The following is a 114,716-nucleotide window of genomic DNA, read 5'->3' as shown; positions in this document are numbered from 1 at the left end:
TTCGGTGTGGGACTGGATCGCGTCGCAAGCAGCGGGGGTTTGAAGCAACGCAGGAATACGAGCTTGCATTTCGTCACGCTTCTGAAGGAGACTTCCACGCCATAACAAGTGAGGAGAGTTCATGCAGAGGTTGGCTCGCGTCCCCCTTGCCCTTGCGGCAGGCGCACTTCTTGTAATAGCTTTGGCCTCATGCGGAGGCGGCGGTGGGGGTGGCGGCGGCGGTGCCGGCGTCTTGCCGGTCACCGGTGTGGCGCCTCCTCCAACCACCGGTACGCCCGCCCCTGAACTCCCCGCACGCGAAGCGCTCATTGCCCGCGCGCGAACCTACGAGCTCAACACGCCGTACGTGCCGCCGCCCGGCGATCCGCTGGAGCACAACACCTCCGGCTACGCCAAGGCGATGTGCTCCGCGGCCTTCATCACCGGGCTCGACCCCGACGTGGCCGCCGAGAGCGTCGGCTACTTCACCGGCCCCTACGCGCAGCGCGCCAAGGTCGGCAAGCCGGTGGTCGACCGCGACAAGAAGGAAGTTCGCATCACCATCCCGAACGGGCCCACGCTGGTGGCGCGCTATTTCGGCTCGCAGGGCTGCATCACGCTGCCGCCGGGCAAGGACGGCGTGTTCTTCACGCCCGTGACCGTCACCAGCACCCTGCCCGACCCCGCGAGCCAGCCCTGGCCCATGGGCAACGTCACGCCCACCGATGCCGCGCCCGGCATCGACACCGCCAAGGTGAGCCAGGCGGTCGATGCGGCCTTCGAGGTGTCGGGCGCCTACACCGCGGCCTTCGTGGTCACGCACAAGGGGCGCATCGTTGGCGAACGCTACATGAACGGCATCGGCGCGACCACGCCGCTGGAGTCGTGGTCGATGGGCAAGAGCGTGACGGCCACGCTACTGGGCACGCTCATCAAGCAGGGCGTGTACCAGCTCGACCAGCCCGCGCCCATTCCCGAATGGCAGTCCGACGGCGACAAGCGCAAGGAGATCCGCATCTCGGACATCCTGCACATGTCGAGCGGCCTGCGCATCAAGGCGCCGGACGACCCGGACTTCGACCCCAACGGCACCTACCCCGACCACGTGTATTTCTACACAGGGCGCATCAACGCCTTCAACTACGCGGCCACGCGGCCACAGCAATGGCCGCCGAACACCGTGGGCCGCTACCGCAACACCGACCCCGTGCTGGCGAACTACCTGGTTCGCCTGGCGGTGGAAAAGCGCGGCGAGGAGTACCTGTCGTACCCGCAGCGCGCGCTGTTCGACAAGATCGGCATTCGCACCATGACGCTGGAAACCGACCCCTACGGCAACTTCCTCGCGCAGGGTTACGACTTCATGTCCGCGCGCGACTGGGCACGGCTGGCCAACCTGTACCTGCAGGACGGCGTTTGGAACGGCGAGCGCCTGTTGCCCGAAGGCTTCGTCAAGTTCGTGAGCACGCTCGCGCCGGCCTGGGCGGCGGACAAGCGCCCCATCTACGGCGGCTTCTTCTGGCTGAACGGCACCAGCACCTTCCCCGTGCCGACCACCGCCTACTACATGCTGGGCGCGGGCGGACAGGTGGTGCTCATCGTGCCGTCGCACGACCTGGTCGTGGTGCGCATGGGCTACGACAAGGGCGAGCAGGCCTCGGTCGCGAGCCTGCGCAAGGCGCTGGCGCTGCTGATGCAGGGCATTCCGAGCTCGCAGTGAAACGAGCAAGGCGGGCGGTCGGCACTCAAGCCTCAGGCCAGCCCGTTCAGGTGCTCGTACAGGATCAGGAAGCCGATGCCGATCAGCACCACGCCGCCCACGATTTCCGCGCGCTTGCCTATCACCGCGCCCAGCACGCGCCCGACCATCACGCCGATGGTCACCATCGTCATCGTGGCCAGGCCGATGGCCAGCGCGGTCCAGGCGATGTTCACGTTGATGAAGGCCAGGCCCACGCCCACCGCCATCGCGTCGATGCTGGTGGCGAAGCCGGTGAGGGCAAGGGTCCAGAAGGAGTTGCGGTCGGGCTTGTCGTCGACCGCGTCGGGCGCGCCGAAGCCCGCCCAGATCATGCGCAGGCCCAGCACGCTGAGCAACGTGACGGCGATCCAGTGGTCCCATTTCGCGACGTAGCTCGCGGCGGCCAGCCCCGCGGCCCAGCCGATGACGGGTGTCAGCGCCTCGATGACGCCGAAGATCAGCCCGGTGCGCAAGGCCTCGCGCCAGGAGGGTTTGCGCAAGGCTGCGCCTTTGCCGACAGCCGCGGCGAAAGCATCCGTCGACATGGCGAATGCAAGAAGGATCGTGGAGGTGATGTTCATGTGGGAGTCGCAAGCAAGGCCGGTTCAAGACGCCGCGGCGCACGAACCCGCCGGCCAAAGCCGCGCTCGTGCACCACTGGTCTCGCCAACCTGTCGGTTGCTCACGCCACGGTCGCAAGGTGCGACCGAGTATGTTGACGTGAGCGCTTCCGAAGTCCGGAAGCCGGCTACTCCCCAAGGGAGCGGCGATTCTAGACTGCCTTTTTCGATGCCTGTGTGACAGCGCCTGCACAGGCGGCAGGGCTTTGCGGGCGGCCACGAAAAAGCCTCCCGCAGGAGGCTTGGCGAAAAAGCGCGAACCGCCCCTTCAGGTCTTCTTGGTCGTCAGCAAGGTGTTGACGACGTAGCCGTCGCGGTACACGCCTTCGATGGTGCCCTCCACCTTGTCCGTGGAATGGGCCGCCACGTACTTCTCATCGCCAGTGCGATAGACCACGATGGTGCAGGACGAGCGCTTGCTGAGGGTGCGGGCCACGCCAGTGGCCTGGCGCAGGGTCGGGTATGTCTCCATGAATTTCCTTGTCTTCTTCTAGTGCCCGAGATGGTAATCGCCAGGTAATTAAATCGTTTACAAAATTGTTTCAAGTCGCCAACGGGCCGAAGACAGAATGCGGCAATTTTGTGACTTTGTTATCGGCAATAACCAAATCGACTTGAAAGGCGACGCCGACATGCTTGACAGCCCAGGTCACCCCGGCGGGCTTTCGCCGTCGTTCGCCTGCCATCCGCGCAGCCTCAGCGCTTCGCGAAGACGGTCTGCCTGCGCCCAGTCCTTGCGAGCACGGGCCGCCTTGCGCTGCGCGAACAGCGCGGCGATTTCGGCCGGAACCTCGGGCACGAGCGGCACCCATTCGGCCAGCCGCAAACCGAGCACCGCATCGAACCGATCGACCGTTGCGCGTCGAACCTCGGGCGGCAACTCGCTGCGCACCAGCTCCCACAGCACGGCCAATGCGCGCGGCATGTTCAGGTCGAGGTCGACCTCCGCCTTGAAGCGCGCCACGAACCTGTCGTCGGCGATACCGCCGCGCGGCCAGCTCGCATACGTCTTGCGCAGCCGGTCGAGCGCGGACTGCGCCGAGCGAATGGCTTCGTCGGTGAAGCGCAGCGTGCTTCGGTAGTGCGCGCCCAGGCACAGGTAGCGGTACGCCAGCGGGTCGATGCCCTGGTCCACCAGCGTCTGCAGCCGCACGAAGTCGCCGGTGGTCTTGGCCATCTTGCGGTCGTCCAGCGTGAGGAAGTGGCCGTGCATCCAGAAGTTGGCGAGCCGGGTTCCGTGGCATGCCTGCGTCTGCGCGATCTCGTTGCTGTGGTGCACGGCCACATGGTCTTCGCCGCCGCAATGGATGTCGAACCACGGCCCCAGGAATTTCGCCGCCATCGCCGAGCACTCGATGTGCCAGCCCGGAAAGCCGCGGCCCCAGGGGCTGTCCCATTCCATCTGGCGCCTGGCATCCGCCGGGCTGAACTTCCAGAGCGCGAAGTCGCAGGCGCTGCGCTTGTCGCCCATGGCAACGCGGGTGCCCGCACGCAAGCCCTTGCGCGACAGGCGCGCCAGGTGGCCGTAGTCGTCCTGCAGGGTCGTGTCGAAATAGATGCCGTTGGCGGTGCGGTAGGTGAAGCCCTTGCGCTCCAGTTCGGCAATGAACGCCAGTTGCTCGGGAATGTGGTCGGTGGCGCACGGCCATGCCGTGGGCTCCAGCAGGTTCAGGGCGCGCCAGTCGGCCTGGAAGGCGGCGGTGTAGCGCTGCGCGATGGCCCACGCGGACTCGCCGGTGCGCCGGCTGCCCTTTTCCATCTTGTCTTCGCCCTCGTCGGCATCGGACACGAGGTGGCCGACGTCGGTGATGTTGACGACGTGCCGCACCCGGAAGCCGTTCAGCTCGAGCACGCGGCGCAGCACGTCTTCGAAGACGTAGGTGCGCAGGTTGCCGATGTGCGCGTGGTCGTACACCGTGGGGCCGCAGCAGTACAGACCGACGTGCTCGGGCTGCAATGGCGCGAAAGGCCGCAGGGCGCGCGACCAGGTGTCGTACAGGACGAGAGGCATTGGGCTTTCCTGGAGAGTGAGAACTTGCCGAACAAAAAGAAAAAGGCCACCGGTCTTGCGACGGGTGGCCCTGAGGAACGCGGACGTGAGCTGTGATTCGCTAGCCGCAAGCACCCCTTGGCCGACCGAGACAGCATGCGCATGCGCGCACGAAGCGGGCATTCAGCAGGTGGAAGGTCGGGGTTGCGGGAGCGAACATGAAAGTCATCGTAGCGTCGGGCACCGGTCGGGTCAACGCCTTCAGCCCAGGGGACGCAGCTCGCGCACCCAGTCGAACACCGCCGCCACGGCAGGCTCTTCACGCCGCGCCTGCGGGCACACCAGGTAGAACGGCAGCCCCTGCAGCTGCGGCCCGAAGGGCTGCACCAGGTTGCCCGCGCGCAGTTCGTCGGCGATCAGCGCCAGGCTCATCAGCGCCACGCCCTGCCCTTGCAGCGCGGCCGACACGGTGTGCGTCTCGTCGGAAAACACCGGCCCCGCCGACACGTCCAGGCCCGGCACCTGCGCCTGCTGCTGCCACTCGCTCCACGTGCCGGGCTGGCTCCTGCTGCGGGGCAACGAGAAGTGCAGCAGCGTGTGGCGCTTCAGGTCGGCGCGACGGCGCAGCTTGAGCGCGGGGCTGCACGCCGGCGCGAAGACGTTGTCGAACAGCTTCTGCGCGACCATGCCCGGCCATTGGCCTTTGCCGTAGCGGATGGCGATGTCGGCGGTGACGCCGTCGAGCGCGACCGCGTCGTGCGACGCATGAATGCGCAGGTCGAGCCGCGGATGCTTCTCGCGCAGGCTGTTCACGCGCGGCAGCAACCAGCGCGCGGCCACGGCCGGCGTGGCCGACAGCGTGATGGCCTGGCGCCTGGGCGGCGCGCGCAGCCGCGCCACCGCGTTCGCCATGGCCTCGAACGATTCGCTGAGCACCGCCTGCAGCTCGCGCCCCTGGGGCGTGAGCACCAGTTGCCGCGGCTCGCGGATGAACAGCGCCACGCCCAGCGCATCTTCCAGCTGCCGCACCTGGTGGCTGATGGCAGTGGGCGTCACCGAGAGTTCGTTCGCCGCGAGCTTGGCGCTGCAATGCCGCGCCGCAGCCTCGAAAGCGCGCAGCGATGCGAGCGCGGGGAGCTGGTGCAGGGTGGCCATGGATGAATTAATTTTTTAGCAGCGCAAAGAAATCGTCGTTTGTCGCCCTCTGGATGCTTGGATAGATTGAGAACCGTGTCAAGCACACAGCTGAACCAGATTCATCCAACCCATCGCCACAGAAGACCCCGCCATGACCACCCTGCTCCACATCGATGCCAGCGCCCGCCCCGGCCGTTCGGGCACCCACGTGCACGGCTCGCACTCGCGCCGGCTGAGCCACCACTTCGTGACGACATGGCGCGCCGCTCGCCCGCACGACGAAGTGATCTACCGCGACATCGGCGCCACCCCGCCGAGCCACGTCACCGGCGAATGGATTGCGGCGGGCTACACCCCGCCGGCTGAACGCGAGCCATGGATGCATGCGGCGCTCGCGGAAAGCGATGCGCTGGTCTCAGAGCTGCGCCGCGCCGACGTGCTGGTGATCGGCGTGCCCATGTACAACTTCGGCATGCCGGCGCCGTTGAAGTCATGGATCGACAACATCGTGCGCATCGGCGAGACCTTTGCCTTCGACCGCAGCCGCGAGAACCCCTATGTGCCGCTGCTGGCCGAGCGCCAGCGCCGCACGGTGCTGCTCAGCGCCTGCGGCAGCAGCGGCTACGGGCCGGGTGGGTTCCAGGCGCACATGGACCTGCTGACGCCCGGCGTCGCGAGCCCGCTGGCGCTGCTGGGGCTGACGGACGTGCGCAGCGTGTGCGTCGAGCATGCCGAAGACCCGGGCGACCTGCTCGCGCAGTCGGTCGCCGCTGCGCTCGCCCGCGTCGAGACGCTGGTGGGCGAGCTGCAGGGCCGCTGAAAAAACGGAAAACGAAAAAAGAAGAACGCCGCTCAGGCCGAGCGAAGCTGCTCACGCAGCTTGAGCCCGATTTCGGGCCGCTCCAGGAACGGGTCGGCCGGGTTCGTGCCCGAGACGATGTTCTCCATGCGGCTGCGCACGTTGCCCAGCGCCTTCGGGTGGCTGTACACGTAGAACTGGTTGGCGGTGATGGCGTCGAACACCTTGGCTGCCACTTCGGCCGCGGTGATCTTGCCGCTGCTCACCGCCTTGTTGCTCATGGCTTGGCCGATGAGCTGGCTCTTGGTGAGCTCGCTGTCCTTCGGCGCGTTCGGGCGGTTGCGCTCGCTGCTGGTGATGCCGGTGGGCACGAAGTACGGGCACAGCAGGCTCGCGCCGATCTGGTCGGTGACCAGGTTCAGGTCCTGGTACATCGTCTCGGTGAGGCTCACCACGGCGGCCTTGGCCGCGTTGTAGATGCCCATGTTCGGCGGCGTGAGCAGGCCGGCCATGCTGGCGGTGTTGGTGATGTGGCCGCGGTAGCCGGGGTCTTTGGCGGCGGCCTCGAGCATCATCGGCGTGAACAGGCGCACGCCGTGGATCACGCCCCACAGGTCCACGCCCAGCACCCATTCCCAGTCGGCCACGGAGTTTTCCCACACCAGGCCGCCGGCGCCCACGCCCGCGTTGTTGAACACGAAGTGCGGCGCGCCGAAGCGTTCCTTCACGGCGGCTGCCAACGCTTCCATCTGCGCGACGTCGGACACATCGACCTTGCGCGCCAGCACCTGCGCGCCGGCGGCTTCCATCTCGGCCTGGGCCTTGTCGAGTGCGTCCTGCTGCACGTCGACCAGCACCAGGTTCATGCCGCGCGCGGCGCCGATGCGCGCGCATTCGAGGCCGAAGCCCGAGCCCGCGCCGGTGAGAACGGCGGTCTTGCCCTTGAAGTCCTGAATCATTTGCCGGTGTCCTTCTTCTGTGTTGAATGTCTCTGACGTTGGAACCGCAATTGAAATACGTATTGCGCGCGAGCGCAGTCACGAAGGTGCCCCGGCCGGGCCGCCGTGATTCAGGCGTCGGCCTTTTTCAGCACGTACCCGATGCGCGGGAAGTGCACGTGCACGGTGCCCGTGCGCTCGTGGCTGCGCTCCAGCGTGTAGTGGGTGCGCGTGGCCGCGACCAGCGTGCCCGGCGTTTCCTCCAGGCCGAAGCTCTCGGCGCGGATGGTCACGGCGCTGCCCAGCGCAATGCCGTGGTCGTCCTGGAAGGTGCTGTCGGTCAGCAGCGAATGCGGCGTGGAGGCCTTGGCCACCGCGATGGCTTCGTCGCTCGAGAATTTTTCCGACGTGCCATGGCCGATGGCGGCCACGCGGTCCATCCAGTCGACCACCGCCGGCGTCAGCTCGAGGATGCCGCGCACGGCCTCGATGCGGCGCGTGTACCACAGCGGGTGGTAGGCCGAGAAGTCGGCAATGCTGGGCACCTCGCCCAGCAGGAAGGGCTTGTCGTCGAGCATGTCCGACAGGCGGCGCAGGTACGACTTGTAGGCACTGGTGGCGTCGGCCGGGCGCAGGCGGGTCATGTTGCCGGCGCTCATCTTGCCGCGGTCTTCACCGAAGGCCTTCAGCGCCTCGGGCGGCGCCTTGGCGAACACCTCGGCCGCGCCCTTGGGCTGCAGGTTCCAGGCCATGGAGGCCCAGAACAACGTGGTGTCGGCCCACTGCGCGAGGATGCGCGACATGCCCTTCTCGGGCTCCGGGTAGAGCGTGGGCTCGGGCTGCAGGTGCTCCAGCACGTCAGCGATGAGCGCGCTGTCGCAGTACATGTCGGCGCCGATCTGCAGGAACGGCGTCTTGCGGTAGCCGCCGGTGAGCACCTCCACGTCGGGCTTGGGCATGATCGGCGGAATGAAGACCGACTTCCACGGCAGCTTCTTCACGCCCAGGAGCAGGCGCACCTTCTCCGAGAACGGCGATGTCAGGTAGTGGTGAAGGATGAGGTCTGCCATGGTCGTTCCCTTGAGGTGATGCGCGGTGGTTTTTAAATGAAGAGGCTCAGATCAGCTTGACCAGCTGCTTGCCGAAGTTCTTGCCCTTCAGCAGCCCCAGGAAGGCCTCGGGCGCCGCCTCGATGCCCTGCGCGACCGACTCGCGCGGCTTGAGCTTGCCGCTGCCCACCAGCGCGCCGAGTTCGGCCAACGCCTCGGGCCACACTTCCATGTGCTCGCTGACGATGAAGCCTTCGATCTTCATGCGGTTGATGAGGATCAGCGCGGGGTTGTTCAGCGGCAGCGGCGCGCCGTCGTAGCCGGCGATCATTCCGCACAGCGCCACGCGGGCGAAGGCGTTGGCGCGCAGCAGCACGGCGTCGAAGATGTAGCCGCCCACGTTCTCGAAGTAGCCGTCGATGCCGTTCGGGCAGGCTTCCTTCAGCGCGGCGCTCATCGACTTCACGTCGGGGTGCTGGCGGTAGTCGATGCAGGCGTCGAAGCCCAGCTCGTCGGTCACGTACTTGCACTTGTCGGGGCCGCCGGCAATGCCGACCACGCGGCAGCCGCGCGCCTTGGCCAGCGCGCCGAAGGCGCTGCCCACGGCGCCGCTGGCGGCGGTGATGACCAGCGTTTCGCCGGCCTTGGGCGCGATGATCTTCACCAGCCCGTACCAGGCCGTCACGCCGGGCATGCCGACGGCGCCCAGGTAGTGCGACAGCGGCACGTGCGTGGTGTCGACCTTCTTCAGCGCGCCGGGCTGCGAGGCGTCGACCACGCTGTATTGCTGCCAGCCGCCGAAGCCCACCACCTTGTCGCCCACGGCGTACTTGGGGTGCTTGCTTTCGACCACTTCGCCGACGGTGCCGCCCTGGAAGACCTGGCCCACGGGCTGGTTGGCGGTGTAGCTCTTCGAGTCGTTCATGCGACCGCGCATGTACGGGTCGAGGCTCATGTAGTGGTGGCGCACCAGCACCTGGTTGTCGTTGAGCGCGGGCGTCTCGACGATGACGAGCTTGAAGTTGGAGGCGGTGGCCTCGCCTTCGGGGCGGTTGTCGAGGTGGATCTGCTTGTTGGTGGGCATGTGTGGCTCCTGGGGGGAATGCAATCGGACGGGTAGAACGGTCGGTGGGACCGTCAGTCGGTTCAGTCGGCTCAGTCGGTGGACGGCGGGCGCATCTCGTTGACGCTCGTGGGGCCCGTGGGCAGCCGGCGCTTCACATACTTGAAGGTGCCGGTGGCATGGGCGCACACGCGCTCCTGCTCGTCGTAGATCTTGGCTTCGGTGAAGGCCAGCGTGGCGGTGCGGTGAATGAGCGTGCCGCGTGCGTGCAGCGGGCCGACCGAGGGCTGCATGAAGCTGGTCTTCATCTCGATGGTGACCACGCCGGTCTCGGGCGACACGCTGCGTGCGGCCGCCGCCATGGTGATGTCGAGCAGCGTCATGCAGGCGCCGCCGTGGGTCACGTCGAAAGTGTTCAGGTGTTCGGGCTTGGCGGTGTAGACGATTTCGGACTCGCCGCCTTCGAACTTCGTCAGCTCGAAGCCAAGGTGGCGCGCGAACGGAATCTGGCTCGTGTACGAGCGGATATTGATGTCGCTGGAATCGGGGGAAGACATGGGGTGTTTTCTTTCAGGCTCCGAGCACCACGCTGACCCCGCCATCCACCGCCATCCATTGGCCGGTGATGTGCTTGCCGGCATCGCTCGCGTACAGCAGCGTGATGCCCTTCAGGTCTTCCTCGTCGCCCAGGCGGCCGAGCGGCGCGTTGGCGGCCATCTTCTCTTCGCCGAGCGACTTGATGAGGCCCGCGGCCATCTTCGTCATGAAGAAGCCCGGGCAGATCGCGTTCACGTTGATGCCGTAGCGCCCCCATTCGGCGGCCAGCGTCTTGGTGAAGCCGATGACGGCGGTCTTCGAGGTGTTGTAGGCCAGCGTCTGCATGCCCGGGCCGTTGCCGTTGAGGCCCGCGATGGAGGCGATGTTGATGATGCGCCCCGTCTTCTTCGGGATCATGTAGCCGTTGGCGATGTGCTGCGAGAGGATGAAGTACCCGCGCACGTTCAGGTTCATCACCTTGTCCCAGGCCTCGACCGGGTGGTTCTCGGCCGGGGCGCCCCAGCTGGCGCCGGCGTTGTTGATGAGGATGTCGACCGCGCCCATGCGCTCCAGCGTCTCGTCGGCCAGGCGGCGCGTGTCTTCTTCCTTCGAGCAGTCGGCGGCGATCCAGCGCGCGTCGATGCCCGCGGACTGCAGCTCGGCGGCGGCCTGCTCCAGGTCTTCGGCCTTGCGCGAGCTCAGCATGATCTTCGCGCCGGCTTCGCCGAGCGCATGGGCCATCTGCAGGCCCAGGCCGCGCGAGCCGCCGGTGATGAGGGCGCTCTTGCCGGTGAGGTCGAACAGCTGCTTGATGTTGCGGGGCGTCATGGTGCGTTGTCTCCGTTGTCTGGGAATGTCGGGGTTGGCAGGTTCGGCGGGTTCAGGTCTCGTAGTCCATGCACTGGCGCGCTTCACGGACCGCGCCGATGAAGGGCTTGAGCGCCACGTGCTGCGGGTGGTCCGCATAGGCCGCGAGCGCGGCGGCGTCGGTGAACTCCGAATACAGCACCAGGTCGTAGGTGGCCTCGAGCCCGGGCTGGGCAATGGCCACCTCGAAGCGGTGCGTGCCGGGCGACAGCTTGGCGCAGGCGTCGAGCAGGGCCTTCGCCTTGCGCAGGTTGGTCGCCTTGTCGGCGCCTTCGGCGTGTTCCTTGAACTTCCACATCACGATGTGCTTGAGCATGGCGGGGCCTTCTTGTCTTTCGTCTCTTGTCTCTGCTTACTTGTTGGGCAGCCGCGAGCGCACGTAGATGAGCGCGAAGCCCACCAGCGCGACGATGGCGCCGGGCACGGCAATCGACCAGCCCAGCGTGGCGTCGGTGCGGCCGGTGGCAATGCCCAGGATCAGCACGAACAGGCCGCCGTAGATCAGGATCCAGATCCACTTCTCGAGCCGGGCATGTGGCTTTGGCGGCTTGGCCTGCATTGCCGGCGTGGCGGCGGGCGGCGTGTTCTTCTGGTCGGGAGTGGGGTTCGGCGGATTGTTGATGGCCATCAAAAGGCGTCCTCGGGCAAAGCGGTACAGGTCGGGTCGCGGGTTTCGACCACCTGGAGCCAGGCACCGATTTTGGGCAGCTCGTAGTGGAAGAAATAGTCCGTGGCGCCAATCTTGCCAGCTGTTACCGCCCTCGCCTTTTCACCATCGATCTCCAGGGCCCTTTGCGCCACGTCGAGCCAGATCCAGGCCAGCACTGTGTGGCCGAAGGCCTGCATGTAGGGCACCGCGTTGGCCAGCGCGTCGGCCGGGTCGCCGGTGGACCAGGCCGCCTCGGTGGCGCTGCCGATGCGCTGCAGCGCGGCGCCCAACGCCTTGGCATGGGCCGCCAGCGCCGGCACCTTGGCGGCACGGGCGATGGTGTCGGTCATGCGGCCGGCCAGCAGCTGCAGGCCGCGGCCTTTTTCCATCAGCACCTTGCGGCCCAGCAGGTCGGCCGCCTGGATGCCGTGCGTGCCCTCGTGGATCATGTTCAGGCGGTTGTCGCGCCAGTACTGCTCCACCGGAAAGTCGCGCGTGTAGCCGTAGCCGCCGTGCACCTGGATGGCCAGCGAGTTGGCCTCCAGGCACCACTCGCTGGGCCAGCTCTTGGCGATGGGCGTGAGCACTTCCAGCAACAGGCGCGCGTCGTCGGCGGCCTGGACGTCGCCGGTCTTCTGCTCGTCGACCAGGCGCGCGCAGTACAGCTCCAGCGCCAGCGCGCCTTCGCAATACGCCTTCTGCGCCAACAACATGCGGCGCACGTCGGCGTGCTCGATGATGCGCACCTGCGGCGCGGCCGAATCCTTGGCCACGGCACCACCGGCGACACCGGCAGCCTCCGGCTTCTTCACCAAGCGGCCCTGCGGGCGGCTCCTGGCGTACTCGAGCGACGCGTGGTAGCCGGCCATGCCCAGCATGGTGGCGGCCGTGCCGACGCCGATGCGTGCCTCGTTCATCATGTGGAACATGCAGTGCAGGCCCTTGCCGGGCGCGCCGACCAGGTAGCCGATGGCGCCGGCCTTGCCGTCGACCGGGTAGCGGCCCTCGCCGAAATTCAGCAGCGTGTTGGTGGTGCCGCGCCAGCCCAGCTTGTGGTTCAGGCCCGCGAGCGCCACGTCGTTGCGCTGGCCGGTGAGCTCGCCCTGGGTGTCGACCATGCGCTTGGGCACGATGAACAGCGAAATGCCGCGCGTGCCCGGCACCAGCTTGCCGTTCTCGTCCGGGATCTTGGCCAGCACGATGTGCACGATGTTCTCGGTCAGCTCGTGGTCGCCCGACGAGATCCACATCTTGTTGCCCGTGAGCCGGTAGCGCGGGCCCAGCGGGTCGTCCTGGAAGCCGTCGCCATCGGGCACGGCGCGCGTGGCCACGTCGCTCAGCGACGAGCCGGCCTGCGGCTCCGACAGGCACATGGTGCCGGCCCAGCGGCCAGAGAACTCGTTCTTGGCGAACACCTCTTTCTGCATCTCGGTGCCGTGCACCATCAGCAGGTTGGCGTTGCCGCTGGTGAGCATGTTGGAGCCGATGCTCACCGAGGCCATCGCGAAGAAGCTGTTGGCCGCGGCCGACAGCGTGTACGGCAGCTGCATGCCGCCGATGTCGTAGTCCTGCGCGGCGCTCATCATTCCCGACTCGACGAAGGCCTTGTGCGCGTCGTGCGTGGCCTTGGGCAGGATGACTTTCTCGCCGTCGAAGTGCGGCTCCTGCGTGTCCACCGTGCGGTTGAAGGGGGCGTATTTCTCGCGCGCGATGCGCTCGCAGGTGTCGAGCACCGCGTCGAAGGTTTCGCGCGAGTGGTCGGCAAAGCGTTCGCGCTGGTTGAGCGACTCGGCGTCGAGCCAGTCGTAGAGCAAAAAGTCGAGGGTGGAACGCAGGCTCATGGTGTGTCTCTTCTTGCGGGTTGCGCCGCGCCTTGTGGGCGGCTGCTTGGCTACGTGGCTACTTTTTCGGGGAATCGGGCAGCCTGGCGATGGTGCCCTGCGCCAGCGCGCAGAGCTTCTCGGCGCCGTCGTTCACCACGAACACCTCGCAGGTGCACACGGCCTGCGAGCTGCCGGTGTGCACGGCCCGGGCACGCGCGACGAGCCGCTCGCCGAGCGCCGGCCGCACGTAGTTGATCTTGAATTCGGCCGTGACCACCGGCACGCGCAACGCGGTGCCACCGGCGAAGGTGAGCGCGTTGTCGGCCATGTAGCTCACGATGCCGCCGTGGGCAAAGCCGTTCTGCTGCTTGAGCTGCGCGCTCAGCGGAAGCTGGATCTCGGCATGGCCGGGCGCCAGCGCATGCAGCTCGGCGCCGATCAGCACGCTGAACGGCTGCGACGCCAGCACGCGGCGGCCGTAGGCCAGCACAGCCTCGGCCGCGGCGCCAGCTGCGGCCCTGGTTCCGGTCCCGGCTTCGGGCGAGACCTCGTGGTCGTGGCCCAAGCCGGACATGCTTACAGGACCTCGAACACGCCCGCGGCACCCATGCCGCCGCCGATGCACATGGTGACCACGACCTTCTTCGCGCCGCGGCGCTTGCCTTCGATGAGCGCGTGGCCCGTCAGGCGCTGGCCGCTCACGCCGTAGGGGTGGCCCACGGCGATGGCGCCGCCGTTCACGTTCAGGCGGTCGCCCGGAATGCCCAGCTTGTCGCGGCAGTAGATGACCTGCACGGCGAAGGCTTCGTTCAGCTCCCACAGGTCGATGTCGTTGACCGTGAGGCCCAGGCGCTTGAGCACCTTCGGAATGGCGAAGACCGGGCCGATGCCCATCTCGTCGGGCTCGCAACCGGCCACGGCGAAGCCGAGGAAACGGCCCAGGGGCTTCAGGCCCTTCTGCTCGGCGTACTTCTCGTCGACCACCACGCAGGCGCCGCCGCCGTCGGAGAACTGGCTGGCATTGCCGGCCGAGATCACGCCGCCGGGAATGGCCGGGCGGATGCCGCTGATGCCTTCCTTGGTGGTGCCGGGGCGAATGCCTTCGTCGTTCTCGACGGTGACTTCCTTGGTGCGCAGGCCCAGCACGGGGTCGGCCACGCCGGCCAGCACGGTGATGGGGGCGATCTCGGCCTTGAAGAGGCCGGCTTCCAGCGCAGCGGTGGCGCGCTGCTGGCTTTGCGCGCCGTACTCGTCCATGGCTTCGCGGCCGATGTTGTAGCGCTTGGCGACCTGCTCGGCCGTCTGCAGCATGTTCCAGTAGATCTCGGGCTTGTGCTTCACGAGCCACGGGTCGGCCAGCATGTGCGTGTTGGCTTCGTTCTGCACGCACGAGATGCTCTCGACGCCGCCGGCCACATACACCTCGCCCTCGCCCGCGATGATGCGTTGCGCGGCGGTGGCAATGGTCTGCAGGCCCGAGGAGCAGAAGCGGTTGATGGTCATGCCCGAGGTGGTGACGGGCAGGCCGGCGCGCAGCGCGATCTGGCGCGCGATGTTGGAGCCGGTCGCGCCTTCGGGCGTGGCGCAACCCATGATCACGTCGTCCACCGAGGCGGGGTCGATGCCGGCGCGCTGCACCGCGTGCTGCACGGCATGGCCGCCCAGCGTGGCGCCGTGCGTCATGTTGAAGGCACCCTTCCAGCTCTTCGCGAGCGGCGTGCGGGCGGTGGAAACGATGACGGCGCTGGTCATGGTGAGGTCCTTTGAAGATGGAAGGGAAAAGAGGTTGTCGTCATTGCGCCGGAGCAGCGTTGGTGTTGCTCAGGAGCTGGTGATAGAAGCCGATCATCTCGCCGTAGTTCGAGATGGCCAGGCGTTCGTTGTTGCCGTGGAAACGCGCCAGGTCCTCGGCCTTCACGCGAAACGGCGAGAAGCGGAAGACGGCGTCGCTCACCAGGCTGAAGTGGCGCGAGTCGGTCGCGGCGGTCATGAGCCCGGGGGCCACCACCGCATCGGGAAAGCTCTGGCGCACGGCCTGCTGGATGGCGCGGTAGCCGGTGCTGTCGGTGGACGACACCGGCGAAGGCTCGGCGTTGCCGGGGTATTGCTTGATCTTGATGTCGTCGTTGCCCAGCGCGCGGCGCAGGTGCGCCTCGGTGCTGGCCAGCGTGTCGCCCGGCAGGATGCGGAAGTTGACAGCCGCCTCGGCGCGCCCGGGCAGCACGTTGTCCTTGTTGCCCGCGCGCACGATGGTCAGCGCGGTGGTGGTGCGCAGCATGGCGTTGCTGCTCGGGCTCTTCTCGAGCTGGCCGCGCACCAGCGGCTCGGTGAGCCACAGGTTGGACAGCATCACGCGGTTGATGCCGCTCATCTCGGGTGCCAGCGCGCCGAACATCTGGCCCGCCACGCCCTGGATGCCACCGGGCATGGGGTTGGCTTCGAGCCGTGCCAGCGCCGCGCTCATGCTGCCGATGGCGCTGTGCTGCGGCGGCATCGACGAATGGCCGGGGGCGGTGTCCAGCGACAGGAAGAAGGTGCCGTAGCCCTTCTCCGCCAGGCCGATCAGCGCCGCGGGCTTGCTCAGGCCCGGCAGCACGCCGTCGAGCACCAGCAGGCCTTCGTCGAGCACCCAGTCCAGGCGCACGTTGCGCGACTTGAGCAGCTCGGCGATGGGCAGCGCGCCGCGCAGGCCGCTCACTTCCTCGTCGTCGCCCGTCACGAGGTAGACGGTCTGCTTCGGCTTGAAGCCGGCGCCGATGAGCAGCTCGATGGCTTCCATCTGCGCGAAAAGATTGCTCTTGTTGTCGAGCGTGCCGCGGCCCCAGATGAAGCCGTCCTTGATCTCGCCGGCGAAGGGGTCGACCGTCCAGGCCTTCTCGGTGCCAGGGGCGATGGGCACCATGTCCTGGTGCGCCATCAAGGCGATGGGCTTGGCCTGCGGGTCGGTGCCGGCCCATGTGTAGAGCAGCGCCTTGTTGCCCACCACTTCCTTCTTCAGGGTGGCGTGCACCTTGGGGAACTGCTGCGCCAGGAAGGCGTGCAGCTTGTCGAACTCGGCCGCGTTGGCGGCCGGGTCGTCCAAGCCCGACACCGTGCGGAACGTGATCGCGGTGGACAGCCGCTTGGCGGCCGCCTGCAGGTCGACGTCCAGCTTGGGTGCGGGCGCCACCGCCAGTTGCTGCGATGGCGTGGTCCAGGTCTTGACCGCCACGGCGGCCACCAGCAACACGATTGCCAGCAGCAGCCCGAGGAAGATGCGTTTCAACATGGGCGGTCTCGACCCTTTTCTTTTCCGTCTCAGCTGAAGGACTTGCCTTCGGCCACCAGCTTCTGGATCAGCGGCGCGGGCTGCCAGAACTCGGCGTCGTCGCGCGGGTTCTTCGCAAAGCGCTTCATCGACTCGGCCACGTTGTACAGGCCGACTTGCGATGCGTAGTGCATCGGGCCGCCGCGCCAGATCGGGAAGCCGTAGCCGGTGAGGTACACCATGTCGATGTCGCCGGACTTCGAGGCGATGCCGTCTTCCAGGATGTGCGCGCCTTCGTTGACCAGCGCGTACACCAGGCGCTGCACGATTTCTTCATCGGAAATCTTGCGCGGCGTGATGCCCAGTTCTTTCCGGTGGTCCTCGATCATCTTGTTCACGAGTTCCGACGGAATGGCGTCGCGCTTGCCGGCCTGGTAGTCGTACCACCCTGCCCCGGTCTTCTGGCCGAAGCGACCCAGTTCGCAGAGCTTGTCGGCCGTGCGGCTGTACTTCATGTCGGCCTGCTCGGTGGCGCGGCGCTTGCGGATCGCCCAGCCGATGTCGTTGCCGGCCAGGTCGCCCATGCGGAACGGGCCCATGGCAAAGCCGAACTTCTCGATGGCCTTGTCCACCTGCTGCGGCAGCGCGCCTTCGTCCAGCAGGAAGCCTGCCTGGCGCGAGTACTGCTCGATCATGCGGTTGCCGATGAAGCCGTCGCACACGCCCGAGACCACCGCGGTCTTCTTGATCTTCTTGGCCGTGGCCATGACCGTGGCCAGCACGTCCTTGCCGGTGGCCTTGCCGCGCACCACTTCGAGCAGCTTCATCACGTTGGCGGGGCTGAAGAAGTGCATGCCGACCACGTCCTGCGGACGGTCGGTGAAGGCGGCGATCTTGTCGACGTCGAGCGTCGAGGTGTTCGAGGCCAGGATGGCGCCCTTCTTGGCGACGCGGTCGAGCTCCTTGAACACCTTTTCTTTCACGCCGAGTTCCTCGAACACGGCCTCGATGATCAGGTCGGCGTCCTTCAGGTCGTCGTAGCTCAGCGTGGTGCTCAGCAGCGCCATGCGCTGCTCGTACTTGTCCTGCTTGAGCTTGCCCTTCTTGACCTGGGCTTCGTAGTTCTTCTTGATGGTGGCGACGCCGCGGTCGAGCGCCTCCTGCTTCATCTCGAGGATCTTCACGGGGATGCCCGCGTTCAGGAAGTTCATCGAGATGCCGCCGCCCATGGTGCCGGCGCCGATGACGCCCACGGCCTTGATGTCGCGCTTGGGCGTGTCTTCGGCCACGTCGGGAATCTTGCTCGCGGCGCGCTCGGCCATGAACAGGTGGCGCAGCGCCAGCGATTCGGGCGTGAACATCAGCGAGGTGAAGATGCGGCGCTCTTCGGCCATGCCGGCGTCGAACTTCAGCTTGGTGGCGGCCTGCACGGCGGCCACGCACTGCAGCGGCGCGGGGTAGTTCTTCGACATCCCGCCGACCATGTTCTTGGCGAACTGGAAATAGGCGTCGCCTTGCGGGTGCTTGCACGGCAGGTTGCGCACCAGCGGCAGCGCGTCACCGGTCTTGCCGGCCACGCTCTTCGCGAAGGCCACGGCTTCGTCGAACACCGACTCGGGCGATGCCGCGAGCACGTCGAACAGCTTCTGGCCGGGCAGGCTGGCGAGCAGCTCGCTCTTCACGGGCTCGCCGCTCACGATCATGTTCAGCGCGGTTTCCACACCGATCACGCGCGGCAGGCGCTGCGTGCCGCCGGCGCCGGGAATGAGGCCCAGCTTGACTTCGGGCAGCGCCACACTGGTGCCCGGTGCAGCCACGCGGTAGTGGCAACCCAGGGCCAGCTCGAGGCCGCCGCCCATGCACACCGAGTGGATGGCCGCGACGATGGGCTTGGCCGAGGCCTCCAGCGCGAGGATCACGCTCAGCAGGTTGGGCTCCTGCAGCGCCTTGGGCGTGCCGAACTCCTTGATGTCCGCGCCGCCCGAGAACGCCTTGCCGGCGCCGGTGATGACGATGGCCTTGACGGCGTCGTCGGCATTGGCCTTGGCGAGGCCATCGGTGATGCCGATGCGCGTCGAGAAGCCGAGACCGTTGACCGGAGGGTTGGTCATGGTGATCACGGCGACATCGCCGAGCACTTTGTATTCAGCCGTCATGCTGCGTTCCTTGGTGTGTGAAGAAAAAGAAGAAAAAGCACGAGTGTTCTTTTTCGGGGGATTCTAGGCGTTTGTCGCGACGCAACAATGGCATGCAGTCGCTGCCGGGACAAGGGGGCGAGGCAGGAATCCGGGGCGCGGCCCGGACCCCGCGCAGGCGATCAGACCTCGAGCCATTCCTTGCGCGTGGTCGCGTCGGCGCGCAGGCTGTCGGGCGTGCCGTCGAACACGATGCTGCCGTGGCCCATGACGAGCGCGCGGTCGGAGATCTGCATGGCGATGGTGAGCTTCTGCTCGATCAGCAGCACCGAGATGCCCTTGTCCTTCAGCGTGCGCAGGTACTGCCCCACCAGCTCGACGATCTTCGGCGCCAGCCCTTCGGTGGGCTCGTCGATGATGATCAGGTCGGGGTCGCCCATGAGCGTGCGGCACAGCGTGAGCATCTGCTGCTCGCCGCCCGAGAGCACGCCGGCCTCGGTGTGCTGGCGCTCCTTCAGGCGCGGGAACATGCCGTACATGTCGTCGAACTGCCAGCGGCTGCCCTTGCCCGTGCCCTTCTGCCCCAGCAGCAGGTTCTGGTGCACCGTGAGCTTGGGGAAGATGTCGCGGTTCTCGGGCACGTAGCCGATGCCGAAGTGCGCGATCTCGTAGGCCTTGCGGCGCAGGATGTCCTGCCCCTTCCAGTGCAGGCCGCCCTCGGCATGCACCAGGCCCATGATGGCCTTGGCCGTGGTCGAGCGGCCCGAGCCGTTGCGCCCCAGCAGCGCGACGATCTCGCCCGGGTTCACGTCGAAGGAAACGCCATGCAGCACATGGCTCTTGCCGTAGTAGGCGTGGATGTCTTGAAGCTTCAGCATGTCAGTGTCCCGCTCCCTGTGCATCAGCCACCGATGAGCCGAGGTAGGCCTCTTGCACGCGCGCGTTGGCGCGCACGGCGGCCGGCGTGTCGAAAGCGATGACTTCGCCGTACACCACCACCGCGATCTTGTCGGCCAGGCCGAACACCACGCCCATGTCGTGCTCCACCGTGAGCAGCGTCTTGCCGACCGTCACGTGCTTGATGAGCGAGATGAAGTGCGAGGTCTCGGTCTTGCTCATGCCCGCCGTGGGCTCGTCCAGCAGGATGACGCTGGCGCCCCCGGCAATGGTCACGCCGATTTCCAGCGCGCGCTGCTCGGCGTAGGTGAGGTTCACCGCGTGCACGTCGCGCTTTTTCTCCAGCCCGATCTGCTTGATGAGCTCTTCGGTGCGCTCGTTGGCGTCGTCCAGGTTCGACAGGAAGCGCAGGAAGGTGTACTTGTAGCCTAGGCTCCACAGCACGCCGCAGCGCAGGTTCTCGAACACGCTCAGCTTCGGGAAGATGTTGGTGATCTGGAAGCTGCGCGACAACCCCATGCGATTGATTTCGTACGGCTTCTTGCCGTCGATGCGCTCGCCGTTCAGCAGCACCTCGCCGCTGGAGGGCACGAGCCGCCCGCTGATCAGGTTGAACAGCGTGCTCTTGCCCGCGCCGTTCGGCCCGATGATGGCGATGCGCTCGCCCGCGTTCACCGCCAGGTCGACCCCGCGGATGATGTCGGTCTTGCCGAAGCTCTTGCGCAGGCCCTTGAGTTCGAGTGAATAGGTCATGCCGTCTCCCTTCGCTTGATCTCGGCTTCGATTTCTTCCTGTGCCTGGCCCCAGGTCTTCGCGAAGCGCCTGCGCACCACCTCGAACACGGCCAGGCCCACCGCCAGCAAGGCCACCGCCACCACCCAGCTGGTGGTCGACGAGGTGTCCAGCTGCAGGCCGGCGAGCGGCACCACCGGCCCCAGCGCCGCGTTGAGTTGCATGTGATAGATCATTTCGACGATGGCCGCCGCGCCCGCCAGCATGATGGCCGCGCCGATGAACAGGCCCACGTACAGCAGGTAGAAGCGCTTGATCTTGCCGAACAGCGCCACGCGCACGTTCATCATGATCAGGCTGGCCACGCCGCCGGGCGCGAACATCACCATCAGCAGGAACACCAGGCCCACGTACAGCAGCCAGGCCTTGCTGAGCTCCGACAGCAGCACCAGCGCGAACACCAGCAGCGCCGCGCCGATGATCGGCCCGAAGAAGAAGGTGGCGCCACCCAGAAAGGTGAACAGCAGGTAGCTGCCCGAACGCAGCCCGTTCAGGCTGTCGGCCGCGTTCACGATCTCGAAGTTGATGGCCGCCAGCCCGCCGCCGATGCCCGCGAAGAAGCCCGCGATGATGAAGGCGTAGTAGCGCACGCGCTGCGTGTTGTAGCCGATGAACTCCACGCGCTCCGGGTTGTCGCGCACCGCGTTCAGCATGCGGCCCAGCGGCGTGCCGGTGAAGGCGAACATCAGCGCGGTGCAGATGAAGCAGTACACGGCGATCAGGTAGTACACCTGGTTCTGCGGGCCGAAGCTGATGCCGAAGAACGAGGTGCCGTACACGCGGTTGGTGGTGATGCCGCCTTCGCCGCCGAAGAAGCTCGGGAACATCAGCGCCATGGCGGCCACCAGCTCGCCCAGGCCCAGCGTGATCATCGCGAAGGTGGTGCCCGACTTCTTTGTCGACACGTAGCCGAACACCACGGCGAAGAACATGCCGCCCAGCCCGCCCACGAGCGGAATGAGCACCAGCGGAATCGGCAGCTTGCCGGCGCTGGCCAGGTTCATCGCGTGAATGGCGATGAACGAGCCCAGCCCCACATACACCGCATGCCCGAAGCTCAGCATGCCGCCCTGCCCCAGCAGGATGTTGTAGCTCAGGCAGATGATGATCAGGTAGCCGATCTGCGAGAGCATGGTCAGCGCCAGGCTGCTCTTGAAGAGCATGGGCGCCACGATGAGCAGCAGCGCGAACAGCGACCAGATCAGGATGCGGCCGATGTTCAGCGGCTTGAAGCGGTAGTACTTCTTCGGCGAGGAAGCGTTGCCGGCGTTGCCAGACGTGGCCGGCGTGCGTGTGGTTGCAGTGGTCATCGCGTCAGTCCTCCCGCGTTCCAAGAAGACCCTTGGGCCGGAAGATCAGGATCAGCACCAGGAACAGGTACGGAAGGATGGGCGCCACCTGCGAGATGGTGAGCTTGAGCAACTCGTAGCCGAAGGTCTGGTCCGTCACCGCCATGCCCAGCGACTGCAGCGCGCCCGCGAGCGACTGGTCCATGGCCACGGCAAAGGTCTGCACCACGCCGATGATGAGCGAGGCCAGGAAGGCCCCGGCCAGCGACCCCATGCCGCCGACCACCACCACCACGAAGATGATGGAACCCACCGAGCCCGCCATGGCCGGCTCGGTGACGTAGGTGTTGCCACCCACCACGCCCGCCAGCCCCGCCAGCGCGGCGCCGCCGCCGAACACCATCATGAACACGCGCGGCACGTTGTGGCCCAGCGCCTCGACCATGTCGGGGTGCTTCAGCGCCGCCTGGATGACCAGGCCGATGCGCGTGCGCGTGAGCAGCAGCCACACCGACACCAGCATCAGCACCGCCACCAGCATGATGAACGAGCGCGACTTGGGGAACTGCGTGCCGTACAGCGTGAACAGCGGGCCCTGCAGCGCCTGCGGCAGCCCGTAGGGCACCGTGGAGCGGCCCCACACCAGCTGCACGATTTCGAGAATGAGGTACGAAAGGCCGAAGGTGACCAGCAGCTCTGGCACGTGGCCGAACTTGTGCACGCGGCGCAGGCAGTAGCGCTCGAAGGCCGCGCCCAGCGCGAACACCAGCAGCGGCGCGATGAACAGCGCCGGCCAGAAGCCCAGGATGCCCGAGATCGTGTAGGCGAAGTAGGCGCCCAGCATGTAGAAGCTGGCGTGCGCGAAATTGAGCACGCCCATCATGCTGAAGATCAGCGTGAGGCCAGAACTCAGCATGAACAACAGCAAGCCGTAGCTCACGCCGTTGAGCAGCGAGATGACGAAGAATTCGACGTTCATCGGTCTTTCGTGTCAGGTAAAAAAAGAAAAAGGCCCGAGTGTTGAAGTCGGGCCTCGACCGCGTTGGCGTGCTGCCCGGCTTAAGAGGGACGCTTCATCTGGCAGCTCGTGGGCGTGCTGGCCACATAGGCGTCGTAGTACTTCACGGGCGCCAGCGTGTAGCCGGTGTTCTCCGGGCTGTACGGGTACTTGGCGCTGGCCTTTTCCCACTTGGCGATGTACAGGCCCTGCTGCAGCTGGTGGTCGGTCTTGCGCAGCTCGACGTCACCGTTGAAGCTCTTGAACTTCATGCCTTCCATGGCGGCGGCCACCTTCACGGGGTCGGTCGACTTGGTCTTCACGAAGGCTTCGGTGAGCGCCTGGAACACGGTGTACACGTCGGTGGTGTAGAGGTCGTCGTTGAACTTCTTCTTGAAGTCGTCGGCGTACTTCTGCATGTCGCCGCCCATGTTGTAGTGGGCGTAGCCGACCTGGTACACCTTGCCGTCGGACGCCGCGCCCATGGCGGTCGGCGTGCCGGTGGTCACGGCGTAGTAGGTGTAGAACTTGACGTTCAGACCCGAGTCGTTCGCCGCCTTGATGAGCAGCGCCAGGTCGGAGCCCCAGTTGCCCGTGATGACCGTGTCGGCGCCCGAGGCCTTGATCTTGGCGATGTAGGGCGCGAAGTCGCGCACCTGGGCCAGCGGATGCAGGTCGTCGCCGACGATCTGCACGTCGGGGCGCTTGACCTTCAGGTCTTCCTTGGCGTACTTGGAGACCTGCTGGCCGTGCGCGTAGTTCTGGCCGATGATGTAGACCTTCTTGATCTCCGGCTGGTCCTTCATGTAGGTGGTCAGCGCTTCCATCTTCATGGACGTGTCGGCGTCGAAGCGGAACTGCCAGTAGCTGCACTTGGCGTTGGTCAGCTCGGGGTCGACCGCGGCGTAGTTCAGGTACAGCGCTTCCTTGCCGGGGTTGCGCGCGTTGTTCTTCTCCAGCGCATCGATGATCGCCAGCGCCGGGCCCGAGCCGTTGCCCTGCACGATGTAGCGCGCGCCTTGGTCGAGGGCCGAGCGCAGCGCGCTGGTGGTCTCCTGCGGGCTGAGCTTGTTGTCGATGCCGATGATCTCGAACTTCACGCCGGCGGCGTTCTTCTTGTTGAACTCCTCGGCGAAGAACTGGAAGGTCTTGAGCTGGTTGGTCCCGACCGCGGCCATCAGGCCCGACAGCGGGTCGAGCCATGCGATCTTGACGGTTTCACCCTTCTGGGCGAGGGCACCGGTGGCGGTGGCCGCAATGACGGCAGCGGCAGCGATTTTCAGAGCGAACTTCAATCTATATCTCCTGGTCAAACCGAATCAGAACCGAATCAAAACGCTGTACGAGCGTACAAGCGATTGCAACCCCTCCCCTCAGGGAATGCCCGTAAGAGGGGGGCCGCAAAGGGCCGTTTCTATCGCGCAGGCGACACGCTTGCAGACAATTTGCTACCGGCGGGTAGCTCATTGCTACCAACGGGTAGGAATTGCGCGGAAAGCGTGCGGCTTTGCGCTCAGGGGCGCTTCATCTGGCAGGTGGTGGGCGTGCTGGCCACGTACGACTCGTAGTACTTCACGGGCACGTTGGTGTAGCCGGTGTTCTCCGCGTCGTAGGGGTACTTGGCGCTGGCCTTTTCCCAGCGCGAGATGTACAGGCCCTGCTGCAGCTGGTGGTCGGTCTTGCGCATCTCGACCTCGCCGTTGAAGCTCTTGATCTTCATGCCTTCCAGCGCAGCAGCCACCTTCACGGGGTCGGTCGACTTGGTCTTGGCGAAGGCGGCGTCCAGCAGCGCGAACACGTGGTAGATCGAGGCCTGCGTCAGGTCGTCGTTCATGCGCTTCTTGTAGCCGTTGAGCAGCTGCTGGATCTCGCCGCCCATGTTGTAGTGGGCGTAGGCCACGGTGTAGACCTTGCCGTCCGACGTGGCGCCCATGGCCGTGGGGGTGCCGGCGCCCGGTGCGTAGTAGGTCAGGAACTTGACGTTCAGGCCCGAGTCGTTCGCCGCCTTGATGAGCAGCGACAGGTCGGAGCCCCAGTTGCCGGTAATGACCGTGTCGGCTCCCGAGGCCTTGATCTTGGCGATGTACGGCGAGAAGTCGCGCACCTGCGCGAGCGGGTGCAGGTCTTCGCCCACGATCTGGATGTCGGGGCGCTTGACCTTCAGGTCTTCCTTGGCGTACTTGGCCACCTGCACGCCGTGGGCGTAGTTCTGCCCGAGCAGGTAGACCTTCTTGATGTCCGGCTGGTCCTTCATCCAGGCGGTGAGCGCCTCCATCTTCATGGAGGTGTCGGCGTCCACCCGGAAGTGCCAGTAGCTGCACTTGCTGTTGGTCAGGTCGGGGTCGACCGCCGCGTAGTTCATGAACAGCAACTCCTTGCCGGGGTTGCGCGAGTTGTTCTTCTCGATGGCGTCGATGATCGCCAGCGCCGGGCCCGAGCCGTTGCCCTGCATGATGTAGCGCGCGCCCTGGTCCTGCGCCGAGCGCAGCGCCGCGGTGGTTTCCTGCGGGCTGAGCTTGTTGTCGATGCCGATCACCTCGAACTTCACGCCCGACTGGTTCTTCTTGTTGAACTCCTCAGCAAGGAATTGCGTGGTCTTGAGCTGGTTGGTGCCCACCGCGGCCATCAGGCCCGACAGCGGGTCGAGCCAGGCGATCTTGACGGTCTCGCCCTTTTGCGCGAATGCGGCGGTAAAGCTCACCAACATGGCGCAGGCAGCTACTGACTTGATAGCAAATTGCATGAAGAGTCTCCAGTTTTGTTAGGCGGGTTGCCAGCGTACAAGCGCCCTTTTTTTCACCGCACAGGGATTGCCCGGAAGGAAGGCCGCCGGGGCGGCTTTCCTATCGCGTGCGCGACAGCGCGGCAGGGCTTGGCCTGCGGATTCAGAGTGTCGGAAGCTTGTAGTCCTTGAGCAGCTCGCGCAGCTTGGTCTTCAAAATCTTCCCGGTGGCGCCCAGCGGAATGGCCTCGACGAACACCACGTCGTCGGGCACCTGCCACTTGGCGGTCTTGCCTTCGTAGAACTTCAGCAGTTCTTCTCGCGTGACCTCGGCGCCGGGCTTCTTCGCCACGGCGATGATGGGGCGCTCGTCCCACTTGGGATGGAACACGCCGATGCACGCGGCCATGGCCACGCCCGGATGCGCCACGGCGATGTTCTCGATCTCGATGGAGCTGATCCACTCGCCGCCGGACTTGATCACGTCCTTGCTGCGGTCGGTGATCTGCAGGTAGCCCTCGGCGTCGATGGTGGCCACGTCGCCGGTGGGGAACCAGCCGCGGTTGCGTTCGTCTGGAATGAGCGGATCGCCACCCTCGCCCTTGAAGTATTCCTTCACGATCCAGGGGCCTTTCACCAGCAGGTCGCCATAGGCCTTGCCGTCCCACGGCAGCTCGTTGCCTTCGCCGTCGACGATCTTCATGTCGACGCCGAAGATCGCACGGCCCTGCTTCATGCGGATCTGCAGCTGCGCGTCGGGCGGCAGCGACAGGTGCTTGTTCTTCAGCGTGCACAGTGTGCCCAGCGGGCTCATCTCGGTCATGCCCCAGGCGTGCAGCACCTCCACGTTGAAGAGCTCCTGGAACGCCGTGATCATGGCCGGCGGGCAGGCCGAGCCGCCGATGACGGTGCGGTTGAGCTTGCTGAACTTCAGGCCGTTGGCCTGCATGTGGCCCAGCAGCATCTGCCACACGGTGGGCACGCCGGCGGCGAAGGTGACGCCCTCGGCCTCGATCAGCTCGTACACCGACTTGCCGTCCAGCGCCGGCCCGGGAAACACCACCTTGCAGCCCGTGAGCGCGGCCGAATACGGAATGCCCCATGCGTTGACGTGGAACATCGGCACCACCGGCAGCACCGAGTCCTTGGCCGACAGCGCCATCACGTCGGGCAGCGCCGCGGCGTACGCGTGCAGCAGCGTGGAGCGGTGGCTGTACAGCGCGGCCTTCGGGTTGCCCGTGGTGCCGCTCGTGTAGCACATGCTCGAGGCCGAGTTCTCGTCGAAGGTGGGCCATTCGTAGTCGGTGGGCTGCGCGCCCATCCAGCTCTCGTAGCTCACCAGGTTGGGCACGCCGCTGTCGGCGGGCAGCTTGTCGGCGTCGCACAGCGCCACCCACTTGCGGATGGCCGGGCACTTGGCGTGCACCGCCTGCACCAGCGGCAGGAAGCTCAGGTCGAAGCACAGGATCTGGTCTTCGGCGTGGTTGGCGATCCACGCGATCTGGTCGGGGTGCAGGCGCGGGTTGATGGTGTGCAGCACGCGGCCGCTGCCGCTCACGCCGTAGTACAGCTCCAGGTGGCGATAGCCGTTCCAGGCCAGGGTCGCGATGCGGTCGCTGAACAGCAGCTGCTCGCCGTCCAGCGCATTGGCCACCTGCCTGGCGCGCGATGCGATGTCGCGCCAGGTGCAGCGGTGAATGTCGCCCTCGACACGGCGCGAGACGATCTCGCCGTCGCCGTTGTGGCGCTCGACGAACTCGATCAGCGACGAGATCAAAAGCGGTTGGTCTTGCATCAAACCCAGCATCTACGGACTCCTAAAAGAAATGACTTCATGAAAACTTGGCGATCAACGGATTCACGCAAGCTTCGGCCACTTCCACAATGACACAAACCCGCACTGCACGATTGAACGAAGCGGCTCAGGTGGGCACCTTGGCGACACGCGGGCCGACCGCCCGGCAGGCACCCGCACCAGGTTGGCGCAGCGCCGCTCGCGAAGCGCCACTTGCAGAGAGCCCACCCGGCGCGCTCCTCAGGGCGCCGTGGTGATCTTCTTGTCGGTGAGCGTGGCGTCGAAGCGCAGCTGCGCGGGCCACGGCGCCCAGGTGACGCCTAGCTCGGCGGTGTTCGGGTCGCCCTTGCGCATGAACGCGCCGATGCTGGCCATGACGGCGCTCGAAAGCGCCAGGCGCCCCTTCTCGTTGGCCTTGCCGCCGATGACGTTCGACACCACCGAGGGGCCGAAATTGCCGAACACGAACGGCAGGTCGAAGGCGTGCGCGGCGCCGTACACCTCGTTCCACGGGTAGGCCTCCTGCGCCCAGTCGAGCCGGTAGCTCCACAGGTTGGCCTGCCGCGTCTTCATGGTGTCGAGCAGGTTGTCGCGGTTGGCCTCGAACAGCAGGCTGGTCACGAGCTGGGTCTTGGCGTTGTAGCCGATGAGGGGCGTACCTACCGGCAGGTAGGACGCATCGATGATGTCGCCCGAGGTGAGCGTCTGCGTGCTGGCGTCGGGGTCGAAGTTCATCATCAGCGACAGGCGCTGGGCGTCGTCGACACCGGCCTTCCAGCCCGACTTGCCGCCGAACGAGGCCAGCAGCGCCGCGAAGAGCTTGCCCTCCTCGCGCGTGTTGCCCGCCAGGGTCGGCACCTTCACGTACTGGTCGGCGGCAATGGCGTCGATCGGGTTCAGGGGAATCACGGTGCCGTCGGGAATGGGCGCCACGCTGCTCAGGCCGGCGCCGAGCACGGTCGTCAGCAGCGCCCCGCCCTCCTTCGAGCGCAGGTAGTCGGCAATCTGCGCCGGGGTGCGCGAGGCGATGTAGGTGGCCGCGGCCGTGGCGTCGGCGACGGTGTGGTCGGCGATCAACAGGCTCTTCAGGATGGCGTCGCCCTGCGCCAGCGACACCGACGCCGGCACCAGCGCCGGCTGCGCGCCGGGCTTGGTCGCCAGGTTGCTCGCCATGGAAATGCCGCCGCTCATCTCGAAAGCCTTGTGGAACAGGCCCTTGGCCATCGGCGAGGTCATGAGCGCCAGCAGGTTGGTGGCGCCGGCCGACTCGCCCGACAGCGTGACGTTGCCCGGGTCGCCGCCGAAGCTGGCCACGTTGTCGCGGATGTAGCGCAGCGCGGCCATGTTGTCGAGCAGCGCGAAGTTGCCCGAGTCGTCGCCGGCGGTGCCGCCCGGGCGAATCTGCGGCACGTTCAGGAAGCCCAGCACACCCAGCCGGTAGCTGGCGGTGATGACCACCGCGTTGGCGGCCTTGGCCAGCTTGGCGCCGTCGTACAGGGGGTCGGCGGTGTAGCCCGAAATGTTGCTTCCGCCGTGCACGAACAGCAGCACCGGCAGGTTGGTGTCGGTGGTGGCCGGGCGCCACACGTTGACGAACAGGCAGTCTTCGCTGCCCAGCGGCTGGCCCATCGTGGAGACGATGGTGGCGTCGTAGGTGTTGTTGCTGCCCGGGCCGAACATGCGGCCGATCTGCAGGCACGCGGCACCGAAGGTCTTGGCGGGCCGGATGCCGGTCCAGGCCTCGGGCTCGGCAGGGGCGCGCCAGCGCAGCGCGCCGACCGGCGGCTTGGCGAAGGGCACGCCCTTCCAGTAGTAGGTGCCGGAGGCGGCGCTGTCGTCCACGCCTTCGATCTTGCCGGCGGTGGTCTGGCGGACCATGGGGCCGTCGACGGCAGGCGCGGGGGCCGGGGGTGGCGGGGGTGGTGGGGCCGGAGGTGCGCTCGGCAGGAAAGCGACGCCGGAAGAACCCGAAGACCCGCCGCCGCAGGCAGCGAGCGCCGCCATGGCGGCGAGCGCGGCCGTGGCCGCCACGATGGAAATGGCCTTGGCCACCGCCGTTCTGCCTGTCGTTGCCTGGGTCTGCGTTGTCGCCGTTGTATTCATGTTTTGTCTCCACACCGGGTTAATCGGAATTCCTGGCCTGGTGCATGGCCGCCATACTTCGAGCCGTTTCGTTCGTCCGGCCGCCGCGCACCAAAAAATTCTAGAAACGGGCGCTCTTTTCACCGCTATCGCAAGCGAGCCAATTCAATGACTTCAGGAGCCTTACTCCCGCACCCTTCGCGCAGGCCATCGCGCCGCCCGGGCTGCGCGCAGCCGGAGCTGCGCACCAGCTCGGCGGCGTGGCTCGAAGGTGTGTTGTCGATGTTCGAAGCCGAGGGGCTGGACGTGCCCCGGCTGCTGGGCGACGCGGGCTTCGACCCCGACTCGCTGCACCGCCAGAACGCGCGCATTCCGGTCGACGAGATCACCGTGCTGTGGCAGCTGGCCGTGGCGCGCGCCGGCAAGGCCACGCTGGGCCTGCACCGCGACTTCGCCTCCACCCACAGCAAGCTGGGCACGGTGGGCCATGCCATGGCGTGCAGCCCCGACCTGGGCGCGGCGCTCGCGCGGCTGGCGCGCTACATGGCCGTGATCTCGGACGCGACGGCGTTCTCGCTGTCGTCCGACGCGCGCGGCTGCTGGCTGGCCATGGAGCACACGGGCGGCAGCCTGCCGATTCCACGGCAGCGTGTGGAGTTCGCGCTGCTCACCACGCTGGTGCAGTGCCAATGGCTCACGCGGCGCGACCTGCAGCCGCTGGCCATGGAGTTCGTCTACCCCGCGCCCGCCAGCGACCGGCTGCACCGCGAGGCCTTCGGCTGCGACGTTCAGTTCAACGCCACGGCCAACCGCATGCTGATCTCGGCCGCCGACATGGCCATGCCGCTGCCCACCTCGCACCCGGTGCTCGGCGAGATGCAGGAGCACCTGCTGGACGACCAGCTCACCCTGCTGGGCCAGACCACCACCGCCAGCCTGGTGTGCGCGGAAATTGCGCGCCGGCTGCAGCACGGCGAGCCGCGCCGCCAGGACGTGGCCTCCGGCCTGGGCCTGGCCGAGCGCACGCTGCAGCGCCGGCTGCAGGAAGAGTCGGTGTCTTTCCAGTCGCTGCTCGACCGCACCCGCCGCGAGCTGGCGCAGCAGTACCTGGCCGAAGACCGCCACACGCTGACCGACGTGGCCGACATGCTGGGCTTCGTGGACACGAGCAACTTCTTTCGCGCGTGCAAGCGCTGGTTCGGCGTGCCGCCGGCGCAGTACCGCGCGCGCATCTGGGACGGCCCGGCGGCGCTGGCCGCCTGAGCTCGGTCGCGCGGCCCCGATGGCCCGCCCAGCCAGGGGTTTCGCGCTCTGCCGGACAATCCGGCCATGAGCTTGCTTGCTGAAGACACCGAGGCCGCCGACCTGGGACTGCGCTGGAAATCCGGCTTTTCAAAACTGGGCCCCGCGTTTTTCACCGAACTGCGGCCCACCCCCCTGCCCGAACCGTACTGGGTGTGCCGCAGCGACGCCGTGGCGCGCGAACTCGGCCTGCCCGCCGACTGGCACACGTCGGCCCGCACGCTCGCGGCCCTCACGGGCAGCCTGCCCGTTGCAGGCACCAGCCCCTTGTCGAGCGTGTACAGCGGCCACCAGTTCGGCGTGTGGGCCGGCCAGCTCGGTGACGGGCGCGCCATTCTCATCGGCGAGACCGAAGGCGGCCTCGAGCTGCAACTGAAGGGCGCGGGCCGCACCCCCTATTCGCGGGGCGGAGACGGCCGCGCGGTGCTGCGCTCGAGCATCCGCGAGTTCCTGTGCAGCGAGGCGATGCACGGCCTGGGCATTCCGACGACCCGCGCCCTCAGCGTGACCGGCTCCGATGCCCGCGTGCGGCGCGAAGAGCTGGAAACCGCCGCGGTGGTCGCCCGCGTGGCGCCCAGCTTCATCCGCTTCGGCCATTTCGAGCACTTCGCGGCCAACCAGCGCGAAGACGAGTTGCGCGCGCTGGCCGACTACGTCATCGACCGCTACTACCCGGCCTGCCGCAGCACCGAGCGCTTCGGCGGCAACGCCTACGCCGCGTTTCTTGAAGCGGTTAGCGAGCGCACCGCTGCTCTGCTGGCCCAATGGCAGGCCGTGGGTTTCTGCCACGGGGTGATGAACACCGACAACATGAGCATCCTCGGGCTCACCATCGACTACGGGCCGTTCCAGTTCCTGGACGGCTTCGACCCACGCCACATCTGCAACCACAGCGACACCAGCGGCCGCTACGCCTTCAACCAGCAGCCCAACGTGGCGTACTGGAACCTGTTCTGCCTGGCGCAGGCGCTGCTGCCGCTCATTGGCGACCAGGAAGTGGCCGTGGCCGCGCTGGAGTCGTACAAGACCGTGTTCCCCACCGAGTTCGAGGCCCGCATGCGCGCCAAGCTCGGCTTGAAGGACGCGGCCGAAGGCGACCGCGCGCTGATCGAAGGCGTGCTCAAGCTGCTGGCCGCGGGCAAGGTCGACTACACGATCTTCTGGCGGCGGCTGTCTCATTACGTGGCCGACCCCGTGGCGGACGCCTCGCTCGAGCCGGTGCGCGACCTGTTCCTGGACCGCGAGGGTTTCGACGCCTGGCTGCTATTGTTTTCGGAGCGGCTCGCCGGCACCGACCGTGCGGCCGCGAGCCGCACGATGCTGCAGTCGAACCCCAAGTTCGTGCTGCGGAACCACCTGGGCCAGCAAGCCATCGAAGCAAGTCAGCAAAAAGACCACTCGGTTGTGGCAACCTTGCTGGCCCTGCTGGAAACCCCGTTTGAAGAACACCCCGGAGCCGACGCCTACGCCGGCTTCCCGCCCGACTGGGCCTCGACCATCGAAATCAGCTGCTCCTCATGACCGCTCCCCTGCAAAAAACCGACGCCGAATGGAAAGCCCTGCTCGCCGAGAAGGGGGCCGAGCCGGCCGCCTTCGAAGTGACGCGCCACGCCGCCACCGAACGCCCCTTCACCGGCAAGTACGAGGCGCACTGGGACGACGGCACCTACCACTGCGTGTGCTGCGGCGCCAAGCTGTTCGAGTCGGCCACCAAGTTCGACGCCGGCTGCGGCTGGCCCAGCTTCTCTGAAGAAGCCGTGCCAGGCGCCATCCGCAACATCGTCGACCGCTCGCACGGCATGGTGCGCACCGAAAACGTTTGCGCCAATTGCGGCGCCCACCTGGGCCACGTGTTTCCCGACGGCCCGACCGACACCGGCCTTCGCTATTGCATGAATTCGGCTTCGCTCGACTTCCAGAAAAAATGAAACTGCTCCTCGACTTCTTTCCGATCCTGCTGTTCTTCGTTGCGTACAAGCTCGGCGACATCTACACCGCCACCGGCGTGCTGATGGCCGCCACCGTGGTGCAGATGGGCATCATCTACGCCATGGAGCGCAAGCTGCAGGCCATGCAGAAGGCCACGCTGGTGCTCATCCTGTTGTTCGGCACGCTCACGCTGGTGCTGCACGACGACCGCTTCATCAAGTGGAAGCCGACCGTGCTGTACGGCGCGATGGCCGTCGCCCTGGCCGTGGCGCTGTGGGCGCTGAAGAAGAACTTCCTGAAGATGCTGCTGGGCCAGCAGCTCGAGCTGCCCGATCGCATCTGGGCCCGGCTGAACGTGGCGTGGATCTGCTATTGCCTGTTCATGGCGCTGATCAACGGCTACGTGGCGGCGTACTTCACCACCGAGGCCTGGGTCAACTTCAAGCTCTGGGGCTATGTGTTCCCCATCGTGTTCCTGGTGGCGCAGGGCCTGTACATCGCGCCGCACCTGAAAGAAGACAAGCCCGCGGCTTGACGGCGACCATGACCATGACGAGCACCGCCATTCCCCTTCCCACCGTGGCCGCGCTCGAGGCGGCGCTGCGCGACGCGCTGGCGCCCACGCAGCTCGAGGTGATCGACGAAAGCGCCGCGCACGCGGGCCACACGGGGGCCAACGCCGAGGGCTACGGCACCCATTTCAGGGTGCGCATCGCCTCCCCCAGATTCGACGGAAAGCCCCGCGTGGCGCGGCATCGGCTTGTGTATGATGCCCTCCAGGTTTTTATTGCACAGGGTCTGCACGCCATCGCCATCGAGGTGCTCTGAGTCGTTCGACGCAACTGCACGCCGCGTTTCATGTGGGCGTCGCCACCTTCCCCCTTCGTCTCGCCCCTTCCCGATTCCTGCTTTCTTTCCCGCGCCCTTTCCTACAAGCGCATTTCCTTTCCAGCTCGATATTCATTCCATGAAAAAACAAATCTTGCAGGCCGTCGCGGCCGCAGTGCTGCTCGGTGCCACGTCCATGGCGGCTCTGGCGCAGAACGCAGCCATCGTGAACGGCAAGCCGGTGCCCAAGGCCCGCATGGACGTTCTGGCCCAGCAACTGGCAGCCGCAGGCCGCCCGGTGACGCCTGAAATGCAGACCCAGCTGCGCGAGGAAATCATTGCGCGCGAAGTGTTCATGCAAGAAGCGCAAAAGCAGGGCCTGGACGCTGGCGAGGACTACAAGAACCAGCTCGAACTCGCCCGCCAGGCCATCCTGATTCGCGCACTGTTCGAAAACTACCGCAAGACCAACCCGGTGTCGGACGCCGACGTGAAGGCCGAGTACGACAAGTTCGTGGCGGCCAACGGCGGCAAGGAATACAAGGCTCGCCACATCCTGGTCGAAACCGAAGACCAGGCCAAGAAGATCATGGCCGACCTGAAGAAGGGCGCCAAGTTCGAAGACATCGCCAAGAAGCAGAGCAAGGACCCGGGTTCGGGCGCCAACGGCGGCGACCTCGACTGGGCCAACCCCGCCAGCTTCGTGCCCGAGTTCTCGGAAGCGATGATCAAGCTCAAGAAGGGCGAGACCACCCCCGAGCCCATCAAGACGCAGTTCGGTTATCACATCATCCGCGTCGACGATATCCGCCAGGCCCAACTGCCGAAGCTGGAAGAAGTGAAGCCGCAGATCACGCAGCAGCTGCAGCAGCAGCGCCTGCAGAAGTACCAGGAAGACCTGCGCGCGAAGGCGAAGGTCGAGTAAGCCGACCTGGGCTCAACAAGAAAAAAGCGACCCGCGGGTCGCTTTTTTCATGGCCGTCTTGTTTTCAGCTGACCTCCGATGGCCTCAGATGGCCCACGTGCCGAAGTTGTCGCCCGGCCCGTCGAGCGCCATGAACGCCTGCCACGCCTTGCCGGCATCGGCGCCCTGCACGGCCTGCCCCAGCGCATCGAGCGTGCGATAGATGTTCTTCGACGCGCCGAAGTGCGCGGCGTTCAGCCCTTCAAGCTGAGGCAGCAGCACCTGCAGGATCTGCGTGCGCGCCGACGAAGCCGCTGCTTCGTCTTCGCGCCACGCGAGCAGCTGCTTGCGCACGAGCTCCTCGACCCGCGCCGCTTCCAGCACATGCCGGCTTCGCGGGTGGTCGAGGCCCAGCATTAGCTTGGCCCGGCTCAGCCCACCCAGCGGCGCGCGTTGCGCCAGATCTGCATCCACGGGCTGAGCTCGCTCTTGTCCCCCGAGGTCCAGCTGGTCTGGATGTTGCGGAACACGCGCTCCGGGTGCGGCATCACCGCGGTGAAGCGGCCGTCCGGCGTGGTCACCGAGGTGAGGCCGCCGGCGCTGCCGTTCGGGTTGAACGGGTACTGCTCGGTGGGCTGGCCGTGGTTGTCCACGAAGCGCATGGCGCCGATGGCCTTGGCCGCGTCGCCGCGGTGCTTGAAGTTGGCGTAGCCCTCGCCGTGCGCCACGGCGATGGGCAGGCGGCTGCCGGCCATGCCCGCGAAGAAGATGCTGGGCGACTCGAGCACCTCGACCATCGACAGGCGCGCCTCGAAGCGCTCGCTCTGGTTGGTGGTGAAGCGCGGCCAGGCCTCGGCGCCCGGAATGATGTCGGCCAGCTCGGCGAACATCTGGCAGCCGTTGCACACGCCCAGGCCGAAGGTGTCCGCGCGGCCGAAGAAGGTCTTGAACTGCGCGGCCAGCTTCGGGTTGAAGGTGATGCTGCGCGCCCAGCCGATGCCGGCGCCCAGCGTGTCGCCGTAGCTGAAGCCGCCGCAGGCGACCACGCCCTTGAAGTCGGCAAGGTCCGCCCTGCCCGTCTGCAGGTCGGTCATGTGGACGTCGAAGGCCTCGAAGCCGGCCTCGGTGAAGGCGTAGGCCATCTCGACGTGCGAGTTGACGCCCTGCTCGCGCAGGATCGCGACCTTGGGGCGCGATTGAAGAATGGCGGGGGCGACCGGTGCCGAAGCTGCGGTGTTCGGCAGGAACACGTGCATGCCGGGGTCCGAAGGCACGCCGGCGGCGGCGTGTTCGGCATCGGCGCAGGCGGGGTTGTCACGCTCGCGGGCGATCTTCCAGCTGACCGAGTCCCACACCTGGTGCAGGTCGTGCAGGCTCGCGCTGAACACCGACTTGGCGTCGCGCCACACCTCGACCTTGCCCTTGCCGGCGTCCATGGCCGAACTGGCCGGGCGCGTCTTGCCGACGAAGTGGCTGTGCGCGCTGAGGCCGTGGGCGCGCAGCACCTGCATGACATCGTTGCGCTCGGCGGTGCGCACCTGCAGCACCATGCCCAGCTCTTCGTTGAACAGCGCCTTCAGCGTGAGTTCTTCACGGCGCGCGCTCACCTGCTGCGCCCAGTTCTTGGCGTCGCCGGTTTCCATGCGGCTGTCGGAAATGCCGTCGCCTTCGGTGACCAGCATGTCGACGTTCAGCGCCACGCCGACGTGGCCGGCAAACGCCATTTCGCAGGCCGTGGCGAAGAGGCCGCCGTCGCTGCGGTCGTGCATGGCGAGGATCTTGCCGTCGGCGCGCAGCGCGTTCACGGCATTGACCAGCGCGACCAGTTGCGCGGGGTCGTCCAGGTCGGGCACGGTGTCGCCGCTCTGGCCCAGCGTTTGCGCCAGGATGCTGCCGGCCATGCGGTGCTGGCCGCGGCCCAGGTCGACCAGCACGAGCGTGGTGTCGGCCTCTTCGGCGTCCAGCTGCGGGGTGAGCGTGCCGCGCACGTCGGCCAGCGACGCGAAGGCGGTCACGATCAGGCTGACGGGCGAAGTGACCTTCTTGGCTTCGCCGTTGTCCTTCCACTGCGTGCGCATCGACAGCGAATCCTTGCCGACCGGAATCGACACGCCCAGCGCCGGGCACAGCTCCAGGCCCACGGCCTTCACGGTCTCGTACAGCGCGGCATCTTCGCCGGGCTCGCCGCAGGCGGCCATCCAGTTGGCCGACAGCTTCACGCGCGAAAGCTCGATGGGCGCGGCCAGCAGGTTGGTGATGGCCTCGGCCACGGCCATGCGGCCGGAGGCCGGCGCGTCGAGCGCGGCCAGCGGCGTGCGCTCGCCCATGCTCATGGCTTCGCCGGCAAAGCCCTTGTAGTCGGCCAGCGTCACGGCGCAATCGGCTACGGGCACCTGCCACGGGCCGACCATCTGGTCGCGGTGGCTCATGCCGCCCACGGTGCGGTCGCCGATGGTGATGAGGAAGCGCTTGGACGCCACGGTCGGGTGCGCGAGCACCTCGATGGCGGCCTTCTGCAGCTCGACGCCGGTGAGGTCCAGCGGCTTGAACGTGCGGCTCACGGCCTGCACGTCGCGGTGCATCTTGGGCGGCTTGCCGAGAAGCACGTCCATGGGCATGTCGACCGGCTGCACCGGGGCGCCTTCGTCGGCCACCAGCAGCTGGCGCGCCTCGGTCGCCACGCCGACCACCGAGAACGGGCAACGCTCACGCTCGCAGAAGGCCTTGAATTGCTCGAGCGACTCGGGCGCGATGGCCAGCACGTAGCGCTCCTGGCTTTCGTTGCACCAGATTTCCTTGGGCGCCATGCCCGACTCTTCCAGCGGCACGGCGCGCAGGTCGAAGCGCGCGCCGCGGCCGGCGTCGTTGGTCAGTTCGGGAAAGGCGTTGCTCAGGCCGCCCGCGCCCACGTCGTGGATCGCGAGGATGGGGTTGGCCGCGCCTTGCTGCCAGCAATGGTTGATGACCTCTTGCGCACGGCGTTCGATCTCGGGGTTGCCGCGCTGCACCGAGTCGAAGTCGAGCTCGGCCGCGTTGGCGCCGGTGGCCATCGAGCTGGCGGCGCTGCCGCCCATGCCGATGCGCATGCCGGGGCCGCCGAGCTGGATGAGCAGCGAGCCGGCGGGGAACTGGATCTTCTTGGTCTGCGTGGCGTCGATGCTGCCGAGGCCGCCCGCGATCATGATGGGCTTGTGGTAGCCGCGCTGCACGGTGTCGAGGTCGCTCGCCACCGCCTGCTCGTACTCGCGGAAATAGCCCAGCAGGTTCGGACGGCCGAACTCGTTGTTGAACGCGGCGCCGCCGAGCGGGCCCTCGGTCATGATCTGCAGCGGGCTGGCGATGTGCTCCGGCTTGCCGTAGTGGCCCTCTTCAGGCCAGAGCTTCGACACGGTGAAACCGGTGAGGCCCGCCTTGGGCTTGGAGCCGCGGCCGGTGGCGCCCTCGTCGCGAATCTCGCCGCCCGCGCCCGTGGAGGCGCCCGGGAACGGGGAAATGGCGGTCGGGTGGTTGTGCGTCTCGACCTTCATCAGCACATGGGTCAGCGCGCTATCTTTTTGATAGCTCTGCGAACCGTTGGCCGGAATGAAGCGTTCGATGGTTGCGCCTTCCATCACCGAGGCGTTGTCCGCATAGGCGATGACCGTGTGCTGCGGGTTCTGCTTCTCGGTGTGGCGAATCATCGAGAACAGGCTTTGCGGCTGCGCCTTGCCGTCGATGGTGAAGTCGGCGTTGAAGATCTTGTGGCGGCAGTGCTCGCTGTTGGCTTGCGCGAACATCATCAGCTCCACGTCGCTGGGGTTGCGGCCCAGGCGGGTGAAGGCTTCGACGAGGTAGTCGATCTCGTCCTCGGCCAGCGCCAGGCCGAAGCCGGTGTTGGCCGCGACCAGCGCGGTGCGCCCGCCGCTGAGCACGTCGACCTGCGCCATCGGCTGGGCCGGCAGCTCGCTGAACAGGCTGGCGGCCTGCTCGACGGTGGCCAGCACCGACTCGGTCATGCGGTCGTGCAGCGGGCCGGCCGCGGCGGCGAGCTGGTCGCCTTCCAGCACGGGGGCCTTGCCGATCAGCGGCGACTTGAGCTTCAGGTGGTATTGCGTAACGCGCTCGACCCGGCGCAGCGCCAGGCCGCAGTTGTGGGCGATGTCGGTGGCCTTCGAGGCCCAGGGCGACACGGTGCCCAGGCGGGGCGTGACCACCACCGAGGTGACGGCCTTGGCCGGCGCCTCGAACGGCTCGCCGTACGTGAGCAGCGCGGCGAAGCGCTCGCGGTCGGTGGCGTCCAGCGAGGCGTCGGTGACCACCAGGTGCACGAAGCGGGCCGAAATGCCCTCGATGCGCGGCTCGATGGCCTGCAGCTTGGGCAGCAGTTGCCGCGCGCGGAAGTCGCTGAGCGCGCTGCCGCCCTCGAACATGGTTACGACAGGAAGGGCTTGATGTGCGGGCTGCGTCACGGTCGATGGGGGCCTCGGGGGCCGCGTTGGGAATCAAGGAATCGAGGCGAATGGCCGCTGACTGGGGTCATCCGCGTTAACCCGCAATTTTAGCTTGGTGAATGGGATAATTCCGGGATGAGCATTAACTACAAAGACGCTGCGGGCATCGAAGCCATGCGGGTCGCCTGCCGCCTTGCCTCCGAGGTGCTGGATTACCTCACGCCCCTCATCAAGCCCGGCATCACGACCAACGATGTCGACCGGCTCGCCGCCGAGTACATGGTCAAGCAGGGCACCACCTCGGCCACGGTGGGCTACATGGGCGCCAGCAGCGTCCCGTTCCCGAAGTCGCTTTGCACCTCGGTGAACCACGTGGTCTGCCATGGCATTCCCAATGACAAGCCCCTGAAGAAGGGCGACATCATGAACGTCGACGTCACCGTCATCAAGGACGGCTGGTTCGGCGACAACAGCCGCATGTACGTGATCGGCGACGCCTCCATCGCGGCCAAGCGGCTGTGCTCGGTCACCTTCGAAGCCATGTGGCACGGCATCCTGCAGGTGCGCCCCGGCGCCCACCTGGGCGACGTGGGCCACGCGATCCAGAAATTCGCCGAAGGCCTGGGCTTCTCGATCGTTCGCGAGTTCTGCGGCCACGGCGTGGGCCAGCGCTTTCATGAAGAACCCCAGGTGCTGCACTACGGCCGCCCGGGCACCATGGAAGAGCTGCAGCCCGGCATGATCTTCACCATCGAGCCGATGATCAACGCCGGCAAGCGCGACGTGAAGGAAGACGTCAAGGGCGGCCAGTACGACGGCTGGACCATCGTCACCCGCGACCATTCGCTGTCGGCCCAGTGGGAGCACACCGTGCTGGTCACCGAGACCGGCTACGAAGTGCTGACCCTGTCCGAAGGCAGCCCGCCGCTGCCCTCTTTCGTCACCTCGACCAAAACCTGACGCGCGCACGCGTTCCCCGCACGTGATCGAAGCAGCCAAGATCGACGTGGCGACGCTGCGCGAAGCCTATCGCGCGAAAAAGCTCGCCCTCTTCGACACCCTGCGCTTTGCGCGGGCCCCCACCCGCAGCGTGCACACGGTGCTGCGCCAGCTCTCGGCGCTGGCCGACGAAACGCTGGACACCCTGTGGCGCGAAGCCGGCTTCGGCGAATCGCTGGCACTGGCGGCCGTGGGCGGCTACGGGCGCGGGGAGCTGTTTCCGTATTCGGACGTCGACGTGCTGCTGCTGCTGCCGCCCGAAGGCCACGAGAACGCGGTCGAGCCGGCGCGCATCGAGGCCTTCATCGGCCACTGCTGGGACGCGGGCCTCGAAATCGGCTCCAGCGTGCGCACCGTCGAAGAATGCCTCGCCGAGGCCGAAAAAGACGTCACCGTGCAGACCTCGCTGCTCGAGGCGCGCCTGATTGCGGGCGACAAGAAGCTCTTCACCGCGTTTCGCCGCCGCTTCACCCGCGCCATCGACCCGCAGGCTTTCTTCGTGGCCAAGTCGCAGGAAATGCGGCACCGGCACCAGAAGTTCGACAACACGCCCTACGCGCTGGAACCCAACTGCAAGGAATCGCCGGGCGGCCTGCGCGACCTGCAGACCATTCTCTGGATGACCAAGGCCGCCGGCTTCGGCAGCCGCTGGGACGACCTGGCCAAGAACGGCCTGGCCACTTCGTTCGAGGCGCAGCAGATCAAGCGCAACGAGGCCCTGCTCTCGCTCATTCGCGCGCGGCTGCACGTGATTGCCAACCGCCGCGAAGACCGCCTGGTGTTCGACCTGCAGACCGCCGTGGCCGCCAGCTTCGGCTACGAGGGCGAGTCGCAGCGCAAGTCGAGCGAGGCGCTCATGCGCCGCTACTACTGGGCCGCCAAGGCGGTGTCGCAGCTCAACCAGATCCTGCTGCTCAATATTTCTGAGCGCCTGCAGCCCAGCGCCGAGCAGCACACGCCCATCAACGAGCGCTTCTACGAACGCGCGGGGCTGATCGAGATTGCCAGCGACGACCTGTACGAGCGCGAGCCGCACGCGGTGCTCGAGACCTTCCTGCTCTACCAGAAGACCATCGGCGTGCAGGGCCTGTCGGCGCGCACGCTGCGCGCGCTGTACAACGCGCGCCACGTCATGGACAGCAAATTCCGCAACGACCCGGTCAACCACCAGACCTTCATGCGGATCCTGCAGCAGCCCTACGGCATCACGCATGCCTTCAGGCTGATGAACCAGACCTCGGTGCTCGGGCGCTACCTGCGGGTGTTCCGTAGCATCGTGGGCCAGATGCAGCACGACCTGTTCCACGTGTACACGGTCGACCAGCACATCCTGATGGTGCTGCGCAACGTGCGCCGCTTCTTCATTGCCGAGCATGCGCACGAGTACCCGTTCTGCTCGCAGCTGGCGGCCGGCTGGGACAAGCCCTGGATCCTCTACGTGGCCGCGCTGTTCCACGACATCGCCAAGGGCCGCGGCGGCGACCACTCGACGCTGGGCGCGCGCGACGTGCAGCGCTTCTGCAAGCAGCACGGCATCGCCCGCGAAGACGGCAAGCTGATCGAGTTCCTGGTGGCCGAGCACCTGGTGATGAGCCAGGTCGCGCAAAAGCAGGATCTGAGCGACCCCGAGGTCATCGGCGCCTTCGCCAAGCGCGTGGGCAACGAGCGCTACCTGACCGCGCTGTACCTGCTGACCATCGCCGACATCCGCGGCACTTCGCCGCGCGTATGGAACGCATGGAAAGGCAAGCTGCTCGAGGACCTGTACCGCTACACGCTGCGCGCGCTGGGCGGGCGCATGCCCGACCCGGACGCCGAGGTCGAATCGCGCAAGCGCGAGGCGCTGGTGCTGCTGGCCCTGCACGCCCAGCGCTTCGAGGCGCACAAGGCCCTGTGGGACACGCTCGACGTGGGCTACTTCATGCGCCACGATGCCACCGAGATCGCCTGGCACGCCAAGCAGCTCTCGCGCTTCGTGCCGCCCAAGGGCGTGCCCATCGACCCGAAGGCGCCGCCCATCGTGCGCGCGCACCTCTCGCCGGTGGGCGAAGGCCTGCAGGTGGTGGTCTACACGCCCGACCAGCCCGACCTGTTCGCGCGCATCTGCGGCTACTTCGACCAGTCGTCCTTCAGCATCCTGGACGCCAAGGTGCACACCACCAGCAACGGCTACGCGCTCGACACCTTCCAGGTGGTGACCACCTTCCTGCCCGACCACTACCGCGACCTGATCAGCATGGTGGAGTCGGGCCTTGGCCATACCCTGACCGAGGCCGGCGCCCTGCCCGCGCCCAGCATGGGCCGGGTGTCGCGCCGGGTGCGCAGCTTTCCGATCAAGCCGCGCATCAGCCTGCTGCCCGACGACAAGGCGCAACGCTGGCTGCTCAACATCTCGGCCAGCGACCGGGCCGGCCTGCTGTATTCGGTGGCCCGGGTGCTGGCGCGCCACCACCTGAACCTGCAGCTGGCCAAGGTGACGACGCTGGGCGAGCGGGTGGAAGACACCTTCCTCATCAGCGGCCCCGAACTGCAGGGCCAGAAGACGCAACTGGCCATCGAGACCGAACTGATGGAAGCGCTGGCCTCCTGAGCCACGGATTTCCGGCGCCGCGGGTCGGCGGCTCTCCGGGTCATCCCGTGTTTCGTGCAACGAAAGGCCGAATTCACGTTTCTTCACAGTCAAAATGTGGCCCATGGAATCATTGATTGAACGGCTTTCCGACTCGGTGTCTTCGGCCAGGACGCTCGAAGAGCTGGCCCGCCCGATGCTCGAGATGCTCGAGGTGGTCACGGGCCTGGAGTCGACCTACCTCACCACCATCGACCTCGACCAGGGCCTGCAGCACATCCTGTTCGCCCGCAACGTCGGCGCGATGAACATCCCCGAGGGCATTTCGGTGCCCTGGTCGGACACCCTGTGCCGGCGCGCGCTCGACGAGGGCCGCATGTACACCGACGACGTCGCCAGCTGCTGGGGCGACTCCGACGCGGCCCGCGACCTGGGCATTCGCACCTATGTGAGCACCCCGGTGAAGACCGACGCCAGCGGCCTGTTCGGCACCCTGTGCGCCGCCAGCGGCACCCAGCGCCCGCTGGCACCGCATGCCGAGGCGGTGCTGCAGCTGTTCGCCAAGCTCATCGGCCAGCAGGTCGAGCGCGAGCTGCTGGTGGTCGAGCTGCGCAAGGCCAACGCCGAGCTGGCCGCGCGCGCCTCCACCGATTCGCTCACCGGCCTGCCCAACCGCCGCTCGCTGCTCGACACGCTGCGCCGCCTGCTCGCCCAGGGCGAGCGCGAGAACCGCAGCGTGCTGGTCGGGTTCATCGACATGGACGGTTTCAAGAAGATCAACGACACCCACGGCCACGACATCGGCGACGAGTTTCTCTCGGCCATGGCTGGGCGGCTGTCGGCCTCGCTGCGCACCAGCGACGTGCTGGCGCGCTTCGGCGGTGACGAGTTCGTGGTGGTGGGCGCCGGGCCGGCGCACGACGAAGCGCCGCGCACCGCGGCGCGCGCGCTGGCCGACCGGCTGGGCGAAAGCACCATCGGCGAGCTGCGGCTGAACCAGACCATGCTCGACTACGGCGGCGCCAGCGTGGGCGTGGTCGCCATCGACCCGCGCGTCACCTCCGCCGAAGAGGCCTTGCGCATGGCCGACGACGCCATGTACGCCGTGAAGCGCAGCCGGCAGGCGGCGGCTTCGAGAGCGGCCATGGCAACGGGTACCGCAGGTGCGAAGGAAGCCTCGCCCGCCGCCTGAATGAACAACCGGCTGCTGCGCCTTGAAAACGCCCTGGGCTCGCTCAAGGCGCGCATCACGATGGGCGGGATCATGGCGCTGGTGCTGGGCATCGGCGTCATCACCACGATCCTGGTGGGGCGCACCGAGCACGACCTGCTCGAATCGCAGCGGCAGCACGAGCTGAGCGAGTCGGCGCGCACCGCCGCGCTGCTCGGCCACAAGGTGCTGCTGCTGCAGCGCGGGCTGGAGTCGGTGGGCCAGGTGCTCGACGAAGCCACGCTGGCCGACCCGGCGGCGCTCGCCGAGTTCATGCGCACCAAGCCCTTGCTGCAGAACTTCTTCGCCAGCATCTACGTGGCGGCGCCCAGCGGCCAGGTGCTGGTGATGTACGACGAAAAAGGCGTGTACCACCCCACCCTCGACATCAGCGAGGGCCCCAACTTCCGCCGCTCGGTGGCCGAAGGCCGACCCATCGTCGGCGAGCCGCTGATGGGGCCGCTCACGGGCGAGCCCATCATTGCCTTCACCCAGCCCGTGCGCAACGCCAAGGGCATCTACGCCGTGCTCGGCGGCACGCTGCGGCTGTCCAGCCGGAACCTGCTGGCCGGCGTGACCGACGCGCAGGAAGCCGACCAGGGCGCGCTGATGGTCGTCACCGACGCGCGCGGCCTGATGCTCACGCACCCCGACCGCCGCCTGCTGATGGCCCCCATCACGCAGGAGCCGCGGCTGGCGAAGGCCTTCGAGACCTGGAAGGCCGAGGGCAGCCCGGTGGAGCCGCTGGGCCTGTTGCTGCAGCAGCCGCAGGAAATCACCAGCGCCGCGGGCGTGCCGGGGCCCGACTGGATGGTGTGGCGCACGCGCCCCGAAACCGAGGTGCTCGCGCCCGTGAAGGCGGCCCGCCGGCAGGCGATGCTGTGGGCCGGCAGCCTGGTGGCGGTGGTGTCCGCCGGCATGTTCCTCACGCTGTGGTGGCTGCTGCAGCCGCTGATGCTGCTGGAGCGGCGCGCGCAGCACATGTTCGACGGCGTGATGCGCCCGGAAGACGGCTGGCCCCGCGCCGACGGCGAAATCGGCCACCTCGCCAAGGTGCTGCGCGACGTGGGCGTGCAGCGCGCCGAGCTGGAGCGCATGAACGGCGAAATGATCAGCAAGCTGCGCTCGGTGATGCGCTCGGCGCCCATCGGCATCGCCTTCATCCGCGAGCGGCGCTTCGAGCTGGTGAGCGACGAGTTGTGCCGCCTGCTCGCCTACGAAGACCGGCAGTTGCTGGGCCAGCCGGTCGACCTGATCGTGGTGCCGCCCGAAGACGACCAACCCGAGCTGGCCGCGCTGGAAGCCGAGGCCTTCGCCACCAGCAATTCGTACGTCGGCGAATGCCGCATGCAGCGCGGCGACGGCACCCGCTTCTGGGCCCGGCTGCGCAGCCGGCCGGTGGACCTGGAACACACCGACTTCGGCTCGATCTGGACGGTGCTGAACATCGACGAGCAGCGCAGCACCCGCAAGGCGCTCGAATGGTCGGCCGCCCACGACGGCCTGACCGGCCTGGCCAACCGCCAGCGCTTCGACCAGCATGCGCGCCGGCTCATCGAGGCCCGGCCGGCGTCGCTGCCGGCGGCCATGGTGTTCATCGACCTGGACCACTTCAAGGAAGTGAACGACACCGCCGGCCACCTGTCGGGCGACGCCATGCTGCGCGCGGCGGCGGCCGCCATCATGTCGCGGGTGCGCTCGAACGACCTGGCCGCGCGCATCGGGGGCGACGAGTTCGCGCTGCTGCTGGAGCAGTGCACGCACGAGGCGGCGGTGCGGGTGGCCGAGGACATCGTCGCGTCGATCTCGGCCATCGCGCTGCCGTGGTTGTCGGGCAGCCTCCACGTGGGCGCGAGCATCGGCGTGGCGAGCCTGTCGACGGACATCGATTCGGTGGACGACTGGATCTCGGCGGCCGACGCCGCCTGCTACGCCGCCAAGGCGGCGGGGCGCGGCGTGGTGCGCGCGGGGCGTGCGCCGGTGGTACCGCCTGCCGCGCCTGCCACGCTCGCCTCGCTCACGTCCCTCGAAACCGGCCCTTCCGCGGCCGGCGCGGCCAGCGCCACCGCCGCGCGCCCTGTCGACAACACCGACGACTGATTTCGAATCCAAAAACTGTCACTCGTCGTATTCAGCGCGTACGATTTGTGAATTCCGTTACGGAAACGGCGGCGTTCACGGTAACCCGTCCCCGAATTCAGACAGTCGATGCGTTCGAATGCAGCGATAAGTTCACATTTGTTGTCATCGGTTAATTGATCCAAGAGAATGCTTCGACATGGACACAGGCGCGACGTTTATTCAGTATTACGAGAGGAACTCCTGCAGTGCGCAATGGTTGGAATTCAATCGCGGCCTCGCTGCGGAGCTGAGTGCCGGCCTGCCGCCCGAGGACCTCAGGCAGCTCTTTTTCCGTGTCGGCCAGCGCGTGGCGCAGGCTTTGCCGGTGGCGCACTGCGCCACGCTCGATGAGCTGCAAGACCAGTTCAACGCCCGCTGGGACGGCATCGACTGGGGCTTTACCGTGCTGAGCGAAGACGTCGAGGGTGTCTACATCACCCACGCCTGCAGCCCGGTGGCCGTGGCCTTCGGCCCGGAAGCCACGAACTGGAGCGTCGGCTTCTTCGAAGGCGTGTACCAGGCCTGGTTCGATTCGCAGCACATGCCCCCCGAGCTGCGTGTGCAGGCCCTGCAGCCCGACACGCAGGCCGGCCCCCGCATCGACCTGCGACTTGCCAAGGTGCCCGCATGAGCAATTCGGAAGAGCCCACCCCGGAAGACATTGCCGGCCTGTTCCGCAAGTTCGGCGGCGACGCGCACGGTTACAAGGAGTTCGCCCAGCCGGACACCGAGGCCGAGCCGCCGCGCGCCTGGGCGCTGTTGTCGGGCGAGAAGATCTCGCACCCGCCAGTGCCGGCAGCCGTGCCGGTGCAGGCGCCGGTGCAAGCACCAGTGGCTGCGCAGCCTCCCGCACCCGTGGCTGTGGCCGCTCCTGTCTTGCCGCCCGCGCCGGCACCCGCGCCAACCCCCTCGCCCGCACCCGCCCCGTTCCTGGCGCCGGTTGCCGCCCCCGTTTTCGCAGCACCCGTTCCCTCACAGCCCGTTCGCATCGAACCCGTGCTGCGCGCTCCGGTCCTGCCGCCTGTTTTCGCCCCGGCCCCGGCCCTCGCGCCCGCGCCCGTGCTGCCGCCGTTGCGCGCTCCGCTGCTGCCGCCCCTGGGCACGGCACCGGCTCCCGCACCTGCTGTTGCCGCCGCGCCCGCCGCGACCACGCCGCTCGAACAGCTGTTCGAGCGCCTGGTAACCCCGCAGCCCCCGGCGCCGCCGCCCGGCCCCATGTCCCGCTGGCGCAGGCCGACGTGACGATGGTCGTCGTTCCCGTCATCTCCTCCAAGGGCGGCGTCGGCAAGACCACGGTCACGGCCAACCTCTGCACCGCACTCGCCCAGCGCGGCCGGCAGGTGCTTGCGATCGACCTCGATCCGCAGAACGCGCTGCGCTTTCACATCGCCAGCGAGCCGCAGGCCTGCGACACCGGCCTGGTCGAGGCCGCCACCGGCCTGATGCCCTGGGCTCGCGCTATTCGCGCAGCCCATGGCGGCGTCATGCTGCTGCCTTTCGGCGACGTCGACGACGAGCGCCAGATCGCGTTCGAGCAACAGCTCGCCCGCAACCCCCATTGGCTGGGCGAGACGCTCGCGCGCTTCGGGCTGCCTCAAGACATGCTGGTGGTGCTCGACACCCCGCCCGGCCCCTCCGTCTATCTGCAACAGGCGCTGCGCGCGGCCAGTTTCAGCGTGGTCGCGGTGCTGGCCGATGCCGGCTCCTTTGCCACGCTGCCCATCGTCGAACGCATGCTCGACAAGTACACCCGTCCGCGCGCCGACTACATCGGCACCGGCTACGTGGTGAACCAGGTCGACCCGGGCAAGCGGCTGAACCACGACGTGTTCGAGGTGCTGCGCAAGCAGTTGCGCCCCGACCTGCTCGGCGTGCTGCACCTGGACCAGGCCGTGCCCGAGGCGCTGGCCTCGGCCGTGCCCGTGCAGCGCTACGCCCCCATGAGCCAGGCCACGCAGGACATCGCCTCGTGCGCCGACCGGCTGCTCGAGCGCATTGCCGCCGGCCCCCAGCTGCACCAGCAGCACCCCCTTTCTTCTCCGCGGAGCATGGAACAGACCCGATGAAAAGCGCCTCGCCCGCCCCGCAGGAGCAACCCGCCCCTCGCCCCGCCCCCGCCTTCATGCGCCTGCTGCCGGTGCGCATCCTGGGCTGGATCGCCGCCCTGATACTGCTGCCCGCGGTGATCATCGCGCCCATGACCTTCGAGCAGCAGATCGTGCTGTCGGTGGGCATCTTCGCGGCGGCGCTCATCGCCAACCGGGTTCGCGGGCGCTTCGCCGGGCTGGTGCTGATCTTCCTGTCGGTGGTGGTGTCTTCGCGCTACACCTACTGGCGCGTGACCGAGACCATGTTCATGGACAACCCGGTCGACCTGGTGCTGGGCGTGGGCCTGCTGATGGCCGAGCTGTACGCCTTCGTGGTGCTGCTGCTGGGCTACATCCAGACCGCCTGGCCGCTGGAACGCAAGCCGGTGCCGCTGCCCGAGGACCCGGCCGAGTGGCCGACCATCGACCTGTTCATCCCTACGTACAACGAAGCCTTGTCGGTGGTGCGCTCCACGGTGCTGGCCGCGCAGTCGATCGACTGGCCGCGCGACAAGATCAAGATCTTCGTGCTCGACGACGGCCGGCGCGACGAGTTCCGCGTGTTCTGCGAAGACGTGGGCGTGACCCATGTCACGCGCGACAACAACCGCCACGCCAAGGCCGGCAACATCAACGCCGCGCTGAAGAACACCACAGGCGAGTTCGTCGCGATCTTCGACTGCGACCACATTCCCACGCGCTCGTTCATGCAGATCGCCATGGGCTGGTTCGGGCGCGACCCGAAGCTGGGCATGGTCCAGCTGCCTCACTATTTCTTCTCGGCCGACCCCTTCGAGCGCAACCTGGACACTTTCGGCACGGTGCCCAACGAGGGCGAGCTGTTCTACGGGCTGATCCAGGACGGCAACGACCTGTGGAACGCCACCTTCTTCTGCGGCTCCTGCGCGGTGCTGCGCCGGACCATCGTGGAAGAAGTGGGCGGCATCGCGGTGGAAACCGTGACCGAAGACGCCCACACCGCGCTGAAGATGCACCGCCGCGGCTACAGCACGGCCTACCTGGCGCTGCCGCAGGCCGCCGGCCTGGCCACCGAAAGCCTGTCGGGCCACGTGGGCCAGCGCATTCGCTGGGCGCGCGGCATGGCGCAGATCTTTCGCATCGACAACCCGCTGTTCGGCCGCGGGCTGCATTGGGCCCAGCGCCTGTGCTATGTGAACGCGATGCTGCACTTCTTGTACGGCCTGCCGCGGCTCATCTACCTGACGGCGCCGCTGGCGTACCTGTACTTCGGGGCCAGCGTGATCCACGCATCGGCGTCGATGATCTTCGCGTTCGCGCTGCCCCACATCCTGCACGCCAACCTGACCAACAGCCGCATCCAGGGCCGCTTCAGATACCTGTTGTGGAACGAGGTGTACGAGGCCGTGCTGGCCTGGTACATCTTCCGCCCGACGCTGGTGGCGCTCATCAACCCTAAGCTGGGCAGCTTCAACGTGACGGCCAAGGGCGGGCTGATCCAGAAGGAGTACTTCGACAGCAGCATCGCCAAGGCGAGCCTGGTGTTGCTGGCGCTGAACTTCGTGGGCGTGTGCCTGGGCGTGTGGCGCCTGACCTGGGTCGACCCGCAGAACATCGCCACCGTGTGGCTGAACCTGGCCTGGACCGTCTACAACCTGATGATCCTGGGCGCCTGCGTGGCGGCCGCCAACGAGTCGCGCCAGCTGCGCGGCGCGCACCGGGTGGAACTCGCCCTGCCGGCCACGCTGTACTTCGAAGACGGCCGCTCGCTGCGCTGCAACACCTTCGACTTCTCCAGCGGCGGCCTGGGCGTGGAACTGCCGCAGGACCTGAAGCTCGACCTCGAAACGCAGGTCGAGGTGGCGCTGTACCGCAACGACCAGGAATCGCGCTTTGCCTCCACGGTGCGCTTCAGCAGCGGCAAGCGGCTGGGGCTGCGCTTTGCGCCCATGAGCTTCGCGCAGGAGCGCGCGCTGGTGCAGTGCACGACCGCGCGTGCCGACATCTGGGCGGCCCGCTGGGGCAACCACCCGCGCGTGGGCATCCACCGCGTGCTGGGCCACATCATCAGCATCAGCGGCACCGGTTTCCGCGACATGTTCAGCCATTACTACCGTGCGGCCGCTTCCCGGCTGCGTCCTGTCAAAACGAAGGAATCCACGTGACGTCCACCCTGCGCGCGCACCGCCGCGTCGTGCCCCCTGCCCGCGTGGCCACGCCATCGAACCCGGCTTCCTTCCACTCACCCCGCCGTTCACCCGGCACCGCGGGCCTGCTGGCCGTGGCGCTCGCCGTGGCCGCCATCGGCGGCGGCGCGCATGCCCAGCCGCGTCCGCTGGCACCGCCGCCGTCCACCAGCCAACAGGCACCGGCGGGCGCAACGGCTGCGCCGGGCGTCTCTTCTGCCGGTACCACGGCCAGCAGCCCGGCCAGCACCTCGGCGAACACCCCGCGCGGCGCCCCACTGTCGCTCGCCGCAGCCGGCGCCCCTGCCGCCACCCCGGCCGCCGGCGCCGTGCGCGAGCTCAACCTCACGCAGCTGGGCATCGACTACGCCGTGCAGCTGCGCGGCATCAGCGGCACGGTGGGCATTCCGTTCAACGTGCGCGCCGACGAGCTGGTCACGGCCGCTTCGTTCAAGCTGAACTACGCCTACTCGCCCTCGCTGATCCCCGAGCTGTCGCACCTGAAGGTCACGGTCAACGACGTGCTGGTGGCCACGCTGGCCGTGAACCGCGCCGACGCGGGCAAGCCGCAGACGGCCGACATTCCGATCGACCGGCGCCTGATCACCGAGTTCAACCGCATCAACGTCGAGCTCATCGGCCACTACACGCGCGAGTGCGAAGACCCGGCGCACACCAGCCTGTGGGCGCGCATCGACGCGACCAGCACGCTGAAGCTGACCGTGGCGCCGCTGAAGCTCACGAACGACCTGGCCAGCCTGCCGCAGCCCTTCTTCGACCGCCGCGACGTGCGGCGCGCGCGCATTCCCTTCGTGTTCGGCGCGCCCGCCGCGGGCCCGGTGCTGGAAGCCGCGGGCGTGGTGTCGTCGTGGTTCGGCTCGCTGGCCGACTACCGCGGCGCGACCTTTCCGGTGTCCAACGGCGACCTGCCGACCGGCCATGCCGTGGTGTTCGTCACGCCGGAGTCGAGCATTCCCGGCCTTACGCTGCCCGCCATCCAGGGCCCGGCGCTGGCCGTGGTCGACAACCCGCAGGACGTCAACGGCAAGCTGCTGCTGGTCATGGGCCGCACGCCGGCCGACCTGCGCACCGCCGCCGCCGCGCTGGCGCTGAACAGCAAGGCGCTGTCGGGCGCGATGGCTTCCGTCACCGCGTTCCAGGAACCGCCGGTGCGCAAGCCCTACGACGCGCCGCGCTGGGTGCCCAGCGACCGCGCGCTGCAACTGGGCGAGCTGACCACCGCCGGCGACCTGTCGGTGACGGGCTACAACCCCGACGTGGTGCGCGTCAACCTGCAGCTGCCGCCCGACCTGTTCACCTGGCGCAGCCGCGGCATTCCGCTCGACCTGCAATACCGCTACACGCCGCGCGTGCGGCCCGACCAGTCGACGCTGAACGTCAACGTCAACGACAACTTCATCGGCGGGCTGCCGCTGCGCTCGGCCAACCCGGCCGGCGACCGCTGGTGGAACCCGCTGGCCGTGAAGCTGATGCCCGACGGCACGCTGGCCGAAACCAAGGAAGTCATTCTTCCGCCGCTGGCCATGGGCCCGCGCAGCCAGCTGCGCCTGCACTACTACTTCGAGCCCGTGGGCGGGCGCTGCGTGCCGCAGCTGGACAACGTGCGCGGCTCGATCGACCCGACCTCCAAGATCGACGTGTCGGGCTTCCCGCACTTCATCGCCATGCCCGAGCTGGCGGCCTATGCCAACGGCGGCTTCCCGTTCTCGCGCATGGCCGACCTGTCGGACACCGCGGTGATCCTGCCCGAGCAGCCCGACAACAGCGACACCGAGACCTACCTGGGCCTGCTCGGGCAGATCGGCCGCTCCACCGGCTACCCCGCGCTGCGCGTGAAGGTGGGCCGCTCCAGCGAAGCCGCGCAGTGGGCCGACAAGGACCTGCTGGTCATCGGCAACCTGCAGAGCCAGCCGCTGTTCACGCAGTGGGCCGACAAGATGCCGCTCAAGCGCAACGGCACCGCGCCCGAGCTCAAGCTGAACAGCTGGATCGACAACGCCGTGGACTTCGTCATCGGCGCGCGCACCCGCGAAGACTTGCCGGGCACCATGCAGATCGCTGTGAGCGAAGACGGCCGCGACGCCGTGCTGGCCGGCTTCGAGTCGCCGCTGCGCAGCGGGCGCAGCGTGATCGCCGCCATCACCAACGCGAGCTCGAAAGAGGCGCTGCTGAACGCGCTCATGACGCCCGACCTGCTCAAGAGCGTGCAGGGCAGCATGACCATCGTGCGGGACACGCAGGTCAACAGCGTGCTGGGTGGCGACACCTACTACGTGGGCCGCCTGCCGCCCTTTGCCTGGGTGCAATGGAACCTGTCGCGCAGCCCGCTGATGCTGGGCGCTCTGGTGCTGGTGCTGGCGCTGCTGGGCGCGGGCGTGTCGTATGCGGGCCTGCAACTGCGGGCACGCCGTCGCCTGTCGGTCAACAAGGCCAAATAATCCGTTCATGCGAGCTTTGCCGACCCCGCCGCCCCCCGAACGACTTGCGAGCCGGCGCGCCCTGCTGACGGCCGCCGGCCTGGCGCTGGCGCTGCCGAAGATGGCGAGCGCCGCGCCGGCCGCTGCCACAGCGCCTGTTGCTGCGCCTGTTGCTGCGCCTGTTGCTGCGCCTGTTGCTGCGCCTGCTGCCGCGCCCTCCCCGGCGCCGGCTGCAGCCACTGCGCCTGCCGCGGCCCCCGCCTGCCACCCGGCCACCGACTGGGTGGCCTTCGCGTCGCGCCACATCCAGCCCGATGGCCGCGTCATCGACTTCAACACGCCGCAGCAGCAGTCGACCTCCGAAGGCCAGTCCTACGGGCTGTTCTTCGCGCTGGTGCACAACGACCGCCCGACTTTCGCGCGCGTGCTGGCCTGGACCGAGTCCAACCTCGCGGGCGGCAGCCTGGCCAAGCAGCTGCCGGCCTGGCAATGGGGCCGCAAGCCCGAAGGCGGCTGGGGCGTGCTCGACCCCAACGCCGCGTCCGACGCCGACCTGTGGATCGCCTACGCGCTGATGGAAGCCGGCCGGCTGTGGAACGACACCAACTACCGCACGCTGGGCCGCGCCGTGCTGGCGATGGCGGTGCGCGACGAGGTGGTTTCGCTGCCGGGCCTGGGGCGCATGCTGCTGCCCTGGCCCAAGTCGGTGGCGACGGCGCCGGCCTGGCGCCTGAACCCCAGCTACATGCCGCTGCAGCTGCTGCGCTACTTTCAGCAGGCCGATCCGGCGGGCCCGTGGCATGAGGTCACGGACAACACGCTGCGCATGTTTGGCGCCGTCACGCCCAAGGGTTTCGCGCCCGACTGGTGCGCCTGGTCGCAGGACGAGCGCGCCTTTGTCGCCGACCCGGTGAAGGGCGTGACCGGCAGCTACGACGCCATCCGCACCTACCTCTGGGCCGGCATGCTGAGCGACAAGGACCCGGCGCGCAAGATGCTGCTGCTGAACCTGCGCGGCCCGCGAGTGCTGCTGGCCGACCATCAGCCCGTGCCCGAATACGTCGATACCGTGACCGGCGCCGTGCGCGGCATGGCGCCGCTCGGCTTCGCCGGCGCGATGCTGCCGTACCTGAAGGCAGCGGGCGAAACCGACGCGCTGGCCGCCCAGGTGGCGCGCGTGCCGGGCGGGCGCGTGGTCGCCGTGCCGCCGAACCCCAACACACCGCCAGTGACGCCCCCGGTGGCGCCCCTGCCCTACTACGAACAGTGCCTGCTGCTGTTCGGCCAGGCCTGGCTCGACGGCCGCTACGAATTCGGCCGCAACGGCCAACTGCAAACCTCATGGAGAACGCTATGCCGTCCCAATCGACCGGCTTGAAGCCACAGCGTCGCTCTTCAGTCGCATTGCCCGCAACGACCACGGCGCTTGCAACGCCCCATACGCCCCGCACGCCGGGGCGTCTGTCGTCGCAGTCCCAGCAATGGATGGCCTGCCTCGGCATGCTCGCCGCGCTGTGCACGGCCAACCCCGCCCACGCGCAGGCCGACGCCACCGCCGCGCTGGTCGAGCAAGGCAACTACTGGCAGACGCAGGGCCGCGCCGACCTCGCCGAAGAAAGCTGGAAGAAGCTGCTCACCGTCGACCCGCGCTCCACCGACGCGATGTACGGCATGGCGCAGGTCGAGCTGTCGCGCAGCAACGCCGACGCCGCCCGCAGCTGGATCGCCCGCCTGCGCACCGCGAACCCGAACGACCCCCGCCTGGCCCGGCTGCAGCAGCAGTCGCAGCAGCCGGCCGGCCAGCAAAGCACGCTGCAGCGCGCCCGCGCCGCCGCGCGCGCCGGCCGCTCGGCCGAGGCCGTGGAGCTGTACCGCAGCCAGTTCGACAACCGCCCGCCGCCCGACGCGCTGGCGCTGGAGTACTACCAGGTGCTGGCCAGCACGCCGCAAGGCGCGGACGAAGGCCGCAAGGGCCTCGAGCAGCTGGTGAAGGACCACCCCGAGAACGCCAACTACCGCCTCGCGCTGGCGCAGCAGAAGACCTACAGCGAGCCCACGCGCCGCGCGGGCATTCGCGAGCTGGTCGAGCTGACCAAGCAGCCCGCCGTGGCCGGTGCCGCGCGCGCGGCCTGGCGCCAGGCGCTGATCTGGCTGGACGCACGCCAGCCCGACGTGCCGCTTTACCAAGACTACCTGGCCAACAACCAGGCCGACGCAGCTGTCAGCGCGCGGCTCGAAACCCTGACCGCCGCCAAGACCGCCGCGGCGAACTCGCCCGATGCACCGCTGGGCGAAGGCTTCAAGGCGCTGGAGCGCGGCGACGCGAGCACCGCCGAGCAACGCTTCCAGGCGGCGCTGCGCGCCAAGGCCGACGACAGCGAGGCCCTGGGCGGCCTGGGCCTGGTGCGGCTGCGACAGGAGCGCTTTTCGGAAGCGCAGGACTTCCTGGAGCGCGCGGTGCGCGCCGGCGGCAGCAAGTGGAATTCGGCACTGCAAAGCGCCACCTACTGGACGCTCATCGGGCAGGCCCGCGCCGCCCAGGGCAAGAACGACCTGCGCGGTGCGCAGGCGCTGTACGAGCGCGCCGTGCGCATCGACGGGCGCGAGCCCGTGGGCCAGAACGCGCTGGCCGACCTGCGCGCCGCCGCCGGCGACTTCGCCCAGGCCGAGCAGGGCTACAAGCGCGTGCTCGAAAGCAAGCCCCAGAACACGCAGGCGCTGCGCGGCCTGATCTCGGTGTACGGCCAGACCGGCCGCCCCGACCAGGCCCTGGCGCTCGCGCGCCAGCTCACGCCCGAGCAGGCCACGCAGCTGGGCGGCCTGCGCGACATCCAGGTCGAGCAGGCGCGCAACCGCGCGCGCCAGCAGGCCGACGCGGGTGACGCGCCCGGCGCGCAGCGCACGCTCGAAGACGCCATGCTCGCCGCGCCCGACAGCCCCTGGGTGCGCCTGGACCTGGCGAACATCTACCGCAAGCAGGGCATGGTGTCCGAGGCGCGCGGCGTGATGGAAGGGCTGCTGATGTCGCAGCCCGACATGCCCGACGCGCTCTACGCCAGCGCCCTGCTCGCCTCCGAGACGGGCGACGCGGCCGCGGGCATCCAGTACCTCGAACGCATTCCGGCCGCCTCGCGCACGCGCGACATGGCCGGCCTGCAACGCCGCCTGTGGGCGCAGTCGCAGGCCGCGCGCGCGCTGGCGCTGGCCCGACAAGGCCAGGTCGACGCCGCCCGCGGCGTGCTGGCGCAGGCCGAGTCGGCGCTCAGCACCGACATGCCGGCCGAGCTGTGGGGCCAGCTTGCCGGCGCCTACGCCGAGATCGGCGATGCGCCGCGCGCGCTGGCCATGAGCCGCCAGCTGCTCGCGCGCTCGCCCACGCCGAGCATCAGCGACCGGTTGCTGTACGCGTCGGTGCTGCTGAAGACCAAGCAGGACATCGAGCTGTCCGCCGTGCTGCGCCAGCTGGCCAGCGTGAACATGACGGCCAGCCAGCGCAACGACTTCGACAGCCTGCGCGTGGCCTTCGCGCTGCGCCAGGCCGACGCGCTGCGCGAGGCCGGCAACCTGGAGGCCGCCTACAACGCGATGGCCCCGGTGCTGGCCGAACGCCCGAACGACCCGCAGGCCATGGGCGCGCTGGCGCGCATGTACTCCGCCGCGCGAGACGAGACCCAGGCGCTGGCGCTGTACCAGCGCATCCTGCAGCGCAACCCGACCGACCTCGACACGCTGCTGGCGGCCGCCGCCAGTGCCAGCGCCCAGCGCGAGCACAGCGAGGCCGAGAACTACGTGATGGCCGCGCTGAAGCAGGCGCCCGACCAGTCGCGCGTGCTGGCCGCGGCCGGGCGCGTGTACCGCAACGCCGGCGACAGCCGCAAGGCCGAGCAGTACCTGCGCGCGGCGGTGGACGCCGAGCGCCAGGTCGCCTCCGGCGGCTTCGCACCCGGCGGCGCGCCGGTGCAGATGGGCGGCGGCAACCCGTTCGCCGGCATGACCGGCAGCGGCGCGCCGGGCGCGGCCGTGCCCACGGGCTATCCGCCTGCCAACGGCAACCCCTTCGCGCAGCAGGCGCGCATGCAGCCGGTGTCGTATCCCGGCGCGGCGGGCGCGGCGCCTGTCTATGCGCAGGCCCAGGCTTACCCGGCGGCGGGCTATCCCGCGGCGGGCTACCCTGCCGCCCCGCAGGGCTACCCTGCCTACCCCGTGGCGGGTGCGCCGAATGCCTACCCGCCGGGCGCCCTGCCTTGGGGTTCGACCGGCACGGCCACCAACGCCAAGGGCCGCGCGGCCACCGCCAAGGGCACCACGCGCACCGCACGCAACAACGCGAACGGCAACGTGCCGCAGGCTTCTGCCTACGTGGCGCCTTCGATGCAGCCCATGCAGCAGTACCCGGTGCCGGGCACGCAGCAAGTGGCGCCGGTCTACATCCCGCAGGCCCAGCCCCAAGGTGGCGCCTACCCGAGCTACCCGGCCTACCCGCAGGCGAACGCCGCCTATGCGCAGGCCAACACGCCGCGCCAGGAACCCAGCTGGAACTCGCCGCTGCGCGCGGCGCCGGCCAACCCGCTGGTGTCGGAGCTGCAAGACCTGGAGTCGCAACGCGCCATCAGCCTGACCGCCGGCACCATCTACCGCAACCGCGCGGGCGAGGCCGGCCTGAGCCGCCTTTCGGACTTCCAGCTGCCCGTGCAGGCCCGCTTCCCGGTGGGCGAAGGCAAGATCGTCGTCGGCGTGACGCCCACGGTGCTCGACGCCGGCACGCCCGCCAGCGACTACCCCACCGGCAGCCGCTTCGGCGGTGGCCCGGCCGCGGCCCTGAACGCGCTGCAAAGCGGCAGGGAAACCAACCAGCAGAACGCCAGCGGCGTCGGCCTGAACGTCGGCTACGAAGGCAAGAACTTCGACGCGGGCATCGGCACCACGCCACTGGGCTTCCGCACCACCAACGTGGTCGGCAACGTCACCTTCAAGGGCAGCTTCGGCGACTCGTGGAACTACAAGGCCGACCTGTCGCGCCGCGCGGTGACCGACAGCGTGCTGTCGTTCGCGGGCGCCAAGGACGAGCGCACCGGCGAGCGCTGGGGCGGCGTGGTCGCCACCGGCGCGCGCGGCGACCTGGGCTACGACGACGGCACCTACGGCGTGTACAGCTACCTGTCGGCGCACGGCATCACGGGCAAGAACGTGGCCAGCAACTCGCGCTTCGAGACCGGCGGCGGCGCCTACCTGCACCTGATGAACAGCGCCAGCTCCAAGCTCACGCTGGGCATGAACATCGGCCTGATGGGCTACGACAAGAACCTGAGCTACTACACCTACGGGCAAGGCGGCTACTTCAGCCCGCAGAGTTTCGTGAGCGTGGCCTTCCCGGTCGACTGGACCGGCCGTGCCGACCGGCTCTCGTGGCGCCTGAACGCGTCGCTGGGCGTGCAGTCGTTCACGCAGAAGTCGTCGCCCTACTTCCCGACCGACTCCAGCCGCAACGGCGACGCCGCACGCGCGGCCGCCGCGGCGCTGGGGCTGGGCTTGAGCAGCACGGTCTACAACAACATGTACGCCAGCAGCTCGAAGACCGGCCTCTCGTACAACCTGGCCGCGGTGGTCGAGTACCAGCTGGCGCCGAAGATGTTCCTGGGTGGCGCGCTGGGCTTCAACAACGCGCAGAACTACCGCCAGTTCACTGGCGCGCTGTACCTGCGCTATGTGTTCGGCGGTTCCAGCACCATCGGCGCGCCGGGCTACGGTGGCAGCGGGGCCACGCTGAACCCGATGACTTCGCCGTACACGCCGCTGCTCTGATGGGGAGCCGGGGCTTCGGCCCTGGCCTTGGTGCTGCTTTCAGGCCAGGACCGCAACAGCCTCAGCCCGCGGCAGCGGGTCAGCGTCAGCCCGCGGCAGCGGGCGGGGCCAGCGCGCCGACCGGCGCGTCGGTGCCCCACAGCGGCGCCTGCTCGAACTGCGCCACCCACTGCACCATGTCCTTGGCCGCCATCGGCATGGCGATGCCGTAGCCCTGGGCCAGCGTGCAGCCCATGGCCAGCAGCGCCTCGCCCACCTTCACGGTTTCCACGCCCTCGGCCACCGCGGTGAGGCCGAGCGCGTTCAGCAGCGCCAGGATGCCCTGCACGATGGCGCGGTCCTGCTCGTTGTCGAGCATGCCGCGCACGAAGGACTGGTCGATCTTCACCGCCGACACCGGCAGCTGGCGCAGGTAGGTCAGCGACGAGTAGCCGGTGCCGAAGTCGTCGATGGTCACCGCCACGCCCAGCGCCTTGCAGGCCTCCACGAACAGCGCCACGTTGGCGAACTGGCTGATGGCCGTGGTCTCCAGGATTTCCAGCTCGAGCATGCCGGCGCCCAGCTTGGGAAACTGCGACAGGTGGCGTGCCAGCCGGTCGACGAAGTCCCAGCGCATCATGTGGCGCGGCGCCACGTTCACGCTCACCGAAATCTCCAGGCCCGCCAGGCGCCACTGGTGCGCCTGCCACAAGGCCGTGGCGATGGCCCAGTCGCCGACCTGCTCGACGAGCGCGTCGTCCTCGATAAGCGGCACGAACTGGATGGGGGGCAGCAGGCCGCGCTCGGGGTGCTGCCAGCGAATGAGCGCCTCCACACCGACCACCACGCCGCGCTGCATGTCGACCTTGGGCTGGTAGACCAGGAAGAACTCGCCTTGCAGCAGCCCTTCCTGGATGCGCTGGCGCTCGCGCACGATCTGCTCGTCGGCGCGGGCCTGCGGGGCGTCGAAGTAGTGCACCTTGCCATCGGCCGCGCGCTTGGCGAAGAAGGCCGCGTGCTGCGCCTGGCGCAACGCGGTCTCGGGCGGCGGGCCGTTGCTGTCGAGCATCATGGCGCCGATGCTGGCGTCGAGGCTGGCGGGCTGGTCGCGCCACATCCAGGGCTCGGCCAGGGAGGTCTGGATGCGTTCGAGCACCTGCGCGCACTGCGAGGTGCCCAGGCCGGCGAACACGGCCGCGAACTCGTCGCCGCCCACGCGGGCCATCACGCTCTCGCGCGGCAACTGGGCTTTGACGCGGCGGGCCACCTCTTCGAGGGCGGCATTGCCGGCGACCATGCCCAGGCGGTCGTTGAGCTCGGCGAAGCGATCGACGTCGATGTAGCAAACGGCCGCCAGGCGCTTTCCCGAGCGGGCCCAGTCGGCCATCAGCGGGCGCAGCACCTCGTCCGGCGGGAGGCGTGCCGAACCGTCGTAATGGGACGGCAATGAGACTGGGGTTTGCGTGTTCGACAAAAGACTGTGGCTCCGGAAAGTCGCGAGCTATTGTTCTCCCAATTGGGCCTTTTCCGCGCTTTGCGCCCCGGAATTGTTACAGACGCGGTGTGCGCACAACACTCCTGCATGCATGCAGGGCCCGGCGCACCCGCGCGCCTAGCCGCAGTACGCCCCGACGACCCGGCCCGAGGGCTCGACCTGCACGTTGAGCCGGGTCATGTCCTGCGCGGGATCGGCGCTGTCGGTGGCCAGCACGGTGCGACCGACGCGGGCACCCGTGCGCTGGCGCATTTCGTCGAGCAGCTGCGGAGTCGCGCGCAGCCCAAGCCCGAAACGCGCTTCGGCCGCCCTGCAGCTGTCGGGCGGCGTGGCAAAGCTCGGTGGCTCGGGCACTTCGGAGGTCAGCGGCCGGTCCGTCGGGGGCGACTGGCAACCGGCGGCAAGAAAGGCGATGGCCAGGGCCATCGCCAGGGCCGACAGGGCCGGCATGACCGGCAAGGCCGGTATCGGCAGGCTGGCCGGGCTTCGGCCGTTCGTCACGTGCATGTGTGTCTCGCTCCTTGAAAGAGGCCTGAAGCTTAGTCAGGTCAGGGCGCGGTCTCGCGGCGCAGCTTACGCCGCGGGGCTGCAAAGCATCAACTAATTCACGCCGCGGCGGCCGGGTGCCACGTTCGAGGCGTATGCTGAAACCGAAGTTCGCATCCGGGTCCTTGGCCCGGGTCACACCCGAGCTTGCAGCTCCCCTTCTTGCACTGTCCATGACCCAGCAGCAACCCTCGTCCATTGCTTCCACCGTGTTCCTGGTCGACGTCGACAACACCCTGCTCGACAACGACCGCGTCATCGCCGACCTTCGCGCGCACCTCGAAGCGACCTTCGGCGCCGACAGCGCCAACCGCTACTGGACCGCCTTCGAGCAACTGCGCAGCGAGCTCGGCTACGTCGACTACCTGGGCGCGCTGCAGCGCTACCGCGCCGAGGAAAGCCGCCGCGGCATGAGCGACTCGCGGCTCTTGCTGATGTCGGGCTTTCTCATCGACTACCCCTTTGCCGACCGGCTCTACCCCGGCGCGCTGGAGGCGCTGAAGCACCTGCGCCGCCACGGGCCCACGGTGATCCTGTCGGACGGCGACGTGGTGTTCCAGCCGCGCAAGGTGCAGCGCTCGGGCCTGTGGGAGGCCACCGAGGGCCGCGTGCTCATCTACGTGCACAAGGAGCAGATGCTCGACACCATCGAGCAGTGCCATCCGGGCAAGCACTACGTGATGATCGACGACAAGCTGCGCATCCTCTCGGCCATGAAGGCCATCTGGGGGCCGCGTCTGACGACGGTCTTCGTGCGGCAAGGGCACTATGCGCTGGACGCGCAGGCCATTGCCGCCTACGCCCCCGCCGACATCACCATCGAACGCATCGGCGACCTGATCAACTTCGACTTTCCTTCGACATGAGCCAAGCCTCCACCCCCCTCGCGGCCCAGCCGGGCCAACCCGCCCCGCTCGACCTGCTGGTCAACGTACCGCGCCTGATCTCGGCCTACTACACCGGCCGGCCCGACCCCGCCGTGGCCAGCCAGCGGGTTGCCTTCGGCACCTCGGGGCACCGCGGCTCGTCGTTCGACGACGCCTTCAACGAATGGCATGTGCTGGCCATCAGCCAGGCCATCTGCGACCACCGCAAGCAGAAGGGCATCGACGGCCCGCTGTTCCTGGGCATCGACACGCACGCGCTGTCCACGCCGGCCTTCGCCAGCGCGGTCGAAGTGCTGGCGGCCAACGGCGTGCAGCTGATGATCTCCAAGGACGACGAATACACGCCCACGCCGGCCGTGTCGCACGCCATCCTGGTCTACAACCGCGGCCGCACCACGGGCCTGGCCGACGGCATCGTCATCACGCCTTCGCACAATCCGCCCGAGAGCGGCGGCTTCAAGTACAACCCGCCCAACGGCGGGCCGGCGGGCACCGACATCACCTCCGCCGTGGAGGCCGCGGCCAACAAGATGCTGGCCGGCAAGCTCGAAGGCGTGAAGCGCATGCCGCTCGCGCAGGCGCTGAAGGCCGCGACCACGCACCGCCACGACTACCTGAACACCTACGTCGAAGACCTGGCCCAGGTGCTCGACATGGACGCCATTCGCGGCGGCACCGTCGACCTGGGCGTCGACCCGCTGGGCGGCGCGGGCGTGAACTACTGGCCGGCCATTGCCGAGCGCTACAAGCTCTCGCGCCTGAACGTGCTGAGCCGCGAGGTCGACCCGACCTTCCGCTTCATGTCGCTCGACTGGGACGGCCGCATCCGCATGGACCCTTCCTCCCCCGACGCGATGCACAAGCTGATCGCGCTGAAAGACCGCTTCGGCATCGCCTTTGCCTGCGACACCGACCACGACCGCCACGGCATCGTCGCGGGCAGCAGCGGGCTGATGCAGCCCAACAGCTACCTCGCCGTGATGATCGACTACCTGTACACGCACCGCCCGCAATGGCCGGCGCAGGCGGCGGTCGGCAAGACGGTGGTCAGCAGCCAGATGATCGACCGCGTCGCCGCGCGGCTAGGCCGCAAGCTGTACGAGGTGCCGGTGGGCTTCAAGTGGTTCGTCGACGGGCTGGTCGATGCCTCGCTGGCCTTCGGTGGCGAAGAGAGTGCGGGCGCAACCTTCCTGCGCCACGACGGCTCGGTGTGGACCACCGACAAGGACGGCATGGTGCCCGCCCTGCTCTCGGCCGAGATCGCCGCGCGCACCGGGCGCGACCCGGGCGAGCGCTATGCCGAGCTGACGCAGGCGCTGGGCCAGCCGGTGTCCGACCGGGTGGACGCGGCGGCCACGGTCGAGCAGAAGAAGAAGCTGTCCAGCCTGTCGCCGGCGCAGATCGGCTCGACCGAACTCGCGGGCGACAAGATCGTCCAGGTGCTGAGCCACGCGCCCGGCAACGGCGCGGCCATCGGCGGCGTGAAGGTCGTGACGGAAAACGGCTGGTTCGCGGCGCGGCCTTCGGGTACGGAGAACATCTACAAGATCTACGGCGAGAGCTTCAAGGGCAAGGAGCACCTGGCGCGCATTCTTGAAGAAGCGCAGCACGTGGTCGACGGGGCGCTCTCGGGCGCCTGAGCGCGTGCAGACGCTGGTGCTGCGGCTGAACCCGGGCGACGACCTGCGCGCCGCGCTCGATGCCGCGTTGACGCAGGCCGGCGCGCAGGGTGCGTTCGTGGTGTCGGGCATCGGCAGCCTGCACGGGGCGAGCGTGCGCTTCGCGGGCGCCGAGACGCCGACGCGCATCGAGGGAAAGCTCGAAATCCTCACGCTGGCGGGGAGCCTGTCGCCCGATGGGTCGCACATTCACATCAGCGTGTCGAACAGCGAAGGCCGCGTCTTCGGGGGGCATGCGGCGCCGGGGTGCGTGGTGCGCACCACGGCGGAGATTCTTGTCGCCCTGCTGCCCGACTGGCAGCTCGCGCGCAAGCACGACCCGCTCACGGGTTACGCCGAACTCAGTGCGGTTTGTCGTTCAGGTCGTACTTCATGATGCGGCCGTGCCGGCCTTCGAGGTCGCGCTCGACGGCGTAGACGTCGCCGCTGGGCGCGCTGCGCTGCGACAGCACCGTCTCGAGCAGCGCCAGGTCTGCAGCATCGAGTTGCAGGTCGAGCACCTTCATGTGGTCGGCCAGGTGGTCGCCGCGACGCACGCCGACGATCACGGCTGCCACGGCCTGTTGCTGCAACACCCAGCGCATGGCCACCGTCGAGATCGACACGCCGTGGCGCAGCGCGACCTGCTTGAGCGCCTCCAGCAACTGCTGGAACAGGTCCCAGCCGCCGAAGTCGTCGATGACGAGCTTGTACTTGACCAGCGATCGGTTCTCGAACGACTGCCCCGGCTCGCTCACGCCCAGCCAGCGCTCCGACAGGAAGCCACCCGCCAGGCTGCCGTAGCACAGCAGCTTCATGCCTGCTTGCTCGCAGTACGGCGTCATCAGTGGCGCGGGCCGCTGGTCGAGCAGCGAGTACTGCACCTGCATGCTGAAAAGCGGCATGCCCGCATCGGCAAGCTCGCGCGCATGCGCAGTGTCGAAGTTGGTGCCGCCCACGCGGTCGATCTTGCCGGCGCGCTGCAGCTCCCCGAGCCAGTGCGCCACCTCGAGGTAGCGCGGCACGCTGTAGTCCCACCAGTGGAGCTGCACCAGATCGAGCCGCTCCATGCGCAGCCGCGCGAGCGACCGGTCGATGATCTGCTCGACCTGGCGCTTGTCGATGCGCGCAAGCACTGCAAGGTCGGGCACCAGCTTGGTGTGCACCCGAAGCCGGGAAAGGCTGTCCCGGCCATGGCGACGCAGGTGGTCGGCGCGGAAGTCGCCGATCATTTCTTCCACGCCCGTGTAGATGTCGGCGCAATCGAAGGTGGTGATGCCGGCCTCGTAGTACGCCGCCATGTCGGCGATGGCGCGCGCATGGTCCACGTCGCCATGCCCACCGGCCAGTTGCCAGCCACCCTTCAGCAAGCGCGAGATTTCATAGCCGGGAGCGAGTTCGATGCGGTGGTGCGAGGGAGTCATGAGTTCTCGTTCGAAGGATGGACAACCGCCGTGGTGTCGGCATGGCGAAAGGCGCGCAGCCCCAGGCGGGTGATGCGAAAGCGCGAGGGGCAGTTGGGGTCCGGGCAGGCGACCTCGGCGTCGGTGCTCATCCAGTCGTTCGCGTCGGTGGGCCGCTGCTTGGCGGCCAGCAATGGCAGCAAGGCGCCCAGCGAATAGATCGAGAAGCCCTGCCCCTCGGGCAGGTGCAGCATCTCGCCGCGCAGCTCGAAATGGTCGCCCACCTTGGCGCCGCAATAGATGCGGGCGCCCTCGGGCGCGACCACTTCGACGCGCAGGTCGTGGAGCGTGAAACTGGTGTCGGGGGTCATGGATGCCTCGTGGGATCAGGGGTTGGGCGGCGTCACCGACAGGATGATTTCCGTGGCGGCCTGCGACTGGTTCAGGTAACGGTGCGGCAGCCGCGAGTCGAACGAGATGCTCTCGCCCGCCAGCACCGGGTAGTCGACGCCGGCAATCTGCGCCACCAGCGCGCCCGCGACCACGTACACGCACTCGGTGGATTCGTGGCCGCGCGGCTCGTCGGCAGAGACCTGGCCGGGCTGCAGCACGGCGCGCAACACCTCGAGCTGGCCGTTGCCGGCGGTGAGGCGCTCGTAGCCGACCTGCCCCTTGGGCGCGGTGAGCAGCGAGCGCTTTCCGGGACGGCTGATCCAGACCGAGGGAGGCGCGGCCGCCATGAACAGTGAAGAAACCGATTCGCCGAACACGCCGGCCAGCCGGCACATGGTCTCCAGGCTCGGGTCGGTGACGGAACGCTCGATCTGGCTCAACAGCGTGGCGGACACGCCTGCCTGCGCGGCAAGGTCGCGCAAGGAGAGGCCGCGCGCCGTTCGCAGTTCTTTCAATCGTTCGCCGATCATCGGTTCGACCTGTCGGGTGTGCAGTCTGGCTTCATTTTCGATCAATTATGAGCAATGCATGAATGTACGACAACGGTGCATCTGCAATTCTTCATTCATTCTCAATTTGTTAAAAATAGGCAAACTCCAGCTTGTAAAACAAGGCATTTCCGGCTCACACTCTGCCAGTTTTTGTGCATCAACACTTTACACAGGCAGAGAAATGATCGACCCACTTCCCGCACGTGGCAGCAACCCTTCCCGCCTGGGCCATCGATGGCTCCTGGCCTTCCCCTTCGTCTGGCAAGCCTGCCTTGCGCCTGCGGTGAACGACATCTCGGCCTCCCCTCTCGGCATGCCTTTTCCGATGTTCTGGCAAATGGCGGGCATCGTGCTGACCAGCGTGGTGATCGCCATCGTGTTCTGGCTCGACGCCCGGGCGGGGGTGGAAGCCGAAGAGGCCGACTTTCTCGCGAAGAGCATCGAGGCCGACGCAGCAACCCACCAGGACGGCGCACCATGAAGCTGGCCATCGTCCTCGCGATCCTGCTCGCCACCGTCGCCGGCGCCATGGCCTATGGCCGACGCGCAAGCCACGGTAAGAGCTTTGCGGACTGGGCTGTCGGCGGGCGCAGCCTGGGCACGCTGGTGTTCTGGTTCATGAACGCGGGCGAGGTCTACACGACCTTCGCCGTGCTCGGCATCTCGGGCTACGCCTGGGCGCTCGGCGCGCCGGCCTACCTCGCCTTCTGTTCAGTCTCGATGAGCTACGCGCTCGGCTACTGGCTCATGCCGAAGATCTGGCGCGCGGGCCGGCTCGGACGGTTGCTGACACAGCCGGACTTTTTCGCGGCGCGCTACGACGCGCCGTGGCTCGGCGTACTGACCGGCGTGGTGGGCATCGCGTCGTTGGTGGTGTACGTGCAGATCCAGCTCGTGAGCCTTGGGCTGATCGTGCAGCTCACGCTGGGCAACAGCATTTCGAGCGAAGCCGCCACCCTCGGCGCCGGCGTGCTGATGATCGCTTTCGTGTTCGCGGCGGGCATGCGCTCGGCCGCCTTCGCCGCCGGGGTGAAGGACATCCTCATGGTCGTCGTCGTGGTGCTGTTGAGCGCGACGGTCGCAAGCAAGGTCGGCGCGGCTTCACTGATGGACCTGTTCTCGATGGCCGAGAGCAAGTACCCCAACATCGGCAAGCTGCCGGGCCTGAACGCCAACTCGCCCACCACGGCGATCTGGCTCATGACCTCGGCCATCAACATCGCACTGGGCAACTGGGTGTTTCCGCATCTGTTCCAGATGTCCTATGCGGCGCACAGCGCCACAGCCATCCGGCGCAACGCCATCTGGCAACCGCTGTACTCGCTGGCGTATTTCTTCATCATCCTGCTGGGCTTCGCGGCGCTGCTGGCCGGTACGCAGCCGCCCGGCGGCAACCTGAACGCGGCGCTGCTGCAGTTCGTGTCGGACCGCTATCCGGCATGGACGGTCGGCTTGTTGGCCGGCACGGGCTTTCTGCTGGCGCTGGCGCCGGGCTCGCTGCTGCTGTTGACGGCGGGCTCGATCTTCACGCGCAACGTGGTGCAGCCGTTTCGGCCCGGCATGAGCGAGCGCCGGTCCCTGGCGCTTTCGCGCGGCTCGCTGGTGGTGTTCGCGGCCGTCGCGGTGTGGCTGTCGATCAGCCAGAAGGGTTCGCTGGTGAAGATACTGCTCGACGCGTATTCCGCCATCGGCATGCTCGCACCCGGCGTGTTCCTCGGGTTCCTGTGGAAACGCACGACCGCCGTCGGCGTGCTGGCCGGGCTGGTCGCGGGTTTCGTCGCACTGCTGGCGCCGTTTGCGGCCAATTTCTGGGCCGCAGTGGTGCCGCAGTGGGAGGCCGGGCTGATCGCGATGGCCATCAACGCCGCCGTGGTCGCGACCGTGAGCCTGGCCACACGGCCGCCCCCGCGCGATGCCATCGCGATAGGGCTGCAAGACCGGACGGCCTGAGCGCCTTCTTCGTCAGCCTTCCAGCGCCTCGACCCGCAAGCTCACGACCGGCCCCACCACATCGGCCTGCGCCTGCAGCGCATGCACCGCGAGATCGAGCGTGCCCTGCGCCACCGGGCCGGTCAGCACCAGCACCTGCGGACCCACGCCCGGTTTCTCGGCCGCGAGCGCGACCTGCCGCACCGGCACGCGCTGCTCGGCCAGGCAGGCCGAAACAGCCTGGATGTGGCTGACCGCGGCCACCGGCACGCGCAGGTAGTGCGCGGTGACCACCGCCGCGCGCGGCAGCACCGCCAGCGCATTCGTCGCATGCGCATGAACGCCCAGGTGCGGCACGTGCTGCGCGGCGGCAACGCCATCGAGCCGCGCCACGTCGACCAGGTCGGCGATGACGGCGGAGGCGGTCTGCTCCGAGCCTGCGCCCGCGCCGTAGTACATCGTGAGGCCGGCCGCGTCGCTCTTGACCATGACGGCGTTCATCGACCCGTTGACATGCGCCATCAGGTGGTCGGCCGGCACCAGCGCAGGCTGCACGCGCAGCTCGACGCCCGCGGCCTGCCGGCGCGCCACGCCGAGCAGCTTGATGCGATAGCCCAGTTGCTCGGCGCAGGCCACGTCCACGCCCTGCAGCGCGGTGATGCCTTCGACCTGCGCATCGTCGAAGCGCAGCGGCATGCCGAAGGCGTTGGCGGCCAGCAGGCTCAGCTTGTGGGCGGCGTCGATGCCTTCGATGTCGAAGCTTGGGTCGGCCTCGGCGTAGCCCAGCGCCTGCGCCTGGGCCAGCGCGGCGGCGAAGTCCAGGCCCTCGTCGCGCATCTTGCTGAGAATGAAATTGGTGGTGCCGTTGATGATGCCGGCCACCCATTCGATGCGGTTGGCCGCCAGGCCCTCGCGCAACGCCTTGATGATGGGAATGCTCACAGCCACCGCGCCTTCGTAGGCCACGACCACGCCCTTCTCGCGCGCGGCGGCGAAGATCTCGGTGCCGTGCACGGCCAGCAGCGCCTTGTTGGCCGTGACCACGTGTTTGCCGTGCGCTATGGCGGCCAGCACCCAGTCGCGCGCGGCGCCGGTGCCGCCGGCCACTTCGACCAGCACGTCGACGTCGGGGTGCGTGGCGACGTGCATGGCGTCGTCGGTCAGCGGCACGCCCGGGCCCACGATGTCGGCGGCACGCGCCAGGTTGCGCGCGGCGACGATCACCAGTTCGATCGCCCGGCCGGCGCGGGCCGCGATGTCGGCCTGGTTGCGCGCCAGCACGCGGAAGGTGCCGCGGCCCACGGTGCCGATGCCGATCATTCCCACGCGCAGGGTACGGGTGGCCGCGGGAACGCGGTGCAAGGGCTCGAGGGATTCAACGGGATCGCGGTACATGGACATCTCCAGACGAAAAAACAAAAAACCCAGCTGCCAGAGCTGGGTTGATTCGTTCGGGGAGAGAGCGATACCAGGTGGCTGCCGGAACGGCCACCTGCGCGTGTCAGGTGACCGCGGTGGTAATGGTGGTAATCATTCGAGCAACAACCATCGCCTGCGCGGAGGCAGGCGGCATCATGCGAGCCATCAGGGCTGCGTGGGATGCGGGGGTGGTGTTGTGGCTCGGCATGAAGGCCCGGAGTGTACCGCAGCTCAAGGCGCGGCCGCGAGCCGCTTTTCGAGCCACACGCTGTAGCGCGAGAGGCCGAAGCACAGCACCCAGTACACCGCGGCAATGAAGAGGTAGCCCTCGAGGTAGAACGGCCGCCACGTCGGGTCGCCGCCCAGCGCCAGGCCCAGCGCCCCGGTCAGCTCGAACAGGCCGACCACGGTGACCAGCGAGGTGTCTTTCAGCGTGCCCACCACGCTGTTGGTCAGCGCGGGCACCACGAGCCGCAGCGCCTGCGGCAGCACGATGTCGCGCTGCACCGGCCAGCGGCCGAAGCCCAGCGCCATGGCCACCTCGGTCTGGCCGCGCGGCACCGCCTGCAGGCCGCCTCGGATGATTTCCGCCAGGTACGCCGCCACGAACAGCGTGAGCCCCGCGAGCACGCGCACCAGCACGTCGGGCTGCCAGCCCGCCGGCCACAGCAGCGGCAGCAGGAACGAGGCCATGAACAGCACCGAAATCAGCGGCACGCCGCGCACCAGCTCGATGTAGCTCGCGCTCAGCGTGCGCACCACCGGCCAGCCCGAGCGCCGCCCCAGCGCCAGCAGCAGCGCCAGCGGAAACGCCAGCGCCAGCCCGACCACCGCCAGCCCGATGGTCAGCGGCAGGCCGCCCCAGCGGCTGGTCGGCACGTGCGCCAGGCCCATCACGCCACCGCGCATCAGCCCGACGAACAGCAGCAGCGCCACCACCCACAGCGGCGCCAGCCACCAGCGCCAGCTGCGCGGCCAGGCGCTGAGCACGGTCACCGCCGACAGCACCACCACAGCGATGGCCGGGCGCCATTGCTCGTCATAGGGAAAGCGCCCGAACAGCATCGGCCGCCATTTCTCGGCCACCACGCCCCAGCACGCGCCGTGCTGCACGGCGCGGCAGGCTTCGGCGTCAGGCCGGAACACGGCATGCACGATGCCCCATTCGACGAAGTGGAAACCGCCCCACGCCAGCACCGCCAGCAGCAGCAACGTGGCCAGCGAGCGCAGCGGCGAACCCCAGAGCTCGCTGCGCCACGCGATGGGCCCTTGCGCCACGCGTCTCATTGCCAGCCCCGCAAGGCGACGCGCGCGTTGTAGCGGTTCATGCCGAAGGAAATCAGCAGCGACAGCAGCAGGTAGATCGCCATGATGATCGCGATGCACTCGAAGGCGCGGCCGTTCGAGCCGATGGTGGTGTTGGCCACCGACACCAGTTCGGGATACCCCACGGCCACCGCCAGCGACGAGTTCTTGGTGAGGCTGAGCAGCTGGTTGGTGAGCGACGGCACGATCACGCGCAGCGCCTGCGGCAGCACGACGATGCGCAGCTGCTGCCCCGAGGACAGCCCCAACGCCTGCGCCGCGAGCACCTGCCCCTGCGACACCGAAAGGATGCCGGCGCGCACGATTTCCGCCACGAAGGCGGCCGAGTAGAAGCTCAGGCCCGCGACGATGGTGACGTACTCGGGGCTCAGCGCGGCGCCGCCGCTCACGCCGAAGTCGCCGCGCTCGGGAAATTCGAAATGCGTGGGCCACCAGCCGCCCTCGCCCGCCACCGGCCACGGCACGCTGAGGCCGCCCTTGCTCAACCACACGCCCGGCAGCAGCCGCACCGGTTCGGTCGGGTCGGGCAGCAGGTTGGCCATGGCAAAGGCCAGCATCAGCAACTGCACGAGCAGCGGCACATTGCGCAGCAACTCGACGTAGGCCGTGCATATGCCGCGCAGCAGCACGTGCGGCGCGAGCCGGCCGATGCCGATGAGCGTGCCCAGCACGACCGAGAAAATGGCCGCGGGCACGGCCGCGCGCACCGTGTTGATCAGGCCCGCGAGAAAGGCGCGCCACGACGGCTGGCCCGCATCGAAGTCGAGCCAGCCCTCGCTGATGGAAAAGCCGGCGGGCTCTGTCAGAAAGTCGAAACCGGAACGAACGCCGCGCGCACGAAGCACTTCGAGCGCGTGGTGCACCACCCAGGCCGCGCCGGCCAGCACGGCCACCACCAGCAGCGCCTGAACCGCCCAGGCCAGCCAGGCGCCGCGGCGCGAGGCCCCAGGGCTCACCGCACCGGAGGTGCGCAGGTTCATCGCACCGGGGGTGCGTAGATCAGCCCGCCCTTGCTCCAGAGGTTGTTGGAGCCGCGCGGCAGCTTCAGCACCGACTTGGGCCCGACGTTGCGCTCGAACACTTCGCCGTAGTTGCCCACGGCCTTGATGGCGCGGAACGACCACTCCTTGTCGAGGCCCAGCAGCTTGCCCAGGTCTTCACCGGTGCCGACCAGGCGCTGCTGCGCCGGGTCCTTGCTGTTGGCCTTGAGCTCGTCGGCGTTGGCCTGCGTGACGCCGGCTTCCTCGGCCTCGATGAGCGCGTTGGGCACCCACTTGGCAATGGCGAACCATTCGTCGTCACCACGGCGCACCAGCGGCGCCAGCGGTTCCTTGGAGATCAGCTCGGGCAGGATGAGGTAGTCGTCGGGGTTGGGCGCTTCCTTGTTGCGCAGGCCGGCGAGCGCCGAAGCGTCGGTCGTGAAGGCCTGGCAGCGGCCCGAGAAGAAGGCCTTGAACGAAGCCTCGAAACTCTCGAACACCACGGTCTTCACCGGGATGCCCTGCGCGCGGAAGTAGTCCGACACGTTCTTCTCGTTGGTGGTGCCCGACTGCGTGCAGATGGTCGCGTTCTTCAGCTGCTTGGCGCTCGTGACCTTGAGCTTCTTCGGCACCAGGAAGCCCTGGCCGTCGTAGTAGGTGATGGTGGTGAAGTTGAAGCCCAGCGACGCGTCGCGCGTGAGCGTCCAGGTGGTGTTGCGCGCGAGGATGTCGATTTCGCCGGCCTGCAGGGCCGAGAAGCGCTGCTGCGAATTGAGCGGCACGAAGTCGACCTTCTTGCCGTCGCCGAGCACGGCCGCGGCAATGGCGCGGCAGGTGTCCACGTCCAGGCCCGACCAGTTGCCCTGCGTGTCCGGCGCGGAGAACCCGGCCACCCCGTTGGTCACGCCGCACTTGACGGTGCCGCGTTGCTTGACGGCGTCGAGCGTCTTGCCGGCGAAGGCGGGTGCGGCGGCGGCCATCGCCACGATGGAGGCGGCCGCGAGCAGCGCCGGACGGATTCGTTTGTTCATTGGTGTTCTCCTCAACAGTAAGCAAAAGGCAGTGTACGGGCCGACGCCGGACTCTGCCAAAGAACTCCGGGTTGGATGCATATGCGCGCCAGCGGGCGCCAAAAGACTCGCTGAAAACGCCGAAGCTTCACTACCATACGGCCCTCTCAACACTTCCTCTGGAACCTACACAAAATGGTCAAATCCGACGACACCGGCAAGTTCATCCTGCGCGTTTCGCTTGGCGTCCTGATCCTGCTGCACGGCATCGCCAAGCTGCAAGGCGGCGTCGGCTTCATCTCGGGCATACTGGCCCAGCATGGGCTGCCGGGCGCGCTGGCCTACCTGGTCTACATCGGAGAAGTGGTGGCGCCCGTGCTGCTGATCATCGGCCTCTACACCCGGCCGGCCGCGTGGATCGTGGCGATCAACATGCTGGTGGCCTTCGCGCTGGTCCACATGAAGGACCTGACCTCGCTCGGCAAGCAAGGCGGCTGGGCGCTGGAACTGCAAGGCATGTTCCTGTTCGCGGCCCTGGCCCTCGCATTCATGGGCGGCGGGCGTTTCGCGCTCAGCAGCAAGTACAACTGAGGCAACTGACGTAGCTCAATCGTCGTCGGCCGCATCGAGGCCCGGGAACAGGACCTCGGTGTAGCCGAAGCGCGAAAAATCGCGCACCCGCATCGGGTAGAGCTTGCCGAACAGGTGGTCGACTTCGTGCTGCACCACGCGCGCATGAAAGCCGGTGGCCACGCGGTCGATCGGGTCGCCGTACAGGTCGAACCCGGTGTAGCGGATGTTGGCGAAGCGCGGCACCACGCCGCGCAGGCCCGGCACCGACAGGCAGCCCTCCCAACCCTCTTCTTCCTCGTCGCCCAGCGGCGTGATGACGGGGTTGAGCAGCACGGTGCGGGGCACCGGCGGTGCATCGGGGTAGCGGGGGTTGACGACATCGGTGCCGAAGATGACCAGTTGCTGGTCGACGCCGATCTGCGGCGCCGCCAGCCCCGCACCGTTGACGGCATGCATGGTCTCGAACATGTCGCGCACCAGCAGGTGCAGTTCGTCGGTGTCGAAGGCGGTGACCGGCTGCGCAATGCGCAGCAGCCGGGGGTCGCCCATCTTGAGGATTTCGTGGATGGCCATGGCGGAATTATCGCGACAGCCTCACGCCCTTGTCTTCCTCTTGCCGAATCGGATCGGGCCGGTTCACGTCGGCCCGAACTGGATCACGGAGGGGTCTGGCCCTGCGAGTCCGGCGAGGTCATCAGCCGGGCAGCACCACGCGGCGGCTGCGGAATGGAGCCCGGCCCGCCACCGGCACCCGGACGAACCGGCGCCACGCCGACGTTCGGACGTCCACCGCCCCAGCCGTTGCCCGGCGGTCGCACGGCCGGCGTACCCGGTCGCACCGCCGGATACCCCGGACGGCCGTAGTAGGGCCGGCCGCCATCGTAGTAAGGACGACGGTCACGCTGGTAGTAGCCGCCGCCGTTGATGTACACAGGCGCTGGCGCCACGTAGACCGGCGCCGGCTCGCTGTAGTACGGCCCGGAGGAGTAGCCCCCGGTTGCATAGCCACCGCCCCCGTAGTACGGGTCGCCAGGAACACCCACGCAGCCGCTCAGCAGCGCAACGCCGCCGAGTGCAACGCACGCACCGAGAATTCGAATTTTTTGCATGAGGGACTCTCCTTGTGGCCTTCGATTAACTTTCAACGTCAGGTTGTAGACCCTGTTGACTGCGCTGCGATGAAGTGGCGTAACGGCCGGTAAAGAGAGCCTGCCGCTACCTCATGGTGCCGGGACGCCGTTGGCAAGAATTTCCAGCATACGCGCCTCATCGATGATCTCCACGCCGTTGTCGCGTGCCTTGTCGAGCTTGCTGCCGGCCTCTTCGCCGGCCACGAGATAGTGGGTTTTCTTGCTGACCGAGCCGGACACCTTCGCACCCGCCGCCTCCAATTTATCCTTCGCCTCGTCGCGGCTCAGCGTAGGAAGGGTACCGGTGATCACGAAGGTCAGGCCCGCCAACGGCTTGGGCGCGCGGGCGGCGGGCTCGCCCTCCTCCCAGCTCAGGCCGCAGGCGCGCAGCTGCTCCACCACTTCGCGGTTGTGCGGCTGGTCGAAGAAGGTGCGCAGGCTTTGCGCCACCACCGGGCCCACGTCGTTCACCTCGAGCAGATGCTCTTCGGTGGCGTCCATGATCGCGTCGAGCTTGCCGAAGTGCTTGGCCAGGTCCTTCGCGGTGGTCTCGCCCACATGGCGGATGCCCAGGCCGAACAGGAAGCGCGGCAGCGTGGTCTTCTTCGACGCCTCGAGCGCGTCGACCAGGTTCTTGGCCGATTTCTCGGCCATGCGGTCGAGCCCGGCCAGCGTGACGAAGCCCAGCTTGTACAGGTCGGGCAAGGTGCGGATCAGGTTGGCGTCGACCAGTTGCTCGACCAGCTTGTCGCCCAGGCCGTCGACATCGACCGCGCGCCGCGCCGCGAAATGCAGGATCGCTTCCTTGCGCTGCGCCGCGCAGAACAGGCCGCCGGTGCAGCGGTAGTCGACCTCGCCCTCTTCGCGCACGGCCTCCGAATCGCACACGGGGCACTTGTGCGGCATGGTGAACTGCGCGCCGCGCTCGCCCTCGGGCTTGGCGAGGCTTTCGGGCACCACGCCGACCACCTCGGGAATCACGTCGCCGGCGCGGCGCACGATGACGGTGTCGCCCACGCGCACGTCCTTGCGGCGCGCCTCGTCCTCGTTGTGCAGGGTGGCGTTGGTCACCGTGACGCCGCCGACGAACACCGGCGCCAGCTTGGCCACCGGCGTGAGCTTGCCGGTGCGCCCGACCTGGATCTCGATGCCCAGCACCTCGGTCAGCTGCTCCTGCGCGGGGTACTTGTGGGCCACGGCCCAGCGCGGTTCGCGCGAGACGAAGCCCAGCTGGCGTTGCAGCTCGATGCTGTCGACCTTGTAGACCACGCCGTCGATGTCGTAAGGCAGCGCATCGCGCTGGCGGCCGATGTTCTCGTGAAAGGCGATCAGCTCGATGGCGCCCGTGGCACGCGCCGTTTGCGCCGCCACCGGAAAGCCCCATTCGCCGAACTGCTTGAGCCAGTCGAACTGCGTCGGGTGCTCCGGCCCGCCTTCGGCCGCCGGCGTGACCTCGCCGAGCCCATAGGCGAAGAAGCTCAGGGGCCGTGCCGCGGCAATGGCCGGGTCCAGCTGGCGCACCGCGCCGGCGGCCGCATTGCGCGGATTGACGAACACTTTCTCGTTCTTCTGGCCGGCCGCGATCTTCTCTCGCTGGCGCTCGTTGAGCGCGTCGAAGTCGGCGCGCTTCATGTAGACCTCGCCGCGCACCTCGACCACCGGCGGCGCCTTGCCGTTCAGGCGCAGCGGAATCTCGCGCACGGTGCGGATGTTCTGCGTGACCTCCTCGCCCACCTCGCCGTCGCCGCGCGTGGCCGCCTGTACCAGCACGCCGTGCTCGTAGCGCAGGTTCATGGCCAGGCCGTCGAACTTCAGCTCGCACACGTAAGCCACCTGCGGCCCGTCTTCGGCAAGGCCCAGCTCCTTGCGCACGCGCGCATCGAAGGCGCTGGCGCCGCCGGGCGTGATGTCGGTCTCGGTGCGAATCGACAGCATCGGCACCTTGTGGCGCACCTTGGTGAAGCCGTCGAGCACCTTGCCGCCCACGCGCTGGGTCGGCGAATCGGCCGTGCGCAGTTCGGGGAACTCGGTCTCGATGGCCTGCAGGCGCTGGAACAGCTTGTCGTACTCGGCGTCGGGCAGCTCGGGCGTGTCGAGCACGTAGTAGAGATGGGCGTGCCGGTGAAGCTGTTCGCTCAGTGCGGCGGCTTCGCGTGCCGCTTCGTCGCGCGTGGTCATGGGGTGTCTCCCGAAGAAACGGAGTTAGCTGAAGAGGCGCCGTGCCAGCGGCGAGCCCGCCGCCAGGTCGCGCGCATCGAGCGTGTCGTACAGCTGCTCGAGGTCGTTGCCGATCACGTCCATGGTCTCGTCGCGCAGCAACTGGCCGTCGCTGTCGGTCACCACGCCGTCCATCTCGCGCGCGAGCGTGGCGGCGGCTTCGCGCATGCGGCGGAAAGGCTCCTCGCCGCGGTCGACCTGGGGCACGTCCAGGCTCAGGCTCAGTTCGCGGATGGCCGATTGCGCCGGGTCGTCGGCCAGCGCGGCCTGGGTGTCGAAGGCCAGCCCGAGGATGGGCGGCAGCCCGGCCTCGCTGGTGGGCAGCACCATGCGGCCCGGAATGATGCCGGCCACGAAGCCCAGCCGCGCCGCGTTCTGCTGCACGTAGCCCGGGCTCCAGGCCGCGTGCAGCGCGCGCAGCACGAAGCCCAGTTGCGCGTCGTGCGCGCTGGCGAACTGGTCGAGCTCGCGGGCGCGGGCCACCTCGTCGAGCATCTCGGGGAATTCGGGCGCGCCGTTGACGGCGTCGGCAAAGGCCTGCGCCTTGACCACGAACTCGGAATACTCGATTTCGTTGAGCGCCCCCGTGCGGTTGGCCAGCTGCACGCCGACCTGGAATGCGCTGTAGCGCTGGCCGGCCACGGGCGGCTCCCATTGGCCGTTGTGTTCGTTCAGGCCCTCGATGGCCACCGGCTTGCTGCCCGCGCGCCGGGTCGGCGGCATGGCGGCGATGGCGGCGTCGCCCGACGCCAGGCCGTCGAGCGACACCGGCGCGATCACGTCGATGAGCGGGTCGAGCCCGCCGCGGCGTTCGCCCGTGGGCACCGGCACACCGCTGGGCGCGGGCAGGTCGGGGTCGAACAGCGGCTCGTGGCGGTCGTTGCTGGAGACCTGGTTCGGGTCCACGTGCAGCACCGGCTCCGAGCCGTCGCCGCCGCCGGACATGGCGCGCTCGGCTTCGTCGAGCGCGATGTCGACCGCGTCGGGCTGGCGCGGCGCGTTGCGGCGCGACATCATGGTTTCGTAGCCCACGACGGCCGCGAGAACGAGGCCACCGAGGATGGCCAGGGCGAGGGTGAGGTTGCTCATGATGGCCGCCCGTTCAAGCGGCTTCGACCATCGAGACCGCCGACTCCATGTCGACCGCGACGATGCGCGACACGCCCTGCTCCTGCATCGTCACGCCGATCAGTTGCTCGGCCATTTCCATGGCGATCTTGTTGTGGCTGATGAAGAGGAACTGGGTTTCGCGGCTCATGGCGGTCACGAGTTTGGCATAGCGCTCGGTGTTGGCGTCGTCCAGCGGAGCGTCCACTTCGTCCAGCAGGCAGAAAGGCGCCGGGTTGAGCTGGAAGATGGCGAACACGAGCGCGATGGCCGTCAGCGCCTTCTCGCCGCCCGACAGCAGGTGGATGGTCTGGTTCTTCTTGCCCGGGGGCTGTGCCATCACCTGCACGCCGGAGTCGAGGATTTCGTCGCCCGTCATCATCAGCTTGGCGTTGCCGCCGCCGAACAGCTCGGGGAACATGCGGCTGAAGTGCTCGTTGACGATCTTGAAGGTGCCGCCCAGCAGGTCGCGCGTCTCGGCGTCGATCTTGCGAATGGCGTCTTCGAGCGTGCCGATGGCTTCGTTCAGGTCGGCCGACTGCGCGTCGAGGAAGGTCTTGCGCTCGCTGGCGATGGCCAGTTCGTCGAGCGCGGCCAGGTTCACCGCGCCCAGCGCCACCACTTCGCGGTTGAGGCGGTCGATTTCGCTCTGCAGGCCGGTGAGCTTGACCTTGTCGGTCTCGATCGAGCGCTCGACCGCTTCCAGGTCGGCGCCGGCATCGTCCAGCAGCTGCTGGTATTGCTCCACGCCCAGGCGCGCGGCCTGTTCCTTCAGCTGGAACTCGGTGATGCGCTGGCGCAGCGGATCGAGCTCGCGCTCGAGCTGCAGGCGGCGCTCGTCGCTGGCGCGCAGCTTGAGCGTGAGGTCGTCGTACTGGCTGCGGGCCGCGCCCAGCGCGGCTTCGCGTTCGAGCTTGAGCGACAACGCGTCCTGCAGGCCGGCCTGCGCGGCGGCGTCGGACAGCCGGCCCAGCTCGGCGCGGGCGCGCTCGTCTTCGTCGGTGAGCGACACCACCTGCTGCGCGGCGGTTTCGATGGAACGGTTCAGCTCGGCGCGGCGGGCTTCGAGCGTGCGCTGCGAGAACGTCGCTTCCTGCGCCTGGCGCTCCAGGCTGCGGTGCTGCTCGCGGCTGGCATTCAACGCGCGGCCGGCCTCGATGACGCGCTCGTCGAGTTCCGCATGGCGCTCCTGGCTGTCGGCCAGCTGCATGTCGAGTTCTTCGAAACGGCCTTCGGCGGCCATGCGCCGCTCCTGCAGTTCCTCGAGCTGCGCATCGACCTCGCCGAGGTCGTTGGCCAGTTGCTCGCTGCGCGCGCGGGTCTGCTCGGCGAGCTGCGTCATGCGCAGCGTCTCGACCTGCAGCGTGTGCGCGCGCGACTGGGTTTCCGCGGCTTCGCGCCGGGCGGTCACCAGGCGCGAAGCGGCATCGCCATAGGCGGCTTCGGCGCGGACTAGCGCGGTGCGGGCTTCTTCGTTGATGAGCGTCTGGGCGCGCAGCTGGCGCTCCAGGTTTTCCATTTCCTGCTGGCGGGCCAGCAGGCCGGCCTGTTCGGAATCGGGCGCGTAGAAGTTGACGCTGTGCGCGGACACGGCGTGGCCGCTCTGCACGTAGATGACTTCGCCGGGCTGCAGCGTGGCGCGCTGGGCCAGCGCTTCCTCGAAGCTCGCGGCCGTGTAGCAGCCGTGCAGCCAGTCGGTCAGCAAGGCTTGCTGGCCGGCGTCGTTCAGGCGCAGCAGGCTCGACAGGCGCGGCAGCGTGGCCGGGCCTTGCGCGGCGCCGGCGGCCGGCGGGCTGTAGAACGACAGCTTGGCGGGCGGCGCGTCGTTGCCGAAGGCGCGCACCATCTCCAGGCGGCTGACTTCGAGCGCGCCCAGGCGCTCGCGCAACGCGGATTCGAGCGCGCTTTCCCAGCCCTGCTCGATGTGGATGCGGCTCCACAGCCCCTGCAGGCCGTCGAGCCCGTGCTTGGCGAGCCAGGGGGCCAGCTTGCCGTCGGTCTTGACCTTTTCCTGCAGCGCGCGCAGCGCCTCCAGGCGGGCCGAGAACTCGGCGTGGCGGGCGCCTTCGGTGTTGACGGCCTGTTGCTTCGCCCGGCGGTCGTCGTCGAGCTGCGGCACGGCTTCCTGCAGCTCCTGCAGGCGCCCGTCGGCTTCGCTGGCGGCCTCTTGCGCGGCGGCGTGCTGCTCCTGCATGTCGAGCAGGCGGGCCTCGTCGGGCGCGGCCAGCGCGTTGCGGTCGGCGCGCAGGCGCTCGCTGCGCTGCGTGAGCTGGCGGCTTTGTTCCTCGATGTTGCGCTGGTCGGCCGCCAGCACCTGGATCTGCTGCTGCACCTGCGACACGGTGGTGCGCTGGGCGTTGGCCTGGTCCTGGGCGCGCTGCACGGCTTCCTCGAGCTCGGGCATGCGCGCGTCGTGTTCCTCGAGCTGCGCGGCCAGCAGGATGGCCTGCTCTTCGGCGTCCACGCCGGCACCGGCCAGCGTCTCGATCTCGGCCTCGGCCTCTTCGCGGCGGCGGCCCCACTGGCCCATCTGCTCGCGCAACTGCACCAGGCGCTGTTCGACGCGCTGGCGGCCTTCGACCACGAAGCGGATCTCGCCTTCGAGCCGGCCGACCTCGGCGCTGGCCTCGTAGAGCTTGCCCTGCGCCTGGTTGACGGTGTCGCCCGCGCCGTAGTGGGCCTGGCGCACGGTTTCGAGCTCGGCCTCGATGTGGCGCAGGTCGGCCGTGCGCGACTCGAGGTCGTTGATGGCCTTCTCGGAATCGGTCTTGATCTTCGCCTGGTCGGCGTTGCTTTCGCTGCGCTTCAGGAACCACAGCTGGTGCTGCTTCTTCGTGGCGTCGCCCTGCAGCGTGTTGTAGCGCGCGGCCACCTCGGCCTGCTTCTCGAGCTTCTCGAGGTTGGCGTTGAGCTCGCGAAGAATGTCCTCGACCCGCGTGAGGTTCTCGCGCGTGTCGCCCAGGCGGTTCTCGGTTTCGCGGCGGCGCTCCTTGTACTTGGAGACGCCCGCGGCTTCTTCGAGGAACAGGCGAAGCTCTTCGGGCTTGGACTCGATGATCCGGCTGATCGTGCCCTGGCCGATGATGGCGTAGGCGCGCGGGCCCAGGCCGGTGCCGAGGAACACGTCCTGCACGTCGCGGCGGCGCACCGGCTGGTTGTTGATGTAGTAGCTGCTGGTGCCGTCGCGCGTGAGCACGCGGCGCACCGCGATTTCGCTGAACTGGTTCCACTGGCCGCCGGCGCGGTGGTCGGCGTTGTCGAACACCAGCTCCACGCTCGAGCGGCTGGCCTGCTTGCGCGTGGTCGTGCCGTTGAAGATCACGTCCTGCATCGACTCGCCGCGCAGCTCCGAGGCGCGCGACTCGCCGAGCACCCAGCGAACCGCATCCATGATGTTCGACTTGCCGCAACCGTTGGGCCCCACCACGCCGACCAGTTGGCCCGGCAGCAGGAAGTTGGTGGGTTCGGCGAACGACTTGAAGCCCGAGAGCTTGATGGAATTAAGACGCACGACTTGTCGGCCTGGCTTGGCTGTAGCGCCAAGGTATTGATTTGTAAGGAAAATTGCACGGGCCTGCAGCTTGCAGCAGGCCGCCGCCCCAGCCGTGGATGATAACGTCAGGGCATGAGCGATTCCCTGGTTTCACCCCCGAGCGCAAGTCGGCGCCACGTGCCCGCAATCCCCACGATCCTCATTGGCACGGTGGCCACTGCGGCCGCCCTGCTCGGCCTCGCGGGCTGCTCGTCGGTGCGCGACACCGAGCGCGCCGAACCCTACGTCAACCACGAATGGCTGCAGTCCGGCGCCAACCGCATCGCCAACCTCTCGCTGCGCGACAACCTGCAGTCGGTGCGGCGGGTGCAGAGCACGCTGTACAAGCGCAACCCGCGCGAATGGCGCAAGTCGGCCGCCAGCATGGACGAAGCCACCCAGCGCGCCTGGGACGCCGTGCTCAAGGGCCCGCCGCTGCCCGAACTCAAGGGCGCCACCGGCATCGACGCGATCCGCCTGGCCTTCGACACCGGCCAGCAGGGCTCGCAGCCCTACCAGGGCGACCGCGTGGCGGCGCTGGTGTACGGATGGGCCACCATGCTCAAGCAGGCCAACGGCGACACCTGGGACCAGACCATGGTCGACGGCGTGAACGCCGAGAACAGCTTCCGGGCGGCGCGCAATTTCGAGATCTCGCTGTGGCTCATCTCGTCCAAGACCGGCGCCGACGGCCAGCCGCTGCTGCTGGCCACCGAAATCAGCGACCGCGGGCGCAACCTCGTGGCCGACCGCGAGCTGTCGAAGGTGGTGGCGCGGCTCGACCTGCTGGCCGCCCAGGCCGACGAGAAGTACCGCCGGGCCGCGCTGGACTTCGGGCAGAACTGGGTCATGGGCGTGGTCATGCCTTTCTTCACGCTGGTGCCGAAATAGGCCGCTCATAGACCGTTCATGGACCGCTCGCGGGCATACGCCTTGCTGTGGTTTCACGCCCCTAGAATGAACCGGCCCTCCCCCATCCTGTCACCCCCTCAACCCACTCGAGGCAGCAGCAACTCATGAGCTCCATCAATTTCATCGGCGGCGAAAAAGGCGGTGTCGGCAAGTCGGTCACGGCACGCGTTCTGGCACAGTACTTCATCGACCACAGCCGGCCGTTCGTGGGCTTCGACACCGACCGCTCGCACAGCTCCTTCACCCGCTTCTACGAAGGCTTCGCCTCGCCCGTGGTGGTCGACAGCTTCGAAGGCCTGGACACCGTGGTCAACGGCTTCGAGACCAACCCGCAGCAAAGCGTGATCGTCGACCTGGCCGCGCAAACGCTGGCGCCGCTGTCGCGCTGGATCAAGGAGTCGGACCTGTTCGACGTGTTCGCCGAGATCGGCGTCACGGTCAATTTCTGGCACGTGCTGGACGACGGCAAGGACTCGACCGACCTGCTCGGCTCGCTCATCGACACCTTCGGCAACCGGCCCAACTACATCGTGGTGCAGAACTACGGGCGCGGCAGCGACTTCGGCATGCTGCTGGCCTCGCAGTCGCTCTCGAAGGCGACCGCCAACGGCGCCCGGGTCATCGCCCTGCCCCGCCTGCACGACGCGAGCATGCGCAAGATCGATGCGCAGAACACCAGTTTCTGGAAGGCCGTGAACGACCGCGAAGGCGTGCACGCGCTGGGGCTGCTGGAGCGCCAGCGCGTGAAGTCGTGGCTGGCGACGGCTTACGCGGCGTTCGATACGTTGCCGCTTTGAGTTTTAGAGGGCGGCGCGCCGTTAGACGCCGTCGGCCCTCACCCCGACCCTCTCCCCCATGGGGAGAGGGAGCAAGTCAGATCATGCCGCCGTTGATGGAAATGACCTGCCCGGTGATGTACGCCGCGTCGTCGCTGGCCAGGAACGCCGCCAGCGCCGCCACTTCCTGCGGCGTGCCCGCCCGCTTCACCGGCACCATCTGGTTGATGACCGCCGGGTCGAACACCGCGTCGGCCATCGGCGAGGCGATGATGCCCGGCGCAATCGCATTCACCGTCACCCCGCGCGAAGCCACCTCGAGCGACAGCGCCTTGGTCGCGCTGTTCAAGGCGCCCTTGGCGGCCGCGTAGTTCACCTGCCCGCGGTTGCCCGCGATGGCAGCCACCGACGAAATGTTCAGGATGCGCCCCCAGCGCGTGCGCATCATCGGCAGCAGCAAGGGCTGCGTGACGCGGAAGAAGCCGTTGAGCGACACGTCGATCACCTTGTGCCACTGCTCGGCGCGCATGCCCGGCAGCACGGCGTCGTCGTGCACGCCCGCGTTGTTGACCAGCACCTGCACCGGCCCCGCTTCGAGAATGCGCGCGCACGCGGCCGCGCAGGCCTCGTCGCTGCGCAGGTCGAACACATGGCATTCCGCCTTGCCGCCCGCTGCGGTGATCGTCGCGGCGAGCGCTTCGACCGACTCGGGTCGCGAGTTGGCGTGCAGCAGCACCGTGGCGCCATCGCGCGCCAGCCGCTCGGCCATGGCGGCGCCCAGTGCGCCGCTCGCGCCGGTGATCAGCGCGCGTTTTCCTTCGAGACTCATGGCGATGGGGTGCTTTCTGTGGCCAGGGGCGTGTTGAGAACGACCACGGCGCGGCCTTCGGCCAGCATGCGGCCGTCGTCGGCCGCCACCGTGAACGCATAAAGAACCTGGCGGTCGTCGCCCGACAGGCGCGTGGCGCGCACCTGCAGCGCACCGGGCACGTCGTCCAGCCGCGCCACCGCCAGCTTGACGTTGCGCGCGCTGGCCAGGAAGCCGGCCGAGGGCGTGCTGCCCTCCGCCGCCAGCAGGCCGCCGTGCAGCGCCATGGCCTGCGCCGCGTACTCGATGGCATTGGGCGCGAGCAAGCCGCTTTCGGTGCGCAGCGGGTTGTCGGCGTGCGCATGCGTGCCGGTGCTGCAGTGGATGGTGTCGGCGTCCCAGCTTTCGAGCCGCTCCAGCAGGCACATGCTGCCGCTGTGCGGAATGCGCTGCGCGATGCCCGCGCGGTCCAGCGTTTGCGGCGCGGTCATGCGGCGGGTTCCAGGTCGGCCACCAGCAGCACGTTGGCAAAGGGCGTGCCCTTGCTCATCGGAATGTCCTGCACGCGAAAGCCCATGCGCTGCAGCAGCGCCGTCCATTCGGCCAGCGGACGGCCCCAGGTCGGCGAGACCTTGTGGCCGCGGATGCGCGTCACCGTGCGATCGACCCACTGGCTGATGGCAAAGCCGCGGCGGCTCGACGCATCGCCCACGCGCAGCAGCAGCCGCGCCTGCGGGTTGCCGCCACGCTGCAGCGCATCGCGCACGCGCTGGAGCACGCCTTGCTGGGCTTCGAGGTCGACGTAGTGCAGCACGTCGAGGATCACGACCAGGTCGCACGCCGGCAACGCGGCCGAGCACATGTCGGCGCACAGCAGCTGCGGCGCGGGCTGCAGGTGGCCGATGGACGCTTCGGCGCGCGCCACGTCCTTGGGCATCAGCTCGATGCCGGTGTAGTCGGCGGCGGCGGGCGTCACCGGCCAGGTCGACGGCCAGCGGCCGCGTTTCTGCATGGCGCTCATCGAGGCGAGCAGGCTCGCGAAGAGCCCCTGGCCGCAACCGATGTCGACCACGCGCCGGTGCTGCGCACCGATCAGGCCGCGTTCGAGCAGGCCGCGAAACACGGGGTCGCGCCCGAGCTTGCCGCGTGCGAAGCGCCAGGCGAAGGTGCCGCCCTTCTTGTAGGGCACCGTGGCGGCCTCGTGCAGTTCGCGCCAGGCCTTGTCGGTGGGCGACGCGGCGGGCGCCGCGAGCATGGCCGTCGTCATGGCTTCATTCCTTCGGGCAGGGTCACGGCGCGCAGTCCATCGGCGCGCAGGCGTTCGAGCAACAAGGGCAATACCTCCAGCAAAACGGGTTGTCCCGCGGCGGTGCGCGCGGCGTTGCCGTCGTGCAGCAACAGGATGTCGCGGGCCTGCAGGTCGCGGGCCAGGCGCGCCATCACCTTGGCGGCGTCGCCTTCGCGCGTGTCGAAGCCGCGGCGCGTCCAGCTCACCAGCGAGAGGCCGAGCCGGTGCAGCACGGGTTCGAGAAACGGGTTGCGCAGGCCGGCCGGCGCGCGGAAACAGGTCGGGCGCTGGCCGGTGACGTCGCTCACGATGTCCTGCGCCCGTGCGATCTCGGCGGCGAACCCGCGCGGGCCCAGGAATGAAAAATTGTGCCGGTGCCGCGCCGTGTGGTTCTGGATGCTGTGGCCCCGCGCCACGATCTCGCGCGCCAGTTCGGGGTGCGCCAGCACGCGCTCGGCGATGCAGAAGAAGGTGGCGCGCTGGCCGTGCGCGTCCAGCAGGTCGAGCACGCGCGGTGTCACCTCGGGCTCGGGGCCGTCGTCGATGGTGATCGCCACTTCGCGCCGCGCCGCGGCCGCCTCGGGCAGCCGCGTGACGTTGGGGCCGAGCAGGCTGCTGCGCGGCGTGAGGCCGGCGCCGGTGATCAGCGCGTGGTTCAGCACGATGGCGCCCACGGCCCAGGGCAGCGCGCCCGGCACCAGCACGCCCGCGCCGATGGCCGCCACATGCCACGCCGCGCTGGCCCGGATGGCCGTGGGCCAGGGCCAGGATTCGCGCGATTCGGCGGGCGTCGGGGCGTGTGCGGAAGACATGGGCGCGGATTTTCCCATCAGCCTTGCACGCCGGGCGACTTCGCAGGCGGCGCCTTCACGGCGGGCCCCACGCTGCGCGCGAACGCCGCCGACAGCAACAGCGCCAGCAAGGCCCCCGGCGCCACCACCCGGCCGATGGACGAGAGCGCCGGAATGTCCGAGATGGCGATCAGCCCGAACGACACCACGGTCGTCAGGTTGGCCAGCATCAGCGAGGCCAGCGTGTCTTCGTCGGCGCGCCCGGTGGTGCGCAGCTGGTCGAAGAACAGCGCGTAGTTGGAGCCCACTGCCACGATCAGCAGCAGCCCCACCAGGTGCAGGATGCCCAGCGCCGACTGCATCACGGCCATGCCGCCCAGCGTGAGCACCACCGCGAACAGCAGCGGCTGGCACACGGCCAACAGCCGGCGCCACGAGCGCAGGTACACGCCCAGCAGCACCACCACCGCCAGCGCGCCCAGCAGCACCTGCACGAAGGCCTCGTGCAGGTAGCGCTGGTACAGGCCCGCCAGTTCGCGGCCCACGTCGACCACCTGCACCTCGGGCAGGCCGGCCAGCGCGGTTTCGAGCCGACCCTGGTCGAAGGTGCTGCCGGGGTGCAGCACCACCAGCGTGCCCCAGCCGCCGCTCGGGCGCTCGTACATAAGTGTGTTCACCACCGAGGCCAGCGGGCCGCTCGACAGGTCGGCGCGCTGCACCGGCAGCAGCTTGCGCGCCGCATCGACGTCGGCCAGGAACGGGCCGAGGCGCGACGCCGGCAGCGGCATGCCCTTGGTGGCCTCGGCCAGGTTGGCGCGCAGCAGCTCGTCGCTGGGTAGGCTGGCGATGCGCGCCGTTTGCGTTTCCACGCTCGGCAGCACGCGGGTGACGGTTTCATAGCCCAGCAACTCGCCCTTGTCGACCAGCGCGTCGAGCCGCGCGGCGGCGGCCTCGGTGTGGCGAAGCGCGGCCTGCTCGTCGTCGCCGTAGGCCACCACCAGCACGCCGCCGTCGCTCGCCCCGATGTCGTTGCGCAGCATTTCGTCGAGCTGCTGCGCCGACTTGGGCACCGGGCTCATGGCGCCCAGGTCGGCGCGCCACAGGTGACCGCCCTGCCACAGCACCAGCGCCAGCGCCGCCACGCCCAGCGCGGCCAGCGGCCAGCGCAGGCGCGGCAGGCCGCGCACCAGCGCGCCGGCCAGTTGCGCCATGTACCTGCGCATGCCCATGCCGGTAGCGCCGTCGGGCGCCAGCATCGGCAGCACATAGCGCGTGGCCAGCGCGGCGGACACCAGCCCCGCGATGGAGAACACCCCCAGCTGCGCCAGCCCCGGAAAGCCCGAGAACACCAGCGCCGCGAAGCCGCACACCGAGGTCAGCAGGCCCAGCCGCACGGTGGGCCAGTTCAGGTCGCGCCAGCGCCGCCAGCCGGTGCCGGCCACCGCCGCGCCCCGCGCCTGGATGAGGTAGTAGATGGCGTAGTCGACCGTTTCCCCGATCAGCGTGCTGCCGAAGCCCAGCGTGAGCCCGTGCACCGAGCCGAACACCAGGCTCACGCTCGCGGTGCCGATCACCACGCCCGTGGCCACCGGCAGGAAGGCGATGACCAGCGCGCGCGGCGAGGCAAAAGCCAGCAGCAGCAGCCCGCCCATCACGATGCCGCCCACCACGGCGAGGTGGATGGCCTCGGTCTTGATCTTGTCGCGGCTCATCACCGAGAACACCGGCGGTCCGCTGAGCAGCAGCTTGGGCGCCGAGGCGCCCATGTCGCGCGTGGCCGCCTCGAAGGCGGAGTGCACGCGCGCAATGGCAATGGCCTGCGCGTCGAGGTCGCTGCCGGCGGCGCGCGTGGTCGAGATCATGAGCGCGCGCGGTGCGCTGCGCGACATCCACACTCCGTCTTCGCTGCGCGGGGCGCTGGCGGGCACCAGCTCCATGGCGATGCGCTGGGTTTCACCGGTCGGGTCGCGGTCGAGCAAGGGTTTGATCGCGTTGCCGGCGGGCGTGCCGAGCGCCGACAGCGTGTCGTTGATGGCGTCGCGCAACCCCTCGGCGGTGAACTGGCCGGGCGTGACGCCGGGCGACAGCTGGTAGCGGTGCTGCAACACCCAGGCGCCCGCCTCGCTCCAGTCGCTCACGTCGCCGTTCTGCACCAGGTCGAACAGCTTGCTCTCGCGCATGTCCTTGCCCACCGCGCGCGACACGGCGGCGCGCTGCTCCACGGTGCCGCCCTCGATGCCCAGCATGAGCGTGCGCGAGGCGACGCCGCTTTGCAGCTGTTCGATGAGCACGCGCTGGCGCACGTCGGGGCTCTTGGGCAGGAAGGCCGACAGGTCGGCGCCGATCTGCGTGCGCGCGATGACCACCACGCCGCACACCAGCACCAGCAGCCATGCCAGCAGCACGACCGCCCGGCGCGACCAGCTCGGCGGGCCGTCGGTCTGCGCGGCGGTCACGGGGTGGTGCGTCCGGGGGCGCCGGACGGGGCGGTGTTCGCCGGCGTGGCGGGGGCCGTGGGGGTGGTGGCTCCGGCCCCGGGCGTGATGTTCATCGACGAGCGGTCGCCTCCGACGAACTCCATGTCCAGCCCCAGCACGTCGCTCGCGCGGCCGCTGATGCGCATGCTGCGCACCTGCGCGGCGAGCCGGCTGTCCATGGGCACGAGGTCGAGCGTCCACTTGGCGGCCGAGCCGGTCACCGTGCTCTTGAAGTAGCGCTGCAGCGTGGCGCCGTCGCCGGTGAGCGTGCCGCGCATGGCTTCGACCAGGCCCAGCAGCTCGGGCATGCTGTCCAGCGCCAGCGTGCGGTTGCGGCCGCCGCGCGACAGCGTCAGCGTGTTGCCCTCGACCGCCATGGTCTCGATGCGCGGCGACAGCGTGCGGCGCACCAGCTTGTCGGGCGCGTCGAAGCTGAGCGTGCCGCTGGCGTCCAGCGGGCCTTCGAGGCCGTGCACGAAGCGCTGCTCGGTGAAGCGGGCCTCGCCGCTTTTCTGCTTGGCCAGCAGCGTCATCAGCTCCGGCAGGTCGAAGGCCGCCCAGGCTGGCGCGGCGCCCAGCGCCGACACCAGGGCCAGCGCCACCGCGAAGGCCTTGCAAAGCCGATCAAGCCGCATCTTCGAGCCAGAAATCATGAAAGTTGAACCAGTTGTAGGGGTAGGCGCGGCAGATGGTTTCAAGGCGCGCGACATAGGCTTCGACCGCGGCGCGGATGCGGCGTTCCCGCTCCGCGGCGTCGGTGACGCGCTCGCCGAAGTCGGCCAGCAGGTCGAACTGAATATCGTAGCGCGCGCCCCCGCGGTACAGGCCGGCCATGAAGAACACCTTGCGGCGCAGCAGCGCGGCCAGCCTGAACGGCCCGTCGTTGAAGGCGGCAGGCTGCCCGAGAAACGGCAGCACGATGCTGTTGCCGCGCTGCGAGGCGGGCTGGTCTTCGCTGCCCGGCAGCGTGCGGTCGGCCAGCATGCCGCCCAGGCCGCCGCCGTCGAGCCAGTCGCGCAGCGCCAGCATGGAGTGCGGCCGGCCCAGCGCGATCACGTGCGGGCGCAGTTCGGGCAGCGCGATGGCGTTGAGGATGGCGGTGATGCGTTGCGCGTTGTCCGGAAACATCAGCATCGCCAGCCGCAGGTGGTGCTGGTGGGTCTGCTGCTTGCAGGCGCCCAGCACCTCGAAGCTGCCGACGTGCGCGCCGAGCATGAAGGCACCCCGCCCGGCGACGGCCTCGGCTTCGAGCGGCTCGTTGCCTTGCACGCTCAGCTCGAACAGGTCCATGCGCCCGCGCAGGAAGTACACGCGGTCGAGCACCGTGGAGGCAAAGGCGTGGATCAGCCGAAAACCGTCGAGCCAGCCCGCGTGCGGGCCGATGGCCCGGAACAGGTAGCGCTTGATGTGCCGGCGCTGCGTGGGCGCGAACAGCAGGAAGTAGAGCGCGATCGGCGGCAGCAACAGCCGCGTGACGTGGCGCCCGCACACCAGCGCCATGAACACGATGAAGCGCAGCGCCAGCATGTTGCTGCGCTCGGGCGCGCGCGCCCAGTCGCCGCCATCGACCTTGTCGGCTGCGCCCTGCCCCACGCGCGCGCGGGCCGCCTCGTTGACGGCGTGCGCCTCTACATCCGTGTGCTTCATCACACGGACTCTTGCACGGCGGTCCAGCGGCCGGTGACAGCCACCACGCCGTTGCAGCGCACGTCGAAGCGCACGCCGCGACCGGCGCCGGCCTCCGGGTGCAGCTCGATCGACAGCGTGCTGCCGGGCCGCACAGGCGAAAGAAACTTGGCCGCGGCCAGCGTGGGGTTGGCCCCCAGCCGCGCCGTGAGCGCCGGCACGCGGCGAATGGCCTCCATCACCTCGGCCAGCACCAGCGCGCCCGGCAGCAGCGGCTGGCCCGGGAAATGACCGGCGAAAACCGGGTGGTCGGCCGGCACGGCGTAAGCCATCTGCACCGGGGTGTCATCTTCGGCGAGCTGGGCCAGCGCGAACTCGCGCAGCGCCCGCACGGTGAGCTTGCCCGTGCCTTCGCGCGGAAACGACTTGACCTGCACCACGCGCCGGGGCACGAACACGGCCTCCAGCCGCTGGCGCAGCGCCGCGATGATCTCGCCCGCGGACAGCGTCGGCGCCACCACGAAGGCCACTGGGCGCACCACGCCGTCGGCCACTTCGTCGGGCAGCCAGAACGCGCCGTCGTCCACGCCGGCGATGCTGTTCAGGTGAAAGTTCAGGTGCGCCAGCGAGCTGCGCCGCCCGGCGACGTGAATCAGGTCGTTGGCGCGGCCGAAAAGCCTGAAGCGGCGCTCGTCGAGCAGCTCGAGCACGTCGGCCATGGGCGTGGGCTCGGGCATGAAGTCGCCGGAGAAGATGAAGCGCTCGGGGCCGCCGTTGTCAGCGGGCTCGGCATGCACGGTGATTTCGCCGAAGGTTTCCCAGATCTCGCTGTCGGTGGTGCGGCGGGTGGCCACCTGCCCCGACTCGGTGCTGCCGTAGATTTCGAGCAGCACGGCGCCCATGGCCTGCTCGGCCTGCAGCGCGAGCTGCGGCGATAGCGGCGCGGTCGCCGAAAGAATGAGGTCGACCGGCGGCAGCGCGATGCCCGAGAGCAGCAGCGTCTTCAGGTGGAACGGCGTGGTCACCAGCGCGCGCGGGCGCGGCACCGAGGCCAGCGTTTGCGCCACGTCGGCCGGGAAGAAGGGCCGGCCGCTTTCGAACGCGGCGCCGCCCAGCATGGCCAGCAGCGCCGACGATTCGAGCCCGTAGCTGTGCTGCACCGGCACCGTGGCCACCAGCGTCACGCCCTCGAGCGTGGGCCGGTCGAGCACGCGGCACAGCCGCTTCACGGCCACCTGCACGTCGCCCACCAGGGTGCGCCAGCTCTTGGCGTGCGGTTGCGGCACGCCGGTGGAGCCGGAGGTGAGCAGGCTCACCGCATGCATGGCGCCATCCACGCGCGGCACCCCGCCGCCGTCGTTGCCTTCGGGGCTGGAGCGGTCTTCGATCAGCACGCGGTGCATGCCAGGCGTCTGCAGCTTGGCGTCGTCGGCCAGCGCGAAAAGCGTCGGGCCGCCGGATTCGAGCAGCCGCGCCAGCGTGTCGGGCCGCGCGTCGGGCGGCAGCAGGCTGGCATGGCCGCGCACCAGCGCGGCGCACAGGCTCACGGCGAAGGCGTAGCGGTCGCCGCACACGTTCACGGCCGGGCCCTGGTCGGGCAGCGTGGGGGCGAAGCGGGCCACGTCGGCCAGGAACTGGCGCGCGCTGACGGGCACGCCGGCGCGCCAAGCCAGGGGGGCGTCGAGGTCGCGGTCCGCGAGCAGCGGCAGCAGGTCGCTGCCGGTGTGGTCTGAAGTGTCTGTCGTCACGCGGGCAGCGCCTGTGTCATTGGCCGCCGGCGCTGGAGTCCACCGACGATGTGCCGTAGAACGCGCGCACGGCATCGACCAGCCGGGTGCGTTCGAATTCGGGATGCAGCCGGTAGCGCACCAGGTGCTCGCCCACGAACAGCAGGCCCACCATCACGGGGCACAGCAGGTTCGCGAACAGCGACCAGTCGGCGAACGGCCGGGTGAAATACAGCACGACCGACAACGCCACCACCAGCGCGAAGAAGCCGGTCCAGATGCGTGTCAGCTGCGTGGTGTACGCCAGCATGTGCCCCTTGAGCGGGTGCACCCGCTGGGCGAACTGGGTGATCAGCGGCAGGCCCCGGCCGCGCAGCGTGGAGCCGAACCAGCCGCACAGCACGCTGTTGATGGCCACGTGCTGCAGCACGTACAGGCGGTTGGGGTCGCCGGCTTCACCGAGGAACACGAGCGAGAAACCGCCCACGCCCAGCGCGGCCGCGGCCACGAAGCCCCATCGGCCGAACCAGCTGGCGGCAAAGCCCATGGCGGCGAGCCAGAGCGGGCCCAGCAGCACCACCACCGCCCAGGGGGCCGTGGGGTGGAACAGCGTCATCCAGTGCGAGAGGCCGGCATAAGCCACCCCTGCCACCAGCAGGAGTGCTATTCGCCATCGAGACATGACGCTCAGGAAGCGACGCGATGCTCGGCGACGTGGGTCGCGAGCGTGCGCAGCGACTGGAAGATCTGCTGGTTGCGTTCGTCGTCCGAACGCAGCTGGAAGCCGTAGCGCCGCGAGACTTCGAGCGCCACTTCGAGGATGTCGATCGAGTCGAGTCCCAGGCCTTCGCCGTACAGCGGGTCGGTGGGAACGATGTCCTCGGGCGCGACCTCGAGGTTCAGCGCATTCACGAGCAGCACGGCCAGCTCTTTTTCAATGGGCGACTGTTCGGAGGCGTCGCCAGTGGCGGGAATGGGGGGCTGAGCAGTCGATGACAAAAAAACCTCCTGAAACTTTTTCCGGAACTACCGTGCGGCCGTGGATTATAGGAGTGCCGCTTGATTAGACTGCCCGTTTCGATACGACCCGGAGCACCCTTATGGCCGACCCTCTTCTGATCGCACGGCACGAGAGCATCGAGTGTGCACTTCTTCCCGGCCTGGCCAACCGCCACGGCCTCATCACCGGCGCCACCGGCACCGGAAAAACCGTCACCCTGCAGACCATGGCCGAGAAGCTTTCGAGCATCGGCGTGCCGGTGTTCATGGCCGACGTCAAGGGCGACCTCACCGGCATCAGCCAGAAGGGCGCCACCAGCGCCAAGCTGGCCGCCACGCTGAAGGAACGCGGCATCGACGTGCCCGAGCCCTCGGCCTGCCCCGTCACCCTGTGGGACGTGTTCGGCGAACAGGGCCACCCGGTGCGGGCCACCATTTCCGACATGGGCCCGCTGCTGCTGGGCCGCATGCTCGACGTGAACGAAACCCAGGCCGGCGTGCTGAACCTGGTGTTCAAGATCGCCGATGACAACGGCCTGCTGCTGCTCGACCTGAAAGACCTGCGCGCCATGCTGCAGTACGTGGGCGAGAACAGCAGCCAGTTCACCACGCAGTACGGCAACATCAGCGCGGCCAGCGTGGGTGCCATCCAGCGCGGGCTGCTGCAGATCGAGACCCAGGGCGGCGAGAAATTCTTCGGCGAGCCGATGCTCAACATCGCCGACTTCATGCAGACCGTGGGCGGCAAGGGTGTCATCAACATCCTGGCGGCCGACAAGCTCATGAATTCGCCGCGGCTGTACGCCACCTTCCTGCTGTGGATGCTGTCGGAGCTGTTCGAGCAGCTGCCCGAAATCGGCGACCCCGAGCAGCCCGTGCTCGCCTTCTTCTTCGACGAGGCCCACCTGCTGTTCAACGAGGCGCCCAAGGCACTGGTGGAGCGCATCGAGCTGGTGGTGCGCCTGGTGCGCTCCAAGGGCGTGGGCGTGTATTTCGTTACGCAGAACCCGCTGGACATCCCCGATTCGGTGCTCGCCCAGCTCGGCAACCGCGTGCAGCACGCGCTGCGCGCCTTCACCCCGCGCGACCAGAAGGCCGTGAAGGCCGCGGCCAGCACCATGCGCCAGAAGCCGGGGCTGGACATCGAGACCGCCATCACCGAACTCGCCGTGGGCGAGGCGCTGGTGAGCTTCCTGGACGACAAGGGCCGCCCCAGCGTGACCGAGCGCGTGTTCGTGCTGCCGCCGGGCAGCCAGCTCGGCCCCATCACGCCCGACCAGCGCAAGGCGTTGATCGCGGGCTCGCTGGTTGCAGGCGTCTACGAGAAAACGGTCGACCGCGAGTCGGCCTACGAAAAGCTCAAGGGCCGCGCCGACAGCGCGCCCGGCGCGCCGAACGCGCCGAACGCCCCGGCCACCCTGCCCGGCGACAAGCCCGCGGCGGAATCGTCGGGCTCCGGCATGGGCGGCATGCTGAACGACATGCTGTTCGGCACCACCGGCCCACGCGGCGCCAAGCACGACGGCCTGGTGCAGACCATGGCCAAGTCGGCGGTGCGCACCATGGGCACGTCGGTGGGCAAGGAGATCTTGCGCGGCGTGCTGGGCGGGATCTTCGGCAGCAAGAAGCGCTGAGCCAGGGGCGCTGGGGGCCGGCCTACCAGCGCAGCAACCGCGGACCGAGCAAGGCCCCCACCAGCACAGGCACCGCGATGCCGCTCACGTACCACACCGCCAGAAACGGCGCCGTGAGCTCCATGCAGTGCAGCGCATAGACCGAAGCCCCCACGCCGCCGGCCAGCGCACCCGCCGCCGCACCCGCCAGCGCCGGCCGCGTGGGCGCCAGCCCCTTCAGCGCCACCAGGGTGGCGACGAACACAGGCAGCGCCATCAGCGAGATGCTCGCCGCGCAGATGCGCCACGACTGCCCCATCAGCGAGGGCATGCGGTCTTCCATCGGCACGGTGAACCACGCAACCACCGCCAGCGCCCAGATAACCAGCACCGGCAGCGCCGCCCCCAGCCACGCATGGCGGGCCTCGACGCCGGGCCGCGCCAGCCGCTGCACCGCCACGTAGCCGGCCGCGGCAATGCACAACGGGAACAGCACCTTGACCCAGAACATCGGCCAGAACATGGCCTGCACGATGTCGCGCCGCATGCCGTATTCAATGAACAGGATCAGCAAGGACACGGGCACGCCCGCCAGCAAGGCCATGCGCAGGCGCCGGCTCGCGGCGCGGCGCGGCACCGCCACGTTGCCGGTGGCGAGCATCGCGACCAGGTCGTCGGTCTTCATGCCGCACCTCCCCAGCTGTGGCCGAAGCGCGCCGCCAAGGCCTTCAGGCCCCGGTGGATGCCCACCTTCACCGCCGATTCCGACATGCCCGTGAGGCTCGCCGTCTCGGCCACCGACAGCCCTTCGATCTTCACGTGCACGATCGGCAGCCGCTGGCGTTCCGGCAAGGTGTCGAGCAGGCCGCCCAGGTCGCGCTTCGCGTCGCTGGCTTCCTCGGCCGAGGCGGCGAACACCGCCAGGTCGTCGTCCAGCGGGTCATGCAGGTCTTCGCGGACCGACTTGGCGCGCAGCAGGTCGATCATCTTGTAGCGCGCAATGGCGTGCACCCAGGCCGTCAGGGGCTGGTCGCTCTGGTAGGTGTGGCGCTGGTTGTGCATGGCGAGCAGGCATTCCTGGACGAGGTCTTCCACTTCATCGGGCCAGCCAAAAAGGCGCTTGCCCAGAAAGGCGCGCAGGTGCGCGCTGAGTTGCTGCAGGAAGTCGCGGTAGGCCTTGGCATCGCCGTCGAGGCCGCGAAGGAACAGGCCGCGCAGCGCCGCTTCCGCGTCGCTGGGGTTCGTCCTGCTGCCCATCCTGCTGCTTATGGTGTTTCGTGCCATCCGGTGGGCCGGTTACAGCCTCGTCGAAAAAAGTCCTGCCGGATTGTGCCGCGCGCGCGGCATCGACCGGTCCGCGGACGCGGCGTTGTCCGTCCCGGCGCGGCTTGCAAGCCGTGCGGGCGGTCGGTACATTGTGTTTTTTGAGGGCCACCAATGTCTGCTGACAGCACAACGATCCCTTCGACGCCACCGGTCGGTGCCGGTGCACCCACCGCATCCATCCCGCCCTCCATCACACCGATCGCGCCGATCACACCGATCACACCGGCCGCCACCTCGGCCCCGAGCTCCTTCCCTCCCCTGCACCCCTCCTCGTCGACCGGCCACATCCGCCTGACCTCGCATGCCGGCGGCTTCGGTGCATTGCCCATCCACTGGGGCGCGGCCACGGCCACCGAACGCGGCCCGGTGGTCGGCACCACCACCAAGCGGGCGCACCGCAACGTGATCGGCACGCACAGCGGCTCCTACAGCGTGTACCGCGCGCTGGCCGTGGCAGCCGGGGCGCTCAAGCGGGAGCACAAGGCCGACCTGACCAACACCGCGCCCACCGACATCATCGGCCCCTACCCGCAGTGGAGCGAGCCCGGGCGCATCGTGTCGCTGGACCCCTGGGGCGCGCTGGTGGCCGACGTGTTTTCCGCCGAGCTGGCCGCGGGCTACGACATTCGCCCCACCATCGCCATCACCAAGGCCCACGTGATCCTGCCCGAGGTGATCGAGGCGCTGCAAAGCGGCCGCCTGAAAGCCGACGGCCACTTCCTCACCACCGGCGGCGCGGCCATGGTCACCAAGGCCGCCATCGAACCCGTGTGGTACCTGCCCGAGGTGGCGCGCCGCTTCGGCTGCTCCGAAACCGACCTGCGCCGCACCCTGTTCGAGGAAACCGGCGGCATGTACCCCGAGCTGGTCACGCGCTCCGACCTCGAGGTGTTCCTGCCGCCCATCGGCGGGCAGACCCTCTACATCTTCGGCAACCCGCGCGACCTGGCCAACCCCGCCGTGGAGCTCACCGCGCGCATCCACGACGAGTGCAACGGCTCCGACGTGTTCGGCTCCGACATCTGCACCTGCCGCCCCTACCTCACGCACGCGATTGAAGAATGCATCCAGGGCGCGCAGCGCGGCGGCGTGGGGCTCATCGCGTATTCGCGCAAGGAGGGGCGCGCGCTGGGCGAGGTGACCAAGTTCCTGGTCTACAACGCGCGCAAGCGCCAGGTGGGCGGCGACACGGCCGACCAGTATTTCGCGCGCACCGAGTGCGTGGCCGGCGTGCAGGACATGCGCTTCCAGGAGCTGATGCCCGACGTCTTCCACTGGCTGGGCATCCAGAAGATCCACCGGCTCGTGTCGATGAGCAACATGAAGTTCGACGCCATCACCGGCTCGGGCATCGAGATCGGGGAGCGCGTGAACATTCCCGACGAACTGATTCCGGCGGACGCCCGCGTCGAGATGGACGCCAAGATGGCCGCCGGCTATTTCACCCCCGGCCCGGTGCCGGACGCAGAAGAACTCAAGAAGGCCAAGGGCCGCGGACTCACTGAATGACCACCAGCAACAACACCGACCCCAACATGCCCGTCGACGGTTCCGGCAGCCTGCCCCCGGGCGGTGCCGGCAAGGTCGACCCTTCGACCGAATTCACCCCCGACACCAGCCACCCCGCCGGCGCGGCCAGCCTGCTGCGCACCACCGCCGCCATCCGCCAGCGCGCGGGCGCCCTGCTGGCGCGCGCGCGCAGCGGCGAGTCGCAGTGGTTTCGCATCGGCGACAGCGACACGCTCGAGGACACGGCCCGCACGGTGGCCGAGGTCACGCGCGAGCGCTACCCGTGGGACACCATTCCGTACCACAGCCGCTGGCGCCACTTCGAGGCCGGCGGCATCAAGCGCATCGAGGAGCTCGACACGCTGCTGGGCGAATCCGATTCGCGCACGCGCGCCCGCGCCCACATCGACCTGGTGCTGGTCAGCGTGCTGCTCGACGCCGGCGCCGGCCCCGACTGGCACTACACCGAGTCCGCCACCGGCGAGCGCTTCACGCGCTCCGAGGGGCTGGGCGTGGCGAGCTATCACGCCTTCATGAGCGGGCTGTTTTCCTCGAATCCCGAGCGCCCCTACCAGGTGGACGCGGCCGGCCTGCGCGGCCTGGTGGCCGACCGGCTGGGCGACGCCTTCAAGGTGAGCGAGGCCAATCCGCTGGTCGGCCTGGCCGGCCGCGCCATGCTGCTGCGCCGCCTGGGCGAAGCCATGGCCGAACAGCCCGAGACCTTCGGCGACGACGGCCGCCCCGGCAAGCTGTTCGATGCGCTGGTCGGCCCCTACGGCCCGGCCGCGCCGCCGACGGCTGAGGTCACGGCGCACCAGATTTTGTCGCTGCTGCTGGAAACGCTGTCGCGCATCTGGCCCTCGGCCAACGCGGTCGACAGCATCGCGGCCGACGGCAGCGACAGCGCGGGCGGCATCGGCTCGGGCGACCCGGCGCTGGCGCTGGGCGACTGCTGGCGCCACAGCGCGGTGCGCGGGCCCGGTCTCACCAACGGCTGGATGCCGTTCCACAAGCTCTCGCAGTGGCTCACGTACTCGCTGCTCGAACCCTTCGAGTGGGCCGGCGTGAAGGTGCGCCACCTCGACGCGCTCACCGCCCTGCCCGAGTACCGCAACGGCGGCCTGCTGATCGACAGCGGGGTGATCGTGCCGAAAGACCCGGCCTTTCTCACCCGCCGCTGGAAGGCCAGCGACGAATTCATCGTCGAGTGGCGCGCGCTGACGGTGGCGCTGCTGGACGAGGTGGCGCCGCGCGTGCGCAAGGTGCTCGACCGCAGCGAGGAAGAGCTGCCGCTGGCCTGCGTGCTCGAAGGCGGCACCTGGGCCGCGGGCCGGGCGCTGGCACAGCGCTTGCGCGACGGTGCGCCGCCGCTGCTGATCGAGAGCGACGGCACGGTCTTTTAGACTCTCGGGTTCTCTTCGCAACGCTACACAAGATTCCAATGAGCAACGTCCACCTCGTCAACCACCCCCTCGTCCAGCACAAGCTCACGCTGATGCGCCGCAAGGACGCGTCGACCAACAGCTTTCGCCGGCTCCTCAACGAAATCAGCATGCTGATGGCCTACGAGGTCACGCGCGACATGCCGATGCAGGACATCGAGGTGGAAACGCCGCTGGAGACCATGCAGGCCAAGGTCATCGACGGCAAGAAGCTGGTGCTGGTGTCCATCCTGCGCGCCGGCACGGGCATCCTGGACGGCATGCTCACCGTGGTGCCGGGCGCGCGCGTGGGCCACATCGGCCTGTACCGCGACCCCAAGACGCTGACGGCCGTGGAGTACTACTTCAAGATGCCCAGCGAGATGGACAGCCGCGATGTGATCGTGGTCGACCCGATGCTGGCCACCGGCAACTCGGCCGTGGCGGCGGTGGAGCGCCTGAAGGAGCTGAACCCCAAGTCGATCAAGTTCGTGTGCCTGCTGACCTGCCCCGAAGGCGTGGCGACGATGCAGAAGGCCCACCCCGACGTGCCGATCTACACGGCCGCCATCGACCGCGAGCTGGACAGCCACGGCTACATCCTGCCGGGCCTGGGCGACGCGGGCGACCGCATTTTCGGCACGAAGTAGAGCTCCCCCCCAGAGGGATTGGCTCCCCCCCAGGCTGCGCGGCACTTCGTGTCCGCTTCGCCAACCCCCTACCGGGGGCGACACCTGAGGCCCGGCGAAGCCGGTTCCTCGGTGTCTCTGGAAGGGGGCCGCGCGCGAAGCGCGCGAGCCCGGGCTTGAGCGGGCATGGGGATTGCAGCGCTGGTTCTTTCAATAAACCGAGGAGAAGACCGTGACAGCACGTCGTCAATTGATCATTCGTTCCGTGGCCGTCGCCGCGGCACTTGCGGCCGGCGCGCCGGGGCTGGCGCTGGCGCAGGCCAAGCTGAAGGTGGCGGCGGTCTACACCGTGCCCTTCGAGCAGCAATGGGTGGGGCGCATCCACAAGGCGCTGAAGGCCGCGGAGGCGCGCGGGGAAATCGAATACAAGGCCACCGAGAACGTGAGCAACGCTGACTACGAGCGCGTGATGCGCGAGTACGCGACCGGGGGCAACCAGCTGATCCTGGGCGAGGTGTTCGGGGTGGAAGCGGCGGCGCGCAAGGTGGCGAAGAACTTTCCGAAGGTCGCGTTCCTGATGGGCTCTTCGCTGAAGCCGCAGGCACCCAACTTCTCGGTGTTCGACAACTACATCCAGGAACCGGCCTACCTGAGCGGCATGGTGGCCGGCGGCATGACGAAGAGCAACCGCATCGGCATGGTCGGGGGCTTTCCGATTCCCGAGGTCAACCGGCTGATGAACGCGTTCATGGCCGGCGCCAAGGAAACGAACCCGAAGGTGGAGTTCAGCGTGAGCTTCATCAACAGCTGGTTTGACCCGCCCAAGGCCAAGGAAGCGGCCTTCGCGATGATCGACAAGGGCGCCGACGTGATGTACGCCGAGCGCTTCGGCGTCTCCGACGCGGCCAAAGAGAAGGGCAAGCTCGCCATCGGCAACGTGATCGACACGCAGAGCCAGTACCCCGACACGGTGGTGGCGTCGGCCCTGTGGAACTTCGAGCCCGCGGCCGACCGCGCCATCAAGCTGGTGAAGGAAGGCAAGTTCGCCGCCGAAGACTACGGCGTGTACGCGCAGATGAAGCACAAGGGCTCCGAACTGGCGCCGCTGGGCACCTTCGAGAAGAAGGTGCCGGCCGACATCGTCGCCAAGGTGAAGGCCAAGCAGGCCGACATCCTCGACGGCAAATTCACCGTGAAGGTGGACGACGGCCAGCCCAAGTCCACCGCCAAGTAACTGTTTCGGGTGCCTATGAACCGTGTGCGATGGCAGATCGCAAGCCAGGCCGTGGCCGTCGCAGCCGTGGTGCTCGCGCTGGCCGCGTGCCAGCGTGACTCCGCGGCCGATGCCGCTTCTTCACAGGTAGCTACACCGCCGGCGGCTTCGGCAGCGGCTTCGGCGGCTCCAGCGGCTTCGGCCGCCGCGGCCACGGCACCCATCGGCATTCCCGCCGAACTGCAGGAGCGCGCCGACGCCCTCCTCGCCGCGCACCGCCAGATGGTCGTGCTGATGACCGGCGAGCGCGCGCTGGGCGCGGCCGACAAGCGCGCTGTGAGCGCGGTCGGGCAGATGCTGTTCCACGACATGCAGGAGCGCCAGCGCGCGCTGATCGCCCAGGCCGGCGAAATGACCGACCCGGCCACCGTGCCGGCGCTGAACGCGCTGCTCGATCGCATCGAGAGCGAGCCGAGCTGGTTCGACGCCGACCGGCTGGCGTTCAAGGAATTCCTGGGCGAGCTGAGCACGCGCTACGGCCAGGCGCAGTCGCTGCCGGGCCTGAAGCTCGGGCGCCGCGCCAGCGAAGACCTGGCCGTGCTGGCCGAGATCGAGCAGGCCTACGACCGCGAACTGAAAGACGTGTTCGGCCGCTTCGCGCAGCGCGGCATCGAACCCCAACGCGAGAAATGGGCCGACTACGTCGCCAAGCTGCAGGGCCTGTACTCGCGCGAGAAGATCCTGAAAGACTTTGGCACCATCGTGCCCTACACCCTTCCCGCCGGCGGCGCGAAAGAAAAGGAAGGCGGCGACACGCGCGAGATCTTCGGGACCTCGCTGCCGCCCAAGACCGTGGTGCTGACCTTCGACGACGGCCCGCACGCCAAGCACACCGACGAGATCCTCGAGATACTGAAGCGCTACGACGCGCCCGCCATCTTCTTCGAGCTGGGCCAGAACCTGGGCAAGCTCGACGCGCAGGGCAAGGCGCAGCTAGGCGCCAACGGCGCGGTCGCCAAGCGCGTGCTGGCCGCCGGCCACACGCTGGCCAACCACAGCTTCAGCCACGGCATGATGGCCAAGATGAGCGACGACGCGGTGCGCACCGAAGCCACCGAGACCGAGGCGCTGCTCGACGCCACGGGCCGCCCGCAGTCCACGCTGTTCCGCTTTCCCTACGGCGCGCGCAACGAAGACAAGCTCAGCACGGTCGAGGCGCTCAAGCTGCGCTCCATGCTCTGGACCGTCGACTCCATGGACTGGGCCGACCCGGTGCCCAAGTCGATCGCCGACCGCGTGCTGGCCGAGGTCGACAAGGCCAAGCGCGGCGTGATCCTGTTCCACGACATCCAGGGCCGCACGGTCCAGGCGCTGCCCACGGTGCTCGACCAGCTGGTGGCCGACGGCTACCGCTTCGCCACCTGGCGCGACGGCAAGTTCGTCGTCAACGCGGCCAAGCGCCCTGCCCCCGACGACGGCGTGGCCGCGGCCGGCGACACGCTCTACCGCGAGAGCCATGCGCTGGTGATCGGCATCGACAAGTACGCCAAGTGGCCCGGCCTGCACCATGCGGTGCCCGACGCCAAGTCGATGGAGCAGCTGCTGGTCACGCGCTTCGGCTTCAAGCCCGAGAACATCACGGCGCTGTACGACGGCGAGGCCACGCGGTCGAACATCCTGCGCGCGCTGAACGACAAGCTCACCGACAACAAGCGCGTGAAGCGCGACGACCGCGTGCTGGTGTTTTTCGCCGGCCACGGCAGCACCCGCAAGCTGGCGAGCGGGCGCGACGTGGGCTACATCGTGCCGGTCGACGCGCAGCTGGACGACCTGGCCTCCGACGCCATCTCCATGCCGCAACTGCAGGAGGTGGCCGAGGCGCTGTCGGCCAAGCACGTGCTCTTTCTGGTGGACGCCTGCTACTCGGGCCTGGGCCTCACGCGCGGCGGCGCGCCGCAGGGCAGCAAGAACTTCCTGAGCGACAACGCGCGGCGCATCGGCCGCCAGATGCTCACCGCCGGCGGCGCCGACCAGCAGGTGGCCGACGACGGCCCCGGCGGGCATTCGGTGTTCACCTGGACCATGCTGCAGGCGCTGTCGGGCAAGGCCGACCTGAACGGCGACGGCGTCATCACCGGCACCGAGCTGGCGGCCTACGTGGCGCCGGCGGTGTCGGCCATCGCGCGTCAGACGCCGGCCTTCGGCAGCCTGCCGGGCTCCGAAGGCGGCGAGTTCGTGTTCGAGCTGCCCGCCGAGCGCGAAGGCCTGAGCGGCGACAGCCAGCAGCTCGACGCCGCCGCCAGCCAGGTCAACAAGCGCATCGACGAAGCCAACGAACAGGCGGTGCATGCGGCGGCCACCGCCCCCACCGCCCCCACCGTGCCCACCAAGCCGGGCAAGGATGCAGCGGGCACGGCCGGCAAGGCCGCCCCCGCCACCATCGAAGTGGTCGTGAAGAACCTCGAAGGCGCCGACGCCAAGCTCACCATGCCGGCGGCCGCGCCGCTCTCGCCGCGCGTGGCCGCCCAGCGCGCCAACGACCGCGGCCTGCAGCTGTACCGCGAGCGCCGCTACGACGAGGCCGAGGCCGCCTTCACCGAGGCGCTGAAGCTGCAACCCAGGTTCGCCCTGGCCGCCAACAACCTGGGCTTCGTGTACTTCAAGCGCGGCAAGCCGGTGGAAGCGGCACGCTGGTTCGAGCAGGCCATCGACATGGACGGCAGCCGCGCGCTGGCCTACCTGAACCTGGGCGACGCCCACCTGCAGGCCGGCAACGACGCCAAGGCGCTGGCCGCCTACACCACCTTCGTGGGCCTGGCGCCGAAGCACGCGCGCGTCGCGTCGCTGCAGGCCTGGATCGCCACACCCGACGCCGCGCACCGCCCCCAACTCACGCAGTGAACCCCATGACGAACACTTCTTCCCTGCTCCAGCGCCTGCGCGGCCCGCTGATTGCTGCCGTGGTCGGCCTTGCGCTCACGGGGTGCGCCGGGGTCTACAAGCCCGCCGCGGGCGGCACCGAGGGAGGTACGCGACTGGACGACACGCCGCGCATCGCCGTGCTTTCGGCCTTCGAGCCCGAGCTGAAGCTGCTGCTCACGCGGCTGCAGGGCCCGGTCGCGCACCGCGTGAACGGCGTGGTGTTCACCACCGGCACGCTCGAAGGCAAGCCGGTGGTGCTGTTTCTCTCGGGCATCAGCATGACCAACGCGACCATGAACACGCAGCTGGTGCTCGACCGCTTTCGCGTGACGAACATCGTGTTCAGCGGCATCGCCGGCGGCGTGAACCCGCAGCTGCACGTGGGCGACGTCACCGTGCCGGCGCAGTGGGGCCAGTACCTGGAGGTGCTGATGGCGCGCGAGACCACGCCGGGCAAGTACACCGCGCCGCCCTTCATCACCGACGCCACGCTGCCCAATTTCGGGATGATGTTCCCGCGCCCGGTCGAGGTGCGCTCGGCGGCCAGGCCCGACATTGCGCGCAAGTTCTGGTTCGAGGCCGACCCGAAGATGCTCGAGGTGGCGCGCGGCATCCGCAACGTCGAGCTGGCCCATTGCGGCGCCGGCAAGTGCCTGCCGCGCAAGCCGCAGCTGGTGGTGGGCGGCAACGGCGTGTCGGGCCAGGCCTTCATGGACAACAAGGCCTACCGCGAATACACCTACAAGACCTTCCAGGCCAACGTGCTCGACATGGAAACGGCCGCGGTGGGCATGGTCGCGTACAGCAACGGCGTGCCGTACATCGCCTTCCGCTCGCTCAGCGACCTCGCGGGCGGCGGCGACGGCGAGAACGAGATGGGCACCTTCATGAGCATCGCGGCGGACAACTCCGCCAAGGTGATGCTGGCCTTTCTCGCTGCCTGGAAGTGAGGGCGGCGCCTGTCAGCCCCGGTCGCGTGCCCGATGCCCTTGGTGCTGCAGGTGCTGCAGGTGCTCCTGGCGCCCCTCGTGCCGTTCGCCTCGTGCTGCTGCCGGGCATGGACGGCACCGGCGACCTGTTCGCGCCGCTGACGGCCGCGCTGGGGCCGGGCGCGGCGGTCGACGTGGTGCGCTACTCGGGCACGCAGCCGCAGAGCTACGCGGAGCTCGAACCGCTGGTGCGCGCGCAGTTGCCCCGAGAGGAGCCCTTCGTGCTGCTGGGCGAATCGTTTTCCGGCCCGCTCGCCATCTCCATCGCGGCCGCGCCGCCGCCGGGGCTGCGCGGGCTCATCCTGTGCTGCAGCTTTGCGCGCAGCCCCTCGCCCGGGCTGGCGCTGCTGCGCGGCGGCCTGCTCGAACTGATGATGAAGTTGCTGCACCTGGACGCCATGCGCCCGCCCATGCGCCACATGCTGCTGGGCCGCTTCGCCACCCCGCAGCTGGCCGGCATGCTGCAGGGCTCGCTGCGGCAGGTGTCGGGCGCCGTCATGGCGCGCCGCATGCACGAGGTGCAGCGGGTGAACGTGGTCGACAAGCTGGCGCAGGTGCGCGTACCCTCGATGTACCTTCAGGCCCTGCAGGACCGCATCGTTCCCGCGCAGGCCGCCCTTGTGATCCAGCGTGCGCTCGCGGGCCTGCAGGTCGTGCGCTTCGAAGGGCCGCACGGCCTGCTGCAAGCCGCGCCCGCCGCCACGGCCCAGGCCATCGACCACTTTTGCCGCACGCTCGGAGACCCCGCGCCCATCCACCCATGAACCCTACCGTGCACTCCTCCGCGCACCTCCACGCGCACACCCCGGTGCTCCGGCTCGCGGGCATCACCAAGCGCTTCGGCAGCCTGGTCGCCAACGACGCCATCTCCCTCGACCTGCAGGCCGGCGAGGTGCTCGCGCTGCTCGGCGAGAACGGCGCGGGCAAGTCGACGCTCATGTCGATCCTGTTCGGCCACTACGTCGCCGACGAAGGCGGCATCGAGGTCTTCGGCGCGCCGCTGCCGCCGGGCAACCCCAAGGCCGCGCTGGCCGCGGGCGTGGGCATGGTGCACCAGCACTTCACGCTGGCCGACAACCTGAGCGTGCTCGACAACGTGATGATGGGCACCGAGCCCCTGTGGCGCCCGGTGTCGCGCCGCGCGGCCGCGCGCGAGCGGCTGCTGGCGGTGGCCCAACGCTTCGGCCTGCCGGTGCAGCCCGACGCGAAGATCGGCAGCCTGTCGGTCGGCGAGCGCCAGCGCGTCGAGATCCTGAAGGCGCTGTACCGCGGCGCGCGCATCCTCATCCTGGACGAGCCCACCGCCGTGCTCACACCGCAGGAAAGCGAGGCGCTGTTCGCCACGCTCGCGCAGATGGTGGCGCAGGGGCTGTCGGTCATTTTCATCAGCCACAAGCTGGGCGAGGTGCTGCGCGTGTCGCACCGCGTGGCCGTGCTGCGCGGCGGCAAGCTGGTGGCCGAGGCGCGCACCGCCGACACCACGCAGGCGCAGCTCGCGCTGTGGATGGTCGGCCACGCGGTCGAGGCGCCGCAGCGGCGGCCGGCCAGGTCGGTGGGCGACGCGGTCTGCGTGCTCGACCATGTGAGCACCGCGTCGGCCAGGAACGGCGGGCAGGACCGGCTTCGCGAGGTGTCGCTGACGCTGCGCGCGGGCGAAATCACCGCCATCGCCGGGGTTTCCGGCAACGGACAGGTCGCGCTGGCCGAGCTGCTGTGCGGCACGCGCCGCGCGGTGTCGGGCACGGCGCAGCTCATGGGCCGCGCGCTGCCGCCCTCGCCCGCCCGGCTGGTGCAGCGCGGCGTGGCGCGCATTCCCGAAGACCGTCACGCGGTCGGCGTGGTCGGCGACTTGCCGGTGTGGGAGAACGCGGTGTCCGAGCGGCTGCGCAGCCCGGTGTTCTCCCGCTGGTCGTTCATCGTGAAGCGCGCGGCGGCCCGGCTGCACGCGCGGCGCATCGAGAAGGCTTTCGACGTGCGCGGCGCCGGGCTGATGGCGCCGGCGCGCTCGCTCTCGGGCGGCAACATGCAGAAATTGATCCTGGGGCGCGCGCTGCTCGCGCCCGAACAGCCTGAGCAGCGTGAACTGCGTGAACAACGCGGAGGCTCGAAGCACGATGACAACAAGAAGTACCCGAACCGCGCGCCGCGCCTCATCGTCGCGCACCAGCCGACCTGGGGCCTGGACATCGGCGCGGTCGCCTATGTGCAGCAGCAGCTCATCGCCGCGCGCGACGCGGGCGCGGCGGTGCTGGTGATTTCGGACGACCTCGACGAAGTGCTGACCCTCGGCGACCGCGTGGCGGTGATGCACGGCGGCCACCTGGGCGATGCGCGGCCCGCCGCGGCGTGGACGCGCGAGGCCATCGGCCTGGCCATGGCGGGTGCAACGGCCGGTTCGCTGGCCGGCGCGACAGCGCCGCAGCCCAAGGGAGCCGCCTCATGATGCGGCTCGAACGACGCCACGAAACATCGCGCACGGCGTTGGTGCTGGCACCGGTGGGTGCGGTCGTGTTCACGCTCGCGATCAGCGCGCTGCTGGTGCTGTGGGCCGGCGCGCCGGTCGGGCGCACCTACGCGCTGCTGCTGCAGGGCGGCTTCGGCTCGGTGTTCGCCTGGAGCGAGACGCTGACGCGCGCCATTCCGCTGATCCTCACCGGGCTGGCGGCCACGGTCGCGTTCAAGGCGCGGCTGTTCAACATCGGCGCCGAAGGCCAGCTCTACGCGGGCGCGCTGGCGGCGGTCGCCGTCGGCGGCATGCATGGCGGCACCGGCTTCGAGCTGTCGCCGTGGCTGCTGTTCCCGCTCATGACGCTGGCCGCCGCCGTGGCCGGCGCGCTCATGCTGCTGGGCCCGGCGCTGATGAAGAACAAGCTGGGCGTGGACGAGGTGGTGACCACGCTGCTCATCAACTTCATCGTGCTGCTGGGCGTGTCGGCGCTGCTCGACGGGCCGATGAAAGACCCGAGCGCCATGGGCTGGCCGCAGAGCGTGTCGCTGCAACCCGACCTGGAGCTGGGCAAGCTCATCGCGCAGACGCGGGTGCACACCGGCCTGCTGTGGGCGGTGTCGCTCGCGGTGATGGTGTGGGCCGTGTTCAAGTACACGGTGCTGGGTTTCGACATTCGCGCGGTCGGCGCCAATGCGCGCGCCGCCGCGTTCGCGGGCGTACCGGTGACGCGCACGGTCGTCATGGTGGCGCTGCTCTCGGGCGCGCTGGCCGGGCTGGCGGGCGCCATCGAGGTGGCGGGCCGCACCAGCTACGTCACGCTCGACATGTCGCCGGGCTACGGCTACACGGGCATCGTGATCGCGATGCTGGCGGGCCTGCATCCGCTGGGCGTGATCGCCGCGGGTGTGTTCGTGGCGGGCGTGCTCGTCGGCGCGGACACCATGAGCCGCGCGGTCGGCGTGCCGACGTACATCGCCGACGTGATCGTCGCGGCCTCGCTGATCGCCGTGCTGGTGGCGACCTTGCTGACGCAGTACCGGGTGAGGATGAAGAAATGACCGACCTCCTCGACATCCTCTCCAACCCCGCCTTCTGGGTCGCGGTGCTGCGCATCGCCACGCCGCTCGTCCTCGGCACGCTCGGCGTGCTGCTGTGCGAGCGCGCGGGCGTGCTCAACCTCGGCATCGAAGGGATCATGGTCGCGGGCGCCTTCACCGGCTGGCTCGCGGTGTACGCCGGCGCGCCGCTGTGGATGGGCGTGGCCGTGGCCGCGCTCACGGGCATGGTGTTCGGCCTGCTGCACGCTTTTCTCACCGTGGGCCTGGCACTGTCGCAGCACGTGTCCGGCCTGGGCATCACGCTGCTCGCCACGTCGCTGAGCTACTTCGGCTACCGCGTGAGCTTTCCGAAGGTGAACACGCCGCCCACCATCACGCCCTTCGCGCCGATGGACTGGCTGCCCATTCCGATCCTCAACGCGCAAACCGCGCTCACGCTGTTCGCCCTGCTGCTGGTGCCCGTGGTCGGCTGGGTGCTGTACCGCACGCCGCTGGGCCTGGCGCTGCGCATGGTCGGCGAGAACCCGCAGGCCGCCGAGAGCCAGGGCGTGTCGGTCGCGGCCACGCGCACCGGCGCCATCGTCGCGGGCTCGGCGCTGATGGGCATTGCGGGCTCGTTTCTCACGCTGTCGGCCTTCAACGCCTTCTTCTTCAACATGGTGAACGGCCGCGGCTGGATCTGCGTGGCGCTGGTGGTGTTCGCCTCGTGGCGGCCGGGCAAGGCGCTCCTGGGCGCGCTGCTGTTCGCCTTCTTCGATGCGCTGCAACTGCGGCTGCAACAATCGGGCGACGCCGTGCTGCCCTACCAGCTGTATTTGATGCTGCCGTACCTGCTGTCGATCCTGGCGCTGGTGCTGGTGGCGCGCAAGGCCAGCTATCCGCAGGCACTGATGAAGCCCTACCGCAAGGGAGAACGCTGATGAAGACGACCACCCTCCTCGCACGCTGCGCGCTGCTCGCCGCCTGCCTCGCCCCGGGCGCCGGCGCGCACGCGCTGGGCAGCGACTACAGCTACGACACCTTCAAGACGCCCGACGCGGTCAGCTGGGTGCAGCTGTGCGGCACCTGGGGCCAGGGCAAGGCGCCGCAGGGCACCTACCGCGTGGTGCACGCCGAGCAGTACGCGCAGTCGTTCCTGTACGTGCAGTGGATGACGCGCGACGCCAACGGCGGCCTGCATGCCGAGCACACCGTCGCCATTGCCGAGCTGGACAACGACCACGCGGAGATCGCGCTGAGCGAGCTCACCTGCCGCGCCACGCCACGCGGCATCGTGGTGACGGCCAAGGCCGATGCCGGCCACGACGACAAGCTGCGCCGCGTGACCATCGAGGTCGGCCCCGCGCCGGGGCAGTACCGCTTCCGGGCGCAGCGCATGCGCTGATGCGCGGGCCCTGCACAGCCCCGCTCCAACACTGCTCCACGAACAAACGAGACCCCCACGATGCTCGACCTTCTCATCACCCACGCCACCCTCCCCGACGGCCGCACCGGCATGTCGATCGCCGTGCAGGACGGGCGCATCGCCGAAGTCACCGAAGGCCTGGCCGCGCCCGCGCACGAGACCATCGACGCGCAGGGCCTGCTGGTTGCGCCGCACTTCGTCGACCCGCACTTCCACATGGACGCCACGCTCAGCTACGGGCTGCCGCGCGTCAACCAGAGCGGCACGCTGCTCGAGGGCATCGCGCTGTGGGGCGAGCTGAAACCGCTGCTGACGGCCGATGCGCTCATCGAGCGCGCGCTGGCCTACTGCGACTGGGCCGTGGCCAAGGGCCTGCTCGCGGTGCGCACGCACGTGGACACCAGCGACCCGAGCCTGCTGGCGGTCGATGCGCTGCTGGAGGTCAAGCGCCAGGTGGCGCCCTACCTCGACCTGCAGCTGGTCGCGTTTCCGCAGGATGGCGTGCTGCGCTCGCCCGGCGGTGTCGACAACATCGAGCGCGCGCTCGACCGGGGCGTGGACGTGGTCGGCGGCATTCCGCACTTCGAGCGCACCATGGCCGACGGCGCGGCCAGCGTGAAGCTGCTGTGCGAGATGGCGGCCGCGCGCGGCAAGCTGGTCGACATGCACTGCGACGAGTCGGACGACCCGCTGTCGCGCCACATCGAGACGCTGGCCTTCGAGGCGCAGCGCCTGGGCCTGCAGGGCCGCGTCACCGGCTCGCACTGCACCTCGATGCATTCGATGGACAACTACTACGTGAGCAAGCTGCTGCCGCTCATCGCGCAAAGCGGCGTGGCCGTCATTGCCAACCCGCTCATCAACATCACGCTGCAGGGCCGCCACGACACCTACCCCAAGCGCCGCGGCATGACGCGCGTGCCCGAGCTGATGGCCGCCGGCGTGAACGTCGCCTTCGGCCACGACTGCGTGATGGACCCCTGGTACGGCATGGGCTCGGGCGACATGCTCGAAGTGGCGCACATGGGCCTGCACGTGGCGCAGATGACCAGCCAGGCCGGCATTCGCCAGTGCTTCGAGGCCGTGACGACGAACGCGGCGCGCGTGATGCACCTGGAAGGCTACGGCCTGGCCGCCGGCTGCGACGCGAGCTTCGTGCTGCTGCAGGCGCGCGACCCGGTCGAGGCGATTCGCCTGCGCGCCACGCGGCTCAAGGTGTTTCGCAAGGGCAAGCTGCTGGCCGAGACGCCGGCGGCCACGGCGAGCCTGCACCTGGCGGGGCGGGACGGCGCGACGAGCTGGATGACGCCGCAGCGCCACGGCTGAATCAGTCCTCCTCGAAGGCCCCGGCCGCCGCCGCCGCGGCCGCGCCCGCGGTGCCCATCAGCGCCGCCTCGATCTTGCGCACCTCGCGGCGCAGCTCCCGCGCCATGTCCTCCCGGCGTTCCGCCCCCAGCCGCCCGGAGATGGCCGCGATGCTGATCGCGCCCACCGGGTTGTTCCTGGGAAAGGCCATGCCGATGGCGCCCGTGCCCGGCGTGACCGCGCTGTCCAGGAACGAATAGCCCTGCGCACGGCCCTGCGCCACCGCCTCGCGCAAGAAGTCGGCGGTGAAAGACGCGAACTTCTCGTAGCGGTGGCCGTTGGCCTGGATGATGGCTTCGGCCTCCGCCTCGGGCATGGCGCAGAGCATCGACAGGCCCCCCGCGCCCACACCCAGCGGGCGCCGGATGCCGATGTCCAGCGGCATCGCCTTGATGGGAAAGTCGCCCAGCGCGCGGTTGGTGCACACCGCCTCCATGCCGCTGCGCTCGCTGAGGTACAGCGTGTCCTGCGTCAGGTCGGCCAGCCGGTGCAGCGCGCCGTCGCACAGGTCGCTGAGCCGGTAGCGCGGCCGCGCGAGCAGCCCCAGTTCGTGCAGCAACGGCCCGAGAAAGTACTTGCGCGTGGCCACGTCGCGGTCGACCAACCCTTCGATTTCCAGCCGCGCCAGCATGCGCGCGCAGGTCGACTGCGGCAGCCCGCTGGTGGCCGCTATTTCGCCGATGCGCATGCCGCGCCGGCCACGCGACGCCACAACGCGGAGCATGCCGACCACGCGCTCGATGCTCTGCGTGCCGGTGCGCGCGTTCTCACCTTGTGGCGATTGCTTGCCTGCCATGTTCAACGTCCTGCTCTTGTCGCTTAGGTGTCGATTTATATTGCATCCACATTGTGGATATTTAAGGGTCAACCCTATCCGGAGCACCACACCCGCCCGTCTGTAATTCATGGGAGACGACAACGCATATCGCCACATTGTGGATACCCAAGGAATGCAGATGCCCCAGACGATGACCGAGAAAATCCTGGCCCGCGTGGCCGGGCGCGACAGCGTTCGAGCTGGCGAAGAAGTGCTGGCCCGGCCCGACTTCGTGATTGCCTACGACTTCCCCGGCTACACCGACGTGTTCTTCAGGGAAGCCCGTGAAGAGTTCGGCGTGGACAAGGTGCCCAGCCCCGAGCGCTTCGTGCTCTTCATCGACCACATGGTCCCGGCCACGGCGCCCAAGGAAGAAGAGCTGCACAAGGTGACCCGCGCCTGGGGCAAGGAACAGGGCGTGCCGGTGCACGAGCGCGAAGGCATCGGCCACCAGGTGTCGGCCGAACTCGGCTACGCCACGCCGGGCGCCTTCGCGGTGCACTTCGACGGCCACGTGAGCCAGCTGGGTGCCTTCGGCACGCTGGCCATGGGCGCGCGCAAGAGCGTGCTGGAAACCTTCGTGAGCGAGACCATGGCGCTCACGGTGCCCGGCACGGTGAAGATCGAGCTCACCGGCACCCTGCAGCCCGGCGTGATGGCGCGCGACGTGTTCCACCACATGGTGCGCGTGCTGGGCCCGTCGTCGTGCCGCTTCAAGGTGGTGGAGCTGTGCGGCCCGGTGATCGATGCCATGAGCATCGAAGGCCGCCAGACCATCTGCGGCCAGGCCATGTTCCTGGGCGCGACCACCATGCTGATCGCGCCGGACGCGAAGACGCTGGCCTACGCCCAGGGCCGCTCGAAGATCGCGCTCGAACCGGTCTACCCCGACGCCGACGCGGTGTACGACCGCGAGGTGACCATCGACGTGAGCGCGCTCGCACCCATCGTCGTGGCGCCGCCGAGCCCCGCGAACACGCGCGACCTGAGCGAGTACGCGGGCCTCGAAGTGCACACCGGCTATCTCGGCTCCTGCGCCAGCGGCCGGCTCGAAGACCTGCGCGCCGCGGCCGACGTGCTGCGCGGGCGCCGCATCAAGCAGGGCTTTCAGCTGCACGTGGTGCCGACCTCGCAGGCCATCATGTCGCAGGCCGCGAAGGAAGGGCTGATTTCCACGCTGGTGGACGCGGGCGCCTTCATCAGCTCGTCGAGCTGCGACTACTGCTACGGCCGCATCGCGACCATGACCGACGGCCAGCGTGCCGTGTCCACCGGCACGCTGAACACGCCGGGCCGCATGGGCAGCGCCGATTCGGAGATCTTCATCTGCAACGCCGCGGTGGTCGCGGCCTCGGCGCTCGAAGGCTGCATTGCCGACCCCCGCCCCTACCTGGCCGAAGCCGCCAGGGCCAGGGCCGAGGCACTCGAAGGGAGCGCAGCATGAGCATGCCCAACCTGCAAGGCCGCGCGGCCTGGATCTTCCAGGAAGACGACTTCGACATCGACCTGATCGTCGGCATCAAGAACATCAAGATCACCGACATCCACGAGCTCGCCGCCGTCACCATGACGAGCTACGACCCCGACTTTGCTGCGACGGTGAAGAAGGGCGACCTGCTGGTGGGCGGCCACAACTTCGGCTACGGCCACCCGCACTACCCGGCCATGCGCGCCATGCGCCACCTGGGCGTGGCGGGCGTGATTGCCGAGTCGTTCTCGCCGGGCTTCTTCCGCGGCGAGATCAGCATGGGTTTTCCGCTCGTGACCTGCCCCGGCATCCGCGAGCTCACCACGCGCTGGGACGAACTGAAGGTCGACTGGAACGCCAGCACCGTCACGCACATGGCCAGCGGCAAGCAGTTGCCCTTCGAGCGCCTGTCGTCGGTGGAGCGCGGCACGCTGGAGGCCGGCGGCTTCATTCCCTACCTGAAGGCGCGGCTGGCGAAGCAAGGCGAGCAGTCGCCGCTGCCCGCTTGAGCCCGGAGCGCACCGCATGCTCCAGATGATCGTGAGCGGCGTCGCCCTGGGCGCCATCTACGGGCTGATCGCCCTGGGCATCGTGATGGTGTTCAAGGCGACCGGCATCCTCAATTTCGCGCACGGCGAGGCGGCCATGCTCTCGGCCTTCACCGCCTACACCCTCGTGCGGCTGGGCGTGCCGATGTGGGCGGTGGTGCCGCTGGTGCTGTTGTTCGGCGCGGCGCTGGGCATGCTGATCGAGCGCTTCATCATCCGCCGCTTCATCGGCAAGGCGCTGCTGTCGTCGGCCATCTGCACGCTGGGCCTGTTCCTGATCTTCGGCGACCTGGCCATCTGGATCTGGGGCAAGGACACGCAGGAGCTGCCGAGCGTGTTCCCGGCCGCGCCCATCGACGTGGGCGGCGTGATCGTCTCGGGCATCGACCTGGGCATCGTGGGCGTGTGCGCGGTGCTGGCCGGCGCGCTGTTCGCGTTCTTCCGCTTCACGCGGCTGGGCATCGCGATGCAGGCCACCATGGAGAACCCGACCGCCGCGCGGCTCATGGGCATTCCCATCAAGCGCATCTATTCGCTGGCCTGGGCGCTGTCGCACGTCATCGCGGCGGCGGCCGGCCTGCTGATCGCGCCGCTGACCTTCGTGCACTTCTCGATGATGCAAAGCGCCCTGCACTTCGCCTTCGCGGCGGCGGTGCTCGGCGGCATCGGCAGCATGCCTGGCGCGCTGCTGGGCGGCGTGATCATCGGCGTGACCTCCAACCTCACCGGCGCCTACCTGTCTTCCGAGTGGAAAGACGCGGTGCCTTTCATCGTGATGCTGGCCATCCTGATCCTGCGGCCACACGGGTTGCTGGCGCGGCGCCAGGTCAAGAAAGTCTGAGGAAAGCCCCATGACACGCATCTTCGATTCGCGGCCCTGGCTGGCGCCGCTGGTGTTCATTGCGCTTTTCGTGCTCGCACCGCTGGTACCGGGCGGCTACGTGCTCTACATCTTCACGCTGGTGCTGATCTACACGCTCGCGTCCTTCGGCACCAACATCCTCACCGGCTACACCAACCTGATCTCGATGGCCGGCGCGGTGTTCTTCGGCATCGGCGCCTACGGCAGCGCCATTCTCACGACGCACTTCGGCGTGCCGCTGGTGCTGTCGATGCTCATCGCGGCGGCGATCGCCACCGTGGTGGGCGTGCTGCTGGCGTTGCCGGTGCTGCGGCTGGAAGAGGTGTTCCTGGCCATCGCCACGCTGGGCTTCGTGATGATCTCGGTGGAAATCGCCAAGTCCGGCGGCGAGCTCACGGGGGGCGAGAACGGCATGGGCGCCCCCGGGCCCACGCTGTTCGGCTTTGCGCTCGACGAGCGGGCCTACCACCTGTTCGTGGCCGTGGTGCTGGGCGCGGCGCTGTGGGTGGCGCGCAACCTGTCGCAAAGCCATTTCGGCCGCGGCTTCCTCGCCCTCAAGGGCAGCGAGACGGCCTCGCGCGCGCTCGGGCTCAACGCCACCAAGCTCAAGCTCATCGCCTTCGGCGTGTGCGCTTTCTACACGGGGCTGTCGGGCGCGTTGTATGCGCCGGTGGTGCGCTTCATCGACCCGTCGCTGTTCAACATCATGGTGTCGATCAGCTTCGTGTCGATGGTGATCGTGGGCGGGCTGGGCTCGATCATGGGCTCGGTGCTGGGCGCGGTGTTCGTCATCGGCGCGCCGCAACTGCTCACCTACTTCGGCTTCGACCAGTTCCAGCGCGCGCTGTACGGCGTGGCGATGATCCTGGCGCTGATGTTCCTGCCCGACGGGCTGGCCAGCCTGCTCAAGCGCAAGAAGCTGCCCGGCGCGGACGCCGCCGCCGGCACCGAGGTGCCGCGATGAGGGCGCTGATCGACGGCGCCCCCGTCGCGACCCGGCCCCAGGCGAGCCCGGCCACGGCGCCCCTGCTGTCCCTGTCGGACGTGCGCATGAGCTTCGGCGGCATCGTCGCCGTGCAGGACGTCGGCTTCGACGTGATGCCCGGCACGGTGCACGCGCTGATCGGCCCGAACGGCGCGGGCAAGACCACGATGCTGAACTGCATCAGCCGCTTCTACACGCCGCAAAAGGGTGCGATGCGCCTGCGCACGGCCACCGGCGAGCACGACCTGCTCAGGTGCAAGGCGCACCAGATCTCGCGCCTGGGCATCGCCCGCACCTTCCAGAACCTGGAGCTCTTCTCCGAGCTCACGGTGTTCGACAACGTGCTCATCGCGCGCTCGGGCGCCATGCGCTGCACGCTGGCCGAGGCGCTGCTGCGGCTGCCGCGCCAGCGCCGCGAGGAGCGCGAGCAACGCGAGCGCACGCAGCAGATCATCGACAGCCTGGCGCTGGGCGCCCACGCCCACACGCTGGTGCGCGACCTGCCCTACGGCACGCAGAAGCTGGTGGAACTGGCACGCGCCATGGCGCTGGAGCCGGTGCTGATGCTGCTGGACGAACCCGCCGCCGGCATGAACAACCGCGAGATCGACGCGCTGGGCGACACGCTGCGCCGGCTGCAGCAGGCCACGGGCGCCACGCTGCTGC

At 68.6% G+C, this 114,716-nt stretch carries 99 protein-coding genes and 1 riboswitch (2 of these 100 cut by a window edge); of the genes, 46 read left to right on the top strand and 53 right to left on the bottom strand.

Features of this window, described 5'->3' with window-relative positions; all coding sequences use genetic code 11:
• Both QTI51_RS07885 and QTI51_RS07880 read left to right on the top strand, forming a co-directional pair.
• Positions 1-43 carry the 3' portion of a LysR substrate-binding domain-containing protein gene (locus QTI51_RS07885; RefSeq protein WP_286512062.1) on the top strand. The gene continues 884 nt to the left of window position 1, outside the view, so the window shows 43 of its 927 coding nt (coding positions 885-927); the start codon falls outside the window, past its left edge; it ends in the stop codon at positions 41-43.
• 204 nt (positions 44-247) lie between these two features.
• Complete coding sequence (locus QTI51_RS07880) at positions 248-1,699, top strand: serine hydrolase domain-containing protein (RefSeq protein WP_286512064.1); 1,452 nt, start codon at positions 248-250, stop codon at positions 1,697-1,699.
• A 32-nt stretch (positions 1,700-1,731) separates the two neighbouring features.
• Here the strand turns inward: QTI51_RS07880 and mntP are convergent, their stop codons facing one another.
• The 4 genes from mntP to gcvA form a co-directional block, all read right to left on the bottom strand.
• A complete protein-coding gene (mntP, locus tag QTI51_RS07875) occupies positions 1,732-2,301 on the bottom strand; it encodes a manganese efflux pump MntP (RefSeq protein ID WP_116909059.1) in 570 nt (189 codons plus the stop codon).
• Positions 2,302-2,314: 13 nt separating this feature from the next.
• Positions 2,315-2,484: riboswitch (yybP-ykoY riboswitch) on the bottom strand.
• A 124-nt stretch (positions 2,485-2,608) separates the two neighbouring features.
• Positions 2,609-2,812 carry a hypothetical protein gene (locus QTI51_RS07870; protein WP_132749034.1) on the bottom strand — a complete coding sequence of 68 codons (204 nt, stop codon included), beginning with the start codon at positions 2,810-2,812 and terminating at the stop codon, positions 2,609-2,611.
• A 177-nt stretch (positions 2,813-2,989) separates the two neighbouring features.
• On the bottom strand, positions 2,990-4,351 hold the full coding sequence (gene cysS, locus QTI51_RS07865; protein WP_116909058.1) for a cysteine--tRNA ligase: 1,362 nt from the start codon (positions 4,349-4,351) through the stop codon (positions 2,990-2,992).
• 240 nt (positions 4,352-4,591) lie between these two features.
• On the bottom strand, positions 4,592-5,485 hold the full coding sequence (gcvA, locus tag QTI51_RS07860) for a transcriptional regulator GcvA (protein ID WP_116909057.1): 894 nt from the start codon (positions 5,483-5,485) through the stop codon (positions 4,592-4,594).
• A gap of 133 nt (positions 5,486-5,618) precedes the next feature.
• Between gcvA and QTI51_RS07855 the strand changes: the two genes are divergently transcribed.
• Complete coding sequence (locus QTI51_RS07855; RefSeq protein ID WP_116909056.1) at positions 5,619-6,287, top strand: FMN-dependent NADH-azoreductase; 669 nt, start codon at positions 5,619-5,621, stop codon at positions 6,285-6,287.
• A gap of 32 nt (positions 6,288-6,319) precedes the next feature.
• On the opposite strand, the gene QTI51_RS07850 is transcribed toward QTI51_RS07855, so the two are convergent.
• From QTI51_RS07850 to QTI51_RS07755, 20 genes are all read right to left on the bottom strand, one after another.
• On the bottom strand, positions 6,320-7,225 hold the full coding sequence (locus QTI51_RS07850; RefSeq protein ID WP_116909055.1) for an SDR family oxidoreductase: 906 nt from the start codon (positions 7,223-7,225) through the stop codon (positions 6,320-6,322).
• A gap of 110 nt (positions 7,226-7,335) precedes the next feature.
• On the bottom strand, positions 7,336-8,274 hold the full coding sequence (locus tag QTI51_RS07845) for a glutathione S-transferase family protein (protein WP_116909054.1): 939 nt from the start codon (positions 8,272-8,274) through the stop codon (positions 7,336-7,338).
• A gap of 46 nt (positions 8,275-8,320) precedes the next feature.
• Positions 8,321-9,337 carry an NADP-dependent oxidoreductase gene (locus QTI51_RS07840; RefSeq protein ID WP_116909053.1) on the bottom strand — a complete coding sequence of 339 codons (1,017 nt, stop codon included), beginning with the start codon at positions 9,335-9,337 and terminating at the stop codon, positions 8,321-8,323.
• 71 nt (positions 9,338-9,408) lie between these two features.
• Positions 9,409-9,873: a PaaI family thioesterase gene (locus QTI51_RS07835; RefSeq protein WP_116909052.1), complete on the bottom strand. Its 465-nt coding sequence runs from the start codon at positions 9,871-9,873 to the stop codon at positions 9,409-9,411.
• A gap of 13 nt (positions 9,874-9,886) precedes the next feature.
• The gene (locus QTI51_RS07830; RefSeq protein WP_116909051.1) at positions 9,887-10,681 is read right to left on the bottom strand and encodes an SDR family oxidoreductase; all 795 of its coding nucleotides are present in this window, start codon (positions 10,679-10,681) and stop codon (positions 9,887-9,889) included.
• 52 nt (positions 10,682-10,733) lie between these two features.
• Entirely contained in the window at positions 10,734-11,036 is a 303-nt protein-coding gene (locus QTI51_RS07825) for a Dabb family protein (RefSeq protein WP_116909050.1), read from the bottom strand.
• Between the two features lie 36 nt (positions 11,037-11,072).
• On the bottom strand, positions 11,073-11,348 hold the full coding sequence (locus tag QTI51_RS07820) for a hypothetical protein (protein ID WP_371083706.1): 276 nt from the start codon (positions 11,346-11,348) through the stop codon (positions 11,073-11,075).
• Positions 11,348-13,210: an acyl-CoA dehydrogenase gene (locus QTI51_RS07815; RefSeq protein ID WP_116909049.1), complete on the bottom strand. Its 1,863-nt coding sequence runs from the start codon at positions 13,208-13,210 to the stop codon at positions 11,348-11,350. The genes QTI51_RS07820 and QTI51_RS07815 overlap by 1 nt, the downstream gene beginning before the upstream one ends.
• A 58-nt stretch (positions 13,211-13,268) precedes the next feature.
• A complete protein-coding gene (locus tag QTI51_RS07810) occupies positions 13,269-13,766 on the bottom strand; it encodes a PaaI family thioesterase (protein ID WP_116909048.1) in 498 nt (165 codons plus the stop codon).
• Positions 13,767-13,768: 2 nt separating this feature from the next.
• Positions 13,769-14,944 (bottom strand): acetyl-CoA C-acyltransferase, encoded by a 1,176-nt coding sequence (locus tag QTI51_RS07805; protein ID WP_116909047.1) that lies wholly within the window; start codon positions 14,942-14,944, stop codon positions 13,769-13,771.
• 40 nt (positions 14,945-14,984) lie between these two features.
• Positions 14,985-16,493 carry a M20 family peptidase gene (locus tag QTI51_RS07800; protein ID WP_286513675.1) on the bottom strand — a complete coding sequence of 503 codons (1,509 nt, stop codon included), beginning with the start codon at positions 16,491-16,493 and terminating at the stop codon, positions 14,985-14,987.
• The gene (locus QTI51_RS07795; protein ID WP_116909045.1) at positions 16,490-18,595 is read right to left on the bottom strand and encodes a 3-hydroxyacyl-CoA dehydrogenase NAD-binding domain-containing protein; all 2,106 of its coding nucleotides are present in this window, start codon (positions 18,593-18,595) and stop codon (positions 16,490-16,492) included. The genes QTI51_RS07800 and QTI51_RS07795 overlap by 4 nt, the downstream gene beginning before the upstream one ends.
• A gap of 161 nt (positions 18,596-18,756) precedes the next feature.
• Positions 18,757-19,452 carry an ABC transporter ATP-binding protein gene (locus QTI51_RS07790; protein ID WP_116909044.1) on the bottom strand — a complete coding sequence of 232 codons (696 nt, stop codon included), beginning with the start codon at positions 19,450-19,452 and terminating at the stop codon, positions 18,757-18,759.
• A gap of 1 nt (position 19,453) precedes the next feature.
• Positions 19,454-20,224, bottom strand: a complete 771-nt coding sequence (locus tag QTI51_RS07785; protein ID WP_116909043.1) for an ABC transporter ATP-binding protein — start codon at positions 20,222-20,224, stop codon at positions 19,454-19,456.
• Positions 20,221-21,573 (bottom strand): branched-chain amino acid ABC transporter permease, encoded by a 1,353-nt coding sequence (locus tag QTI51_RS07780; RefSeq protein ID WP_116909042.1) that lies wholly within the window; start codon positions 21,571-21,573, stop codon positions 20,221-20,223. Before QTI51_RS07780 ends, QTI51_RS07785 begins: the two co-directional genes overlap by 4 nt.
• A 4-nt stretch (positions 21,574-21,577) precedes the next feature.
• Positions 21,578-22,531 (bottom strand): branched-chain amino acid ABC transporter permease, encoded by a 954-nt coding sequence (locus tag QTI51_RS07775; RefSeq protein WP_116909041.1) that lies wholly within the window; start codon positions 22,529-22,531, stop codon positions 21,578-21,580.
• Between the two features lie 80 nt (positions 22,532-22,611).
• Positions 22,612-23,844, bottom strand: a complete 1,233-nt coding sequence (locus QTI51_RS07770; RefSeq protein ID WP_116909040.1) for a branched-chain amino acid ABC transporter substrate-binding protein — start codon at positions 23,842-23,844, stop codon at positions 22,612-22,614.
• Between the two features lie 218 nt (positions 23,845-24,062).
• Positions 24,063-25,292 (bottom strand): branched-chain amino acid ABC transporter substrate-binding protein, encoded by a 1,230-nt coding sequence (locus tag QTI51_RS07765; RefSeq protein ID WP_116909039.1) that lies wholly within the window; start codon positions 25,290-25,292, stop codon positions 24,063-24,065.
• Between the two features lie 142 nt (positions 25,293-25,434).
• Positions 25,435-27,078, bottom strand: a complete 1,644-nt coding sequence (locus QTI51_RS07760; RefSeq protein WP_116909038.1) for a 3-(methylthio)propionyl-CoA ligase — start codon at positions 27,076-27,078, stop codon at positions 25,435-25,437.
• A gap of 228 nt (positions 27,079-27,306) precedes the next feature.
• Positions 27,307-29,070 (bottom strand): carboxylesterase/lipase family protein, encoded by a 1,764-nt coding sequence (locus QTI51_RS07755; protein WP_503011485.1) that lies wholly within the window; start codon positions 29,068-29,070, stop codon positions 27,307-27,309.
• Positions 29,071-29,316: 246 nt separating this feature from the next.
• Between QTI51_RS07755 and QTI51_RS07750 the strand changes: the two genes are divergently transcribed.
• From QTI51_RS07750 to QTI51_RS07725, 6 genes are all read left to right on the top strand, one after another.
• Entirely contained in the window at positions 29,317-30,411 is a 1,095-nt protein-coding gene (locus QTI51_RS07750; RefSeq protein ID WP_116909036.1) for an AraC family transcriptional regulator, read from the top strand.
• Positions 30,412-30,477: 66 nt separating this feature from the next.
• Positions 30,478-31,971 carry a protein adenylyltransferase SelO gene (locus QTI51_RS07745; RefSeq protein WP_116909035.1) on the top strand — a complete coding sequence of 498 codons (1,494 nt, stop codon included), beginning with the start codon at positions 30,478-30,480 and terminating at the stop codon, positions 31,969-31,971.
• On the top strand, positions 31,968-32,378 hold the full coding sequence (gene msrB, locus QTI51_RS07740) for a peptide-methionine (R)-S-oxide reductase MsrB (RefSeq protein WP_116909034.1): 411 nt from the start codon (positions 31,968-31,970) through the stop codon (positions 32,376-32,378). Before QTI51_RS07745 ends, msrB begins: the two co-directional genes overlap by 4 nt.
• On the top strand, positions 32,375-32,914 hold the full coding sequence (locus QTI51_RS07735) for a septation protein A (protein ID WP_116909033.1): 540 nt from the start codon (positions 32,375-32,377) through the stop codon (positions 32,912-32,914). Before msrB ends, QTI51_RS07735 begins: the two co-directional genes overlap by 4 nt.
• 14 nt (positions 32,915-32,928) lie before the next feature.
• On the top strand, positions 32,929-33,207 hold the full coding sequence (locus tag QTI51_RS07730; protein ID WP_116909120.1) for a BolA family protein: 279 nt from the start codon (positions 32,929-32,931) through the stop codon (positions 33,205-33,207).
• 139 nt (positions 33,208-33,346) lie between these two features.
• On the top strand, positions 33,347-34,132 hold the full coding sequence (locus tag QTI51_RS07725) for a peptidylprolyl isomerase (protein WP_116909032.1): 786 nt from the start codon (positions 33,347-33,349) through the stop codon (positions 34,130-34,132).
• Between the two features lie 84 nt (positions 34,133-34,216).
• Here QTI51_RS07725 and QTI51_RS07720 read toward each other — a convergent pair whose 3' ends face one another.
• Both QTI51_RS07720 and purL read right to left on the bottom strand, forming a co-directional pair.
• Positions 34,217-34,585 (bottom strand): hypothetical protein, encoded by a 369-nt coding sequence (locus QTI51_RS07720; RefSeq protein WP_132749032.1) that lies wholly within the window; start codon positions 34,583-34,585, stop codon positions 34,217-34,219.
• Positions 34,543-38,520, bottom strand: coding sequence for a phosphoribosylformylglycinamidine synthase (gene purL / locus QTI51_RS07715; RefSeq protein ID WP_116909030.1), 3,978 nt, complete (start codon positions 38,518-38,520; stop codon positions 34,543-34,545). The genes QTI51_RS07720 and purL overlap by 43 nt, the downstream gene beginning before the upstream one ends.
• A gap of 156 nt (positions 38,521-38,676) precedes the next feature.
• Here purL and map point away from each other — a divergent pair, with 156 nt between their 5' ends.
• The 11 genes from map to QTI51_RS07660 all read left to right on the top strand — a co-directional run bounded on the left by map (position 38,677) and on the right by QTI51_RS07660 (position 57,932).
• Positions 38,677-39,501: a type I methionyl aminopeptidase gene (gene map, locus QTI51_RS07710; protein WP_116909029.1), complete on the top strand. Its 825-nt coding sequence runs from the start codon at positions 38,677-38,679 to the stop codon at positions 39,499-39,501.
• Between the two features lie 22 nt (positions 39,502-39,523).
• On the top strand, positions 39,524-42,130 hold the full coding sequence (locus tag QTI51_RS07705; RefSeq protein ID WP_116909028.1) for a [protein-PII] uridylyltransferase: 2,607 nt from the start codon (positions 39,524-39,526) through the stop codon (positions 42,128-42,130).
• 103 nt (positions 42,131-42,233) lie between these two features.
• Positions 42,234-43,301, top strand: coding sequence for a sensor domain-containing diguanylate cyclase (locus tag QTI51_RS07700; RefSeq protein ID WP_116909119.1), 1,068 nt, complete (start codon positions 42,234-42,236; stop codon positions 43,299-43,301).
• A complete protein-coding gene (locus QTI51_RS07695; RefSeq protein ID WP_116909027.1) occupies positions 43,302-45,419 on the top strand; it encodes a sensor domain-containing diguanylate cyclase in 2,118 nt (705 codons plus the stop codon).
• Positions 45,420-45,597: 178 nt separating this feature from the next.
• Positions 45,598-46,071, top strand: a complete 474-nt coding sequence (gene bcsD / locus QTI51_RS07690) for a cellulose biosynthesis protein BcsD (protein WP_116909026.1) — start codon at positions 45,598-45,600, stop codon at positions 46,069-46,071.
• A complete protein-coding gene (locus QTI51_RS07685) occupies positions 46,068-46,682 on the top strand; it encodes a BcsR/BcsP family cellulose biosynthesis protein (protein ID WP_116909025.1) in 615 nt (204 codons plus the stop codon). Before bcsD ends, QTI51_RS07685 begins: the two co-directional genes overlap by 4 nt.
• A gap of 2 nt (positions 46,683-46,684) precedes the next feature.
• Positions 46,685-47,506 carry a cellulose biosynthesis protein BcsQ gene (gene bcsQ / locus QTI51_RS07680; RefSeq protein WP_165840309.1) on the top strand — a complete coding sequence of 274 codons (822 nt, stop codon included), beginning with the start codon at positions 46,685-46,687 and terminating at the stop codon, positions 47,504-47,506.
• The gene (gene bcsA, locus QTI51_RS07675) at positions 47,503-49,671 is read left to right on the top strand and encodes a UDP-forming cellulose synthase catalytic subunit (protein WP_116909023.1); all 2,169 of its coding nucleotides are present in this window, start codon (positions 47,503-47,505) and stop codon (positions 49,669-49,671) included. Before bcsQ ends, bcsA begins: the two co-directional genes overlap by 4 nt.
• Positions 49,668-52,151: a cellulose biosynthesis cyclic di-GMP-binding regulatory protein BcsB gene (gene bcsB, locus QTI51_RS07670; RefSeq protein WP_286512096.1), complete on the top strand. Its 2,484-nt coding sequence runs from the start codon at positions 49,668-49,670 to the stop codon at positions 52,149-52,151. Before bcsA ends, bcsB begins: the two co-directional genes overlap by 4 nt.
• Before the next feature lie 7 nt (positions 52,152-52,158).
• Positions 52,159-53,508 (top strand): cellulose synthase complex periplasmic endoglucanase BcsZ, encoded by a 1,350-nt coding sequence (gene bcsZ, locus QTI51_RS07665; RefSeq protein WP_116909022.1) that lies wholly within the window; start codon positions 52,159-52,161, stop codon positions 53,506-53,508.
• 122 nt (positions 53,509-53,630) lie between these two features.
• Entirely contained in the window at positions 53,631-57,932 is a 4,302-nt protein-coding gene (locus tag QTI51_RS07660; protein ID WP_286512099.1) for a cellulose synthase subunit BcsC-related outer membrane protein, read from the top strand.
• An 85-nt stretch (positions 57,933-58,017) separates the two neighbouring features.
• Here QTI51_RS07660 and QTI51_RS07655 read toward each other — a convergent pair whose 3' ends face one another.
• Entirely contained in the window at positions 58,018-59,358 is a 1,341-nt protein-coding gene (locus tag QTI51_RS07655) for a putative bifunctional diguanylate cyclase/phosphodiesterase (protein WP_286512102.1), read from the bottom strand.
• A gap of 165 nt (positions 59,359-59,523) precedes the next feature.
• The gene (locus QTI51_RS07650) at positions 59,524-59,913 is read right to left on the bottom strand and encodes a hypothetical protein (protein WP_286512105.1); all 390 of its coding nucleotides are present in this window, start codon (positions 59,911-59,913) and stop codon (positions 59,524-59,526) included.
• Positions 59,914-60,125: 212 nt separating this feature from the next.
• On the opposite strand from QTI51_RS07650, the gene QTI51_RS07645 reads away from it, so the two are divergent.
• The 3 genes from QTI51_RS07645 to QTI51_RS07635 are packed head-to-tail and all read left to right on the top strand — an operon-like array spanning position 60,126 to position 62,894.
• A complete protein-coding gene (locus QTI51_RS07645) occupies positions 60,126-60,818 on the top strand; it encodes an HAD family hydrolase (protein WP_116909019.1) in 693 nt (230 codons plus the stop codon).
• Complete coding sequence (pgm, locus tag QTI51_RS07640) at positions 60,815-62,479, top strand: phosphoglucomutase (alpha-D-glucose-1,6-bisphosphate-dependent) (protein ID WP_116909018.1); 1,665 nt, start codon at positions 60,815-60,817, stop codon at positions 62,477-62,479. The genes QTI51_RS07645 and pgm overlap by 4 nt, the downstream gene beginning before the upstream one ends.
• Before the next feature lie 4 nt (positions 62,480-62,483).
• On the top strand, positions 62,484-62,894 hold the full coding sequence (locus QTI51_RS07635) for a PPC domain-containing DNA-binding protein (RefSeq protein ID WP_116909117.1): 411 nt from the start codon (positions 62,484-62,486) through the stop codon (positions 62,892-62,894).
• Here QTI51_RS07635 and QTI51_RS07630 read toward each other — a convergent pair.
• The 3 genes from QTI51_RS07630 to QTI51_RS07620 are packed head-to-tail and all read right to left on the bottom strand — an operon-like array spanning position 62,860 to position 64,823.
• The gene (locus tag QTI51_RS07630) at positions 62,860-63,921 is read right to left on the bottom strand and encodes an aldo/keto reductase (protein ID WP_116909017.1); all 1,062 of its coding nucleotides are present in this window, start codon (positions 63,919-63,921) and stop codon (positions 62,860-62,862) included. The genes QTI51_RS07635 and QTI51_RS07630 overlap by 35 nt on opposite strands.
• A complete protein-coding gene (locus QTI51_RS07625) occupies positions 63,918-64,271 on the bottom strand; it encodes a TIGR04076 family protein (protein WP_116909016.1) in 354 nt (117 codons plus the stop codon). The genes QTI51_RS07630 and QTI51_RS07625 overlap by 4 nt, the downstream gene beginning before the upstream one ends.
• Before the next feature lie 15 nt (positions 64,272-64,286).
• The gene (locus tag QTI51_RS07620) at positions 64,287-64,823 is read right to left on the bottom strand and encodes a helix-turn-helix domain-containing protein (protein WP_286512112.1); all 537 of its coding nucleotides are present in this window, start codon (positions 64,821-64,823) and stop codon (positions 64,287-64,289) included.
• A gap of 202 nt (positions 64,824-65,025) precedes the next feature.
• On the opposite strand from QTI51_RS07620, the gene QTI51_RS07615 reads away from it, so the two are divergent.
• Both QTI51_RS07615 and QTI51_RS07610 read left to right on the top strand, forming a co-directional pair.
• On the top strand, positions 65,026-65,325 hold the full coding sequence (locus QTI51_RS07615; protein ID WP_116909014.1) for a DUF3311 domain-containing protein: 300 nt from the start codon (positions 65,026-65,028) through the stop codon (positions 65,323-65,325).
• Entirely contained in the window at positions 65,322-66,794 is a 1,473-nt protein-coding gene (locus QTI51_RS07610; RefSeq protein ID WP_116909013.1) for a sodium:solute symporter family protein, read from the top strand. Before QTI51_RS07615 ends, QTI51_RS07610 begins: the two co-directional genes overlap by 4 nt.
• Before the next feature lie 12 nt (positions 66,795-66,806).
• Here QTI51_RS07610 and QTI51_RS07605 read toward each other — a convergent pair whose 3' ends face one another.
• The 4 genes from QTI51_RS07605 to QTI51_RS07590 all read right to left on the bottom strand — a co-directional run bounded on the left by QTI51_RS07605 (position 66,807) and on the right by QTI51_RS07590 (position 71,529).
• Positions 66,807-68,168, bottom strand: a complete 1,362-nt coding sequence (locus tag QTI51_RS07605) for a homoserine dehydrogenase (protein WP_116909116.1) — start codon at positions 68,166-68,168, stop codon at positions 66,807-66,809.
• A gap of 255 nt (positions 68,169-68,423) precedes the next feature.
• Positions 68,424-69,479, bottom strand: coding sequence for an amino acid ABC transporter permease (locus tag QTI51_RS07600; protein ID WP_116909012.1), 1,056 nt, complete (start codon positions 69,477-69,479; stop codon positions 68,424-68,426).
• A complete protein-coding gene (locus QTI51_RS07595) occupies positions 69,476-70,474 on the bottom strand; it encodes an amino acid ABC transporter permease (protein ID WP_116909115.1) in 999 nt (332 codons plus the stop codon). The genes QTI51_RS07600 and QTI51_RS07595 overlap by 4 nt, the downstream gene beginning before the upstream one ends.
• A 20-nt stretch (positions 70,475-70,494) precedes the next feature.
• Positions 70,495-71,529, bottom strand: coding sequence for an amino acid ABC transporter substrate-binding protein (locus tag QTI51_RS07590; RefSeq protein ID WP_116909011.1), 1,035 nt, complete (start codon positions 71,527-71,529; stop codon positions 70,495-70,497).
• A gap of 174 nt (positions 71,530-71,703) precedes the next feature.
• Here QTI51_RS07590 and QTI51_RS07585 point away from each other — a divergent pair, with 174 nt between their 5' ends.
• Positions 71,704-72,099: a DoxX family protein gene (locus QTI51_RS07585; RefSeq protein WP_116909010.1), complete on the top strand. Its 396-nt coding sequence runs from the start codon at positions 71,704-71,706 to the stop codon at positions 72,097-72,099.
• A 15-nt stretch (positions 72,100-72,114) separates the two neighbouring features.
• Here the strand turns inward: QTI51_RS07585 and def are convergent, their stop codons facing one another.
• The 5 genes from def to smc form a co-directional block, all read right to left on the bottom strand.
• Entirely contained in the window at positions 72,115-72,654 is a 540-nt protein-coding gene (gene def / locus QTI51_RS07580) for a peptide deformylase (RefSeq protein WP_116909009.1), read from the bottom strand.
• A gap of 83 nt (positions 72,655-72,737) precedes the next feature.
• Positions 72,738-73,190: a hypothetical protein gene (locus QTI51_RS07575; RefSeq protein WP_116909008.1), complete on the bottom strand. Its 453-nt coding sequence runs from the start codon at positions 73,188-73,190 to the stop codon at positions 72,738-72,740.
• Between the two features lie 111 nt (positions 73,191-73,301).
• The gene (gene ligA, locus QTI51_RS07570) at positions 73,302-75,389 is read right to left on the bottom strand and encodes an NAD-dependent DNA ligase LigA (protein WP_116909007.1); all 2,088 of its coding nucleotides are present in this window, start codon (positions 75,387-75,389) and stop codon (positions 73,302-73,304) included.
• Positions 75,390-75,413: 24 nt separating this feature from the next.
• Positions 75,414-76,517, bottom strand: a complete 1,104-nt coding sequence (locus QTI51_RS07565) for a cell division protein ZipA C-terminal FtsZ-binding domain-containing protein (RefSeq protein WP_116909006.1) — start codon at positions 76,515-76,517, stop codon at positions 75,414-75,416.
• Positions 76,518-76,530: 13 nt separating this feature from the next.
• Positions 76,531-80,046 (bottom strand): chromosome segregation protein SMC, encoded by a 3,516-nt coding sequence (gene smc / locus QTI51_RS07560; protein ID WP_116909005.1) that lies wholly within the window; start codon positions 80,044-80,046, stop codon positions 76,531-76,533.
• Positions 80,047-80,205: 159 nt separating this feature from the next.
• On the opposite strand from smc, the gene QTI51_RS07555 reads away from it, so the two are divergent.
• Positions 80,206-80,958: a hypothetical protein gene (locus QTI51_RS07555; RefSeq protein ID WP_286512131.1), complete on the top strand. Its 753-nt coding sequence runs from the start codon at positions 80,206-80,208 to the stop codon at positions 80,956-80,958.
• A gap of 125 nt (positions 80,959-81,083) precedes the next feature.
• Entirely contained in the window at positions 81,084-81,776 is a 693-nt protein-coding gene (locus QTI51_RS07550; RefSeq protein ID WP_116909003.1) for a P-loop NTPase family protein, read from the top strand.
• Between the two features lie 76 nt (positions 81,777-81,852).
• On the opposite strand, the gene fabG is transcribed toward QTI51_RS07550, so the two are convergent.
• The 10 genes from fabG to QTI51_RS07500 are packed head-to-tail and all read right to left on the bottom strand — an operon-like array spanning position 81,853 to position 91,471.
• Positions 81,853-82,584: a 3-oxoacyl-ACP reductase FabG gene (gene fabG / locus QTI51_RS07545; protein ID WP_116909002.1), complete on the bottom strand. Its 732-nt coding sequence runs from the start codon at positions 82,582-82,584 to the stop codon at positions 81,853-81,855.
• Positions 82,581-83,054, bottom strand: coding sequence for a hotdog family protein (locus tag QTI51_RS07540; RefSeq protein WP_116909001.1), 474 nt, complete (start codon positions 83,052-83,054; stop codon positions 82,581-82,583). Before QTI51_RS07540 ends, fabG begins: the two co-directional genes overlap by 4 nt.
• Positions 83,051-83,830: a class I SAM-dependent methyltransferase gene (locus tag QTI51_RS07535; protein ID WP_116909000.1), complete on the bottom strand. Its 780-nt coding sequence runs from the start codon at positions 83,828-83,830 to the stop codon at positions 83,051-83,053. The genes QTI51_RS07540 and QTI51_RS07535 overlap by 4 nt, the downstream gene beginning before the upstream one ends.
• The gene (locus QTI51_RS07530) at positions 83,827-84,681 is read right to left on the bottom strand and encodes a polysaccharide deacetylase family protein (protein ID WP_116908999.1); all 855 of its coding nucleotides are present in this window, start codon (positions 84,679-84,681) and stop codon (positions 83,827-83,829) included. The genes QTI51_RS07535 and QTI51_RS07530 overlap by 4 nt, the downstream gene beginning before the upstream one ends.
• Positions 84,681-87,098, bottom strand: coding sequence for an MMPL family transporter (locus tag QTI51_RS07525; RefSeq protein WP_116908998.1), 2,418 nt, complete (start codon positions 87,096-87,098; stop codon positions 84,681-84,683). Before QTI51_RS07525 ends, QTI51_RS07530 begins: the two co-directional genes overlap by 1 nt.
• The gene (locus QTI51_RS07520) at positions 87,095-87,772 is read right to left on the bottom strand and encodes a LolA-related protein (RefSeq protein ID WP_116908997.1); all 678 of its coding nucleotides are present in this window, start codon (positions 87,770-87,772) and stop codon (positions 87,095-87,097) included. The genes QTI51_RS07525 and QTI51_RS07520 overlap by 4 nt, the downstream gene beginning before the upstream one ends.
• Positions 87,744-88,766 carry a lysophospholipid acyltransferase family protein gene (locus tag QTI51_RS07515; RefSeq protein WP_116908996.1) on the bottom strand — a complete coding sequence of 341 codons (1,023 nt, stop codon included), beginning with the start codon at positions 88,764-88,766 and terminating at the stop codon, positions 87,744-87,746. The genes QTI51_RS07520 and QTI51_RS07515 overlap by 29 nt, the downstream gene beginning before the upstream one ends.
• Positions 88,766-90,493, bottom strand: a complete 1,728-nt coding sequence (locus tag QTI51_RS07510; RefSeq protein ID WP_286512138.1) for an ApeI family dehydratase — start codon at positions 90,491-90,493, stop codon at positions 88,766-88,768. Before QTI51_RS07510 ends, QTI51_RS07515 begins: the two co-directional genes overlap by 1 nt.
• A gap of 16 nt (positions 90,494-90,509) precedes the next feature.
• On the bottom strand, positions 90,510-91,154 hold the full coding sequence (locus tag QTI51_RS07505) for a COG4648 family protein (RefSeq protein WP_116908995.1): 645 nt from the start codon (positions 91,152-91,154) through the stop codon (positions 90,510-90,512).
• Between the two features lie 5 nt (positions 91,155-91,159).
• A complete protein-coding gene (locus QTI51_RS07500) occupies positions 91,160-91,471 on the bottom strand; it encodes a phosphopantetheine-binding protein (RefSeq protein ID WP_116908994.1) in 312 nt (103 codons plus the stop codon).
• A 101-nt stretch (positions 91,472-91,572) separates the two neighbouring features.
• Between QTI51_RS07500 and QTI51_RS07495 the strand changes: the two genes are divergently transcribed.
• Positions 91,573-93,105, top strand: coding sequence for a helicase HerA-like domain-containing protein (locus QTI51_RS07495; RefSeq protein WP_116908993.1), 1,533 nt, complete (start codon positions 91,573-91,575; stop codon positions 93,103-93,105).
• A 22-nt stretch (positions 93,106-93,127) separates the two neighbouring features.
• Here QTI51_RS07495 and QTI51_RS07490 read toward each other — a convergent pair whose 3' ends face one another.
• Positions 93,128-93,769, bottom strand: coding sequence for a DUF1109 domain-containing protein (locus tag QTI51_RS07490; protein ID WP_116908992.1), 642 nt, complete (start codon positions 93,767-93,769; stop codon positions 93,128-93,130).
• Positions 93,766-94,341: a sigma-70 family RNA polymerase sigma factor gene (locus QTI51_RS07485; protein ID WP_116909113.1), complete on the bottom strand. Its 576-nt coding sequence runs from the start codon at positions 94,339-94,341 to the stop codon at positions 93,766-93,768. Before QTI51_RS07485 ends, QTI51_RS07490 begins: the two co-directional genes overlap by 4 nt.
• Positions 94,342-94,521: 180 nt before the next feature.
• Between QTI51_RS07485 and QTI51_RS07480 the strand changes: the two genes are divergently transcribed.
• The 12 genes from QTI51_RS07480 (at position 94,522) to QTI51_RS07425 (ending at position 109,331) form a co-directional block, all read left to right on the top strand.
• The gene (locus tag QTI51_RS07480) at positions 94,522-95,919 is read left to right on the top strand and encodes a GTP cyclohydrolase II (RefSeq protein WP_286512144.1); all 1,398 of its coding nucleotides are present in this window, start codon (positions 94,522-94,524) and stop codon (positions 95,917-95,919) included.
• On the top strand, positions 95,916-97,322 hold the full coding sequence (locus QTI51_RS07475) for a URC4/urg3 family protein (RefSeq protein WP_286512146.1): 1,407 nt from the start codon (positions 95,916-95,918) through the stop codon (positions 97,320-97,322). The genes QTI51_RS07480 and QTI51_RS07475 overlap by 4 nt, the downstream gene beginning before the upstream one ends.
• A 38-nt stretch (positions 97,323-97,360) precedes the next feature.
• Positions 97,361-97,990, top strand: coding sequence for a uracil phosphoribosyltransferase (upp, locus tag QTI51_RS07470; protein ID WP_116908990.1), 630 nt, complete (start codon positions 97,361-97,363; stop codon positions 97,988-97,990).
• 211 nt (positions 97,991-98,201) lie between these two features.
• Positions 98,202-99,203: a BMP family protein gene (locus tag QTI51_RS07465; protein ID WP_116908989.1), complete on the top strand. Its 1,002-nt coding sequence runs from the start codon at positions 98,202-98,204 to the stop codon at positions 99,201-99,203.
• A gap of 51 nt (positions 99,204-99,254) precedes the next feature.
• The gene (locus QTI51_RS07460) at positions 99,255-102,083 is read left to right on the top strand and encodes a polysaccharide deacetylase family protein (protein WP_286512149.1); all 2,829 of its coding nucleotides are present in this window, start codon (positions 99,255-99,257) and stop codon (positions 102,081-102,083) included.
• A gap of 5 nt (positions 102,084-102,088) precedes the next feature.
• Positions 102,089-103,054, top strand: a complete 966-nt coding sequence (locus QTI51_RS07455) for a 5'-methylthioadenosine/S-adenosylhomocysteine nucleosidase (RefSeq protein ID WP_207786665.1) — start codon at positions 102,089-102,091, stop codon at positions 103,052-103,054.
• 92 nt (positions 103,055-103,146) lie between these two features.
• Positions 103,147-103,857, top strand: a complete 711-nt coding sequence (locus tag QTI51_RS07450) for an alpha/beta fold hydrolase (RefSeq protein WP_286512154.1) — start codon at positions 103,147-103,149, stop codon at positions 103,855-103,857.
• Positions 103,854-105,536: an ABC transporter ATP-binding protein gene (locus QTI51_RS07445; RefSeq protein WP_116908987.1), complete on the top strand. Its 1,683-nt coding sequence runs from the start codon at positions 103,854-103,856 to the stop codon at positions 105,534-105,536. The genes QTI51_RS07450 and QTI51_RS07445 overlap by 4 nt, the downstream gene beginning before the upstream one ends.
• Positions 105,536-106,600 (top strand): ABC transporter permease, encoded by a 1,065-nt coding sequence (locus QTI51_RS07440; RefSeq protein WP_286513680.1) that lies wholly within the window; start codon positions 105,536-105,538, stop codon positions 106,598-106,600. The genes QTI51_RS07445 and QTI51_RS07440 overlap by 1 nt, the downstream gene beginning before the upstream one ends.
• Positions 106,597-107,520, top strand: a complete 924-nt coding sequence (locus tag QTI51_RS07435; protein WP_116908985.1) for an ABC transporter permease — start codon at positions 106,597-106,599, stop codon at positions 107,518-107,520. The genes QTI51_RS07440 and QTI51_RS07435 overlap by 4 nt, the downstream gene beginning before the upstream one ends.
• A complete protein-coding gene (locus QTI51_RS07430) occupies positions 107,520-107,984 on the top strand; it encodes a hypothetical protein (RefSeq protein ID WP_116908984.1) in 465 nt (154 codons plus the stop codon). The genes QTI51_RS07435 and QTI51_RS07430 overlap by 1 nt, the downstream gene beginning before the upstream one ends.
• A gap of 60 nt (positions 107,985-108,044) precedes the next feature.
• Complete coding sequence (locus tag QTI51_RS07425) at positions 108,045-109,331, top strand: amidohydrolase family protein (protein ID WP_116908983.1); 1,287 nt, start codon at positions 108,045-108,047, stop codon at positions 109,329-109,331.
• 1 nt (position 109,332) lies between these two features.
• On the opposite strand, the gene QTI51_RS07420 is transcribed toward QTI51_RS07425, so the two are convergent.
• The gene (locus tag QTI51_RS07420; RefSeq protein WP_116909109.1) at positions 109,333-110,166 is read right to left on the bottom strand and encodes an IclR family transcriptional regulator; all 834 of its coding nucleotides are present in this window, start codon (positions 110,164-110,166) and stop codon (positions 109,333-109,335) included.
• Between the two features lie 160 nt (positions 110,167-110,326).
• Here QTI51_RS07420 and QTI51_RS07415 point away from each other — a divergent pair, with 160 nt between their 5' ends.
• The 5 genes in view from QTI51_RS07415 to QTI51_RS07395 are tightly spaced (at most 16 nt apart) and all read left to right on the top strand, a layout consistent with a single transcriptional unit that may run on beyond the window.
• Complete coding sequence (locus tag QTI51_RS07415) at positions 110,327-111,631, top strand: 3-isopropylmalate dehydratase large subunit (protein WP_116909108.1); 1,305 nt, start codon at positions 110,327-110,329, stop codon at positions 111,629-111,631.
• On the top strand, positions 111,628-112,164 hold the full coding sequence (locus QTI51_RS07410) for a LeuD/DmdB family oxidoreductase small subunit (RefSeq protein ID WP_116908982.1): 537 nt from the start codon (positions 111,628-111,630) through the stop codon (positions 112,162-112,164). The genes QTI51_RS07415 and QTI51_RS07410 overlap by 4 nt, the downstream gene beginning before the upstream one ends.
• Positions 112,165-112,180: 16 nt before the next feature.
• Complete coding sequence (locus QTI51_RS07405) at positions 112,181-113,044, top strand: branched-chain amino acid ABC transporter permease (protein WP_116908981.1); 864 nt, start codon at positions 112,181-112,183, stop codon at positions 113,042-113,044.
• 10 nt (positions 113,045-113,054) lie between these two features.
• Positions 113,055-114,029: a branched-chain amino acid ABC transporter permease gene (locus QTI51_RS07400; RefSeq protein WP_116908980.1), complete on the top strand. Its 975-nt coding sequence runs from the start codon at positions 113,055-113,057 to the stop codon at positions 114,027-114,029.
• Positions 114,026-114,716: the 5' portion of an ABC transporter ATP-binding protein gene (locus QTI51_RS07395; RefSeq protein WP_116908979.1), read on the top strand. 161 nt of this gene lie beyond the right edge of the window; 691 of the gene's 852 nt are visible here — the first part of the coding sequence; it begins with the start codon at positions 114,026-114,028; the stop codon falls past the right edge of the window. The genes QTI51_RS07400 and QTI51_RS07395 overlap by 4 nt, the downstream gene beginning before the upstream one ends.

It is taken from the genome of Variovorax sp. J22G73, from assembly GCF_030317035.1.
Classification (GTDB): domain Bacteria; phylum Pseudomonadota; class Gammaproteobacteria; order Burkholderiales; family Burkholderiaceae_C; genus Variovorax.
Note: the sequence above shows the minus strand (reverse complement) of the source record. Positions and strands in the feature narration are given on the sequence as shown.

Excerpts from the sequence above, each read along its gene's own strand:
- mntP (WP_116909059.1), bottom strand. The coding sequence starts at position 2,301 with ATGAACATCACCTCCACGATCCTTCTTGCATTCGCCATGTCGACGGAT.
- QTI51_RS07870 (WP_132749034.1), bottom strand. The coding sequence starts at position 2,812 with ATGGAGACATACCCGACCCTGCGCCAGGCCACTGGCGTGGCCCGCACC.
- cysS (WP_116909058.1), bottom strand. The coding sequence starts at position 4,351 with ATGCCTCTCGTCCTGTACGACACCTGGTCGCGCGCCCTGCGGCCTTTC.
- gcvA (WP_116909057.1), bottom strand. The coding sequence starts at position 5,485 with ATGGCCACCCTGCACCAGCTCCCCGCGCTCGCATCGCTGCGCGCTTTC.
- QTI51_RS07855 (WP_116909056.1), top strand. The coding sequence starts at position 5,619 with ATGACCACCCTGCTCCACATCGATGCCAGCGCCCGCCCCGGCCGTTCG.
- QTI51_RS07850 (WP_116909055.1), bottom strand. The coding sequence starts at position 7,225 with ATGATTCAGGACTTCAAGGGCAAGACCGCCGTTCTCACCGGCGCGGGC.
- QTI51_RS07845 (WP_116909054.1), bottom strand. The coding sequence starts at position 8,274 with ATGGCAGACCTCATCCTTCACCACTACCTGACATCGCCGTTCTCGGAG.
- QTI51_RS07840 (WP_116909053.1), bottom strand. The coding sequence starts at position 9,337 with ATGCCCACCAACAAGCAGATCCACCTCGACAACCGCCCCGAAGGCGAG.
- QTI51_RS07835 (WP_116909052.1), bottom strand. The coding sequence starts at position 9,873 with ATGTCTTCCCCCGATTCCAGCGACATCAATATCCGCTCGTACACGAGC.
- QTI51_RS07830 (WP_116909051.1), bottom strand. The coding sequence starts at position 10,681 with ATGACGCCCCGCAACATCAAGCAGCTGTTCGACCTCACCGGCAAGAGC.
- QTI51_RS07825 (WP_116909050.1), bottom strand. The coding sequence starts at position 11,036 with ATGCTCAAGCACATCGTGATGTGGAAGTTCAAGGAACACGCCGAAGGC.
- QTI51_RS07820 (WP_371083706.1), bottom strand. The coding sequence starts at position 11,348 with ATGGCCATCAACAATCCGCCGAACCCCACTCCCGACCAGAAGAACACG.
- QTI51_RS07815 (WP_116909049.1), bottom strand. The coding sequence starts at position 13,210 with ATGAGCCTGCGTTCCACCCTCGACTTTTTGCTCTACGACTGGCTCGAC.
- QTI51_RS07810 (WP_116909048.1), bottom strand. The coding sequence starts at position 13,766 with ATGTCCGGCTTGGGCCACGACCACGAGGTCTCGCCCGAAGCCGGGACC.
- QTI51_RS07805 (WP_116909047.1), bottom strand. The coding sequence starts at position 14,944 with ATGACCAGCGCCGTCATCGTTTCCACCGCCCGCACGCCGCTCGCGAAG.
- QTI51_RS07795 (WP_116909045.1), bottom strand. The coding sequence starts at position 18,595 with ATGACGGCTGAATACAAAGTGCTCGGCGATGTCGCCGTGATCACCATG.
- QTI51_RS07790 (WP_116909044.1), bottom strand. The coding sequence starts at position 19,452 with ATGCTGAAGCTTCAAGACATCCACGCCTACTACGGCAAGAGCCATGTG.
- QTI51_RS07785 (WP_116909043.1), bottom strand. The coding sequence starts at position 20,224 with ATGACCTATTCACTCGAACTCAAGGGCCTGCGCAAGAGCTTCGGCAAG.
- QTI51_RS07780 (WP_116909042.1), bottom strand. The coding sequence starts at position 21,573 with ATGACCACTGCAACCACACGCACGCCGGCCACGTCTGGCAACGCCGGC.
- QTI51_RS07775 (WP_116909041.1), bottom strand. The coding sequence starts at position 22,531 with ATGAACGTCGAATTCTTCGTCATCTCGCTGCTCAACGGCGTGAGCTAC.
- QTI51_RS07765 (WP_116909039.1), bottom strand. The coding sequence starts at position 25,292 with ATGCAATTTGCTATCAAGTCAGTAGCTGCCTGCGCCATGTTGGTGAGC.
- QTI51_RS07760 (WP_116909038.1), bottom strand. The coding sequence starts at position 27,078 with ATGCTGGGTTTGATGCAAGACCAACCGCTTTTGATCTCGTCGCTGATC.
- QTI51_RS07755 (WP_503011485.1), bottom strand. The coding sequence starts at position 29,070 with ATGGCGGCGCTCGCTGCCTGCGGCGGCGGGTCTTCGGGTTCTTCCGGC.
- QTI51_RS07750 (WP_116909036.1), top strand. The coding sequence starts at position 29,317 with ATGACTTCAGGAGCCTTACTCCCGCACCCTTCGCGCAGGCCATCGCGC.
- QTI51_RS07745 (WP_116909035.1), top strand. The coding sequence starts at position 30,478 with ATGAGCTTGCTTGCTGAAGACACCGAGGCCGCCGACCTGGGACTGCGC.
- msrB (WP_116909034.1), top strand. The coding sequence starts at position 31,968 with ATGACCGCTCCCCTGCAAAAAACCGACGCCGAATGGAAAGCCCTGCTC.
- QTI51_RS07735 (WP_116909033.1), top strand. The coding sequence starts at position 32,375 with ATGAAACTGCTCCTCGACTTCTTTCCGATCCTGCTGTTCTTCGTTGCG.
- QTI51_RS07730 (WP_116909120.1), top strand. The coding sequence starts at position 32,929 with ATGACGAGCACCGCCATTCCCCTTCCCACCGTGGCCGCGCTCGAGGCG.
- QTI51_RS07725 (WP_116909032.1), top strand. The coding sequence starts at position 33,347 with ATGAAAAAACAAATCTTGCAGGCCGTCGCGGCCGCAGTGCTGCTCGGT.
- purL (WP_116909030.1), bottom strand. The coding sequence starts at position 38,520 with ATGTTCGAGGGCGGCAGCGCGCTCAGCGACTTCCGCGCGCGGCAACTG.
- map (WP_116909029.1), top strand. The coding sequence starts at position 38,677 with ATGAGCATTAACTACAAAGACGCTGCGGGCATCGAAGCCATGCGGGTC.
- QTI51_RS07700 (WP_116909119.1), top strand. The coding sequence starts at position 42,234 with ATGGAATCATTGATTGAACGGCTTTCCGACTCGGTGTCTTCGGCCAGG.
- QTI51_RS07695 (WP_116909027.1), top strand. The coding sequence starts at position 43,302 with ATGAACAACCGGCTGCTGCGCCTTGAAAACGCCCTGGGCTCGCTCAAG.
- bcsD (WP_116909026.1), top strand. The coding sequence starts at position 45,598 with ATGGACACAGGCGCGACGTTTATTCAGTATTACGAGAGGAACTCCTGC.
- QTI51_RS07685 (WP_116909025.1), top strand. The coding sequence starts at position 46,068 with ATGAGCAATTCGGAAGAGCCCACCCCGGAAGACATTGCCGGCCTGTTC.
- bcsQ (WP_165840309.1), top strand. The coding sequence starts at position 46,685 with ATGGTCGTCGTTCCCGTCATCTCCTCCAAGGGCGGCGTCGGCAAGACC.
- bcsA (WP_116909023.1), top strand. The coding sequence starts at position 47,503 with ATGAAAAGCGCCTCGCCCGCCCCGCAGGAGCAACCCGCCCCTCGCCCC.
- bcsZ (WP_116909022.1), top strand. The coding sequence starts at position 52,159 with ATGCGAGCTTTGCCGACCCCGCCGCCCCCCGAACGACTTGCGAGCCGG.
- QTI51_RS07660 (WP_286512099.1), top strand. The coding sequence starts at position 53,631 with ATGCTCGCCGCGCTGTGCACGGCCAACCCCGCCCACGCGCAGGCCGAC.
- QTI51_RS07650 (WP_286512105.1), bottom strand. The coding sequence starts at position 59,913 with ATGCACGTGACGAACGGCCGAAGCCCGGCCAGCCTGCCGATACCGGCC.
- QTI51_RS07645 (WP_116909019.1), top strand. The coding sequence starts at position 60,126 with ATGACCCAGCAGCAACCCTCGTCCATTGCTTCCACCGTGTTCCTGGTC.
- pgm (WP_116909018.1), top strand. The coding sequence starts at position 60,815 with ATGAGCCAAGCCTCCACCCCCCTCGCGGCCCAGCCGGGCCAACCCGCC.
- QTI51_RS07630 (WP_116909017.1), bottom strand. The coding sequence starts at position 63,921 with ATGACTCCCTCGCACCACCGCATCGAACTCGCTCCCGGCTATGAAATC.
- QTI51_RS07625 (WP_116909016.1), bottom strand. The coding sequence starts at position 64,271 with ATGACCCCCGACACCAGTTTCACGCTCCACGACCTGCGCGTCGAAGTG.
- QTI51_RS07620 (WP_286512112.1), bottom strand. The coding sequence starts at position 64,823 with ATGATCGGCGAACGATTGAAAGAACTGCGAACGGCGCGCGGCCTCTCC.
- QTI51_RS07615 (WP_116909014.1), top strand. The coding sequence starts at position 65,026 with ATGATCGACCCACTTCCCGCACGTGGCAGCAACCCTTCCCGCCTGGGC.
- QTI51_RS07610 (WP_116909013.1), top strand. The coding sequence starts at position 65,322 with ATGAAGCTGGCCATCGTCCTCGCGATCCTGCTCGCCACCGTCGCCGGC.
- QTI51_RS07605 (WP_116909116.1), bottom strand. The coding sequence starts at position 68,168 with ATGTACCGCGATCCCGTTGAATCCCTCGAGCCCTTGCACCGCGTTCCC.
- QTI51_RS07600 (WP_116909012.1), bottom strand. The coding sequence starts at position 69,479 with ATGAGACGCGTGGCGCAAGGGCCCATCGCGTGGCGCAGCGAGCTCTGG.
- QTI51_RS07590 (WP_116909011.1), bottom strand. The coding sequence starts at position 71,529 with ATGAACAAACGAATCCGTCCGGCGCTGCTCGCGGCCGCCTCCATCGTG.
- QTI51_RS07585 (WP_116909010.1), top strand. The coding sequence starts at position 71,704 with ATGGTCAAATCCGACGACACCGGCAAGTTCATCCTGCGCGTTTCGCTT.
- def (WP_116909009.1), bottom strand. The coding sequence starts at position 72,654 with ATGGCCATCCACGAAATCCTCAAGATGGGCGACCCCCGGCTGCTGCGC.
- QTI51_RS07575 (WP_116909008.1), bottom strand. The coding sequence starts at position 73,190 with ATGCAAAAAATTCGAATTCTCGGTGCGTGCGTTGCACTCGGCGGCGTT.
- ligA (WP_116909007.1), bottom strand. The coding sequence starts at position 75,389 with ATGACCACGCGCGACGAAGCGGCACGCGAAGCCGCCGCACTGAGCGAA.
- QTI51_RS07565 (WP_116909006.1), bottom strand. The coding sequence starts at position 76,517 with ATGAGCAACCTCACCCTCGCCCTGGCCATCCTCGGTGGCCTCGTTCTC.
- QTI51_RS07550 (WP_116909003.1), top strand. The coding sequence starts at position 81,084 with ATGAGCTCCATCAATTTCATCGGCGGCGAAAAAGGCGGTGTCGGCAAG.
- fabG (WP_116909002.1), bottom strand. The coding sequence starts at position 82,584 with ATGAGTCTCGAAGGAAAACGCGCGCTGATCACCGGCGCGAGCGGCGCA.
- QTI51_RS07540 (WP_116909001.1), bottom strand. The coding sequence starts at position 83,054 with ATGACCGCGCCGCAAACGCTGGACCGCGCGGGCATCGCGCAGCGCATT.
- QTI51_RS07535 (WP_116909000.1), bottom strand. The coding sequence starts at position 83,830 with ATGACGACGGCCATGCTCGCGGCGCCCGCCGCGTCGCCCACCGACAAG.
- QTI51_RS07530 (WP_116908999.1), bottom strand. The coding sequence starts at position 84,681 with ATGGGAAAATCCGCGCCCATGTCTTCCGCACACGCCCCGACGCCCGCC.
- QTI51_RS07520 (WP_116908997.1), bottom strand. The coding sequence starts at position 87,772 with ATGATTTCTGGCTCGAAGATGCGGCTTGATCGGCTTTGCAAGGCCTTC.
- QTI51_RS07515 (WP_116908996.1), bottom strand. The coding sequence starts at position 88,766 with ATGAAGCACACGGATGTAGAGGCGCACGCCGTCAACGAGGCGGCCCGC.
- QTI51_RS07505 (WP_116908995.1), bottom strand. The coding sequence starts at position 91,154 with ATGTCTCGATGGCGAATAGCACTCCTGCTGGTGGCAGGGGTGGCTTAT.
- QTI51_RS07495 (WP_116908993.1), top strand. The coding sequence starts at position 91,573 with ATGGCCGACCCTCTTCTGATCGCACGGCACGAGAGCATCGAGTGTGCA.
- QTI51_RS07490 (WP_116908992.1), bottom strand. The coding sequence starts at position 93,769 with ATGAAGACCGACGACCTGGTCGCGATGCTCGCCACCGGCAACGTGGCG.
- QTI51_RS07485 (WP_116909113.1), bottom strand. The coding sequence starts at position 94,341 with ATGGGCAGCAGGACGAACCCCAGCGACGCGGAAGCGGCGCTGCGCGGC.
- QTI51_RS07480 (WP_286512144.1), top strand. The coding sequence starts at position 94,522 with ATGTCTGCTGACAGCACAACGATCCCTTCGACGCCACCGGTCGGTGCC.
- QTI51_RS07475 (WP_286512146.1), top strand. The coding sequence starts at position 95,916 with ATGACCACCAGCAACAACACCGACCCCAACATGCCCGTCGACGGTTCC.
- upp (WP_116908990.1), top strand. The coding sequence starts at position 97,361 with ATGAGCAACGTCCACCTCGTCAACCACCCCCTCGTCCAGCACAAGCTC.
- QTI51_RS07455 (WP_207786665.1), top strand. The coding sequence starts at position 102,089 with ATGACGAACACTTCTTCCCTGCTCCAGCGCCTGCGCGGCCCGCTGATT.
- QTI51_RS07445 (WP_116908987.1), top strand. The coding sequence starts at position 103,854 with ATGAACCCTACCGTGCACTCCTCCGCGCACCTCCACGCGCACACCCCG.
- QTI51_RS07440 (WP_286513680.1), top strand. The coding sequence starts at position 105,536 with ATGCGGCTCGAACGACGCCACGAAACATCGCGCACGGCGTTGGTGCTG.
- QTI51_RS07435 (WP_116908985.1), top strand. The coding sequence starts at position 106,597 with ATGACCGACCTCCTCGACATCCTCTCCAACCCCGCCTTCTGGGTCGCG.
- QTI51_RS07430 (WP_116908984.1), top strand. The coding sequence starts at position 107,520 with ATGAAGACGACCACCCTCCTCGCACGCTGCGCGCTGCTCGCCGCCTGC.
- QTI51_RS07425 (WP_116908983.1), top strand. The coding sequence starts at position 108,045 with ATGCTCGACCTTCTCATCACCCACGCCACCCTCCCCGACGGCCGCACC.
- QTI51_RS07420 (WP_116909109.1), bottom strand. The coding sequence starts at position 110,166 with ATGGCAGGCAAGCAATCGCCACAAGGTGAGAACGCGCGCACCGGCACG.
- QTI51_RS07415 (WP_116909108.1), top strand. The coding sequence starts at position 110,327 with ATGCCCCAGACGATGACCGAGAAAATCCTGGCCCGCGTGGCCGGGCGC.
- QTI51_RS07410 (WP_116908982.1), top strand. The coding sequence starts at position 111,628 with ATGAGCATGCCCAACCTGCAAGGCCGCGCGGCCTGGATCTTCCAGGAA.
- QTI51_RS07405 (WP_116908981.1), top strand. The coding sequence starts at position 112,181 with ATGCTCCAGATGATCGTGAGCGGCGTCGCCCTGGGCGCCATCTACGGG.
- QTI51_RS07400 (WP_116908980.1), top strand. The coding sequence starts at position 113,055 with ATGACACGCATCTTCGATTCGCGGCCCTGGCTGGCGCCGCTGGTGTTC.